Below are 114,234 nucleotides of genomic sequence, written 5' to 3'. Positions count from 1 at the left end.
GGGGCACGGAGCGACGCGACGGAGCGATCGGAGCGACCCATGACCGGAGTCGATCCGGGTCGGCTGGACGACCAGCAGCTCATCAAGGAGCTGGAGACGATCCACCGCACCCGCCACGGCACGCTGCTGCACGGCTCGAACGACGCCCTGCGCGCCCACAACGACCGCATGGCGCAACTGGAGGGCGAGTACCTGCGGCGCCATCCGCGCAGGGCGGTGTCGGGCGGCCGGACCCGCGCCGGTGCGCGCGAGAGGGAGAAGGGGACCACGGGTTCATGAGCGACGAGCAGGACACCACAGGCGGCTCGGACACCACAGGCGGCTCGGACACCACAGGCGGATCGGACACAGCAGGCGGGTCGGACAAGGCGGGTGGGTCGGGCAATGCGGGCGGCGGGGCGCGGTCCCCGGTCCTCGACCGGCACGGCGAGGCGCTCGACCTCTTCGGCGACCGGGTGCACGCCGTCCGCGCCGACCAGTGGGACGCCCCCACGCCCTGTGCCGACTGGACCGTGCGCGACCTGGTCAACCACCTCACGGCCGAACAGCTGTGGGTGCCGGCGCTGGTCCGCGACGGCGCCACCGTCGAGTCGGTCGGCGACGCCTTCGACGGCGACGTGCTCGGCCCCGACCCGGTGACGTCCTGGGACACGGCGGCCGCCCCTGCCCGCGCCGCCTTCCAGGAGCCGGGCGCCCTGGACCGCACCGTCAACCTCTCCTTCGGCGCCACCGCCGCCACCTTCTACTGCGGCCAGATGACCACGGACCTCGTGGTGCACGCCTGGGACCTGTCCCGCGCGATCGGCGCCGACGAGACGCTGCCCGAACCCCTCGTCGCCTTCGCCCTGCGCGAAGTCTCCCCGTACGCGGCCGAGTTGGAGAAGAGCGGACTCTTCGCCCCCGCGGTGGAGCCGCCCGCCGACGCCGACGAGCAGACGAAACTGCTGAACCTCCTGGGGCGCAGGGTGTGACCCCCGTCGCTTGCTCCCGCGCACACGGGGAAACTGATGTGCATGAGAGTTGGCGTGGTGGATGTGGGATCGAACACGGTACGGCTCGTCGTGGCGGACGCCGACGGCCAGGTACCGCTGCCGGTCCATACGGCAAAACGGCGATTGCGGCTGGCCGAGCACGTCGACGGTGCGGGCCGGCTCGCCGAGGAGCCGGTCCGGGCGCTGGTCGACGCGGTGCGCGACGTACAGGAAGAGGCCCGACGGTGGGGCGTGGTGGAACCATTCGCCTTCGCGACGTCGATCGTGCGCGACGCCCCGAACCGGGCCGAGGTCCTGGAGGCGGTGGAGTCGGGCGCGGGGATACGGCTGCGCACTCTGTCCGGTGAGGCCGAGGCGGAGCTGACGTTCCTCGCCGCCCGGCGGTGGATGGGCTGGCGCGCGGGGCCGCTGGTGCTCTTCGACATCGGCGGCGGCTCCCTGGAGGTGGCCTTCGGCCGCAGCCGCCTGCCGGACTACGCGGCGTCGCTGCCGCTGGGGGCGCGGCGGCTGACGCGGGACCTCTTCGACGGCCAGGACCCGCCCCGCGAGGAGCACCTGAAGGCCGTACGCCGCCAAGTGCGCCACCAGCTGCGGGACGTGGCCGCACGGATCCGCTGGGAGATGCCGCACACGGCCGTCGCCACGTCACGCACGTTCCAGCAGCTCGCCCGGTTGTGCGGCGCGGCGCCAGGGCGCTACGGCCCGTTCGTCGAGCGGCAGTTGGACCGCCGCGCGCTGAGCGAGGCACTCAAGGAACTGGCCCGGCTGCCCGCCGACCGGCGGGCGCAGCTGCCGGGCATCTCCGCGGCGCGCGCCGAGCAGTGCGTGGCCGGCGCGGTCGTCGCCCACACGGCCATGAAGCTGACCGGGACCGAGACGGTGACCGTCTGCCCCTGGGCGCTGCGCGAGGGGATCCTGCTGCGCTACATCGAGGACGGCGACGCCGACTGGTGGGCCCGGGAACACGTGGAGACCGGCGACGGCTCGCGCGGCGGTGCGGCGTCCCTGCGGCTGGCCGCGGCGACCTGCCCGACCTGAGCGGAAGGCCGGGCTTCACCGCTCGGCAGCCCTGCACGGGATGTCACCCGAAGGCACCCTCGATCCGGTCGTTCCGGCCCGCTCCGCGGCCGTCCCGCCTTTGTACGGGTCTTTCGCGCGGCCCCGGGGCAACGACTCGGCGCACCCGCACTCCTAGGCCGGACCCGGCTGCCCGCCCGGCGCGGCGCGGCTGATGTCCGCCAGTGCCGACGACGGGTCCTGCGCAAGGGCGAGGTCGCCGAGGCTCACCATCCCGACGGGGTGGCCGTCCTCGACGACGGGCAGGCGGCGCACCGCGTGGTCGCGCATCAGCCCGACCGCGTCCGAGACCGGATCGTCGGGGGCCACCACCACGGGGTTGGGCGTGCAGACGGCCTGCGCGCTGACCGTCAGCGGGTCGGCGCCGTCGGCCACCGCGCGCAGCGCGATGTCCCGGTCGGTGAGCACGCCGAGGACATGGCCGTCCGTCGCGACGAGCACGTCGCCGATGTCCTGCGCGCGCATCAGCTGCGCCGCTTCGACGAGAGAGGCGTCGGGGCGTACCGCCACGACGCCCGGCGTCATGACGTCCCTTACGAAGTCAGCCATGGCTGGGCCCCTTCCTGCATACGTTCGTCGTGCGTTCGTCGTGGAGACTCCCCGCAGTACCCCTGGGGCATCGCGCTATGCCTCGCCGGGCCGTGGAGGTTTGCCCGTCCGCGCCGGGGAGACCCGCCCCTGACACCCCCCACGGAATGGGGAGGGCAGGGGTCATGGCGCTACTCGCTGTATTCATCCCGCTGGTGATGCTGGGCGTGGTCCTGGCACTCGGCCGGTACGAGGAGTTGCTGCTGCCGCCCGCACAGAACCCGGACGAGGCGGACGTCGTCGCACGACGCCGCGCCGCGTGACGCGGCAGCACGACGGTGCCGCCCGGGACGGCCGAACGGCCGGGCGGCACCGCCGCGTCCGGGGCGCGGGAGCGAACCGACGGAAAGCCCTGGGTGTTTGCTGCCGGAAGCCCGGGGCAGGCGGAAGAAAGTGCTTCGGACCGGAGGCACGTCCGTGGGAGTGACCTCGTCGCTCTGCCCGGGTGTGCCCCGTCGTGGTCCGACGCGCATGCGCTCCCACGGTGACCGTCCACCCAAGGCACCCATATAGGGAGTTGCGACGCACCATGCGATCCCACACCAGCACCGCCGTAGTACCCGCGAGGACGAACGACACCGCGGCACCCGCGCCGCCGGCCGACACCGCGGTACCCGCGCGGACCATCGGCACCGCGGCACCCACCCGGACCAAGCGTCACCCGCACGACGACGCCCCGGACACCACCGAAGCCTTCGAGCGCCTCGTCGAGATGCCTCCCGGCGCCGAACGCGACGCCTTGCGCAAGGAGATCGTCCAGGCCTGGCTGCCGATGGCGGAACGCCTCGCCGGCCGCTTCCGCAACCGCGGCGAGGCCCTCGACGACCTGTGCCAGGTCGCGGCCCTCGGTCTCGTCAAGGCCGTCGACCGCTACGACCCGCGGCGCGGCACCGCCTTCGAGAGCTACGCGGTGCCGACCGTCACCGGCGAGATCAAGCGGCACTTCCGCGACCACATGTGGACCCTCCACGTGCCGCGCCGCGTCCAGGACCTGCGCAACCGCGTGCGGTTCGCCCGTCAGGACCTCGCCCAGTCGGTCTCGGGCCGCGCCCCCACCCTCACCGAGATCGCCGTGCATGCGCAGATGAGCGAGGAGGACGCGAAGGCCGGCCTGGAGGCGCTCGACAGCTTCACGGCGCTCTCCCTCGACGCCGAACTGCCGGGCAGCGAGGACGGCTACTCGCTGAGCGACGCCCTGGGCGGCCCCGACCCCGCGCTCGACATCGTCGTCGACCGCGAGGCCGTCAAGCCGCGCATCGCCCAGCTGCCCGAGCGTGAACGCACCATCCTCTACATGCGGTTCTTCGGCGACATGACGCAGAGCCGCATCGCGGACGAGATGGGCATTTCCCAGATGCACGTCTCCCGGCTCATCAGCCGCTGCTGCGACCGGCTGCGCGACCAGGTCATGCGGGACGCCGCCTGACGACCCGGCACCCCGCGCCGCCGCCGGCCCGGATCCTCACCGGGCGGCGGCGCCGCGCCACATGGCGAGCGCCATGTGCCGGGACATCACGTCGACCAGCCGCGCCTCGGCCATCGAGAAGGCGAGCCGCGGGCCGCTGCGGAACAGCGTGAGGACGCCGTCCACCGGGCCGTGCGTACGAGCCGTCAGCGGTACGCACAACAGGGAGGTGACCTCGGCGCGGACCAGCACGTGCGCGCCGGACGCGTCCCTGCCGAAGGCGTCCGGGTCCTCCGGGCGCACCTGCAGCGAAGTCGCCCCGCCGCGCGCCGCCTCCACGACGAGGGGGCACGCGGCGGGGTCCTGGCCGAGGACGTCGGCGACCGGCGCGCCCGGCGGCCCGAGGACCGTCGTGCGCCGCAGCCGCGCCGCCCCCTCGTCGGCGATCACCCAGTCGGCGAACCGCTCGTGCAGGACGGCCGCCGCCTGCTGGAGGACGGCCGTACGGTCACCGGCGGCCACGCCGAGCAGCGCCGTCGTCATGGCGTCCGCCAGGTCGAGCTGGGCGGCGTGCCGGGTCGCCTCGCCGAGGTCGGGGGCGGGGCCCGGGGCGCTCGGCTGCTCCTGCGCGCGCCCGGCGGGCTGCAGTACGACGAGGACGGCCATGCGGGGCTCGGTGCCGGGGCGCAGCGCCGTGAGCGTCGCGCGGACCGGCGTGCCGGGGCTCCGCTGGAGGTGGATGTTCAGGCTCCGGTCGCCCTCGCCACGGGCGACCGCCGCGGTCTGCGAGCGGAACGCGACCCGGTCGGCGTGCATCAGGAAGCCGGTCAGCGGCCGGCCCGTCGCGTACCCCGCGCGCACCCCGGTGAGGTTCGTCGCGGCGAAGTTCATGCGACGGACCACGGTCTCCCTGTCCGTCAGCGCGACCGGCAGCGGCATCCGCTGGAACAGCGCCCGCAGCAGCCGCTGCTCGTCCCGGTCCGAGGTGGCGCTGTCCCACTGTCCGTTGTGGGCGAGGCGTTCGTACGTGGGCCACAACTGGTCTGCCACATGGTCGAGTTCGAAGATCGCCGCGTCGAGCACGGTGCTGAGGTCGCTCGCGGGCACGGAACGAGCCGCCTTCAACTCGGCGATACGCCGCACAAAATCCGCGAGCTCTTCACCGAACTCTTCCAATTGAGACATGTGCCGAACCTATCCGCTGGGACAGTTTTCCGAAGGCCTTGCCGGGAAGCCGTAGAAGAGAGGAGGAACTCCCCATGGCCCCCTTGCCGGATCCGGACCTGCTGCGACCGGAATCATCCTTGCCCGGCCGTCGGCTGTCCGAACTCGCGGAACAAGCTGTACGGTGCACGCCCGCCTGCTGCGGCGCGAGCACGACGGTCTCCGACGGCGGCGACGAACACCCCGCCGCGGTCACCCATCCCGACCTCGCCGGGCTCGTCTCGGTGCAACTGCGCTCGGGCGAAGGGCCCATCCCCACCGCGGAGGAGAGGGGCGCGCCCGTCGACTCCGAAGACCTGCTGCGGGACGAGCGGTGGCCCGAGTACCGCGCGATGGCCCTCGACGCCGGCGTGCGCTCCTGCGTCACGCTGCCGTTCCTGCGCGGCGGACTCACCGTCACCCTGACCCTGTTCAGCTTCCGGCCCGGCGCGTTCGACGACCCCGGGCACGGACCCGTGCAGGCACTCGGCGACCTCGCCACGACGAGCTTCGTGCGCGACCGGCAGTACCGCGCCGCGCTGACCGAGCTCGACCAGCTGGGCGCGGCCATGCGGACCCGGCCGGTCGTGGACCAGGCATCCGGGATCGTCATGCACGTCCTGGGGTGCGACGCCGAGGTCGCGTTCGGGGTGCTGCGGCGGATCTCCCAGGCGACCAACCGGAAGCTCGCGGACGTCGCGGCCGCCCTGGTCGAGACGAAGGGCCGCGGCCTGGAGCGCGAACTGGTCTCGCTGGCTCGCTGAGGGCGGCGGCGCATAAGGCCCGGACCGGCCAAGAGCGCCCGGTCCGGGCCCTTCGTGCGCCCCGATTCCCGGCCGGACGCACGTGCGGAACGCTCAAAGACAGGCTCTCACCCGGGCGGAGGCCAGAGCGGGCGGAACGGGTGGGGTTCGCGTTGTGATGGGGGCGTACGGCGATGTCCTGGTCTGCCCCGGGTACGCACCGGCGCGACGGGGCATGACCAGGACAGCGTCACGCGAGTGCACGGAGGTACGGATGAGGCGGACGGACACGGAGGGCCACGGCCCCGTCCGGTACGGGCCGCCCCCGCCGGAGCCGGGCCTCCCGGTCCTGCCCGAGGTGGCGGCGGCCGCCGCCGCTGCCGCGGGCCGCTCCGCGGCCGAGCCCCCGGGCGGCGGACCGGCCCTCCTCGACGCCGCGAGCGGCTACTGGGCCCGGCGAGGCCTGCCCGTGGAGCGCGACCGGATCGCCGCCGCCCCCGGCGCGCCGCCCCTGCTCCTCGCCCTCGCCGCGGCCGTCGGCGGCGACGTCCTGCTGCCCCGCCCCTGCCCCGCCTGGTGGGCGCCCCAGGCGCGGCTGCTCGGCAGCGGTGTCTACCACGTGCCGACACCCGCCGAGTGCGGCGGCGTCCCCGACCCGTACGCCCTCCTGGAGACCGTCCGCCGGGTCCGCGCCGAGGGCGGCCGACCCCGGCTCCTCGTGCTCTCCGTGGCCGACGACCCCACCGCCACCGTGCCGCCCCCGGAGGTGCTGCACGAGGCCGTGGAGGCGGCCGCAGACGAGGGTCTCCACATCGTCAGCGACGAGACCTGGCGCGACACCCTGCACCACCCCCACGACACCGTCATGGTCGGCCCCGCCGAGATGGACCACGAGCGGGTGACCGTCCTGGGCGACCTGGCAGGCTCGCTCCTCCCGCCGGCGCTGCCCGCCGCCGTCGCCCGCTTCCCCGCGACCGACGCGGGCGCCGCCCTGCGCGCCCGCACCCTGGACGTCCTGACCGCCCTCGGCGCGCACCTCGCAGCCCCGGCCGCCGCCGCTGCTCGCTACGCACTCGGCGAACCGGACGAGATCACCGAGCGGCTCACGGCCGCCGTCCGCCTGCACGCGCGGGTGGCCGCTGCCGCGCACCGCGCGGTCCTCGCCGCGGGCGCCCTCGCCCGGCCCCCGCAGGCGGGCCGTCACCTCTACGCGGACCTGGGCCCCCTGCGGTCCGCGCTCGCCGCCCGGGGCGTCGGGGACGCACAGGACCTGGAGGACTTCCTCACCGAACGGCTCGGCATGCCCGCGCCGGGTGGCCACCGCTTCGGCGACGACATCGACGCCCTGCGCGTACGGCTGTCCACCGGGCCGCTGCTCGGCTCGACCGGGGCGGAACGCCTGGCGTCGCTCACCGCGCCGGACCCGCTGGAACTGCCGCACGTGGAGCGGGCGTTGCGGGCGTTCGGGGCGGCCTTCGACGATCTCCGCGCAGCAGACCGGCGAATGGAGCCTCCTCGATGACCCAGCAGGCACAGCCGCAGGAGTACGGCGGACCCCGGCGGCAGGCGGCACCGCGGACGGCGCCGGACCGGTGGCCCGACCCCCTCGCGCCGCCGCGGCCGCCGGGCATCAGACGGTGGCCGAAATCGTTCGCCGACCGGCTGACCGCGCCGCTGCCCGGCCTGCGCGGCCTCGCCAGGTTCGCGCGCGAGGCCGCGCTGCGCCCGCGCGCCGAAGGACTCGCGGACATCCAGCGGCTGCCGTTCGAGCCCGGCCCGCTGCCCCGGGTCGACGCCAGGACCGTCGCCGTCACCTGGGCGGGACACGCCAGCTGGGTCGTCCGCATCGGCGGCCTCACCGTGCTCACGGACCCCGTCTGGTCCCGCAAGATCCTCGGCACCCCGGCCCGCGTCACCCCCGTCGGCGTCGCCTGGAGCGCCCTGCCGCGCGTCGACGCCGTCGTCATCAGCCACAACCACTACGACCACCTGGACGCACCGACCCTGAGCAGGCTGCCCAGGAACACCCCCGTCTTCGTGCCGGCCGGTCTCGGCCGCTGGTTCACCCGCCGCCACTTCACCCACGTCACCGAGCTCGACTGGTGGGAGGGGGCCGAACTGCGCGGAGTACGGCTCGACTTCGTGCCCGCCCACCACTGGTCCAAGCGGAGCCTCGCCGACACCTGCCGGACGCTGTGGGGCGGCTGGGTGCTCACGGACGCCCAGGGGCAGCGGGTCTACTTCGCGGGCGACACCGGGTACGGCCACTGGTTCGAGCGGATCGGCGCCCGCTACCCCGGCATCGACCTCGCGCTCCTGCCGATCGGCGCGTACGCACCCCGGTGGTGGCTCAGGGACGTCCACTGCGACCCGGAGGAGGCGGTCCGGGCGGCGACCGACCTCGGCGCGCGCCGGATGGCCCCCATGCACTGGGGCACCTTCCTGCTCTCCGCCGAACCCGTCCTCGAACCGCTCACCCGGGTGCGTGCGGCCTGGGCCGGGACGGGGCGGCCCCGCGAGGACCTGTGGGACCTCCCGGTGGGGGCGTCGCGGGTCCTCGCCTGACGTGGCCTCAAAGACAGGCCCTCAGGCCGCCGTGTGCCGGACCCGGCGCCACACCGCGGGCGCCACGCTGATCACGACCGTCAGCGCGACCGCCACCGCGACACCCTCCCACGGCTCCCTGAAGAGGGACCCGCCGAGGATGCCGATCAGCTGATACGTGACCGCCCACGCGAGGCACGCCGGAACGTCGCCGCGGGCGAACCGGCGCAGCGGCATCTGCGCCATCAGACACGCCAGCATCACCGGGATCCGTCCCGCGGGCACGAGCCGCGACAGCACGAGGACCATCACACCGTGGTCCTTGAGCTTCTCCTGCGCCTGGGCGAGGCGCTCCTCGGGCGCCCGGTCGCGGATCGCCGCCAGCCAGCGCGAACCGTTCTTCGACCGCATGCCGCGCTGCCCGAGCCAGTACAGGGCGACATCCCCGAGGAACGCCGCGAACGCCGCGACGCCGAAGACGACGAGCAGCGAGAACGGCGACGTCTGATGGACGGCCACCACCGCCGCCGAGCTGACCAGCGCACCCGTCGGCACCACCGGCACCAGCGCGCCGATCACCACGAGGAGGAACAGCGACGGATAGGTGACCGCCTGTTGGGTGCTCTCCGGCGGCACCTGCGTGGCCGCGGCGAGTATCACCGGGACACCTCCGGCAGCACGCTCTCCCCGTGCCCGAGCCGGTGCACCGTCACCCCGGGGGCGAGCCGGGCCGCGTGCCGGACGAACTCCTGGCCGGGCGCGTGGAACTCGTGGGGGCGCACGGCGTCCATGCCGATCGGCCAGTACGTGCCGTAGTGCACGGGGACCGCGCTGCGCGGCGCGATCAGGGCGAGCGCCTCGGCGGCGCGGCCCGCGTCCAGATGCCCCTGGCCCAGGTAGGGACCCCAGCCGCCGACCGGCAGCAGCGCCACATCGACGTCGCCGACCTCGTCGGCCATCTCGTCGAACAGCCCGGTGTCCCCCGCGAAGTACGTACGTGCCTCGCCGTCCACGACGTACCCCAGAGCGGGCGAGCGGTGCGGGCCGACGGGCAGCCGCCGCCCGTCGTGCAGCGCGGGCACCACACGCACGACGACCTCGCCGACCTCGACCTCGTCACCCGGCGCGACCTCGGTGAAGCGCAGGCCGGGCAGCCGCCGGGCCAGGCCGGGCAGCGCGCGGGCCGTCCCGCGCGGGACCAGCGCGCGGGTGCCCGGCGCGAGGCGGGCGAGCGAGGGTACGTGCAGATGGTCGGCGTGCAGGTGGGAGAGGAGCACGACATCGGCGACCGTCGCTTCGGGCGGTGGCAGCGCGCCCCTGCGGCGCCGCAGATGCGCCAGGCGGCGGGCGAACAGGGGGTCGGTCAGTACGCGGACGCCCGAGTCCTCGACCGTGCAAGTGGCGTGACCCCACCATGTGACCTCGACGGGCACCCGGTTCCTCCTTCGTGCGACTGTCTCCGAGCCTACGGCCAGGAGTAGGGTCGGCGGCCTACGGCGAGGGTGAGGGGAGACTCCATGGGAGAGGTCGTGGGCGCCGGGGCCGGCACCGCTGTCGTGCGCGCCGCGGCGATCGCCAGCCTGACGCCCCTGGAGGAGCTCGACGCCGACCCCTTCCTGGTCGACTCGCGCAGCCAGCACGCGATGTGCGCGCGGTGGGCGGCCGCGCAGGGATACGTGATCACCCGGGAGTTCGTCGTACGAGGGCTGCGCGCCGACCACGCGATGCTGTGGGGCGACGTCGAGGCGGGCCTCGTGGACCTCTTCGTGGTGCCCAGCCGCAGGGTCCTGGAGCGGGCGCTGCGGTCCGCCGACGAGTTCACCGCCGAGTGCGTGCGGCGCGGGGTGCGGGTCGAGACGGCGGGGCTCGCCGAGCCGGCGTACGACTCGCAGATGAAGGCGCGGGTGCACCGGCGGCTGTCCATGCCGACCGCGGGCTACGACGGGCGCTGACGTCTTTTTGCCGCTCCGCCGCGGCTCCTCCCCGCCCACCCGCTCGAACTCCGCACCTCAGCCCCCCAAAAGTGCCTCGCTGGTCCGCCGGGACGCGGGGCATGATCAGGGAAGTGGGGGCGCGTCGCGGGTTGTGACACGCTGGTGTCCGGTTCGGGGGGAAAAGTGAAAGGGCGAGGCGTGGGGCAAGGGCGATGGCGGAGAGTGGGCAGCGCGCTGGGGCGCGTGGTCGCCGTGTGGGCCGTCAGCACGCTGACGATGCTCGTGCTCGCCGGCATCCTGCCGGACTTCAAGCTCCAGTCGGACAACGGCGACAGCGCCACCCGGATCGCGATCACCGCCGCCCTCGGCGCCGGCGCCTTCGGCCTGCTCTCCGTGCTGGTGTGGCCGCTGCTCGTGCGGGCGCTGCTGCTCGTGCCCGCACTCGTGCTCGGCCTGCTCGCCTTCTTCCTCAACGGGTCGCTGCTCCTGCTCGCCCTGAGCCTCATCCCCGAGGGGCGCGGTGAGGCGGGGGCCGAGACCGCCGTCGTCGTCGCCGCCGTGATGTCCGCCGTCGCGTCGGCCACCGGCGGCGCCCTCGCCGTACGGGACGACGACGCCTACCGCCGACGGCTGTACCGGCTCGCCGACCGCCGCCGTCGCCGGGGGCCCGACGGCACCCCGGGGCCCATGACCCCCGGCACCGTGTTCATCCAGCTCGACGGCGTCGGGCACGACGTGCTCACCTGCGCCGTCGGCAAGGGACTCATGCCCACCGTCGCCCGCTGGCTGGGGGAGGGGGAAGGGGCGGGGCCTCCCACGCACCGGCTCACCCCCTGGCGCACCGACTGGTCCAGTCAGACCGGCGCCAGCCAGCTCGGCATCCTGCACGGCTCCAACCACGACGTGCCCGCGTTCCGCTGGTACGAGAAGGACACCGGCGAGGTCATGGTCAGCAACCGGCCCGCCTCCGCCGCGGAGCTGCAGCGGCGGGCCGTCCGGCGCACCGGCGACGGCGGCCTCCTCGCCGTCGACGGCGCCAGCCGCGGCAACCTCTTCAGCGGCGGCGCCGAGCAGCTCGCCCTCGTCCTGTCGATGGCGGCCCGCCGGGGCAGGGAGAACCGGTCGCGCGCCGGGTACTTCGCGTACTTCTCCGACCCCGCCAACGCCGTCCGTACCGCCCTCTCCTTCGTCGCCGAGGTCTTCCGGGAGATCGGCGAGTCCACCCGCGCCCGGTTCCAGCGGCGCCGCCCGCGGATAGGCCGCGGCGGCCTGTACCCGTTCATCCGCGCCTTCGCGACCGTCGTCGAGCGCGACGTCGTGGTCGCCGCCGTCATCGGCGACATGCTCGCCGGTCGCAGCGCGGTCTACGCCGACCTCGTCGCGTACGACGAGGTGGCACACCATTCCGGGCCGACCGGCAAGGACGTCGAGAAGGTGCTGCGGCGCCTGGACCGCTCGCTCGCGCTGCTCGACCAGGTGGCCGAGCACGCGCCGCGCGCCTACCGGATCGTGGTGCTCTCGGACCACGGGCAGAGCCCGGGCGAGACGTTCCGGGGCCGTTACGGCCTCACCCTCGGCGACCTGGTCCGGGCCGGCTGCGGGCTGCCCGTGCCGCGCAAGGCGCAGCGCACCCACAGCGGCGCGGAGGCCCGGTCCGCGGTGCGGGCCGCGCTGCGCAGGCCCGTGGAGGAGGGGGCCGACGAGCACCGTCCGGCCCGCCGCGCCGAGCCGATCGTGCTCGCCTCGGGCAACCTCGGGCTCGTCTCGTTCCCCGACGTGCCGCACCGCATGACGCGCGAGGAGATCGACCGCCGCCATCCGGCGCTGCTCGCCACCCTCGCCAACCATCCGGGGGTCGGCTTCCTCCTCGTACGCAGCGCGGAGCGGGGCCCGCTGGTGCTGGGGGCGCGGGGCGCCGAGGTGTATCTGGACGAGGACCCGGGCCCGGCCGGCCTCGGGCCGCTCACCGACTTCGGACCCGGCGCCGCGGACGCCGTGCGGCGCACCGACGGCTTCCCGCACGTCGCCGACATCATGGTCAACTCCTGGTACGACCCGGACGAGGGCGAGGTGCTCGCCTTCGAGGAGCAGATCGGCTCGCACGGCGGGCTCGGCGGGGCGCAGGGCCTGCCCTTCCTGCTCTCGCCGCTCGTGCTGGGCGACCCGGTGGCGGACGGGACGGAGTTGGTGGGCGCCGAGCAGCTGCACGGCGTCCTGCGCCGCTGGCTGGGGGAGGACCGGGTGCCGGAGACCCCCCTGACCGTCCCCGTGAACGATTCCTTGTTCGATGCCCCGGACAGCACAGCTTTTGCGGCCCCCGGCCGCGCCGCGCAGGACAAAACACACTGATTTGGAGCGGCGCCCGCCGTGCCCGACCATGGCTTCCGCCCGGCGATCCCGGGCGCCAGGGCACGACGAGAGGCGCACCACCCCATGCACGACACCGGAACCGTGGCACCGTCGGCTCCGGCCCCCGGCCAGGGAGGATCGGCGCAGTCCTGCGACCCCGAAACGCAGAGCAGGCACGCCCGGCGCTTCGGGCTCCCGATCGCCATGTGCCTCGTCACGGGGAACATCATCGGCGGCGGCATCTTCCTGCTGCCCGCCTCGGTCGCCCCGTTCGGCACCATCAGCCTCGTCGCGTTCGCCGTCCTGACCGCCGGCGCCATCGCCCTCGCGCTCGTCTTCGGACGGCTCGCGGAGCGTGATCCGCGCACCGGCGGCCCGTACGTCTACGCCCGCGCCGCCTTCGGCGACTTCGCGGGGTTCCTTGCCGCCTGGTCGTACTGGATCACCACCTGGGTCTCCAACGCGGCCCTGGCCGTCGCCGCCGTCGGCTATCTCGACGTCCTCATGCCGGTCGGCGACCACAAGTGGACCGCCTGCCTGGCCGCCCTGGTCCTGCAACTCCTGCCCGCGCTCGCGAACTTCGCCGGCACGCGGTACGTCGGCGCCGTCCAACTGGTCGCCACCGTACTGAAGTTCCTGCCGCTGCTGCTCGTCGCGGTCGGCGGACTGTTCTTCTTCGACAGCGCCAACCTCGGGCCGTTCCGGGCGAGCGACGACAGCCCGACGGGGGCCGTCTCGGCGGCCGCCGCGATCCTGCTCTTCTCGTACCTGGGCGTCGAGTCCGCCGCCGTCAGCGCGGGCGAGGTGCGCGACCCGCGGCGCAACGTCGGGCGCGCCACCATCTTCGGCACCCTCGGCGCCGCCCTCGTCTACCTGCTCGGCACGCTCGCCGTCTTCGGGACCGTCGCGCACGACAAGCTGGTGACCTCCACCGCGCCCTTCTCGGACGCCGTCGACGTGATGTTCGGCGGCTCCTGGGGCGGCACCGCCGTCGCCGTCGCCGCGCTGATCTCGATGGTCGGCGCGCTCAACGGCTGGACGCTGCTCAGCGCCCAGACGCCGTACGCGGCCGCCCAGGACGGGCTCTTCCCGAGCGCGTTCGGCAAGAAGAAGCGCGGCGTGCCGACCGTCGGCGTCCTCGTCACCGTCGTCCTCGCCTCACTGCTGACTGTCTACAACTACACGGCGGGCTCCAGCGGGGTTTTCGAGTCGCTGGTCCTGATCACCACGTTCACCGCCACCGTGCCGTACCTCCTGGCCACCGCCGCGCAGATCTACTTCCTCGTCTCCGGGCAGCGCGAGCGCGTCGCCCGCGGGCGCCTGGTGCGGGACGCGGTCCTCGCGGGCGTCGCGTTCGCGTTCTCGATGTGGCTGGTCGCGGGTTCCGGGTACGCGGCCGTCTACCAGGGCGTGCTCTTCCTCTTCGTGGGCGTGCTCGTCTACGCGTGGATGGCGGCCCGCAAGCAGCGGGCCGCCACCGTCAACGGCCGATCCGGTTCCTGACGTTCTGACTACCGGGCGAGCGGTGCGACGACCCAGCGACGGGTCTTGAACATGCTGCCCTGCGTGCCGATCTCGATCAGCTTGCGGGCCGCCGGGTAGGCCTCGTTGTCCTCCATCTCGTAGCCGACCTCGAACGTGCCGGGGACGTCCGAGACCTGGGGCGGACGCTGTGCCGCCGCGCCCGGCGCCGCCGCGTCGGCGGTCTCCGCGGCGAGGTGGGCGAGCAGCTTGCGCTGTGCCCCGTCGAGAGCCTTGCGCGGGTCGCGCTCCAGCGGCGCCGCCGTGGCCTTGCCGCCCTTGGACGGCGGCGGCGAGACCTCGGTGCTCGGCTCGCGGGTGACGCCGGTGGCCTGGCGGGTGGCGATCTGCGCCTGGACGGGGGTGCCGTCGTTGTCGAGGCCGATGCGGATGAGGCCGCGGCCCGGCGTGATGACGGGGATGCCGTCGAAGACCTGCCGGAACGTCACGTGGGTCTGCAGCGAGACCGGGCGCCCGATCTCCGAGCCGTCCTTCGTGCCGGAGTTCTGCATCAGGTCGTGCACGCTGTCGACGACCAGCTCGGCGCCCTCGGCGTAGCGCTCGGCGACGCCGCGCGCCGTCTCGATCGCGCGGTCGGTGGACAGCTGCTGGGTGTTGCGGTGGTTGGGCTCGGCGAGCCTGATCCAGCGGTTGCCCTGCGGCCCGGTGGAGATGACGCGGTCGCCGGAGGTCGCGCTGAGCACGCCGAGCCGCTCGACCTGGACCTCCTGCAGCGCCGCCGACGGGATGTCGGCCAGCTGCCCGAGCCTGCTGAGCTCGTCGCCCGGGTCACGGGGCGCCAGCTGGACGATCTGCTGCCGGCCGGGCAGCCGGGTGAGCAGCTCCCGCACGCCCTGGCGTGCGTAGTACCAGCGCCACGCGTACCAGTTGTCCGGCACGTGGTCGCGGTAGAAGTTGCGTTCGGTGTTGAGGCGGTTGGTGGCCTCCGCCTGAGTCGAGCCGACGGCGCACACCGAGGGTGCCTGGCCGTGGTAGATGTCCCAGCTGGCGTTGAGCCACGCGTCGCAGTACGTCTGCCCGGCCCGCCACTTCTCCCAGAACTTCCTTCCGTAGTCGCCGCTGTCGATGGAGGTGGTCTCGAACCCGAAGATCATCCGGAAGCCGATGTTGGGTCCGGCCCAGGTGCGGATCGGGGAGTGGCCGCCGGTGACCTTCAGTGAGTCGCAGGTCGACCAGAAGACGTAGTTCGCCTTCTCGTTGCCGAGCGCCATCCGGTTGGAGACGGCGTCGCTGCGGCCGTCCCAGGCGGCGCCGAGCGGCGCGAAGAAGACACCGTTGCCGTCCATGCCGCCGTGGCCCGAGTGGTAGACGGCACAGACGGCGTCCATGCCGTAGCGGTCCTGCCAGTTGTCGTACGTCTCCTCGTACGCCCACACCTGCGCGCCGCCGTCGGCGAACCAGAAGTTGCGGTCGTAGAACTGCTGGAGGTACGCCAGCCAGCCGGTGGCGTCCTCGTGCGTGTGGGAGAGCGTCGCCTGGTTGACGAACTTCTGGATGCTGAAGGCACCCCACCAGCCGAAGGTCGAGTCCCGGTCACCGGCGGCTCCGGGCTTCTCCGGTTCGAGTGGAGAGGGGCCGCGGTCCGAGTAGTTGATGCGCATGGCCATACCCCCTGAGAGGATCTCCTCGTTCCGTGCGCGAGGGGGCCTCAAAGTGTCACCGTGGACGGTCCTTGCACAGTTGTCATTCCGGCCATAGGCCCCCTGCAACGGGGCCGTTCCCGCACCTCAACGGCCCCTGTGGCGCGGCGGCGCACACAACGTGTTCGTATCGCCCGACGCGCACCTGCGCACCCCGCTCGAACACCACCCGGACCACGCTCCGCCCCGCGCGGCCCGTTTTCACCCGGCGACCCCGAACCCGGCGCTCAGGCGGGATCAGGTTCCGTGGCGGGCCCGTTCGAGGCCGTCGAGGATCAGATCGAGCCCGAACAGGAATTCGCTGTCGCGGTCGTAGTGCGGCTGCAGGAGGTGTTCCGAGGTCGTTTCCTGAAGCGAGAACCCGTAGATGTAGCTGTCCAGGACGGACACCACGTGGGCGGTCGACTCGGTCGAGAAGCCTGCCTGCCGGAGCGTTCCGATCACGCCTTCGTGGTGGCGCGAGGTCGCGGGGCCGGGGGTGGCCCGCGACTCCATGAGGCCCGTCGCCCAGGGGTGGCGCGACATGACCGTGCGGGCCGAGATGGCCCGGCGGCGCATGGCCGTCCGCCAGTCCGCCTCGTCGACCGGCAGGTCGATCTCAGCGAAAACGCTGTCGATCATGCCGTCGAGCAGGTCCACCTTGTTCGCCACGTGGCGGTACAACGACATGGCCTCGACTCCGAGTTCCACACCGAGCTTGCGCATGGTGAGCGAACCGATCCCGCTCGCGTCGGCGAGGGCGACGGCTGTCCGCAGCACCCGGTCCCTGGTCAGCGGTGGCCGGGCGGCAGGCTCCGGGCGGCTCATCGGCGTCCTCCGGCCCTATGCCTTGACATGCTTACGGTGTAAGCGTACGACTTGCAGAGCAAGCTTACGTTGTAAGGGTTCGATCATGGTGTCCGAGCAGCGCAGAGCGAAGGGCCCGTTCCGGGTGGCAGGTCGCCTGCGGGTCACGCATGCGGCGGTACGCAGCCGCCGCGCTCATCCGTGCAGTGCCGTCCAAGGAGGGCACCATGACGCTGGCCACTCTCTACCCCGCCCAACTCGACCTCAAGGGCACACGTCGCATCGCCCGCTGGCGGCCGCTCGTGCAGTGGCTCCTCGCCGTCCCGCAACTGCTGATCGCCTACGTGCTCAGCCTGTTGCGCGGGGTGCTGACCTTCATCGCCTTCTTCACCGTGCTGTTCACCCGCCGCATCCCGCGTCCACTCTTCGACGCGATCGCCATGACCTTCCGCTACGAATGGCGGGCCGCGAGTTACGCGCTGTTCCTGCGCGCGGACTACCCGCCCTTCGACTTCCGGTCCAGCTCAGGCGATGACGGTCTTGACCCGCACACCCTCGTCACGTTCGCCTACCCCGAGCGGATGTCACGGTGGCAGCCCCTGGTCAAATGGCTGCTCGCCGTCCCGCACTACCTGGTGCTGTTCCTGCTGAGCGTGGCAGCGATGGCCGCTGTGACCGTGGGCTTCTTCGCCGTGCTCATCACCGGCGAATACCCCCTGGGCATCCGCGACTTCGTCGTGGGCGTCTACCGCTACAACCTCCGTGTACAGGCCTACGTCGGTCTGCTCACCGACAGCTACCCGCCCTTCAGCCTGCAGGCCGGCTGACCCAGCGGCCCGCCGGGCTCCGGCAGGAGCTTCTCCACCCCGCCGTTTCGGCGGGGTGACGGCCGCAGTTGCGGCACAGACGAGAGGGGAATCTGATGGGCCTGTTCGGCGGACCACCGAGAGACATCAAGGCACTCCGCAGGGAAATAGAATATTGCCTGATTTTGTGGGGCACTATGCCCAACACGCCCGCGCAGATGCGGCAGCATGCGTTGGAGAACGTTCCCGTCAACTTGCGCGCGAAAGTGGTATCCGCGCAACAGGCGGGTCACCTTGCTGAGGCCATGGAAGTCATCAGAACGGCACGAGAGGCAACGCCGAAGGCCTCGCCCGCTGAAATGTCGTGGGCGCAGCTCTTGAATTACGCGGAGACAGGCCAGCGGCCACCTCCAGGCGTGGTGACGTGATCCGATTACTCACCTCGGCGGGGACCACGCTCCGCCCCGCGCGGCCCGCTTTCACCCCGGGGGGCTCACCGCGTCGGGGAAGTCGGCTCCGTCGCGGGAGCGTGAGGCTTGTCCAGCATGGTGCAGACGGCGGCATCGACCAGCTTGTCGTTGGCGGCCGCGGCCTTCGGTTCCTTGATGCCGAAGTTGGTGCTCGTCAGGACCGCGACGCTGCGACGGCCCCGAGCGTCCGTGTAGAACTCGCTGGAGTAGCCGGGCAGGCCGCCGGTGTGGCCCCAGACGGTGCCGCAGGACGTCGTCACCTTCATCAGTCCCAGGCCGTAGCCGCCGCCCTCCTCGGGGTCGGGAACCGTCGTCCGCATCTGCTTCAACTGCGCCTTCGGCAGGAGCTTGCCGGACATCAGCGCCTTCTGGAAACGCTGCCAGTCCCGCGCGGTGGAGACCATGCCGCCCGCCGCCCAGGACCAGCTCGGGTCGATTCGGGCGGTGTTGATGTTCTCCTGCGGACGCTCGGGGCCCGCGAACCCGACGCCGTCGGGCAGTTCGACGGCCGGGGCGAGGATGCGCTTGAGGCGTGCGGCGTCGGGTTCGTAGCCGGTCACGTGCCTGCCGCGGCCCCAGTCGGCGTCCTTGGACAGGAAGGTGTCCCGCATTCTCAACGGGCCGGTGATCCGCTGCTCGATCAGGTCGTCAAGGCTGCTCCCGGTGGCCTTCTCAAGGATCATTCCGAGAGCCGTGTAGTTGGCGTTGCTGTAGAAGTGCTTCTTGCCGGGGGCCGACGGCGGGCTCTGCGGGGGAGTGATCGCCAGCAGCTCGCCGGGCCGCCACGCGCGCTGCTCCTGCCCGGTCAGGGACGGCAGGAACGCGGGTGTCAGCAGGTAATCGTCCAGGCCGCTGGTGTGGTTGAGGAGCATCTTCACGGTGATGTCCTCGCCTCCCCTGACCACGCCCGGGAGCCACTTCTCCACCGGGTCGGCGAGGTCGATCCTGTGCTGGGCGACCAGTTGCAGGACGAGGGTGGCGGTGACCGTCTTGGTGTTGGACCCCACCCGGAACTTGTCGTCCACCCCTAGGCGGTGGTCCGCCTTGGTCCAGGACGCCTGCCGGGCCGTCGTGACCGGCTTTCCCCTGCCCCGGTCGACCCGGACGATCACGCCCAGGGAGCCCTGGTCGGCCGCCGTCTGCGCGAGTCCGGCCAACTGCTTGCCGGCCCGCGCCGTTGACGCATCCCGCGCGGAGGCGGTCGTCGCCGCCGAGGACGTCCCGGAACAGGCGAGGAGTGTTCCGCCCAGACCTGTCGCCAATGCCAGTGTCAGCGCGCCGCGCAGAAACCGGCGGCGTGCCGATGCGGGTACGGACGTAGACGCGGATACGGGCTCGGATATGGACTCGGATATGGATGCGGACATGATCGCTCTCCCTCGAAGTGCACAGGTCACGTAAGGCCGGAGCCGGTCGCGTGCCGGTGGTCGGCGGCCGTTGACGACATCTCCCATCCTTGTCCGCACGGGAGCGCGCGGGGATCGTGCCAGGACCCGGACCACCGGGAACCTTTCCCCCGGTCCGGGGGTGGTGCCAAGCCCCCTCCCGGCTGCCGGCACCCGGCCCGTACGGCGTAGCGTCTGCAGTTCAATGTCGGTGGCGAGGAGCGGAGTTGCCCATGCACAGCGCGGAGAGCCGGATCGATACGTCGACTGCGCATTCGGCCCGGGTGTACGACTACATCCTGGGAGGCAAGGACCACTACCTCGTCGACATCGAGGCGGGCGACGCCATGTGCAGCCACTGGCCCGCGCTGCCCGTGCACATGCTGGAGAACAGGCGGTTCATGCACCGCGCCGGGCGATACCTCGCCCAGGAGCAGGGCGTCCGGCAGTTCCTCGACATCGGCACCGGGCTGCCCACCGCCCCCAACCTGCACGAGGTGGTGCAGGGCGTGGCTCCGGAGTCCCGCGTGGTCTACGTCGACAACGACCCCATCGTGCTGGCCCACGCCCGCGCCCTTCTGCAGAGCTCCCCCGAGGGGGCGACCGCCTATGTCGACGCCGACATGCACGATCCTGACGCCATCCTGGACAGCCCCGAGTTCCGCGCGCTGATCGATCTGGACGAGCCGGTCGGTCTGATGGTCATCGGGATTCTGCACTTCATCCTGCCGCCGGACGACCAGAGCCTGGTCCAGCGGCTGCTCGAACCGCTCCCACCGGGCAGCTTCCTCGCGCTGACGATCGGCACCGCCGACTTCGCGCCCGAGGAGGTCGGCCGGGTGGCCGAGGAGTACGCGCAGCAGGGCATGCCCATGGTGCTGCGTGACCTGCCGACCGCCACGTCCTTCTTCGACGGGATGGATCTGGTCGACCCGGGCGTCACCCAGGTCCACACGTGGCGGCCCGGCCCCTTGCAGGACGGTGTCGACGACCGGGCGATCGCCATGTACGGGGCGGTGGCCCGCAAGCGCTGACGACGGGCAGGTGCCGGGCGGTGGGCGGGAGGAGAGCAACTGTGGCCTTCCCGCCCGATGCCCCTTCGCCCGATGCCCTGCCCGCCCTACGGCGTCCCCGGGGCGCCGGGCAGCACGCCGGTGAGACGCAGCAGTTTCCCCTGCCGGTTGCTGACGTACAGACAGCCGTCGCCGGGGGCCGGCGCGATGCCGCAGACCGTGCCGAGCGATTCGGCCACCACACGGTGACGGCCCTTGGTCTCGCCGTCGGCCACGACGACTTCGTGCACCCTGCCGCCGCCCGAGTCGCACACGTACGCGTGGTCCGCGCCGTCCAGCGCCACGCGGACGCTGTTGCCGAGGCCGGTGGCCACCTGTCGCGGAGCGGTGCCGGCGTCGGCCGTCAGGTCGACCTCGTAGAGCGCGCCGCGGTCGTACTCGCCGATGTACGCCATGCCTGCGGCCAGCGCCACACCCGCGGCCCTCGGCACGCCCCAGGTGCGTTGCCGCCGCGCCGGCGTGCTGGTCAGGTCGAGCTCGATCAGCTTTCCGTTCTCGACGTCGCTGACGTAGGCCTTGTGGCCCGCCGGGTCCAGTGCGAGGCCGTACGCGTACATGCCATGGGCGACCTCGACCGGCGGGGCGGAACGGTCGGACAGGTCCACCGTGAACAGGCGCCTTCCGCTGTAGTCGGTGACGTAGGCCTTGTTTCCCGGCAGGTCCAGGGCCACGTCGTTGACTTCGCCCAGATTCTCCAGGACCCATTCCTCGGCGCCGTCGGCGGCGAGATCCAGCTTGTACAGCCTGCCGCCGTTGTACCGGTCGGTGACGTACGCCCTCTGCCCTGCCGGGTCCAGTGCGAGGCCGTCGGCCGTGCCCAGCCCGGTGGCGAGCACGTCGGGCTCCCTCTTCGTGCTCTGCTGCCCCTCGCTCCCGCCCTTGTGGAGAGGGTGATTCTTGAACTCGTGGTGCAATCCTTCGAGTTCGAAGACCTCGTGCACCCCGGCGAGGGTGGAGACGACCTCGGCCTCACCTCTCTGCTGGAAGGGCTTGCCCTCGCCGGTCAGGTCGAAGGCCTCCGCGGCCGTACCGGTCTCGCCGAGCTTCCACGCGAGCACCTCGGAGTACGTGGGCTCCTGGGCCTGTGGCCCGTTCGGACGGGTCTCCTTGACCTCCACCGGCTCGGGGTAGGAGAGCGCGACCCATCCGCCGAAGGAGACGGGGAATTCGTAGTCGAACCTGCGCACTTGGCGTCGCTGCGTCGCCAGGACGTCCACCCGGCTGCCGACTTCCCCGCTCAGCGTGGACGACGTCTTGAAGGCGGTGGTCAACGAGCCGCTCACCGAGGCGGTGATGCCCAGCATCAGCTGCGTCAGCCTCCTCGCAGGGCGGAACCGGACGAAATGACGGTGGCTACTTCTCTTCTTTTTGTGTGGTCCCGTCGTCCGTCCTTTTGATGTTGGCGGCCGATTTGCTGTTCTCTTCCCGCAGTGCTTCCCGCTCTTCTTCGCTGATTCTGGGACCGCTCTCCTTGCTGATCTTCGGCCGGTCCTCTTCCCTGATCTCCGCTTTCACCTTCTTGAACGCCTCGTCCCTGGTCGCCGACGCCATGCCGGACGTCGAGGCGGGATCTTCGCTGGCCTCCTGCTGCTTGGCAGCCGCCGTCCGCGTGTTCTGGAACAGGGGCGTGAGGAAGGTGCTCATGATGCCGAGCGCCTCGGGTGACGTCTCGCGCACGATCTTCGGATCGCGCGTGGTCCCGGGAATTCCGTCGTAGAGTTCCGGATCGACGCCGTCCTCTTCGGGGTGAACTCCCGGAATGTTTTCATGGACCTTCTGGGCGGACTCTTCGGCGGACTTGGCACCGCTTTCGCCGCCGCCGAAGATGTTCTTGAAAGACATGAGCTCCCTTTCGCATCCTGCACCGGGATGCCGGGGCCCCCGATTCCCCGTGGAATTCCCCGTGGACCCCTCCGAGTTCTTCCGGGCCTCTGCCTGCATACCCCTCTCGCGATCGATCCATCCGGAAAATCCGTTTCGGTGCCAGCTGTAACGTTTGTGCAGATCGCCGTGCGCCGCGCGGTACCGGCGACGCCGTGGCCGGTCGACGATCCACTGGTGCCCCGATTCCGCCCGGAGTGTGATCGGATGGCGGAGACGGGACCTCCGATCACACAACCGCACTGAAGGGAACTGCATCGTGGCAACCACGCGCTCCGCGCACACGGTCTGGGAAGGCTCTCTGGCAGAGGGCTCGGGCAACGTCACCTTCGACTCCTCCGGCATCGGGGAGCAGGCGGTGTCCTGGCCGTCGCGCGCCGAGGAGGCGAACGGCAAGACCAGCCCGGAGGAGCTCATCGCCGCCGCGCACTCCAGCTGCTTCGCCATGGCGCTGTCGCACACGCTGACCGGCGCGGGCAACCCGCCCACCCGCCTGGTCACCAACGCCGACGTGACCCTGCAGCCGGGTACCGGCATCACCGGCATCCACCTCACCGTCGAGGGCACCGTGCCCGGTATCGACGAGGCCGCCTTCGTCGAGGCGGCCGAGAAGGCGAAGGGCGGCTGCCCGGTGAGCCAGGCCCTGGCGGGCACGACCATCACGCTTTCGGCCAAGCTGGCCTGAGCGCACGCAGGTTGACGACGCCGTCACCCCCGCCGGGGTGGCGGCTTTGTCATACGCGGCATTGACAAGAACCCGCTCAAGTTTTGTGATGGAGAACGGAGTAGACCTGGAGACGGGGGACGTGAGCTCGCGGCGGAAGGGACTGAACCATGGCACGTGCGGTCGGGATCGATCTCGGCACGACGAACTCAGTGGTGGCCGTACTGGAGGGCGGTGAGCCCACCGTCGTCGCCAACGCGGAGGGCGCGCGCACCACGCCCTCGGTCGTCGCCTTCGCGAAGAACGGCGACGTCCTGGTGGGCGAGGTCGCCAAGCGACAGGCGGTCACCAACGTGGAGCGCACCGCTCGCTCCGTCAAACGCCATATGGGCGACGGCGTCTGGCGCTTCCCGGAGAGCGGCTCCGTGGACGGCACCCGCTACACCGCGCAGGAGCTGTCCGCGCGCGTCCTGCAGAAACTCAAGCGCGACGCCGAGTCCTACCTCGGCGAGGACGTCACCGACGCGGTGGTCACCGTCCCCGCGTACTTCGACGACACCCAGCGCCAGGCCACCAAGGAGGCCGGTGAGATCGCCGGCCTGAACGTCCTGCGCATCATCAACGAGCCGACGGCGGCGGCCCTCGCGTACGGCCTCGACAGGGGCGCCGACGAGACCGTCCTCGTCTTCGACCTCGGCGGCGGCACCTTCGACGTCTCGCTCCTGGAGATGGGCGAGGGCGTCATCGAGGTGAAGGCCACCAACGGCGACACGCAGCTCGGCGGCGACGACTGGGACCAGCGGATCGTCGAATACCTGGTGCGCCAGTTCAAGAACGGGCACGGCGTGGACCTCGGCAAGGACAAGATGGCGCTCCAGCGCCTGCGCGAAGCGGCCGAGAAGGCGAAGATCGAGCTCTCCTCGTCGAGCGAGACCGACATCAACCTGCCCTACATCACCGCCTCGGCGGAGGGCCCCCTGCACCTGGCCGAGAAACTGACCCGCGCTCAGTTCCAGGAGCTCACCTCCGACCTGCTGGACCGCTGCAAGGAGCCCTTCCACCAGGCGGTCAAGGACGCGGGCGTCAAACTGTCCGCGGTGGACCACGTGATCCTGGTGGGCGGCTCCACGCGGATGCCCGCGGTGACGGATCTGGTCAGGGAGCTCACCGGCAAGGACCCGCACAAGGGGGTCAACCCCGACGAGGTGGTGGCGCTCGGCGCCGCCCTGCAGGCCGGGGTGATCCGCGGTGACGTCAAGGACGTCCTCCTGCTCGACGTGACCCCGCTGTCCCTGGGCATCGAGACCAAGGGCGGCATCATGACCAAGCTCATCGAACGCAACACCACGATCCCCACCCGCCGTTCGGAGACCTTTTCCACCGCCGAGGACAACCAGCCCTCCGTCGGCATCCAGGTCTTCCAGGGCGAGCGGGAGATCGCCGCGTACAACAAGAAGCTCGGCGTCTTCGACCTGACGGGCCTGCCGCCCGCCCCGCGCGGCGTCCCCAAGATCGAGGTCACCTTCGACATCGACGCCAACGGGATCATGCACGTCTCGGCCAAGGACGAGGCCACCGGACGTGAGCAGCGCATGACCGTGACCGGCGGCTCCGCGCTGCCCAAGGACGACATCAACCGCATGGTGCGGGAGGCCGAGGAGCACGCGGAGGAGGACCGCAGGCGCCGCGAGGCGGCGGAGACCAGGAACCAGGCGGAGCAGCTCGTCTACCAGACGGAACGGTTCCTGCGGGACAACGGCGACAAGGTTCCCGCCGACACCAAGGCCGAAGTGGAGGCCGCGGCCGACGAGTTGAAGGGGCTGCTCAAGGACCGGGCCGACGACACGGCGGCCCTGCGCACCGGCGCGGAGAAGCTCGCCGCGGTGAGCCAGAAGATGGGTCAGGCGATGTACGCGGCCTCCGACGGGGGCGCCCAGGAGCAGACACCCACCGAGGCCGCCCCCGAGGACGGTGTGGTGGACGCCGAGATCGTGGACGAGGAGGACCGGAACAAGGGCGGTAATACGTAGGTGGCACGGGGGCGGGCGGGTTCAGGAACCCGTCCGCTCCCAGCCCCGCCGGTCGGGCCGCGCCCCTACCCGCTTGGGGTCCCGGGTGCGGTAGACCACGTACGGCCGGAAGAGGTACTGCACCGGCGCGCTGAACATGTGGATGAGCCGGGTGAAGGGCAGCAGCGCGAAGAGCAGCATGCCGATGACCGCGTGGATCTGGAAGGTGAGCGGGACGCCCACCATGCGGTCCACGTCCGGCTGGAGGGTGAACAGGCTGCGGGACCAGGGGGCGATGGACTCGCGGTAGTTGTACCCCTCCGCCAGGCCGGAGTTGGTGAGCTTGGCCCACATGCCCATCACGATCGCCGCGAGCAGCACGACGTACATCACCTTGTCGTTGGCGGTGGTCGCGCGGAACACCGGCGCGTTCGTGCGCCGGCGGTAGAGCAGCATCAGGATGCCGAGGACGGCGAGCGCGCCCGCCGCGGTGCCGCCCCACAGCGACAGCTTGTGGTACGCGCTCTCGGTGAGGCCGACCTTGTCCGTCCACGACTCCGGCACGAACAGGCCCATCAGGTGGCCGACGAGCACGAAGAGGATGCCGTAGTGGAACATCGGCGACGCGATGTTCAGGACCTTGGACTCGTAGACCTGGGAGGAACGGGTGGTCCAGCCGAACTTGTCGTAGCGGTAGCGCCAGATGATGCCCGCGACGAGCAGGACGAAGGCGACGTAGGGGAGCACGCCCCACAGCAGCGTTTTCATGAGGGTCGCTCCCCGATGAGTGCGAAGGGCTGCAGTCCGACGTCCTCGCGCGGCGGACCGGAGCGGGCTAGGGCCAGCGCCTCGGCGCGGTCCTTGGGCGAGGGGCCGGGCAGTGTCGCGCAGACCGCCTCGACGACCGCCGCGTACGGCGTGCCGCAGTCGGCGAGCGCGATCCGCAGCAGTTCCAGGCCGCTGCGGTGCTCGGTGAGGAGCACCGGGCGCGCCTGTGCGGAGAACTCCAGGACGGCGGGCAGGAAGTCCGGCAGCTCTTCGCCGGTGAACTCCATGCCGTGCTCGCGGTAGACCTCCTTGAAGCGCACCAGGGCCATGCCGCGCCGCCGGGTGTCGCCGTCCCGCCACCAGCTCAGGTACAGGCTGTGCCGGTTCTTGAAGTCGAAGACCCGCACGTAGTGCGCGGCGAGTTCGCGGGGCCCGGCCGTCGTGGCGTACTCCAGGAAGCCGCCGAGCTCCGGGGGCGCGGCCGCCGTGAGCAGGGGGAGCCGCTCGTGGAACTCGTCGTCGGGGTAGGCCAGGCAGAGCGCGGCGGCCTGGTAGAGCAGGGCGTGCCGGGTCACGTCTCGTCCTCCTTGGGCGCGTGGGCCTTCTCGACCGCGCTGGGCTCCTCGTCGGCGGTCTGCCGGGCCCGCAGCGTGTGGAAGTTCTCGATGGTGACCAGCGGCAGCTGCCTGCGGCCGGAGTCCTGCCCGAACGGCCCGTCGTCGCCCATGCCGGGCCCGCCCTCGTAGTCGAGGCTGCAGGAGTCCGGGAGCGCCGACTCCTCCAGGCGCTGCGCGTCCGCGACGGCCGCGGTCGGGATGACGTACCGGTCCTCGTACTTCGCGATGGCGAGCAGCCGGTACATCTCCTCGATCTCGGGCCCCGACATCCCCACCGCCTGAGCCGTCGAACTGTCCGGCCGGTCACCGAGGTTGATGGCCCGCATGTGCGCGCGCATCGCCGCCAGCTTCTCCAGGGAGGAGCGCACGGGCCCGACGTCACCGGCCGTGAAGATCTCCGCGAGGTATTCGAGGGGGATGCGCAGCGTGTCGATCGCGCCGAACAGATTGCCCAGGTCCTCGCCGTCGTGGCCGGTCTCGGTCAGAGCGTCCACCACCGGGGAGAGCGGCGGGATGTACCAGACCATCGGCATGGTGCGGTACTCCGGGTGCAGCGGGAGCGCCACCTTGTACGTGCTGATCAGTGCGTGCACGGGGGAGCGGCGGGCCGCCTCGATCCAGTCGTGGGAGATCCCTGACCGCTCCGCGTCGCGGCGCACCTCGGGGTCGTCCGGGTCGAGGAAGACGCCCAACTGTGCCTGGTACAGCTTGTGTTCGTCGGGCTCGGAGGCGGCCTCCGTCACCTTGTCGGGGTCGTAGAGGATCACCCCGAGGTAGCGCAGGCGCCCCACGCAGGTCTCCGAGCAGACGGTGGGCAGGCCCACCTCGACGCGCGGGTAACACATCGTGCACTTCTCGGCCTTGCCGGTGCGGTGGTTGAAGTAGACCTTCTTGTACGGGCAGCCGGTCACGCACTTGCGCCAGCCGCGGCAGTGGTCCTGGTCGACGAGGACGATGCCGTCCTCGGAGCGCTTGTACATCGCGCCGGACGGGCAGGACGCCACGCACGCCGGGTTGAGGCAGTGCTCGCAGATGCGCGGCAGATAGAACATGAAGGTCTGCTCGAAGGCGAACTTGACTTTGTCGGCGGCCTGTTGGCGGGTCTTGGCGACCATCGGGTCCAGGTCGCCGTGTTCGGTGGCGCCGCCGAGGTTGTCGTCCCAGTTCGACGACCACTCGATCTTCATGGGCTTGCCGGAGATCAGGGAGCGGGGTTCGGCCACCGGGTAGTCGTCGCCGAGCGGGGCGTCGGTGAGGTTCCTGTACTCGTACGTCCAGGGCTCGTAGTAGTCCTTGATCTCCGGGAGCTTGGGGTTGGAGAAGATCTCAAGGAGCGACTTGATGCGGCCGCCGTTCTTCAGCTTCAGGGCGCCGCGCTTGTTCAGCTCCCAGCCGCCGCGCCACTTCTCCTGGTCCTCGTAGCGGCGCGGGTAACCCTGCCCGGGGCGGGTCTCGACGTTGTTGAACCAGACGTACTCCATGCCGTCGCGGTTGGTCCACGCCTGCTTGCAGGTGACCGAGCACGTGTGGCACCCGATGCACTTGTCGAGGTTCATGACCATCGCGATCTGGGCCATGACGCGTCGGCCGGTGGCTTCGCCTCGGGGCATCAGTACTGCACCTCCTGGCTGCGGCGGCGGATGACCGTCACCTCGTCGCGCTGGTTGCCCGTCGGTCCGAGATAGTTGAACGCCCACGACAACTGCGCGTATCCGCCGATGAGATGGGACGGCTTGAGGATCAGGCGGGTCAGCGAGTTGTGGATGCCGCCGCGCCTGCCGGTGCTCTCCGCCTTGGGGACGTTCACCGTGCGCTCCTGCGCGTGGTGCATGTAGACCGTCCCCGCGGGCATCCGGTGCGAGACGATCGCGCGGGCCACCACCACGCCGTTCCTGTTGACCGCCTCGATCCAGTCGTTGTCCTTCACGCCGATCGCGTCCGCGTCCTGCGGCGCCATCCAGATGCACTGGCCGCCGCGCGAGAGGGACAGCATGAAGAGGTTGTCCTGGTACTCGGAGTGGATCGACCACTTGTTGTGCGGCGTGAGATAGCGGACCGTCACCTCCTTCTCGCCGTCCGGGCCGAGCCGCGGCTCTCCGAAGAGCCGGTTCATGTCCAGCGGCGGCCGGTAGACGGGCATCGCCTCGCCCAGTTCGTGCATCCAGTCGTGGTCGATGAAGAAGTGCTGGCGGCCGGTGAGGGTGTGCCAGGGCTTGAGATGCTCGGTGTTGAGCGTGAACGCCGTGTACCGGCGGCCGCCGGACTCGCTGCCGCTCCACTCCGGCGAGGTGATCACCGGGACGGGCGCGGCCTGCGTGTCGGCGTACGTGATGCGCTTGCCCTCGTGCTCGGCGGCCAGGTGCGCCATCTCCTGGCCGGTGCGCGCCTCCAGGGTGTGGAAGCCCTGGGTGGCGAGGCGGCCGTTCGTCGTGCCGGACAGGGCGAGGATGGTGTTGGCGGCCTTCACCGCGGTGTCCAGGGCGGGGCGGCCGTCCGCGGGGCCGCCGCGCACGACGCCGTTGCGCTCGCGCAGCTCCTCGACCTCCTGGTCCGGGTTGACCGTGATGCCCTTCACCGGCAGCCCGAGCTGCTCCACGAGCGGTCCGAGCGCGGTGAACTTGGCGCCGATCGCGGTGTAGTCGCGCTCCACGACCGTCAGGTTCGGCATCGTCTTCCCCGGCACCGGCTCGCACTCGCCCTTGCGCCAGTCCAGGACCACCCCGCCGGGCTGCGCGGTCTCGCCGGGGGTGTCGTGCTGCAGCGCGGTGGCGACGACGTCCTTGCGCACGCCCAGGTGGTCCACGGCCAGCTCGCTGAGCCGGTCGGCGATGGCGCGGAACGTGTCGAAGTCGGTGCGGGCCTGCCAGGGCGGGTCGACGGCCGGGGTGAAGGAGTGCACGTAGGGGTGCATGTCGGTGGTCGACAGGTCGTGCTTCTCGTACCACGTGGCCGCGGGGAGTACGACGTCCGAGAGCAGCGTCGACGACGTCTGGCGGAAGTCGAGGGAGACGAGCAGGTCGAGCTTGCCCTGCGGCGCCTCGTCGCGCCAGGTCACCGTCGAGGGGCGCTCGCCTCGCGACGCTTCCTCGGCGCGCAGCGAGGAGTGCGTGCCGAGCAGGTGCTTGGTGAAGTACTCGGCGCCCTTCGCGGACGAGCCGAGGAGGTTGGCGCGCCACAGGGTCAGCACACGCGGCCAGTTCTCGGGGGCGTCCGGGTCCTCGCACGCGAAGCCCAGGGTGCCCGCCTTGAGCTCGTCGAGGACGCCCGCCACCGGGTCGTCCGCCTCGCCCAGGTCGAGGGGGTTGCGGTCGAAGGTCGGGTACGACGGCATCCAGCCGGTGCGCGCGGACAGCGCGAGACAGTCGGCGCCCGTCATCCCGGCGAAGCGGCCCTCACCCAGCGGCGAGGAGAGCACGTCCGCGGCGAACCTGTCGTAGCGCCACTGGTCGGTGTTGAGGAACCAGTACGCCGCGCCGATCATCTGCCGCGGCGGCCTGCTCCAGTCGTTGGCACTCGCGAGCGTCGCCCAGCCGGTCGCCGGGCGGCACTTCTCCTGGCCCACGTAGTGCGCCCAGCCGCCGCCGTTGCGGCCCTGACAGCCGGTGAGCTGCAGCAGCGCGAGGAAGGCCCGGTAGATCGTCTCGGAGTGGAACCAGTGGTTCGTCCCGGCCCCCATGAGGATCATGCAGCGCCCGCGCGACTTCTCGGCGGTCCGCGCGAACTCCCGCGCGATCTTCACCGCCTTCGCGGCCGGGACCGAGGTGTGCGCCTCCTGCCAGGCCGGGGTGCCGGGCGCGTCGGCGTCCTCGTACGAAGCGGGCCACTCGCCCGGAAGCCCCTCGCGCCCCACACCGTACTGCGCGAGCAGCAGGTCGAAGACCGTGGTGACCAGCGGCCCGTCCTGGCCGCCGAGCCGGGTGGCCGGCACCCCGCGGCGGACGATCTCACCGCGGCCCTGGCCGTGCGTGCCGCCCTCGGTGTCGAAGCGCGGGAGCAGTACCTCGACGCCCGTCGCGACATCGGAGCCGTGCAGGGTGAGCTGCGGCTCGATGTCGCCGAGCTCCAGATTCCACTTGCCCTTGCCGGAGTCGGTCCAGCGAAAGCCCAGCGAGCCGTTCGGCACGGCGGGCCGCCCGGTCTTCTGGTCGAGGACCGCCGTCTTCCAGTCGCCGCCCTCACCGTCCTGACCGAGGTCCGTGGCGCGCAGGAACTTCGAGGGCACGTACGCGCCGTCCCGCTCGGTCAGCGTCACCAGGAAGGGCAGATCGGTGAACTTCCGCACGTAGTCGGTGAAGAACTCCGTCTGCCGGTCGACGAAGAACTCCTTCAGGATCACGTGGCCCATCGCGATGGCCAGCGCCCCGTCCGTGCCGGGGTGCGGATGCAGCCACTCGTCGGCGAACTTGGCGTTGTCGGCGTAGTCGGGCGCGACGACCACGACCTTCTGGCCGCGGTAGCGGGCCTCGGCCATCCAGTGCGCGTCCGGCGTCCGCGTCACCGGGACGTTCGAGCCCCACATCATCAGATACGCCGCGTCCCACCAGTCACCCGACTCCGGCACGTCGGTCTGGTCGCCGAACACCTGCGGCGAGGCGACCGGCAGGTCCGCGTACCAGTCGTAGAAGGAGAGCATGGGCGCGCCGATCAGTGACATGAACCGGGCGCCCGCCGCGTGCGACACCATCGACATCGCGGGAATGGGGGAGAAGCCCGCGACCCGGTCGGGGCCGTGCGTCCTGATCGTGTGGACGTGCGCGGCCGCGATGATCTCGACGGCCTCGTCCCAGGTCGCCCGCACCAACCCGCCCTTGCCGCGCGCCTGTTGGTACCGGCGGCGGCGCTCCGGATCAGCCTGGATGTCCGCCCAGGCGAGCACCGGGTCCTTCAGGCGCGCCTTCGCCTCCCGGTACATGTCCACCAGGACGCCGCGCAGATACGGGTAGCGGACGCGCGTGGGGGAGTACGTGTACCAGGAGAAGGCGGCGCCCCGCGGGCAGCCGCGCGGCTCGTACTCGGGGCGGTCGGGGCCGACGCTCGGGTAGTCCGTCGCCTGCGTCTCCCACGTGATGATGCCGTCCTTGACGTACACCTTCCAGCGGCAGGAGCCGGTGCAGTTCACGCCGTGCGTGGAGTGCACGACCTTGTCGTGGCTCCAGCGGTCCCGGTAGAAAGCGTCCGCGTCCCGGCCGCCGGTCAGCCGGACGCTGTGCAGGTCGGGGGCGGCCGTGCCGCGCCGGAAGAACTTCCCCGCCCGCAGCAGGGCGGCGGCGGGCTCGGTCGTCTCTGTCACCGTGCAGCTCCCTAGGTGTGCCTCCCACCGAACCTAGGCGCGCGGGCCACGGGGCACCTGTCTGCCGCCGCCGTACGGGTTGCCGAGGGGCGTGCGGCATTACCCGTGACGTAATCGACCAGGTCACGGGCGCCCGGCAGAGTGAAGTCAACGGATCCGGTCCGGCGCACTCCGGACCGGATCCGTCGACCCGAAGCCGCTCCCTCATACGGAGGTATCCCGCCATGGCCACGTCCACGTACCCGCTCACCGCTCTGGCCCGCACCACCGACCCGATGACGATGCTGCGCCGCTTCCTCGGTCTGGACGCGGTCGTGACCGCCGGCAACGGCATCGCGTACGCCGCCGCGTCGGGGCCCCTCGGCGATTTCCTCGGCGTCGACTCCACGCTGCTGCTCGGCATCGGCGTCTTCCTCACCCTGTACGGGGTGGGCGTCGGCCTCCTCGCCGCCCGTGGCAGGCCGTCGCCGCTCGCCGTGCGGGCGGTCGTCGAGGCGAACGCCGCCTGGGCGGTGCTCAGCATGGTCGCGCTCGCCGTCTGGCTCTCGCCCGGCACGGCAGGAACGGTGTGGATCCCGCTCCAGGCCGCGGTCGTGGGCGGCTTCGCCGCGCTGCAGTACGGGGCGCTGCGGGCGCTCAGGGGCTGACTGCGCGGATACGGCCCAGGAGCGGATACGGCCTAGGACATCTGCGTCTGCAGGTACTTGACCGTCGCCGGGTCGGCCGGGAGCAGCGTCTCGATGGCCAGCTCGGCGACCGTCACGTCCATCGGCGTATTGAACGTCGAGATCGACGAGATGAAGGACAGCACGTGCCCGTCGTGATCGATCCGCAGGGGCAGCGCGAAATAGGGCACGTCCGCCCCCGCCTCGAAGGCGTCCACGCCGGGATCCGCCACCGGATACGCGGCCACCTCCTCGTACACCGCCCGCAGCGCGTCCGAGCGCTGCAGGGCGATCTGCCGTTCCATCTGGTGCAGCAGGTGCCCCCGCCACTCCCGCAGATTGCGGATCCTGGGCGCGAGGCCCTCCGGATGGAGGGTCAGCCGCATCGCGTTCGGGGACGCCAGGAGGTGCCCGGGGACGCCGTCGAGCATCATCGCGATGCCGCGGTTCGCCGCGACCACGCCGTACGTCGCGTCGACGACCAGGGCCGGATACGGCTCGTAGCCCGCCAGGAGCTGTTCAAGGCCCTCGCGCAGGGTGCCCATGGAAGGGTCGTCCAGCGGGGTCTCCCGGAACCGCGGCGCGTAACCGGCGGCGAGGAGAAGCGAGTTGCGGTCCCGCACCGGCACATCCAGGTGGTCGGCGAGACGCAGCAGGAACTCCTCGCTCGGCCGCGACCGGCCCGTCTCGACGAAGCTGATGTGCCGGGCGGAGGAATCCGCGCGCAGGGCCAGCTCCAGCTGGCTCACCCGGCGCCGCTCGCGCCAGTCCCGCAGCAGCGGCCCCGCTCCGGAGGCGTGCTCGTAAGTGGTCCCCTTGGCCTTGCCTCTGGCGTTCCCCTTGGCGGGCGCGGCGGTTGTCATACGTAGACGGTAATCGAAACGGTTTGTGGCAAGGTGAGCCGCAGACCGCCTGCCTCCGGCGCGCAGGCGGCCCTCCCGGAAGGAGCGTTGCCCATGAGCCCCGAACCGCTCTCGCAGAAGGAGATCGAGGACCGCCTCGCCGAGCTGCCCGGCTGGTCCCTGGAGGGCGACAGGATCACCCGCTCCTACCGGCTCGGTTCGCACTTCGCCGCGACCGGCCTGGTCGTCCACATCGCGCAGACGCAGGAAGAGCTCAACCACCACTCCGACCTGACGCTCGGCTACAACACCGTCGCGCTCGCCGTGCACACGCACAGCGCGGGCGGCGCGCTCACCGACCTCGACCTCGAACTGGCGCGCAGGGTGGAGAAGTTGGCCGCCGCCCACGGGGCGGAATGACGGCCGATGCTGGACTACAGCAAGGAAGCCGACCGGTACGACGCCTCGCGCGGCGGTGAGCCCCGCGCTGCTGCCGCCGCTGCCGCGGTCCTCGGCCTGATACCCCCCGACGCCGGCACGCTCCTCGACGTCGCCTGCGGAACCGGCCTGGTCACCCGGTGCCTCGCCGCGCGGCCGGGCCTGCGGGTGACCGGCGTCGACGCCGCCTACCGCATGGCCCGGATGGCGGGGGGCCGGGTACCGGGCGCCGTCGTCCTCGGCGACAGCCGTCAACTCCCCTTTCCCGACGGGTCCTTCGACGCGGTGAGCACCGTGTGGCTGCTGCATCTGCTGTCCGGGCCCGAGGAGACCTCTTCGGTCGTCGCCGAGTGCGCGCGGGTGCTGCGGCCCGGCGGGGTCTACGTCACCACCGTGGACAAGGCCGTCTCACACGACGTGCGCAGCGACATCGACGCCGTCCTCGCGCCGCGCCCGGTGCCGCCCGCCGTCGACCGGGCCGATGCGGTCGACGCGTACGCCGCCGAGCACGCCCTCGCGCCGGCCGGCCGGGCCCGCTTCCGCGGCCACGGTCAGGGCCGGTCGCCGCGCTCCACGATCGAGGACCTGCGGCGCGGCTGGTTCACCCAGATCCCGCCCGACGGGCCGCTGGCCGCACGGTTCGCGGCCGGGCTCGCGGGCCTGCCCGACCAGGACCTGCCGCGCCCCGACCCGCAGTTCAGCCTGCGCGCCTACCGGAAGCGCCGCTGAACGAATTTTTTGCGGTACCGGCAATACCGTTGGTCGGAAACCGGGAACGGGGAGCAGTCTGGATCCGACGACGGACCAGGACGGCTCGACCGGAAGGCGGCACAGGACGATGGGACATCACCACGGGCACGGACAGGGGCACGGACAGAGCCACGGCCACGGGCACGGGCACGGGCACGACGGGGACATGGACTGGGCCACCATGGGCGCCATGCTGGAGCGCTACGCACGGATCGCCGCGCCCCTGTACGGCGAGACGACCGACTGGCTGAAGCGCTGGGCCCCCGCTCCGGATGTCGTCGTCGACGTCGGCTCCGGCCCCGGCGCCCTCTCCTTCCTGCTTGCCGACGCCTTCCCCGAGGCGCGGATCGTCGCGGCGGACCCCGAGGAGCCCCTCCTGGAGCGGGCCCGCGAGCGAGCGGAGCGGGAGGGTCTTGCGGACCGCTTCGACACGGTCCGTGCGGCGCTCCCCGACGACATCGACGGCGTGCCGGCGGCCGACCTGTTCTGGCTGTGCAAGTCCCTGCACCACGTGGGCGACCAGGGAGCCGCGCTGTCGGCCCTCGCCGACCGCCTCGCGCCGGGCGGCGCCATCGCCCTCCTGGAGGGCGGACTCGGCGCCCGCTACCTGCCCCGTGACATCGGCTTCGGCCGCCCGGGGCTCCTCGCCCGCCTGGAGGCGGCCGACGAGGAGTGGTTCGCCGGGATGCGGGCGGGCCTCGACGGCGCGAAGGACGCGACTGAGGACTGGCCCGTCCTCCTCGCCGACGCGGGCCTGCGGCACGAGGCCACCCGCACCTTCCTCCTCGACCTTCCGGCCCCGCTCTCCGACGACGCCCGGGCCCACGTGGTCACGGAGTTCACCCGCCGCCGCGAGATGCACGCCGACCGGTTCGCCCCCGACGACCTCACGGCCATCGACCGCCTCCTGGACGAAACGGACCCCCAGAGCCTGCACCACCGCCCCGACCTGTTCCTGCTGACGGCACAGACGGTGCATGTGGCGGTGAAGGGCGGGGGGCAGGGCTGAGGCCTGAGCGCGCGCATCAGCAGCCACCGGGGCGCGCGTACAAGGTGACGCGTGCCCCGCGCGCGTGCCACGACCGGCACCGTGTGAAGCGCCCCTCGATGACACGGCGCTTCACCGTCTCCTGGTCGATCGCGTCGGACGTCCTGCCGGACGGATCGGTGACGAGGACGATGCGCGCCTCCACGCTCATGCGGTCGCGGATGACGTCCGCCGGTACCTCCGTGCCGTACAGGGTGTGCGAGGCGACCGGACTGCGGTCCAGCGCGATGTCACGCAGTCCCTCGACGGCGTCGGGTGACGACAGGGCCCACACTCTCCGGCGCGACGGCATGTACACCACCGCATCCCCGGCCCGCCCGGCGGCCTGGACGGCGTGGGCGGCGCCGGTGGCGTCGTCGATGCGGCTCTCGGGCGTCCGCAGGTGTACGGAGAGGGGAGCCAGCGTGGCGAGGGCGGCAAGGACGGCCGCCGCAGTGAGGGCGGCGCGTCCGGGGCCACCGCGCAGTGACCAGTCCACCACGGCTCCGACGAGCAGGGCGAGACCGGCCCAGATGTACAGGACGTAGCGGTCCACGAAGAGTGGCTTGACCGGCGCGAGGGACATCAGCAGGCAGACGGGGACGATCAGCAGCGGTAACGCCACCCGGACGAGCCCGACCGGCCCCGTCCCCCGGGCCCCCCACCTCCTGAGGAGCACGGCACAACCCGCCCCGGCCAAGCACACACCGAGGGTCGCCGCGTACTGACGGGGGTCGAAAGAGAGCCAGTCCACCTGTGCTTGCTGGCGCCGGCTCAGTACGGCGAGCGGTACGAGCCCCACCACCGCCGCACCGGCGGCCGCGCCCCACTGCCGACGTGCTGCGCGGGGAACCGCGAGGGCATGCCCGGCGAGCGCGAACACCGCGAACTCGTGCAACAGGCCGGCGATGAGCATCAGCGCGGCGTACCGCCACCACAGGTGTCGCGCGCGGGACTCCTCGGCGGCGACGGCGTCCACCAGGGCGGACGTCGCCCATACGGTCAGCGCGCAGACCACGGCGTACGAACGGCCCTCCTGTGCGAAGCGCTGGATCAGCGGGAACATCGCGAACGCGACCCCGGCGAACAGCCCGGCACGCGGTCCCGCGAGCCGTCTGCCGAGCAGCGCCACACCGGCGGCGGCCGCGCTCATGGCGAGGACGGAGGGGATCCGCATGACGAGCAGCGGGTCGGCGTCGCCCGTGATCCGGAACAGGCCGTGCATCAGGAGGTAGTAGAGCCCGTGCACCGCGTCCGCGGTGCCCAGCGTGTGCCAGAGATCCGAGAACCCGCGCCGCGAGACGTCGTACGTCACCACTTCGTCCCGCCACATCGTGCCGCCGCGGCGAATGCCCCAGAGGCCGAGGCCGAGTGCCAGGAGCAGTCCCGGGAGAGCGGTGACGGCCCGCTGTGTGCGTCCGCCGGGCGCGGGCTCGCGGGGGCCGTCCCGGGTGGGGCCGAGGGGCGAGCGGGTGGGCAGGGTGGGGGTGATGACGTACTCCCGTGGGTGCGCTGCGAAGGGCAGGAAGGGCCCAGGAGCGGGCCCGGGAGGCCCAGTTCAGCGGCGCACGAATTGATGGGCAGCCCTGTTCCGCCGCGTCAATCAATTGCTAGCGTGACTCGGGATCTTGACCGGGGGCGTCGGGCGGGGGTGTCGGCCGGACGCCGGAGGGCGCGGGGGAGGGGCGGTCGGAGTGGGGCGTCGTGAGAAGCCGTTGGAGCCGGCCACGGGCCCCGTGCAGCGCCTCGCGCACCGGCTCCGCAAGCTCCGCGTCGAAGCGGGCAGTCCGACGTATCGGGTGATGGCGCAGCGCGTCCCGTACTCGGCTCCCACGCTCTCCGCGGCGGCCGCGGGAGAGCGGCTGCCGACGCTGCCCGTGCTGCTCGCCTACGTCGCCGCGTGCGAGGGGGACCCGGCCCAGTGGGAGCGGTACTGGTACGAGACGGTGGCCGAGGACGCCGGACGTGGCACGGACAAAGGGGAGTCGCCCTACCCCGGCCTTGCCCGGTTCGGCACCGACGACCAGGAGCGTTTCTTCGGCCGTGACGATCTCGTGGACGAGCTGGTGGGACTCACGGCCCGACGGCGCCTGGTGGCGGTGATCGGCGCGTCGGGCAGCGGCAAGTCGTCCCTGCTGCGGGCCGGACTTGTACCTGCGCTGCGGCAGTCGGCCGGACCCGCGCGTCCGGCGGCGATCCGCATCCTGACCCCCGGGGAACGGCCGGCCCGCACCCACCACCACCTCTTCACTCCGGCCGACGGCGACGGCGACACGCTGCTGGTGGTCGACCAGTTCGAGGAGGTCTTCTCGCTCTGTCACGACCCGGCCGAACGGGACGCGTTCCTGCACCGGCTGCTGACCGCGCGCGACGCCGCCACCCGGCTGCGTGTGATCCTCGCCGTGCGCGCGGACTTCTACGGCCTGTGCGCCGAACACGGGCCGCTCGCCGACGCGTTGGGCGACGCCAACTTACTGGTCGGCCCGATGTCGCCGAGCCGCTTGCGCGAGGCCATCGTCCGGCCCGCCTCGGCCGAACGGCTCGTCGTGGAACGCGCCTTGACCGCCCGGATCGTCGCCGACGTGGCGGACGAGCCGGGCGGCCTGCCGCTGATGGCCCACGCGCTGCGCGAAGTCTGGCGTCGGCGCAGCGGCAGGACGCTGACCGAGGCGGCGTACGAGGCGATCGGAGGGGTGCGTGGTGCCGTCGCGCACACCGCCGAGGACGTCTACGGGCGCTTGAGTGCGACAGAGGCATCGAAGGCGCGCACACTGCTGTTGCGGATGGTGGCGCCGGGCGACGGCACGCAGGACACCCGGTGCCCCGTCGACCGCGCCGAACTGCCGCCCGGCTGCGACGACGTCCTGGAACGGCTGGTCACGGCCCGCCTCCTGACCGTGGACGGCACGTCCGTCGACCTCGCGCACGAGGCGCTGATCGGCGCCTGGCCGCGGTTACGGGCCTGGATCGAGGAGGACAGGGAGCGGCTGCGCCTGCACCGGGCCCTGGCCGAAGCCGCCCGTGCCTGGGAGGAGTTGGACCGGGATTCCGGAGCCCTGTACCGAGGGGAGAGGCTCAGGGCGACGAGGGAGGCGTTCGAGGGCAGCAGGGGTGTGGATCAACTCACCGTACGTGAGGGTGAGTTCCTGCGTGCCGGGATCGCCGCACAGGAACAGGGCGTACGGGCACGCACGCGAGCCACCCGCCGCACCCGCGTACTCCTCGCCGCGCTCGCCGTGGTCCTCTGTCTCGCGACGGTCGCGGGCGCGGTCGCCTGGCAGCAGAACCGGAACGGACATCGGCAGAGCGCCGAGGCGCAGGCCCGCCGGATCGCCGGTGTCGCCACGACGCTGCGGACCTCCGACCCGGTCACCTCGATGCGGCTGAGCGTGGCCGCCTGGCGGCTCGCGGATCTCCCGGAGACCCGGGAGGCGGTGCGCAGCGCCGCCGCACAGCGGGAGCGGGACGCCTTCTTCGGGGACGGCGGGGCTGCCCCGCCCGCGACGACGCGGTTCCTGAGCGCGGACGGCCGCACGCTGACCAGTTCCACCGGGCGGCGGGTGACGCGCTGGGAGCTGGACGACCGACGGCGGATCAGTACGTACGACAGGCCGGGCTCCTTCGACGCCTCCGGTTACGACGCGGACGTCAGCGCGGACGGGCGGCTGATCGCACGGGCGACCCGGCGCGGGTTCCAGATCTGGGACCTGCGGAGCGCACGTGCGGTGGGGCGGCCGTTGGCAGGCGGCACAGACATGGGAACGGCCGGCAGGTTCGCGCCCAGCGGGCGGATGTTCATCGTCCAGCACGAGGCCCGGGGCGACGTCGAGGTGTGGGACGTGCGGCGGCACAAGGTCGTCACGAGAGTCCGTGGCGCGGACGCGAGCAGTGCGCCGTTCTCCGTCATGAGCCCCGACGACCGGCTCCTCGCTGTCTGTTCGGGGGACAAGGGGCCTCTGACCGTACGGGAGGTGGGTACGGGGCGCGATCTGCCCAGGACGTGGCCGCGCGCGCTCGACCGCGCGTTCTGCGAGGCCCAGGAGGCGGTCTTCGCACCGGACGGGCGCGCGCTGGTCGTCCCAGCGGAAGGGGCCGTGCGGACCTGGGACGTGCGGACCGGGGACGAGCGGCCGAGGCTCAAGCTGCCCGGCGCGTACGAACCGGGCGTGGACCTCAGCGCCGACGGCACCCTGGCGGTCGCTCTGGGGAGCCGCGAGGTGGTCCTGTGGCGCACCGCCGATCCGGGGGCTCCGCTGCTGCGGCACCCGGTGAGCGAGCTCACGGCGAACGGGGTCCGTCTTGACGAGGCGGCCGGAGTGGTCCGCGTGCAGGTGAGCACCAGGGTGGTCCGGACCCTCGACGTCCGTGACGCCCTGTCAGGGCCGCGCGGGACGCGGTCGCCCGACATCGAGAAGGCCCGCTTCAGTCCGGACGGCCGCACGCTGCTCACCGTGGAACGCCAGGGCGAGGAAGGGGTGTTCCGGCTGCGCGACGGCCGTGACGGCACGGTCCTGCGCACGCTGCCCGGCCGGAAGTGTGCGGACTGCGGCGACCCGGCCCTGGCGTTCTCCCCGGACAGCGGGGCTCTCGCGTACGGCGTCGACAGGCCGAAGGGCACGATGATCCGGCGCTGGGACCTGCGGCACGGCAAGGAGGAGGCGCCCCCGACGGATGTGGCGTCGAGGGTGGACGGTCTCGTGCTGCCCGGGGGTAGCGGCCCGCCCGTCACGGTGGGCTCGCCGCCGACCGATATGCAGGAGCTCGACGACTTGAAGGCCGACGTCTGGCGGCTCGGCGGGCAGAGCGATGGACAGGCCGACACACACCTGCTCCACAGCAAGCGTCCCAGCACCGGTGCCTTGGTCCTCGCACCCGACGGTCGTGAACTCCTCTCCCTGGACGGCCGGATGACCGATATCGGGACCGGGCGTACGAGGCCCGTCCTGCGCGGTGAGGACACGCTGTGGTCCGGCACGTTCAGTCCCGACGGCCGCTTCCTCGCCGTCGCCGACGACAACGGCAGGCTCACCCTGTGGGACGGCCGGGCCACTCGCGCCCTCGCCGTTCTGGCGGAGGACGGGCCGATGGAGGACGGGTCGACGGGGGGGCGGGCCCGCGGGGGTCCTCGCCTTCTCCAGCGACGGCAGCTACTTCGCCGCGAGCGATGCCGACGGCTCCGTGCGGGTGTGGGAGACGGACACTCCACGGCTCGGCGGCGCCCGGTACGCGGGGACGGGTGGTCCCGTTCTCGCCCTCGGCTTCACCGGCGACGCGTTGCGCGTCATGACCTCGCGCGGCGCGGTCCGCCGCATTTCCGTCGCAGCGGGGCGCGCGGCGGACAGCGTGTGTGAGCGGGCGCGCGGCGGACTGACCCGAAAGGAATGGCGGACGTACCTGCCGGACTCCCCCTACCGGCAGACCTGTTGACAATGCCCGAGGGCCCCGGCGCGGTCGGAGGAGACGAACTCCTGGCCGTCGCGCCGGGGCCCTCGGGGTGTGCGTGGGGCGGGTGGGGGCTCAGACCACGTCGAACGTCGCCGGGTCCGGGCCGATCCGGCGGTCCTCGTTCAGGGCCGAGATCGCCGCCATGTCCTCGGGGTCGAGCTCGAAGCCGAAGACGTCGATGTTCTCCTTGATCCGCGACGGGGTCACGGACTTGGGGATCACCACGTTGCCCAGCTGGATGTGCCAGCGCAGCACGACCTGCGCGGGCGAACGCCCGTGCTTCTGCGCGATGGCGATGATCGCCGGGACCTCGAGGAGGCCCTTGCCCGAGCCGAGCGGCGACCACGCCTCGGTGGCGATGCCCTGCTCGGCGTGGAGCTCGCGCGAGGCGCGCTGCTGCAGGTGCGGGTGGAGCTCGATCTGGTTGACGGCGGGGACGACCGACGTCTCGCCGAGCAGCCGCTCCAGGTGCTCGGGCAGGAAGTTCGAGACGCCGATGGACTTGGCGCGGCCGTCGGCGTGGATCTTCTCGAAGGCCTTGTACGAGTCGACGTAGCTGTCCTTGGACGGCAGCGGCCAGTGGATGAGGTACAGGTCCACGTAGTCGAGGCCGAGCTTGTCCAGGGAGGTGTCGAAGGCGCGCAGAGTCGCGTCGTAACCCTGGTCGCTGTTCCAGAGCTTCGTCGTGACGAACAGGTCCTCGCGGGCCACGCCGGAGGCCGCGATGGCCTTGCCCGTGCCTTCTTCGTTGCCGTAGATGGCCGCGGTGTCGATGCTGCGGTACCCGGCCTCCAGGGCCAGCGCGACGGCCTTCTCGGCCTCGTCGTCCGGAACCTGCCACACGCCGAAGCCGAGCTGGGGCATCTCGACGCCGTTGTTCAGGATGATCGGGGGAACCTTGCTCACGAGCTTTCGATCCTTAAGTCGGTCGGTTGGTGTTCCCATGGTCAACGATCAGCGGCCGTGCTGCATTCCTGACCGCCGATCGACCACCGAGCGGCCACGAATCAGCCGCGAATCAGCCGCGAAACCGCCCCGGGTCGGCCGCGAATCCGTGGGCGCGGGATCGATCCGGACCATTGACGGTGGTCCGTCATGCCGCGACTCTATTACACGTTACTGAACGCGGGACGCCTATGTGAACGCTACGGGCACACGGGCTTCCCCGCGCCCCAGTGATGGGTTCCTGAAACCCCACTTCTTCAGGAAGGCCGCGCCATGCACAGCAACGAGCAGGAGAAGCCCGCCCCCAAGCCGGCGCCCCGCGCCGACACCACCGGCTGGCAGACCCCCGAGTACGCGATCGTCGACACGGCCCTTGAGGTCACCGCCCACCTCCTCGCCGACCGGTAGACCCGCCGCCGTGCTGTTGCAGGTGCTCGGCGCCGCGGCGGGCGGTGGGCTGCCCCAGTGGAACTAGGTTGAGCCGCGGCAAGGGCTAACGCGTCCCGGCGGCCGCGCCCAGATAGGCGTCCCGCACCTTTGGATCCGCGCGCACCTCGGCCGCCGTGCCGTGCGCGAGGACCCGGCCCAGGTCGAGGACGACGACGCGGGCGCAGAGCTCCATCACGAAGGCGACGTTGTGCTCGACGAGCAGCACGGCGCAGCCCTCCTCGTCCGCGAGATGCCGGACGACGGCCGACAGCTGACGCCGCTCGTCGGCCGTCATCCCCGAAGCGGGCTCGTCCAGGAGCAGCACCCTGGGCGGGTCCGCGACCGCGCGCGCCAGCTCCACCATGCGGGCCTGTCCCACCGGCAGCGCGCCCGCGTACTGTCCGGCGAGCGCGTCGAGGCCGCACGCGCGCAGCACCTCCGCGGCCCGCTCGCGCCGGGCGGCCTCGCGCGTACGCCGGGTCGGCGCGGCCAGCAGATCCGCGGCGAACCCGCCGCCCCCGCCCCGCCACTCCTGCGCCACGAGGAGATTGTCGGCGACGGTGAGCTGCCCGAAGAGCTGCTGCCGCTGGAAGGTGCGGCGCATGCCGTGGCGGGCCCGCCACACGGGGGAGCGGCGTGTGACGTCGCGTCCGCCGACGAGGACCCGCCCGCGGTCGGGCCTACGGATGCCGGACACCACGTCGAACAGCGTCGTCTTCCCGGCGCCGTTGGGGCCGATGAGCCCGCAGACCTCGCCCGGACGGACGGCGAGGCCCACGCCGTCCAGGGCGCGGACGCCGCCGAAACGCACGCCGATGTCCTCGGTCCGCAGGGCATCCTCCCGCTCGCTCATGGCCGCGCCACACCCTTCGTCTCCCGTGGCCCGCCGGCCTGCCGCCCGTCGTCCGGTGCCATGCCCAGATACGCCTCGGTGAGACGGTCGGTCCGCACCTCGGAGCGCGGGCCGCACCAGGAGACGCGGCCCTGCGCCAGATACGCCACCGTGTCGGCGACCCCGAGGATCTCCGCGGCCTTCTCCTCGACGAGCAGCAACCCGGTGCCCGCGTCCCGGAGTTCGGTCAGGAGGCGGAACACGTCGTCGACCACGCGGGGCGCGAGGCCGAGGGACGGCTCGTCCGCGATCAGCACCTTCGGCGGGCGCTGCAGCAGCGGCGCGAGGGCGAGCAGCTGCTGCTCGCCGCCGGACAAGGACCCAGCGGGCACCCGGCGCCGGGCGGCAAGGCCCGGGAACCGCTCGTACACGGCGTCGCGCGCGTCCCGTTCCCTGAGGTACACGGCGAGGTTCTCCTCGATGGTGAGTGCGGGGAAGATGCCGCGGCCCTCGGGGGCGAGGACGACACCGGCGCGGGCGCGGTGGACGGCGCCCCGACGGGTGGCATCGTGCCCGTCGACGTAGACCTGGCCCGAGAGGGGGCGGACCAGTCCCGCCGCGGCGAGGCACGTGGTGGACTTGCCCGCGCCGTTGGGGCCGAGCAGGGCGACGATCTCGCCGGGTCGGACGGTGAGGTCCACGCCGTGCAGGACGGGGGTGCCGTCGTATCCGGCACGGAGGTCGTGGAGGGCGAGGGCGGGCGGCTCGTGCCCCGGTCCGGCACCTGCCGGCCAGGAGGCCCGTACGGGAGCTCGCTCCTCGTTCGCCAAAGGGGCCGAAGCCGCACCGGCCGTGAGTGCCGCCGCCCTCTGTCGCCTCCTGCGGTGCATCCGTACCGGTAGCGCCGCGCAGTACCCGTCCGGGTCGTTGGCGAGCGCGAGGCCCGCGAGGCCGAAGAGGATCACCGGGAGGTGCACGGACTCCGTGACGTAGTCCGCGACGAGGTGCGGCACGATCGCGAAGACCAGCCCCGCCACCACGGCGAACTGCGCCCTGCGCACCCCCGCCGCGACCGCCACCGCCAGCCAGACCAGTCCGGTCATCGCGGTGAAGTCGGTGGCGGTGATACGGGTGTTGAAGGACGCGTACATCACACCGCCGAACCCGGCGAGCCCCGCCGACAGGGTGAACAGGAGCAGCTTCGTGCGCACCACGGACACCCCCGAGGCCATCGCCGCAGCGGGCGCGGACCGTACCGCCAGCATCGCGCGCCCCGACGCGGAGTTCCGCAGCGCGCCGAGCGCCGCGACGGCCGCCGTGCCGAGGACGATCATCGCGACGCCCATGGCGCGGTCGTCGGAGAGGTCGACGGGGCCGAAGACCGGGCGGGGGATCTCCCAGCCGGTGTCGCCGTTGCGCAACCACCCCATCTGGAAGAGGACTTGATCGGCGAGGAAGGCGAGCGCCAGGGTCGCGAGGGCCAGCGAGCGGCCGCCGAGCCGCAGCGCGGGCAGCGCCACGAGCGCGCCGAGAGCCGCCGCCGCGCAGGTGCCGGCAAGCGCCGCGGCGAGGAACGGCCAGCCGTGGCTCATCAGCAGCCCGGCGACGAGCGCGGCGCCCGTGACGAACGTGGCCTGCGCGAGCGACACCATCGCGCCGAGCCCCGTCACCACGGTGAAGGAGACGAACACCAGGGAGATCGTGAGCCCTTGGGCGATGATGCCGCTCCAGAAGGGGGTCGTCACCGTGTAGAGGGCGAGGGCCATGAGTACCGCGGCCGCCGCCCACGGTCCCCATCTGCGCGCCCACGACCGCCCCGCGAGGTAGTCGACGGGTGGCGTGTCGGCCGCCGCGGTGCCCGCGGTCCGCTGCCGTCGCGTGAGCAGGAGCAGCCCGGCGAACAGGATCAGGAAGGGCACGGCGGTACGGAAGCCGGTGATCTTCTCGGCGAAGTCGGCGTACCCGGCGACGAGGTTCTGCAGCACCCCGAGCCCGAGACCCCCGGCGAACGCCAGCGGGATCGACAGGAAGCGTCCGAGCACGGCGGCCGTCGCGGAGACGAAGAGGAACAGGGTGAAGTCGTGCGAGGAGAGGCCCAACAGGGGCGTGGCGAGGACACCCGCCAGGCCCGCGAGGGCGGACGACAGCATCCACGCCACCGACGAGAGCAGGTCCGCGCTGATGCCGCGCAGCTCCACGAGCGAGCGGTTGTCGACGGCGGCGCGGAGCCGCAGGCCGAGCGGCGTGTGGCGCATGAGGATCCACAGGCCGACCGCGACCACCGCGGTGGCCACCCACGTGATCAGCTGGTCGGAGTCGATGCCGACGCCGTCCGTCAGCTGCCAGCTCCTGGCCGGGCTCGGCCCGACGCCCGGCAGCCCGAACTGGTTCTCCGCCGGTTCGACGGAGGCGCCCGCGTCCTGAAGGAGCTCCACCACCCACAGGCCGAGCGCGGGCAGTGCGACGAGCAGCCCGATCGTGGCGACGATCTGCGCGCTCTCGCCGACCCGTGCCAGCTTGCGGAACATCAGCCGGTCCAGGCCCCAGCCGAGCGCCGGGGCGACCACGGCGACCAGGAGCAGCGCCGTCGGCACGGCGGGCCAGCCGAAGCCGGAGTGCAGTTCGTAGAAGGCGAGGGCGCAGAGGTAGGCGGTCGCGCCGTGCGCGAAGTTGAAGAGGCCCGACGCCGAGTAGGACAGGACGAGGCCCGTGGCGAGGAGGGCGTAGAGGGCTCCGGAGACGAGACCGCTCAGCACGAATCCCAGCAGGTCCGACATGGCGGGCCGCCCCTACTTGAAGGGGATCGGTTCGTAGCACTTGAAGGGCGAGGACACCGCGTACTTCCCGTCCCGCAGCTGGACCAGCGCGCCGCAGCCGAATGACTCCTTACGCCCGTCGGGCAGCCTGCGGTCCCCGACCATGGTGCCGGTGTCGGAGTAACCCTCGGCCGCCTTCTGGAAGGAGCCGACGGTGAGGTTCTTGCCCGCCTTCTCGGCGATGGCGAGGAAGAGGTCGGCGGACATGTAGCCGGTCATCATGTGCATGTTGAGCGGCACATCCCTGCCCGCCGTCTTCCTGATGTCCGCCTTGAATTGCCGCATGTCCGCGGTGTTCTGCTCGAACGGCTGGAACGACAGCAGGATGTGCACGCCGTCCAGGGCCTTCCTCGTCGCGCTCTTGGCGAGCAGGCCGGGGTCGTAGTCGGTGGGGTCGGTGAGCACGCCCTTGAAGCCGGCGCGCTTGACGGCGGTGAACAGGCCGATGTTGTAGGGGGTCTGCATGACGGAGACGACGGCGTCCGGCGCCTTCCCGCCGTCGGAGCGCAGGATCTCCTTCGTGTACGCCGACCAGTCGCTCGGCACCGAGGTGGCGGGCACCGTCGACTTGGCGTACGTCACCTCGTACCCCGCCGCCGCGAAGCTCTGCTTGTAGGTGCGGATGGCGAAGGTGCCCGCGTCGTTGTCGTTGGCGAGGATGGCCACCGACTTGCCCCGCGCCCTGTCGGTGACCTTCTTCAGGCCTTCGGGCCAGCTCTGCGTGATCGTGCCGCCGGGCATCGGCACCATGCAGCCGCCGAAGCCGTACATGTACGTCGGTCCGCAGAAGGGCGGGATGGTGCCCCAGCCGAAGGTGGGGACTCGCTGATTCTGCAGGAAGTCGGCGCCGGAGAAGGTGACCGAGCTCATCGGGGCGATCGCGAAGACCTTCTCCTGCTGGACGAGCTTGCGGGCCGCCGCGAGGTTCTTGCCGGGGTCCTGCCCGTCGTCCTCCGCGCCCAGATAGTCGATCTTCCGCCCGTGCACGCCGCCCTCGGCGTCGGCGCGGTCGAACCGGGCCCTGGCGCCGAGGTCGGTGTCCTTCTTGCTGTAGCCGCTGGCCGTCGTCATGGAGACGATCCCGCCGACCTTGATGGAGTCGTCGGTCACCCCGCGCGCTGAATGGCCGCTCTTCTCTGCGTCACCGCCGTCCGAACTGCCGCTGTCGGAGGCTGAGTTGCAGGACGTGGCGAGCAGCAGGGCCGCGGTGGCGGCGGTGATGGTGCGGATCGATCGCGACACGGTCGAGCCCCCTGAAGTCGAAGTGGGGCCGATTCTGTGCGCGACCTGATGAACCGTCAATAAGGGGCGCAGGGGGAATTGATGGGCCGTCAGAAAGTCTCGCCGGGGCGGAACTAGCTGCGGTACAGCGCCTCGACCTCCGCCGAGTACACCGTCTCGATCGCCTTCCGCTTCAGCTTCAGCGACGGCGTGAGCAGGCCGTGCTCCTCGGTGAACTGATGCGCCAGTATGCGGAACGTACGGATCGATTCCGCCTGGGAGACCAGGGTGTTGGCGGCGACGACGGCCCGGCGCACCTCGGTCTCCAGATCAGGGTCGCGCACCAGGTCGCCCGGCGTCATCGTGGGCTTGCGGCGCATGGTCAGCCAGTGCTCCACGGCCTCCGCGTCCAGGGTCACGAGCGCCGCGATGTAGGGGCGGTCGTTGCCCACGACGATGCACTGCGCCACCAGCGGATGGTCGCGCACCCGCTCCTCCAGCTGCGCCGGCGAGACGCTCTTGCCGCCGGACGTCACCAGGATCTCCTTCTTGCGCCCGGTGATCGTCAGATAGCCGTCCTCGTCGAGCGCCCCCAGGTCACCGGTGGCCAGCCAGCCGTCGTGCAGCGTCGCGTCGGTGGCCTTGGGGTCGTTGAGATAGCCCTGGAAGACGTTGCCGCCGCGCAGCCAGACCTCGCCGTCCTCCGCGATGTGCACGGTCATGCCGGGGATGGCCTGGCCGACCGTGCCGTAACGGGTGCGCTCGGGCGGGTTGGCGGTCGCGGCGGCCGTCGACTCCGTCAGGCCGTACCCCTCGTAGATCGTCACGCCCGCGCCCGCGAAGAACAGGCCGAGGCGGCGGTCCATCCCGGAGCCGCCGGACATCGCGTGCCGCACCCGGCCGCCCATCGCCTCGCGCACCTTGGAGTAGACGAGCTTCTCGAAGAGCTGGTGCTGCATGCGAAGGCCCGCCGCGGGTCCCGGGCCCGTCCCGAACGCCTTGGCCTCCAGCGCGTCGGCGTACCGCACCGCGCACTCGACGGCCTTGTCGAACGGGCCGCTCCTGCCGTCCTTCTCCGCCTTGCGCCGCGCCGCGTTGAAGACCTTCTCGAAGATGTACGGCACGGCGAGGATGAACGTGGGCCGGAAGGCGGCGAGGTCGGGCAGCAGCGCCGCCGCGTTGAGGTTCGGCTGGTGCCCCATCTTGACCCGGCCGCGCACCGCCGCGACCTGCACCATGCGGCCGAAGACGTGCGCCAGCGGCAGGAAGAGCAGCGTGGTGGCCTCGCTGTCCCGCTTGGAGTGGAAGACCGGTTCCCAGCGCGCGACCATCACGTCCGCCTCGAACATGAAGTTGGCGTGGGAGATCAGGCAGCCCTTGGGGCGGCCCGTGGTGCCGGACGTGTAGATGATCGTGGCGATCGAGTCGGGCGTGACCGCGCGGCGGTGGCGGTGCACCACCTCGTCGTCGATGTCCCGCCCCGCGGCGCCCAGTTCACCCACCGCGTCGGCGTCCAGCTGCCAGAGCTTGCGCAGCTGCGGCAGGCGGTCGATGACCGAGCCGATCGTCATGGCGTGGTCCTCGTGCTCGACCATCGCGGCCGACACCTGCGCGTCGTGGAGCATCCAGAAGACCTGATCGGCCGAGGACGTCGGGTAGACCGGCACGACCTGGGCGCCGATGCTCCAGAGCGCGAAGTCGAAGAGTGTCCACTCGTACCGGGTGCGGGACATGATGGCCACGCGGTCCCCGAACCGCACGCCCTGCGCGATCAAGCCCTTGGCCAGCGCGAGCACCTGGTCGCGGAACTCGGCGGAGGTGACGTCGCTCCAGTGCCCTTCGGTCTTGCGGCCGAACGCGATGCGCAGCGGGTCCTCGATGGCATGGTCGAACACGGCGTCGGCAAGGCCGCCCACCAGTGGCGCCGACGCCATCGGAGGATTCGTGAACTCGCGCAATGATGCTCCTTGTGGCACTCCGCACAGCGCCGTGACCGTACCCCACCCCGCGCGCCTTCGGGAGGGGGTCCAGGCGCGCTCGGTACGGACCATCGGCACAGGTCAGCCGGGGTAAATGCGGCCACAAGGGTAAGGGCGGGACAACTTACTTACGCTGGAGTAAGTTTCGGTGCCGTAATCTCCACCGAATCTGTACGCGGCGCACAGATGTCTCCCTGCCGGGCCGTGCCCCACGATGCCCACGCGTACCAAGATCATGCACGTACGTGCCCCGCCGGGCCACCCCCTCCCGCCTGGGAGTTCCCGGAACCCGGCGGGCGAGTGGGCGCGGCGTGCGTGCGGGCCCCGGCGCCGGGTGCGGACGGCGCCGGGGCGGGACAGGTGGGGAACTTGTACAGATTTCCTCCCCGGGCCGTCCGCGAGGCCTCACTGACCCTGGACCTACTGCCTCGGCGCCTTACCTCCTCACCGCCGCACAGGCACCGCGGCCGACCGGTCGGCACCGGCACCGGCGTCGGGATGACCGCCCGCGACCACCGCCCCCGCCTGCCGCCGAGGCCCCCGCACCATCACGAGCACCAGGACACCGGCGACCAGCCCCGCCACACCCGCCGCCAGCGACGCCCCGTTCAGGCCCGAGGCGAAGGCCGCGCGCACCGCGTGCTCGGACACCGTGCCGTGCAGGGCCGATCCGCCGCCGCCTGCGACGGTGTGCGCCGCGTCGTGGCCGAGCGAGTCCGTCATACGGGAGGTGAGCACCGTCCCGAACAGGGCGACCCCGACCGCGTACCCGAGCTGGCGGAACGTGTTGACCGCCCCGCCCGCCATCCCGGCGTTCTCGGCCGGCACCGCGGCGAGCGCGGCCCCCGCGAGCCCCGGCGAGACCAGCCCGGTACCGACGCCCGTGAGGGTGAGCCCCGGCGCGAGCGCAACCCACGACGATCCGGCGTCGAGCACCGCCAGGCACAGCCCGCCCGCGCCGATCAGCAGCAGCCCGCCGCCGATGACGACGCGCGGCGCCACCCCGTGAAGCAGCCGTCCGGCGGCCAGTGCCACCACGAACGCCGTCCCGGCGAGCGGCAGCAGCACCAGGCTGCCGCGCACCGGGCTCATGCCGAGCACGGTCTGCAGCCAGATGGAGAGGTAGGGGACGACGCCGAAGGCGGCACCGTTGTACCCGATCGCACCGATCAGCACTCCCGTGAAGGCGGGCTTGCGCAGCAGCCGCAGGTCGAGGAGCGGCTGCGCGACGCGCCGTTCGACCAGGACGAAGCAGAGCAGCGCCAGCGCCGAGACCGCGAAGGACGTCCCGGCGCCCGCCGAGGTCCAGCCGTCCGCCCCGCCGCGCAGCACCCCGTATGTCCCCGCGCCCGCGAAGCACGCGAACGCCGCCGTACCTGCCCAGTCGACCCGGCGCCCGGCGGGGCCCTTCGACTCCGGCACGACGCGCAGCGTCAGCCAGATCGACGCCACACTCACCGGCAGGTTCACGAAGAAGATCCAGCGCCAGCCCGGCCCCTCCGTGAGCAGCCCGCCCACGATCGGGCCGAGCGCGGCCGACGCGCCGCTCACCGCGCCCCACACGCCGAGCGCGGCCGACCGGTCGCGCCCCTGATAGGCGGCGCCGAGCAGCGGCAACGTCGTCGCGAGCATCGCGGCGGCGCCCAGGCCCTGCACGGCGCGCGCCGCCACCAGCAGCTCCGCGTCCGAGGCGAGCCCGCAGGCCAGCGAGGCCACCGCGAAGAGCGCGGTGCCGATGACATTGAGCCGCCGCCTGCCGAGCACGTCGGCGGCGGCGCCCACGCCGAGCAGCAGCGCGGCCAGCGCGAGCGCGTAGCCGTCGATGACCCACTGCAGATCACTCAGCGAGGCGTCCAGCGCCCGCGCCATGTCGGGCAGCGCCACGATCACGATCGTCACGTCCAGCAGCAGCATGAACGTTCCCAGAGACACCGCCGTGAGCGGCCCCCATGTACGCATCTCTCTGTTCCTCCGACTCGTCGTCCCACGGATCTCCGTGTCCTCGTACGATGGGGCGGCGGCGGACGATACCGGTGCCGTGGGCCGTCGCGGCGCCGTAATCCGACATGAGAGCAGGTCGCAGTGGTGGAATCCGATGTCTTCGACGAGCTGGACCTCAAGCTGCTGCACGCGCTGGAGGTCGACGGCAGGGCCCCCTTCAGCCGCATCGCGGGTGTCCTCGGCGTCTCCGACCAGACCGTCGCCCGCCGCTTCCGTCGCCTGCGGGCCGAGGCGGGGCTGCGCGTCGTCGGTGTCCGTGACACCCGGCGGCTCGGCCACGACGAGTGGATGCTGCGCCTGCGCTGCACGCCCGACGGCGCCGAGGCCATCGCGGCCGCACTGGCCCGCCGCCCCGACACGGCATGGGTCCACCTCACCTCGGCCGGTACCGAAGTGGTCTGCCTGTCGCTGCCGCGCACCCCGGCCGACTACGACGACCTGCTCTTCGGCAAGCTCCTGCGCACCCGCAAGCTCATCGAGATCACCGCACACCAGCTGATGCACCGCTTCTACGGCGGCCGGACCGGCTGGATCGGCAAGCACCGCCCGCTCTCCGACGAGCAGGTCGCCGCGCTCGGACCCGACGGGCCGCCCACCGTGCCGGGCCCCGCCCGGATCACTCCCGACGACGAGCCGCTGGTCGCCGCCCTGAAGGCCGACGGCCGCGTCACCTACCCCGAACTGCAGCGGCTCACCGGCCGCTCCGAGTCTGCCGTCAAGCGCCGCGTCGCCGCGCTGCTCGGCTCGGGCGCGCTCTACATCGACACCGAGTACGACACCGCGCGTTTTGGCTTCACCACCGCCGCGATGCTCTGGATAACCGTCGCCCCGGGCGCGCTCGACCGGGTGGGCCGGGCGATGGCCGGGCACCCCGAGATCGCCCACGTCTCCGCCACCACCGGGTCGGCCAACCTGATGGCGAGCGTCCTGACCCGCGACACCGAAGAGCTCTACACCTATCTCAGCGGCAGCCTGGGCTCGCTCGACGGCGTGCGGCACGTCGAATCGGCACCCCATCTGCGCCGCTTCAAGGAGCTCACGTATCCACGACCGCTGCGTTGACGCAGGCCGCGGACGGCGTCAGCGCCCGCCCCGGTGCAGCCGGTCGCCGCCTGCCAGGATCGACGCCGCCAGCGCGTCCGCGGCCTCCTGTGCCGGGGCGCGCCGCTCGCCGTGCAGCAGCACGAAGTCGACCGGGCCCAGTTCGGGCAGGCCCGCGCGGTCCGGGACGCGGACGAGGCCGGGCGGGATCAGGCCCCGCGAGTGCGCCATCACGCCGAGGCCCGCGCGGGCCGCCGCCACCAGGCCGTTGAGGCTGCCGCTCGTGCAGGCCACGCGCCAGGCGCGGCCCCGTCGTTCCAGGGCCTCGAAGGCGAGGGCGCGGGTGATGCCCGGCGGGGGATAGACGATCAGCGGCACCGGGCGCTCGGGGTCGAGGCGCAGCCGCTCGGCGCCGATCCAGACCAGGTCGTCCTGCCAGACCAGCTCGCCGCGCGGGTCCTCGGGGCGCCGCTTGGCGAGCACCAGGTCGAGCTTGCCCGCGTCCAGCTGCTTGTGCAGCGTGCCGGACAGCTCGACCGTCAACTCCAGGTCGACGTCGGGGTGGTCGTGCCGGAAGGACTCCAGGATGTCGGTGAGCCGCGTCAGGACGAAGTCCTCCGAGGCCCCGAACCGCAGCCGCCCGCCGAGACGCGTGCCGGTGAAGAACGCCGCCGCCTGCTCGTGCGCCGCCAGGATCCTGCGGGCGAAGCCGAGCATGGCCTCGCCGTCCTCGGTCAGCTCCACGCTGTGGGTGTCGCGCGTGAACAGCTGCCGTCCGGTGGCGTCCTCCAGGCGCCGCACGTGCTGGCTGACGGTCGACTGGCGCAGGTTCAGTCGGCGGGCGGCCCGCGTGAAGCTGAGCGTCTGGGCGACCGCGAGGAACGTACGGAGCTGCGAGGGGTCGTACACGCGGACCAGCCTAGCGCCGCTCATCATGGAACGTGATGGCAGTGAGAGCGGTGTGAGGGATTCCCGATCACCCTGTTCGGGAGGATCATGGAGAGGGCACGCCCCGCCGAGAGGCCGAGAACCGGGCGCGCCCCCGCACCGAGAGCATGGAGCACCGTGAAACGCCTGAAGTGGCCGTCCTGGATGCCGGTCGACCCGTACATCGTGGCGTTGCTCGCAACCGTGGGGCTCGCGGCCCTGCTGCCCGCCCGCGGCACCGCCGCCGATGCCGCCTCCGGCGCCTCCACCGCGGCCGTCTCCCTGCTCTTCTTCCTCTACGGGGCCCGGCTCTCCACCCGCGAGGCGCTCGACGGGCTCAAGCACTGGCGGCTCCACGTCACGGTCCTCGCCTGCACGTTCGTCGTCTTTCCGCTGCTCGGCCTCGCGGCGAAGGGGCTCGTTCCGTACGTCCTGACGCCCGCGCTGTTCAGCGGTTTCCTCTTCCTCACCCTGGTGCCCTCGACGATCCAGTCGTCCATCGCCTTCACGTCGATGGCCCGCGGCAACGTCCCGGCGGCGATCTGCGCCGGTTCCTTCTCCTCGCTGGCCGGGATCGTGCTCACACCGCTGCTCGCGGCCGCGCTGCTCGGCGACAGCGGGGGCGGTTTCTCGGCCGACGCGCTCCTCAAGATCGTGCTGCAGCTGCTCGTGCCGTTCCTCGCCGGGCAGTTCCTGCGCCGCTGGGTGGGCGGCTTCATCACGCGCCACAAGAAGATCCTCGGCTACGTGGACCGCGGGTCGATCCTGCTCGTCGTCTACACCGCGTTCAGCGAGGGCATGGTGCAGGGCATCTGGGGCCAGGTGCACCCCCTGCGCCTGCTCGCGCTGCTCGGCGTCGAGGCGGTGCTGCTCGCGGTCATGCTGGCGCTCACCTGGTACGGCGCGAAGCGGCTCGGTTTCGGCCGGGCCGACCGCGTCGCGATCCAGTTCGCGGGCTCGAAGAAGTCCCTGGCCGCCGGACTGCCCATGGCGAGCGTGCTGTTCGGGGCGGACGCCTCGCTCGCCGTGCTGCCGCTGATGCTCTTCCACCAGATGCAGCTGATGGTCTGCGCGGTCATCGCCAAGCGCCGCTCGCGGGACCCGGAGCAGTTCGTCAGCGAGCCGCCGCGAGCCGCAGGGACACGAACCGCGGTCGGTACAGCGACACGTTCCGGCTGATGTTGGCCTGCGCGTTCGCGGGCGTCGCGTTCAGCCAGTTGACGTCGTAGCTGAGCACGAGGCGGCCGTCGCCGCCGAGCGCCGGGTGCGCCTGCGGGTTGTAGGCGGCGGTCTCCTGCTGAGGCGCGCCGTCCTTGGGCAGGGGCGCCTCGAATGCCTTGGCGGGGCCGTGCCAGGGGCCGGTGGGGGAGCAGGACCAGTACGACGTGACGGTGGTCAGGCCCTCGGTGCCCGCGGCCATGGTGAACAGCACGTACGTCCCGTCGTCCCGCACCACCGTGAACGCGCTCCCCACCCCCTTGCGCTTGCCGTCCCCAAGGACGGGCCGGGGGGTGACGTCGGCGCCCCACTCCTCGCCGTCCCAGTACTCCCACGCATCCGCCTCGGCGAGCCCACCGTGCGGGACGCGGGCGACGTACGCGTGGGAGGAGGGGCGCGAGGCCGCCTGGGCGTCCGTGCCGCCGAAGACGTACGTCCAGTCCTCGTCGTCGACCGTGGTCGTGCCGTACAGGACCCGTTTCCCGGGATCGCCGACCGACTGCTGGTCGGAGACCTTCACGATGGACTCGACGCGCAGGTCGGGCAGCGCGAGCGTGGCGACCTCCGTGGCCACGGGGACGCCGTAGATCCAGGGGCCCTGACTGGCCATGCGGTTCCACAGCAGGACCCGCACGACCTGCTCGTCCGCGCCGGGCGAGCGGGGCTCCACACGGGCCGCCACCGGCCAGCGCCACTGCTGGGGCGCCGGGTCGGGGAAGAGCGGCGCGGCGAGGGTGCGCCGCAGTTCGCCCGAACGGGACATCACCACGGCCGAGTTGCGGATCATCGGCGTGTTCGTGTCGCGCCAGGTGTGCGGCTGCCCCGCCGGGTTCGGGGGCGCGTGGACCTGGCCGAGGAAGGTGTCGGAGAAGAGCCACAGCAGGCGTCCGTCCGGCAGGCGCACCGAGTGGGTGCCGTCGCCGCCGGTCCAGTCGTCGGTGCGCGTCGCGTCGTCGCCGTAGCGCGCGAACTCCCCGGTGGCCCGGTCGTCGGCGGCCCAGGAGGCGACGGTGCGGGGCCGGCATGCCGCATCGCCCTCCCGGTCGTCTTCCGGGAGGGCGATGAGCAGCACGGCCGCGCAGGCCAGGACCAGCAGCAGGACCGGCCAGATCCTGCGCGGCCCCGTCGCGGGACGTTCGCGGGCGGACACGCCCGGGACGTTAGTTGCTGCCGCGTACGTGGTCCATGGGGAGTCGCACGACGGTGTCCCGTGTCACAGGAGCATCACCCGTGCGCAGATCCTCCATCTCCGCATCGTCCAACGCCCTGCTGTAGACCCGTACTTCGTCGATATCCCCGGCGAAGTGGGCCCGGCTGTCCATCCGTTGCCCCACGTGCACGCCGAAGGGCGAGTTGCGGCTGACCGAGCCCGGCACGTCGGCGGCGTCGATCCGGGCGTCGTCGAGGAAGAGCGTCAGACGTCCGGCGCCGCGGCGCAGTGCGATGTGGTGCCACTGGCCGTCGTTGTACGCGCTCGTCGTGCGCACGGAGGCGGACCTCGGGGGCGCCGCGCCATCGCGCGTGGTGATCAGGCCCGTGACGCGGTTGCTCGCGGGCTCGCCGCGCAGCCACACCTGCGGCTGGTTGGTGCCGATGCCGCCCATCCACAGCAGGGGCTGCTCGCCGGTCGTGGCGGAGTGGCGGAACCACAGCGAGGCGGTGAAGTCCCGGGTGCCGAGCGGCAGTCGGCCGCGGAAGGGCAGCCGCACGGCGTCGTCGGTGCCGTCGAAGGCGAGCGCCCCGCCGAAGCGCCCCTCTGTCTCACTCGCGCCGCCGAGCACGGCCGCGGGGCGGGCGCCCGGTGCGCGGTCGCGGGTCGTCGGGTCCGGGCCGCGGCGCGGCCGCAGCCAGTCCTCGGTGAAGCGGGCGAAGCGGATCTCGTCGCGCGCGTCGACGGCGCCGCCCTCGTACAGCAGCCCGATGTGCGCCCCGTCGGCCCGCACCAGATCGGAGTAGCCCGACCAGTCGGTGGTCACCGTCGTGCCGCGGTCGACGCTGTCCCAGGTGCGGCCGCCGTCGTAGGAGGAGCGGATCTGCATCGTGCGGCGGCGGTCCGGGTCGGCGGGGCAGGCGAGCAGCATCCGGCGGCCGAACTGCAGGGTGGAGCCCTGGACTTGGGGCGTGTAGAGGTCGGGGATCGCGCGGAAGGGGGCGACGAAGGAGTCGCCGCCGTCGCGGCTGACCGTGTGGGTGCGGTGGCCCAGGTCCGTGCCGTCCTGCTCGCGGCCGCTGACGTAGAGGGCCCCGTCGGGCCGCTCGGTGATCGTCATCTCGGACGGTTTCTGCCGGAACGTGCCGTCAGGCGGTATCGGGTACGAGTCCGTGGCCCCGATCTTCCAGTGGTCGCCGCCGTCGTCGCTGACGATCAGCGCGGCGTGGTTCGCGGTGACCCGACTGCCGTCCCACGTCTCGGTGTTGGCGGTGAAGACGAGGCGCCCCTCGTGGCGGCCGCGGGTCAGCTGGACGCCGTGCACGGGACCGGTCGCGTACCAGGAGTTCCAGTGCGGCGGCAGGATCTCCTTGCTCAGGTCGCGCGGCGCGGACCAGGTGCGGCCGTCGTCGTCGCTGTACTGCAGGTGCGGGGTGCGGTCGCACGGCACGTCGCAGTTCCTGCCGTCCGTGCGGCCGGTGTTGAACGTCTCCGCGAGGAGGATGCGGCCGCTCTCGCGGTCCACGACCGGCGCGGGGTTGCCGTGGGTGTCGCCCGCGCCCTCGTCGATGACCTGGAGCGGTCCCCAGGTCCGGCCGCCGTCCTGCGACCGCTTCAGCACCAGATCTATGTCGCCCGCGTCGCTGCAGTCGTTGACCCGGCCCTCGGCGAAGGCGAGCAGGGTGCCCTTCACCGTCCGCACCACGGCCGGGATGCGGAAGCAGGCGTATCCGGGGTCCTGCGATGCCTTGAACAGCACCTGCTGCTCGAACGGCGGTGTCGGGGCGGGCGCGGCCCGCTCGGCCTGCACCGGGGGCGCGGGCAGCAGGGCGCCGACGGCGACGGCGGTGACGACGGTGACGGCGGTACGGATCGATCTGAGGCGTGTTCGGAGGCTCGATGGCATGGTGCGGTCCGCCTTTCGTGGCGACGGCGACTCATGGTGATGACGGCTCAGGTGACGGCGGCTCAGGTGACGAAGGATCAGGTGCAGACGGGTCAGGTGCCGACGGTTCATGACGGCACCGGGCCCAGGCGCGGGAACGGGACCGGGAACAGGAAGGACAACGAGAACGTGGGACGCCCGGACGAATATACGACCGGACATCCTGACATCCCACGTCCGACATACGTCTCACAGACGCTACGTCGGGCCTCGAAGCCCCACAAGAAGCGCGCGTCAAGGGATCAGGACGACCTTGCCCCGGTTGCTCCGCGCCTCGATCACCCGGTGCGCCCGCGCCGCCTCCTCCAACGGAAACCGGGCGTGCACGGTGGGCCGCAGATCTCCCGACGCGTGCCACCGCCACAGCTCCCGCCGCCACGCCTCGTACAGCTCGGGCCGCCCGCGCGCGATCAGCGCCATCTGGAACCCGATGACGGACTTGGCGCCGACGAGCAGGTCGTACGCGGCCACGGTGCCGCCGCCCGAGCTGTAGGCCACCAGGCGGCCGTGCGGGGCGAGGGCCCGGACGGCGGGCGTGAGCAGGTCGCCGCCGACCGCGTCGAGCACGTAGTCCACGGGCTCGCCCCAGTCCGCACGGTCGTACGTGACGACGTCGTCGGCGCCGAGGCCGCGCGCGAAGTCCGCCTTGTTCGCCTTGTCCGCCTTGCCTGTGTCCGACACGGCGGCCACGACCCGCGCCGCGCCCTTGAGGCGGGCCAGTTGCAGGGCCAGGTGGCCCACACCGCTCGCGGCGGCGGTGACGAGTGCGGACTCGCCGGGCGCGGGGCGGGCGGCTTCGAGCGCGCCGTAGGCGACGAGCCCGGAGCGGACCAGGGCCACGGCGTCGACGGCGCTCGCCCCGTCGGGGACCGGCGAGGCCATGGTGGCCAGGAGCAGGGCGTGGTCGGCGTACCCGTGCCCGAAGACGAGGCCGGTGACGCGGTCACCCGGCGCATGCCCGGTGACGGCCTCACCGACCGCGACGACCTCACCGGCGATCTCGCCGCCGAGCGCGATCGGGTCGCGCTCCTCGCGGACCTTGCGGACGACGGGCAGGGTCACGCCGATCGCCTCGACGCGCACGAGGAGCTCACCGGGACCCGGTTCGGGTACGGGGACGTCCTCCAGGAACAGCACCTCGGGGCCACCGCTTCGCTCATACCGGACGCGACGCATCCGTACCACCTCCGGGCTCCAGGAATCGTTGGGAGGTCCAACGATAAAGCTCAATCATTGGGAAGTCCAACGATTACTCGATACGCTTTCCCCATGGCCTCGACACCGCCCGCCCCCAGCACGATCCGCACCCTCCCCAGCTGGCTCCTCGGCCGCGCCGCGGCCCGTGGCCGCGCCCTGGTCGCCGACGCGCTGGGCCGCGAGGGCCTGAAGATGTGGCACCACGTGGTCCTTTCCGCCGTCGCCGACCTCGGTCCCGTCGCCCAGGCGGAGCTCGGCCGCAGCGTCTCGCTCGACCCGAAGGACATGGTCGGCGTCCTGAACGACCTGCAGGCCGACGGACTCGTCGAGCGCGCGCCCGATCCGCGGGACCGCCGCAAGAACGCGATCACGATCACGGAGCGCGGCAGGCGCACCGTCGAGCGGTGCACGGAAGCGGCCGCCCGCGCCAACGCCGAACTCCTCGCGCCCCTGTCCGCCGCCGAGCGGGAGCGGTTCATGGAGATGCTCACCCGGATCTCCGGGGTGGAGGCGCCGGAGGAATGAGACGCCGGGGCTGCGGTACCGGCGGGGGCAGCGGGGGGCAGGCGCGGGCTGCGGCAGCGGGCCCGGCCGGCGCAGAGGGCGGTCCCCGTCGGCCGGGGCGCCGCCGCCGTGCGGCGGGCGGCGGGCGGCCCCGGGTCAGCCCTGGGCGGCCGCGGCCCGCAGGGCGACGCGGTGCTCGCCCGCGTACACGTTCATGGAGGAGCCGCGCAGGAAGCCGATCAGCGTGAGCCCGGTCTCGGCGGCCAGGTCGACGGCGAGCGAGGACGGCGCGGAGACCGCGGCAAGGACCGGGATACCCGCCATCACGGCCTTCTGGGCGAGCTCGAAGGACGCGCGGCCCGAGACGAGCAGGACCGCGCGCGAGAGCGGCAGCCGCCCGTCCTGCAGGGCCCGCCCGACGAGCTTGTCGACCGCGTTGTGCCGCCCCACGTCCTCCCGTATGTCGAGCAGCTCGCCCTCCTCGGAGAAGAGCGCGGCGCCGTGCAGGCCCCCCGTCCGCTCGAAGACCCGCTGGGACGCGCGCAGCCGGTCGGGGAGGCTCGCGAGCAGCTCGGTCCCGAGCCGGACCGGGGGAGCGTCGGCGATCGGAAAGCGCGCCGTGGTCCGGACGGCGTCCAGGCTCGCCTTGCCGCACAGGCCGCAGGAAGAGGTGGTGTACACGTTGCGTTCGAGGGTGATGTCGGGGATCACGACGCCCGGGGCGGTCTTCACGTCGACGACGTTGTACGTGTTCGAGCCCTCCGCCGTCGCCCCCGCGCAGTAGACGATGGACTGCAGCTCGTCGGCCGAGCCGAGCACGCCCTCGCTCACCAGGAACCCGGCCGCGAGTGCGAAGTCGTCACCGGGGGTGCGCATCGTGATGGCGAGCGGTCTGCCGTTGAGGCGGATCTCCAGAGGCTCCTCGGCGACCAGGGTGTCGGGCCGCTCCGAGACGTGCCCGTCCCGGATCCGGATCACCTTGCGTCGCTCAGTGACTCGTCCCATGTCGTGATCAGTCCCGGTTCTGTACGTGCTGGTAGCCGAAACGGCCCTTGATGCAGAGGTTGCCGTGGGTCACCGGGTTGTCGTGCGGCGAGGTGACCTTGACGATGTCATTGTCCTGCACGTGCAGGGTCAGGTTGCAGCCGACTCCGCAGTACGCGCACACCGTCGTCATCGCGGTCTGCGCGGACTCGTCCCAGGTGCCCGCCGCCCGCATGTCGAACTCCGACTTGAAGCTGAGGGCGCCCGTCGGACAGGGCCCTTCGAGCTCCGTGGCCGCGTAGACGACGCAGCCGACGGCGCGTTCGGGCGCGAGCACCGCGCTCACCGCGCCGCCCGGATCCACGCTCTCGACGCGGTGGCTGTCGTGCGGGCCGCCGTGCCGGTGGAAGTACCACTTTCACGGTGGGGCGCTCCATTCGGTTGAGGGTCCGAGGAACTAGGGCGCGGGTCGCCCGCCGTGCAGCATATGGAGAGGTTGTCGACGAAATATTGTCTACAGTATGGGAGTTGGGGCGGCACTGGCAGAAGAACCTGCGGCTGCGGCTGGACGGTCTCGCCGATGAGGGGTTCTGGGAGCCGGTGCGTGGCTGCTGGAGCATCCGCCCACGTGGCACGTCGGCCGCACCGATGTCGGAAGGCTCGGGGGAATGGACGATGGACTTCGCGTCCCCCGGCCCGGTGCCGGCGCCGGTGACCACGATTGCCTGGCGGCTGGCGCACGTCACCGTCTCGTGGAACTGATCCATCACGGCGCCGAGATTTCCCTGCTGCGCGATCTCTACCGCTGGCAGGGCGCAGGCGCACCGCGCCGAATATGACTCTTCGCTCCGGGCGCCTTGGCGGCCCGGGCCGGTCGGTCTCCGCCGCGGCTGGTCCCGAGGACTGATCCTGCTCGCCCGGCTCTAATTGGGGCTACCACTCGGCTACGGAGCGTACGAACTCGTACACAAGGTCACGCAACTCTTCAGAGGGTGACCAGATCATGAGAAGCATCCAAACACTGCGCTCCTTTCCTGTCGCATTACGCGCATCGTTACTCATCAGTCGCTGACCAGACTGGAAGGTCCCGCATCTTCGGCGACAAGCGCCTTCGGCAACAAGAATTCTCGGCAACGAGGGGGACCCGTACATGCACGGCTCGCGCATCGCCGCTGTCGGCCACTATCAGCCCGCCAAGATCCTCACCAACGAGGACCTGGCAGGCCTCGTCGACACCAGCGACGAGTGGATCCGGTCCCGAGTGGGCATCCGCACACGCCACGTCGCGGGCCCGGAGGAGCCGGTCGACGAGCTGGCCGCGCACGCGGGCGGCAAGGCTCTCGCGGCCGCGGGCCTGACCCCCGACGCGATCGACCTGGTCCTGGTCGCCACCTCCACGGCCATCGACCGCTCGCCGAACATGGCCGCCCGGGTGGCCGCCCGGCTGGGCATCCCCGGGCCCTGCGTGATGGACGTCAATGTCGTGTGCGCGGGCTTCACGCACGCCCTCGCCACCGCCGACCACACCGTACGGGCCGGGGCCGCCACCCGCGCCCTGGTCATCGGCGCGGACAAGATGACCGAGGTCACGGACTGGACGGACCGCACCACCTGTGTGCTGACCGGCGACGGTGCGGGCGCGGCCGTCGTGGAGGCGTGCGGGCCCGGCGAGGAGCCCGGCATCGGCCCGGTGCTGTGGGGCTCGGTGCCCGAAATGGGCAACGCGGTCCGTATCGAGGGCACGCCGCCGCGCTTCTCCCAGGAGGGCCAGAGCGTCTACCGGTGGGCGACGACCCAGCTGCCCCCGCTCGCCCGCGCGGCCTGCGAGCGCGCCGGGCTCACCCCGGCCGACCTCGCCGGAGTCGTCCTGCACCAGGCCAACCTGCGGATCATCGAGCCGCTCGCCGAGCGCATCGGCGCCGTGAACGCCGTCGTCGCGCGTGATGTCGTCGACTCCGGGAACACCTCGGCGGGCAGCATCCCCATGGCGCTGTCCAAGCTGGTGGAGCGCGGGGAGGTCGGCTCCGGCGATCCGGTCCTGCTGTTCGGCTTCGGTGGCAACCTCTCGTACGCGGGACTGGTCGTGCGGTGCCCCTGAGCGGTTCCGCCGCCACTCAAGCGTCACTCACGTTCGGGCGCCGCTCACATCCGCGTCGCCCCTTCCCAAGTTCTGGTCATGCGATACCCATGAATGAGTCACGCCGGGCAGTGTGATCGGCTCAACTCTCCCTGGTGCTGGCCCCCGTAGCTCGTAGACTGTAGACAAAAGGCAATCTTCGAGGAGGGGGCCGCGATGTTGTCCACTGGACTGCCGCAGGGGGCGGTGCCCAAACTCGAGCGCCCGGGACCGCTCAGGGAGCGGGTCTACGAGGCGCTGCTCGAACTGATCACGAACCGCTCGCTGCAGCCGGGCCAGCACCTCGTCGAGAGTGAACTGGCCGGACATCTGGGTGTCTCGCGACAGCCGGTGCGCGAGGCGCTGCAGCGGCTCAACACCGAGGGCTGGGTCGACCTGCGGCCCGCCCAAGGCGCGTTCGTGCACGAGCCCACCGAGGCGGAGGCGGATCAACTCCTCACGGTGCGCACCCTGTTGGAGGCCGAGGCCGCCCGGCTCGCTGCCGCGAACACCGGCTCCGCGGGCATCACCGCGCTCGACGAGCTCTGCACCCAGGGCGAACAGGCCGTCGCCGACGGCGACGTGGACCAGGTGGTCACGCTCAACGCCGCCTTCCACGCCAAGGTGATGGAGCTCGCCGGCAACGTGGTCCTCGCCGAGCTCGCCGGACAGGTGGACCGCCGGGTCCGCTGGTACTACACGCCGGTGGCCCGCCAGCGCGGCAGCCAGTCCTGGCTGGAGCACCGCGAACTGATCGCAGCGATCGCCGAGCGCGACGAACAGCGCGCCACGGAGATCATGCGGGCCCACACCGAGCACACCCGGCGGACGTACCACCAGCGCGAACAGGGCTGAGCCCGGCGGCAGGAGTACCGGCCGGCCCCGCCCCGGGCCGGGTGCTCCTGCCGCCACCCTGTTGCCTGCTGCCACCCTTTGTCCTGTGACTGGAGAAAGTCATGGGTAATTCGTGCGCAACTTCTTCCCAGTCCCGGCAGGCACTGCTACGTTCCCCTCGAAAGCTTGAAGGAAGCCCGAAGGCGACGGTGGCCCGGTCGACGGCTCACCGACCCGAGGGCAACGGCATGGGAAGCCCGATGAGGCGGGGAGGGGCGCGTGAGACGTATGACGGCTCGACCCGCCAACGCGCACCAGGCGCGGCTGCTGCGGCTGTTGCGTGACGGAGGGCCCAACTCCCGCGCCCAGCTGGGCGATCAGGTCGACCTCTCGCGGTCCAAGCTGGCCGTCGAGGTCGACCGGCTCCTGGAGACCGGACTCGTGGTCGCCGACGGACTCGCCGCCTCGCGCGGCGGCCGGCGGTCCCACAACATCCGCCTGGCGCCTGCCCTCCGTTTCCTCGGCGTGGACATCGGCGCGACCTCGGTCGACGTCGCGGTGACCAACGCCGAGCTGGAGGTGCTCGGCCACATCAATCAGCCCATGGACGTGCGCGAGGGCCCGGTCGCGGTCTTCGAGCAGGTCCTCGCCATGGCGGCCAAGCTGAAGGCCTCCGGTCTCGCGGAAGGGTTCGACGGCGCAGGCATCGGCGTGCCGGGGCCCGTCCGCTTCCCGGAGGGCGTGCCGGTCGCCCCGCCAATCATGCCGGGGTGGGACGGCTTCCCCGTCCGGGAGGCCCTCAGCCAGGATCTGGGCTGCCCCGTCATGGTCGACAACGACGTGAACCTCATGGCGATGGGGGAGCAGCACGCGGGCGTCGCACGCTCCGTGGGCGACTTCCTCTGCGTCAAGATCGGTACGGGCATCGGCTGCGGCATCGTGGTCGGCGGTGAGGTCCACCGCGGTACGACGGGCAGCGCCGGCGACATCGGCCACATCCAGTCCGAACCGGACGGACGCCCCTGCGCCTGCGGCAACAAGGGCTGCCTGGAGGCCTACTTCAGCGGCGCGGCGCTCGCCCGCGACGCCGAGGAGGCGGCCAGGGAGGGGCGTTCGGCGGAGCTCGCCACGCGGCTCGACGAGGCGGGGCGGCTCAGCGCCGTCGACGTCGCGGCGGCCGCCGCCGCGGGCGACGCCACCGCGCTCGACCTCATCCGCGACGGCGGCAACCGCACCGGCCAGGTCATCGCGGGCCTCGTCAGCTTCTTCAACCCCGGCCTCGTGGTGATCGGCGGCGGCGTGACCGGCCTCGGCCACACACTGCTCGCCGCGATCCGCACCCAGGTCTACCGCCAGTCGCTGCCCCTGGCGACCGGCAATCTCCCGATCGTCCTCGGTGAGCTGGGCCCCACCGCCGGAGTCATCGGCGGCGCCCGGCTCATCAGCGACCACCTGTTCTCACCGGCCTGACGGGTCGGCCCGCACGCTCCAGTACAGCGCACGCCTTGCCTTGCTCTGCCTTGCCTTGCCTTGCCTTGCTCTGCCCTGGCCTGTCATGCCCTGATCACCTCAGCCTCTTCTGCTCCTTCCGTCTCTTCTGCTTCTTCTGCTTCTTCGGTCCTGTTCAGCTCAGCCCTGCCCGGAATCCGTCCAGCCCTGCTGCGGCCGCCGCCGAGGGGAACCGTCATGGCATCCGAACCACCGCTGCTCACCATGTCCGGCATCACCAAGTCGTTCCCCGGGGTCCGCGCCCTCGACGGCGTCGACCTCCGGGTCCAGGCCGGGGAGGTGCACTGCCTTCTCGGCCAGAACGGCGCCGGGAAGTCCACCCTCATCAAGGTCCTCGCGGGCGCCCACCAGCCCGACGACGGCGAGATCACCTGGCGCGGCGAGCGCATCACGCTGCGCTCGCCGATCGCGGCCATGCGGCTCGGCATCGCCACCATCTACCAGGAACTCGACCTCGTGGAAGGGCTGTCCGTCGCCGAGAACGTCCACCTCGGGCACGAGCCGACCGCCGCCGGATTCGTGGTCCGCGGCCGGGCGGCGAAGGCGTCGACGGCCGCCCTGCTCAAGCGGCTCGGACATACGGAGATCGACCCCGGGCGGCTGGTCGGCGAACTCTCCGCCGCCCAGCAGCAGATCGTCTCGATGGCCCGGGCGCTCTCCCACGAGGTCCGTCTCATCGTCATGGACGAGCCGTCCGCCGCCCTCGACCCCGACGAGGTCGACAACCTCTTCCGCATCGTCGGTGACCTCACCGCCACCGGCGTCGCCGTCGTCTACATCTCCCACCGCCTGGAGGAGATCCGCCGCATCGGCGACCGGGTCACTGTCCTCAAGGACGGGCGCGCCGTCGCGGGCGGCCTGCCCGCGAAGTCCACGCCGACCAAGGATGTGGTGGCGCTGATGACGGGCCGCAACGTGGAGTACGTCTTCCCCGAGAGGCCGGTGGCGGACGCCGTCCAACAGGCGTCGTCAGAACCGGTGTTGAGCGTGCGCGACCTGTCGCGGCGCGGCGAGTTCGAACCCCTCGACCTCGACCTGCACCCCGGCGAGATCGTCGGCATCGCCGGACTCGTCGGGTCGGGACGCTCCGAGATCCTGGAGACGATCTACGGCGCCCGAAAGCCCAGCTCCGGACAAGTGGCCGTCGGCGGAAAGGTGTTGCGACCCGGCAGTGTCCGGGCCGCCGTCCGTGCCGGGCTCGGCCTCGCCCCCGAGGAGCGCAAGGCGCAGGCCCTCCTCATGCTGGAGTCCGTCACCCGCAACGTGTCTGTCTCCTCCATGTCCCGCTTCTCGTACGGTGGTTGGCTCGACCGGCGTGCCGAACGCGAGGCCGCGCACACCGCGACGCGCGAACTGTCGCTGCGCCCCGACGAGCCGAACGCCCCCGTGCGGACCCTGTCGGGCGGCAACCAGCAGAAGGCCGTCCTGGCCCGCTGGCTGCTGCGCGGCTGCCGCGTCCTGCTGCTCGACGAGCCGACCCGCGGCGTCGACGTCGGCGCCCGCGCCGAGCTGTACGCGGTGATCCGGCGCCTCGCAGACGAAGGCCTCGCCGTGCTGCTCGTCTCCAGCGAGGTACCCGAGGTGCTCGGCCTCGCCGACCGCGTCCTCGTACTCCGCGAGGGGCGCGTCGTCCACACCGCACCCGCCCGTGACCTCGATGAACACCGCGTACTCGACCTCGTCCTCGAAGGGAGCCCGGCGGCATGACCCAGCCTGCCCCGGCGGCCGAGGCCGCCACCCGCAAGACCACCCCCGCCGACGGCGGCCGCCCGTGGCGCGCCACAGTGGCCCGCGCCGACGTGCGGACGCTCTCACTGCTCGGCGTGCTCGCCGTGCTCGTCCTGATCGGCGGCATCACCCAGCCCGACTCCTTCCTCGACACCGACAACGTCCAGCTGATCCTCACGCAGGGATCCGTCATCGGCGTGGTCACGGTGGGCATGACGTTCGTGATCATCTCCGGGGGCATCGACCTGTCGGTCGGGGCGATCGTCGCGCTCGCCTCGGTGTGGTCGACGACGGTCGCCACCCAGGAGTACGGCTTCGCGGGCATCCTCTTCACGGCCGTCGTCGTCGGCATGGGATGCGGCCTGGTGAACGGCGTGCTCATCGCGTACGGCGGGATGGTGCCGTTCATCGCCACCCTCGCCATGCTCGCCGCGGGCCGCGGCCTCGCCCTGCAGATCACCGACGGCAAGACCCAGATGGTCACCGTGGACGGCGTGCTCAAGCTCGGCGAGCGCGACTCGTACATCCTCGGCATCCCGCCGCTGGTCATGGTCTTCGCCGCCGTCACCGTGGTCGGCTGGTTGCTGCTGAACCGCACCACCTTCGGGCGCCGCTCGGTCGCGGTCGGCGGCAACGCGGAGGCGGCGCGCCTGGCCGGCATCGACGTCCGCAGGCAGCGGCTCTACCTGTATCTGCTCTCCGGCCTGTGCTGCGGCATCGCGGCCTTCCTGCTGATCGTCCTGTCCGGCTCGGGACAGAACACCAACGGCAACCTGTACGAGCTCGACGCCATCGCGGCGGCGATCATCGGCGGGACCCTGCTCAGCGGCGGCCGCGGCACCATCACGGGCTCCGTGCTCGGCGTGCTGATCTTCACCACGATCCAGAACATCTTCGCGCTCAACAACCTGGAGACCGCGACCCAGCAGATCGCCAAGGGCGCGATCATCGTCGCCGCGGTGCTCGTCCAACGACGTACGGCCCACACGCCCTGAGCTGAGGAGTTCACTCATGCCGACGAACACCAGCCGCAGAGGGCTGCTCTTCGGAGCCGCCGCCCTGTCCACCGGCGCCCTCATCACGGGGTGCACCAGCAACGAGTCCAAGGACGACGAGGGCTCCTCCGACAGGTCGCAGCAGGTCGCCGACGACAAGCCGGGCAAGAAGGTCACCATCGGCTTCGCCGGTCCCCAGGCCGACCACGGCTGGCTCAACGCCATCAACGACCAGGCCAAGAAGCGGGCGGAGAAGTACGAGGACGTCACGCTTGAGGCCACCGAGGGGTCCAACGACACCGCGGCGCAGATCGGCCAGGTCGAGACGCTGATCAACAAGAAGGTCGACGTCCTGGTGATCCTGCCGGCCGACGGCAAGGCCCTCACCCAGGTCGGCCTGAAGGCCATGAGGGCGGGCATCCCCGTCGTCAACCTCGACCGTGTCTTCGCGACCCCGCAGGCCTACCGCTGCTGGATCGGCGGCGACAACTACGGCATGGGCCTGAGCGCCGGGCACTACATCGGCGAGAAGCTCAAGGACAAGAAGAGTGCCCGCGTCGTGGAGCTGGCGGGCCTGGACAACCTGGAGCTCACGAAGCAGCGCTCGAAGGGCTTCGACGACGCCCTCAAGAACTACTCGAACATCAAGAAGGTCGCCCGCCAGGCCGCCGACTTCACCGTCGAGTCGGGGCAGTCGAAGATGTCCCAACTCCTGCAGGCGCAGAAGAACTTCGACGCCCTGTGGAACCACGACGACGACCAGGGAGTGGGCGCCCTGCGCGCCATCAAGCAGGCGGGCCGCGACGACTTCCTGATGGTGGGCGGCGCGGGTGCGCTCTCCGCCATGCAGGCCATCGAGGCGGACAACAGCGTCCTGAAGGCCACCGTCCTCTACCCGCCCACCATGGCCGCCTCCGCCATCGACCTGGCGCGCGCCCTCGGCCAGGGCAAGGGGGTCGGCGGCATGGCGGAGTTCGAGATCCCGTCCTTCGTCACTTGCTACTCCGCCGTGGTCGACAAGGAGAACGTCGGCCGGTACATGTCCACCGGCTTCAAGTGATGCGCACGCCCGCACCCCCCACCGAGCGATTACGAGGAGGAGTACCGCATGCGTGAGACGGGAACCGAGACCGGGGCCGACGCCGAGCCGGAAGGCAAGCGGCCCCTGGGAGTGGGCATGATCGGCTACGCCTTCATGGGTGCCGCCCACTCCCAGGGCTGGCGCACCGTGGGGCGTGTCTTCGAGCTGCCGGTGCGTCCGGTGCTCTCGGCCGTCTGCGGGCGTGACGGCGGCGCCGTGCGCGCCGCCGCCGACCGGCTCGGCTGGGCCGCCGCCGAGACCGACTGGCGCGCCCTGATCGCCCGGGACGACGTCGACCTCGTCGACATCTGCACACCGGGCGACAGTCACGCGGAGATCGCCCTCGCCGCCCTGGAGGCGGGCAAGCACGTGCTGTGCGAGAAGCCCCTGGCGAACTCCGTCGAGGAGGCCGAGGCGATGGCCGAGGCCGCCGAACGGGCGCGTGCCCGGGGGCAGGTCGCCATGGTCGGCTTCAACTACCGCCGCGTACCCGCTCTCGCGCTCGCCCGGCGCATGGTCGCCGAAGGCAGGCTCGGTGCGCTGCGGCACGTGCGCCTGACGTACCTTCAGGACTGGCTGGTGGACGCGGAGTTCCCGCTCACCTGGCGACTGCGGAAGGACCGGGCGGGCTCGGGGGCGCTCGGTGACCTGGGGGCCCACATTGTGGATCTGGCGCAGTTCCTGGTGGGGGAGCCGGTGGCGGGGGTGTCGGCGCTCACCGAGACCTTCGTGCGCGAACGGCCGCTCCTCGAGGGCGCGTCCAGCGGGCTCACCGCGGCGGGCGGCAGCCGGCTCGGCACGGTCACCGTCGACGACGCGGCGCTCTTCACGGGCCGCTTCCCGTCCGGCGCTCTCGCCTCCTTCGAGGCCACCCGCTTCGCCGCGGGCCGCAAGAACGCGCTGCGGGTCGAACTGAACGGATCCGCTGGCTCGTTGGCCTTCGATCTGGAGCGGATGAACGAGCTCTTCTTCCACGACCACACCGAGCCCGCCGCCTCGTCCGGCTTCCGCCGCATCCTCGTGACCGAGCCCGACCACCCGTATCTGGAGGGCTGGTGGCCGCCGGGCCACGGGCTCGGCTACGAGCACACCTTCGTCCACCAGGCCCGCGACCTGCTGCACGCCATCGCCACCGGGGGACGGCCCGAACCCTCCTTCGCCGACGGTCTCTGCGTGCAGCGGGTGCTCGCCGCCGTGGAGGAGAGCGCCGCGAAGAACTCCGTCTACACGTCGATCCCTGCCTGAGGAGGCTCCGCCATGCCGCGCCAGTTCACGCTCTTCACCGGCCAGTGGGCCGACCTGCCGCTCGAAGAGGTCTGCCGCCTCGCCCGCGACTTCGGCTACGACGGCCTCGAACTCGCCTGCTGGGGCGATCACTTCGAGGTCGACAAGGCGCTCGCCGACCCGGCCTACCTGGACGGTCGGCACGCGCTGCTCGACAAGTACGGGCTCACGTGCTGGGCCATCTCCAACCACCTCGTCGGCCAGGCCGTCTGCGACGCGATCATCGACGAGCGGCACCAGGCGATCCTGCCCGCCCGGATCTGGGGCGACGGCGAGGCGGAAGGCGTGCGGCAGCGTGCCGCCGCGGAGATCAGGGACACCGCGCGGGCGGCCGCGGCCTTCGGTGTCGAGACGGTCGTCGGCTTCACGGGCTCGTCGATCTGGCATCTGGTCGCGATGTTCCCGCCCGCTCCGGAGTCGATGATCGAGCGCGGCTACGAGGATTTCGCCGAGCGCTGGAACCCGATCCTGGACGTCTTCGACGCGGAAGGCGTGCGGTTCGCCCACGAAGTGCACCCGTCCGAGATCGCGTACGACTACTGGACCACGCACAAGGCTCTGGAGGCCGTCGGCCACCGCGCCGCCTTCGGACTGAACTTCGACCCGTCCCATTTCGTCTGGCAGGACCTGGACCCGGTCACCTTCCTCTACGACTTCCGCGACCGCATCTACCACGTCGACTGCAAGGAGGCCCGGCGCCGTCTCGACGGCCGCAACGGCCGCCTCGGCTCGCACCTGCCGTGGGGCGACCCGCGCCGCGGCTGGGACTTCGTGTCGGCGGGCCACGGCGACGTCCCCTGGGAGGACGTCTTCCGGATGCTGCGCTCCATCGCGTACGAAGGTCCCGTCTCGGTGGAGTGGGAGGACGCGGGCATGGACCGGCTGCAGGGCGCACCGGAGGCTCTGGCGCATCTGAAGGCGTTCGACTTCGAGGCGCCGACGGCGTCGTTCGACGCGGCGTTCGGCGGCTCCGACCGGTCCGACTGAACCTGATGTTTGTCCATTGACAGGAAAAAGTTCAACTTACGTGCTGCGTAAGGGCTTTTCGCCCGGGACAAACGTGGCTACCGTCCATGAGGTGTACAGGACATGAACGTTCCGGGGTGACGGCGCACCCCGGCGCACGGCGCACCCACCCCGTACGACCGTCCCCCCTTCCGGAGGAACCCGTGCACAGGAAACGCCCCAGACTCCGCACGACGCTCGCCCTGCTGACCGGCACCGTGCTCACCGGCGCCAGCCTCACCCTCGCCGTACCGCAGGCCGGCGCCGTCCCCGCGGACCCGCCCTCGGCGGCCGCCCCCGCCGCCGAGGACTTCCAGCAGGTCACACTCGCCAAGGGCGAGCCGGAGATGGGCGAGCCCATGACGCTCGCCGTGCTCCCGGACCGCTCGGTCCTGCACACCTCCCGCGACGGCACGCTGCGCCTGACGAACGCGGCGGGCGACACCAAGGTCGCGGGCAAGATACCCGTCTACTCCCACGACGAAGAGGGTCTCCAGGGCGTCGGCATCGACCCGAAGTTCAGCGAGAACCACGCGATCTACCTCTATTACGCGCCCCCGCTGGACACCCCGGCCGGCGACGCCCCGGAGAACGGCACGGCCGAGGACTTCAAGAAGTTCGACGGCGTGAACCGCCTCTCCCGCTTCGTCCTGAAGGACGACGGCACCCTCGACGCCGCCAGCGAGAAGAAGGTCCTCGACGTCCCCGCGAACCGCGGCATCTGCTGCCACGTCGGCGGCGACATCGATTTCGACAAGGACGGCAACCTCTACCTCTCGACGGGCGACGACTCCAACCCGTTCGCGTCGGACGGCTACACGCCCATCGACGAGCGGGCCAACCGCAACCCCGCCTTCGACGCCCGGCGCAGCGCGGGCAACACCAACGACCTGCGCGGCAAGATCCTGCGCATCAAGGTCGCCGACGACGGTTCCTACTCGGTCCCGGACGGCAACCTCTTCGCCAAGGGCACCGAGAAGACCCGTCCCGAGATCTACGCGATGGGCTTCCGCAACCCCTTCCGGATGAGCGTCGACAAGCCCACCGGCACGGTGTACGTGGGGGACTACGGCCCCGACGCCGGCGCCGCCGACCCCAAGCGCGGCCCCGGGGGCCAGGTCGAGTTCGCCCGCGTCACCAAGCCCGGCAACTTCGGCTGGCCGTACTGCACCGGCAAGAACGACGCCTACATCGACTACGACTTCGCGACCGGCGCCTCCGGCTCGGCCTTCGACTGCGCGGCCCCGAAGAACGACTCGCCGCACAACACCGGCCTGACCGACCTGCCGCCCGCGCAGGAGGCCTGGATCCCCTACGACGGAGGCTCGGTCCCCGAGTTCGGCACCGGCTCCGAGTCCCCGATGGGCGGCCCCGTCTACCGCTACGACGCCGCCAACGACTCCCCGGTGAAGTTCCCCGAGGCGTACGACGGCGACTTCTTCGCCGGTGAGTTCGGCCGGCGCTGGATCAAGCGCATCGAGCAGGGCACCGACGGGACCGTTTCAAAGATCAACGCGTTCCCGTGGACCGGGACCCAGGTCATGGACATGGCCTTCGGCCCCGACGGCGCGCTGTACGTCCTGGACTACGGCACCGGCTACTTCAACGGCGACGAGAACTCCGCCCTCTTCCGCATCGAGAACGCCACCGACGGCCACTCGCCGGTCGTCGAGGCGAGCGCGTCGGTGACCAGCGGCCAGGCGCCGCTCAGGACGAAGTTCACCGCCAAGGCCACCGACGCCGACGGCGGGACGCTCACCTACGCCTGGGACTTCGGCGACGGCGGCAAGTCGACCCAGCAGAACCCCACGCACACGTACAAGAAGAACGGCGTCTACGCCGCCACCGTCACCGTCAAGGACTCCACCGGACGCACCGGCTCGGCCAGCGCGCACGTCACCGTCGGCAACACCGCGCCCAAGGTGACCCTCGAACTCCCCGGGGACGGCCAGCTGTTCACCTTCGGCGACAAGGTGCCCTTCAAGGTGAAGGTGACCGACAAGGAGGACGGCCCGATCGACTGCACCAAGGTCAAGGTCACCCACATCCTCGGCCACGACAGCCACGGCCACCCGGTCACCTCGGCCAACGGCTGTGAGGGCACCCTGCAGACCTCGGCCGACGGCGAGCACGACCCCAACGCCAACATCTTCGGGGTCTTCGACGCCGAATACACGGACAAGGGCGCCAACGGACAGCCCGCGCTGACCACCCACGACCAGAGCATCGTCCAGCCCAAGCACCGCCAGGGCGAGCACTACGGCGACTCCAAGGGCGTCTCCGTGATCAACCACACCCCCGCGCACGGCGGCAAGACCGTCGGCGACATCCACAACGGCGACTGGGTCTCCTTCAAGCCGTACATCCTCGGCAACGTCACCAAGATGACCGCACGCGTAGCCTCCGCCGGTTCCGGTGGCACCCTGGAAGTACGCAGCGGATCGGCGACGGGCAGGCTCCTCGGCTCCGCGAAGGTCGCGCCGACCGGCTCGTGGGAGACGTACACCGACGTCAGCACCGCGATCACGAAGCCGCCGACGGGAACCACGACCCTGTACCTGGTCTTCAAGGGCCCGGGCACCGGAGCGCTGTACGACGTGGACGACTTCACCCTCACCACCAAGGCCGTCACCGGCCGGAAGGGGTGACCGCGATGCGCGCACGTGCCCGCATCATCACCGCGACGGCAGTGGCCGCCCTGCTCATCGGATGCGCGTCGGGACCGGCGTCCTCCGAACCGGGGCAGGACCGGGACGGCGAGCGCGTGCTCGTCTTCTCCAAGACCGCCGGGTTCCGGCACGACTCGATCCCCGCGGGCGTCGCGGCCGTCAAGGAACTGGGCGCGGAGAACGGCTTCGCCGTCGACGCGACCGAGGACGCAAAGGCCTTCACGGCCAAGAACCTCGCCCGGTACGACGCCGTGGTCTGGCTCTCCACCACCGGCGACGTCCTGGACGCCCGCCAGCAGGCGGCGTTCGAACAGTACATCCGCGGCGGCGGCGCCTACGTGGGCGTGCACGCCGCCGCCGACACCGAGTACGACTGGCCCTTCTACGGTGGGCTCGCGGGCGCGTACTTCCAGTCGCACCCCGCGATCCAGCCCGCGAAGGTGCACGTGGATGACCACGCGCACCCGGCCACCGCCCACCTGGGCGCCGGCACCTGGGACCGCACCGACGAGTGGTACAACTACCGCTCCAATCCCCGCGAGCGGGCCCGCGTGCTCGCCACGCTCGACGAGTCGTCGTACACCGGCGGCACCATGTCGGGGGACCACCCCATCGCCTGGTGCCAGAGCTACGAGGGCGGCCGCTCCTTCTACACGGGCGGCGGCCACACCAAGGAGTCGTTCGCCGAACCGGCCTTCCGCAAGCACCTGTTGGGCGGCATACGGTGGGCGGTCGGCGCGGCCCAGGCCGACTGCCGGCCCGAGAAGGGCTACACGACGCTCTTCGACGGCACGGCGGCCTCCCTGGAGGGCTGGAAACAGGCGGGGCCCGGCTCCTTCGCACTCAATCAGGACGACGGAACGCTCACGACCACGGGCGGCATGGGCATGCTCTGGTACGACCGGCGCGAACTCGGCTCGTACTCGCTCAAGCTCGACTGGCGGGCGGCCGGGGACGACAACTCCGGGATCTTCGTCGGCTTCCCGCCCTCCGACGACCCCTGGTCGGCCGTGAACAACGGCTACGAGATCCAGATCGACGCCACCGACGTCCCCGAGAAGACCACGGGCTCCGTCTACGGCTTCCGGTCCGCCGACCTGAAGAAGCGCGACAAGGCACTCAACCCGCCGGGGGAGTGGAACACCTACGAGATCCGCGTCGAGGGCGAACGCCTTTGCATCTACCTCAACGGCGTGCAGATCAACGACTACACCAACACCGATCCGGCACGAAGCCTGCTCCAGGGCCACATCGGCCTCCAGAACCACGGCGACGGCGACGAGGTCTCCTTCCGGAACATCCGGCTGAAGGACCTGCCGTCGCGCCACTTCGCCCCACCCGCACCGACCGGTCCGGGCGTGGGTCGCTAGACGGCGGCGGGCGGAGGACGCCGGACCTCCGCCCGCCGTCTTGCACCGCACTCACGTTCCGCGAGCTCCCGAGTCGTGTCCTTCCGAGCTCCTGAGCCATGGCAGGAGGCAGCCGTGTCCACATCCGCGACCTCTACATCCGCGACCCCTACATCCGCGCTCTCCCCTTCCCCCGCAGGGGCCTCTCCCGTCGGGGTCTGGCTGATCGGGGCGCGCGGCTCTGTCGCGACCACGGCCGTCGCGGGCTGCGCGGCGCTGACAGCCGGACTCCACGCGCCCACCGGCATGGTCACCGAGACGCGGCCCTTCCTGGACCGCGGCCTGCCCACCTTGCCCTCCCTCGTCTTCGGCGGCCACGACACCATCAGCTGCCCGCTGCCCAAACGCGCCGAGGAACTCGCCGCGGGCGGCGTCCTGCCGCACGGCCTCCCCTCGGCCGTACGCGCCGAACTCGCCGCCGCGGACGCCGAGATACGCCCCGGCGGCCCGCAGCCGGGTGACACCCGCAGCGACGACGAGCTCATCGACGCCTTCGCCGCGGACCTGCGCGACTTCGTACGCCGCCGGGGGCTGGCCCGCGCGGTGGTGGTGAACGTCGCCTCGACCGAACCGCGCCCCTCCGACAGCGACGAGCGCCTCCCCGCCAGCTCCCTCTACGCGGCGGCAGCGCTGCGCGCCGGCTGCCCCTACGTGAACTTCACCCCCTCCACGGGCCTGCACCACCCCCGCCTCACCGAGGCGGTACGCACCTGCGGCCTCCCCCACGCGGGCCGGGACGGCAAGACCGGCCAGACCTTGCTGCGCTCGGTGCTCGGCCCGATGTTCGCGCAACGGGCACTCGCTGTCCGGGCCTGGTCCGGCACGAACCTGCTGGGCGGCGGGGACGGCGCCGCCCTCGCCGATCCGGCGGCCGCGGCCGCGAAGAACGCGGGCAAGGAACGCGTCCTCGCCGACACGCTGGGCGCCGCCCCCGAGGGCGAGGTCCACATCGACGACGTGCCCTCCCTCGGCGACTGGAAGACGGCCTGGGACCACATCGCCTTCGACGGTTTCCTCGGCACCCGCATGGTCCTGCAGACCACCTGGCAGGGCTGCGACTCGGCCCTCGCGGCCCCCCTGGTCCTGGACCTGGCTCGCCTGATCTCCCGCGCCCACGAACGCGGCCTCTCCGGCGCACTCCCCGCCCTGGCCTTCTACTTCAAGGACCCGGACCCCGGCGCACCATCAGCACTGGGCGAGCAGTACGTGGCACTGGTCGAGTTCGCGGCGCTGTTGGGCGATGAGCGATGAGCGGGGGGAGTGGGATGAGTTGGTTGAGTGGGTTGAGTGGGATAGCAGGGGTAGGCGGGCCATGCAGGATTTATGGAGTAGGCGGGATAAGCGGGGCAGTGGCGCTCTGGGGCGCCGTACCGGCGGGTGACGCGTCGTGAACGCCACCGCGCGTGCCTGGGCCGAACTCCTCCGCGTCCCCGCCCTGTTCACCGTCCCCGGCGACGCCCTCGCGGGAGCGGCGGTGACCAGCCTGCGCCCTAACCGCCGCACTCTCCTTGCCATCGGCTCCTCCCTCTGCCTGTACGAGGCCGGCATGGCCCTCAACGACTGGGCGGACCGCGCCGAGGACGCCGTCGAACGCCCCGAACGCCCCCTCCCTTCCGGCCGCATCGCACCCCCCGCCGCCCTCGCCGCGGCAACCGCCCTCACGGCCGCGGGCCTGACCCTCGCCTCCCGCGCGGGGCGGTCGTCCCTGGCGACGGCGGGCGCCCTGGCCGCGGCGGTGTGGGCCTACGACCTCGGCCTGAAGCACACGCCCGCAGGGCCGGGAGCCATGGCCGCCGCACGCGGCCTCGACCTGCTCCTCGGCGCGACCGCCACGGCGGGCCCGGGCCCGGACGGTGGCCGGAGCAGCAAGGCAGCGGCAGCCTCCGCGGGCGCCCTCGCCGCCCACACCCTCGCCGTCACCGCGGTCTCCCGCCGCGAGGCCCAGGGCGGCTCCTCGGCCGCGCCGCTTGCCGCGCTGACGGTGACGACGGCACTGGCATGGCTGGTGGGAGGCGGCTGGCCTTCCCTCCACGGTGAGGCTAACGGCTGGGGTGGGCGGGGCGGTGTCCGGCGGGGGCGAGGCGGGGTCCTGGACAGGCAGGGCGGAGTCCTGGGTGGGTGGGGCAGCCTTTCGGACCGGAAGGCCCGCTCCCTGGGACGCCAGGTCGCCCACAGGCCGGTCGCCAGCACGACCATCGGCACCGCCTTCCGCGCCGCCCGGCACTCCCTCCCCGCCGCGCTGGCCCTCGCCTACGTCGGCACCGCCGCGAAGCCCCTCTTCCACGCCGTCCTCAACCCGTCACCTCCCCTCACCCAGCGCGCCGTCGGCGGTGGGATCCGCGCCATGATTCCGTTGCAGGCCGCGCTCGCCGCCCGCGCCGGCGCCCCGGGCACCGCTCTGCTGACCGCCGCCCTCGCCCCCGCCGCCCGGAAGTTCGCACGGAAGGTGAGCGTCACATGAGCGGAACCAGTGGAATCAGCGGGACTAACGGAGCCAGCGGGACCAACGAGGCCAGCGGGACCAACGAGGCCAGCGGGACCAACGAGGCCAGCGGGGCCAGCAGGACCAGCAGGACCAGCAGGACCAGCAGAACCAGGGAAATCACCGGAACCACTCCACGGCACCCCAGCCCGCCCCCCGGTGGCCTCCGGTTCGGCTACGGCACCAACGGCCTCACCGACCTGCGCCTCGACGACGCCCTCGGTCTCCTCGCCGACCTCGGCTATGCCGGCGTCGGTCTGACCCTCGACCACATGCACCTCGACCCCCTCGCCCCCGATCTCGCCGCCCGTACCCGCAAGGTGGCCCGCAGACTCGACAGCCTCGGTCTGACCGCCACCGTCGAAACAGGCGCCCGCTACGTCCTGGACCCGCGCCGCAAACACGGCCCCTCCCTCCTCGACCCCGATCCGGAACTGCGCTCCGACCGTGTCAGCCTGCTGATCCGCGCCGTCCAAGTTGCCGCGGACCTGGGAGCCCATGCCGTGCACTGCTTCAGCGGCACGATCCCGGCGGACACCTCGGAGGACACCGCCTGGCGACGCCTCGCCGACGCTCTCGGCCCCGTGCTGGACGCCGCGTCGGGCGCCGGTGTCCCGCTGGCGGTCGAGCCGGAACCCGGCCACTTCCTCTCCTCACTCGCCGACTTCCACCGTCTGCGGCACGAGCTCGACGACCCTGATCCCCACCTCCTCGGCCTCACCCTCGACATCGGTCACTGCCAGTGCCTCGAACCGCTCCCTCCCGCGGACTGCGTACGAGCCGCCGCGCCCTGGCTGCGGCACGTCCAGATCGAGGACATGCGCCGCGGCGTCCACGAACACCTTCCCTTCGGGGACGGAGAGATCGACTTCCCGCCCGTCCTCGAGGCCCTGGCCGCCAGTGGCTACCAGGGACTGACCGTCGTCGAGCTGCCTCGCCACTCCCACGCGGGCCCCGAACTCGCCACCCGGTCCATCGACTTCCTCCACCGCGCGGCCGCGACCGCCACCGCCGGGGGTGGCGGGCGAACCCAGCGGCATCGCGGCGCACACCCCGTGGCCGCTGCCGTCGCATCCGCCGAAGGAGGCGCCTCGTGACCGGCACTCCCGAGCACGACACCCCCGCGCACGACACCCCCGGGATCGTCGCCCTCCGCGCTCGCCTCGAAGCCGACCTCGGCGGAGCCGCCCGGGCGTGGCTCGACCAGGCCGTCGCCGAGGCGGCGGCGCACAGTGGGCGACCGGAGAGGGAGAGGCAGGGGCCCGTCCCCACATGGGAGTTGAGGTTCGCCGAGGCCGGGCGCCGGTGTGGCCCCGACCACGCGGACGCCGCCCGCATCCTGCTCCTGCACGCGGCGAACGCGACCACCGCCACTCTCACTCGCGTCTACGCACAAGGCACCGCCGCCGAGCGCCGCGCCGTCCTGCACGCCCTGCCCCACCTGGTACCCGGCCCCGAGACGCTCCCGTTGGTCGAGGACGCCCTGCGCACCAACGACACCCGGCTGGTCGCCGCCGCCGTCGGCCCGTATGCCGCCGCGCACCTCGCCCCGCACGACTGGCGTCACGCCGTCCTCAAGTGCCTGTTCACCGGCGTCCCCGTGGACGCCGTCGCCGACCTGCCGAGACGCGCCCGCGGTGACGCCGAACTCGCCCGGATGCTCGGCGACTACGCGAGTGAGCGGACCGCGGCCGGCCGCCCCGTCCCCGGCGACCTGCAACGCGTCCTGTCTCTGGCCGCCCCCGGGCCCACCGCGGCCCCGGCGGCTCCCTCGGCCCCCGCGGGCCCTGTGACCGGCGAGGAGTAGGAGCCCTGATGCGCATCTTCGATCCCCACATCCACATGACCTCCCGCACCACCGACGACTATCAGGCGATGTACGCCGCCGGTGTCCGTGCGGTCGTGGAACCCGCCTTCTGGCTCGGCCAGCCCCGTACGGCGCCCGCCTCCTTCTTCGACTACTTCGACTCCCTCCTCGGCTGGGAACCCTTCCGTGCCGCCCAGTACGGCATCGCCCACCACTGCACGATCGCCCTCAACCCCAAGGAGGCGAACGACCCCCGCTGCACGCCCGTCCTCGCAGAGCTGCCCCGCTATCTCGTCAAGGACAACGTCGTCGCCGTCGGGGAGATCGGCTACGACTCCATGACCGCGGCCGAGGACTCCGCACTCGCCACCCAGCTGCAGCTCGCCGCCGATTACGAGCTGCCCGCTCTCGTGCACACCCCGCATCGCGACAAACTCGCGGGCCTGCGCCGCACCATCGACGCCATCCGCGCGTCCGCCCTCCCGATCGACCGTGTCCTGATCGACCACCTCAACGAGACAACCGTCAAGGAGGCCAAGGACAGCGGCTGCTGGCTGGGCTTCTCCGTCTATCCCGACACCAAGATGGACGAGGAGCGCATGATCGAGATCCTGCGTGACGTCGGGCCCGACCGGGTGCTCATCAACTCCGCCGCCGACTGGGGAAAGAGCGATCCCCTCAAGACCCGCAAGGTCGCCGACGCCATGCTGTCGGCCGGGTACGACGAGGACGACGTCGACCTCGTGCTGTGGCGCAACCCCGTGGCCTTCTACGGCCTCAGCGGCCGCCTCCAGCTCGACGTGCGGGAACCGGACGCCACCACCCACGAGGGAAACTCCATTCTGCGCGGAGGGTCGTGAACCATGCGCTTCCGGCACCCCGACGGTTCCACCGTCCACCTCGCCTACTGCACGAACGTCCACCCGGCCGAGACCCTCGACGGCGTCCTCGCCCAGCTCCGCGACCACTGCGAGCCCGTGCGCAAACGGCTCGGCAGGGACCGCATCGGCATCGGGCTGTGGCTCGCCAGGGACGCAGCCCATGCCCTGGTCACTGACCCGGCCGCGCTGCGCGGCCTGCGCGCCGAACTCGACAGGCGCGGCCTCGAAGTCGTCACTCTCAACGGCTTCCCCTATGAGGGGTTCGGCGCCGAACAGGTCAAGTACCGCGTGTACAAGCCGGACTGGACCGACCCGGAACGTCTGAGCCACACCACCGATCTGGCCCGGCTGCTCGCCGCCCTGCTCCCCGACGATGTCACCGAAGGCACCATCTCCACCCTTCCGCTCGCCTGGCGCGCCCCGTTCGACGCCACCCACGCCGAGACCGCCCGCACGGCCCTGACCACGCTCGCCCAGCGCCTCGACGCCCTCACCGAGCTCACCGGACGGTCGATCCGCATCGGCCTCGAACCCGAACCCGGCTGCACCGTCGAGACGACCGCCGACGCCATCTCCCCTCTCACCGCGGTCGGCCACGACCGCATCGGCGTCTGTGTCGACACCTGCCATCTCGCCACCTCCTTCGAGGACCCGACGACCGCACTCGACGCCCTCGCCGTCGCGGGCGTCCCCGTCGTCAAGTCGCAGCTGTCCGCCGCGCTCCATGCCGAACACCCCCATCTCCCCGAGGTACGCGAAGCACTGGCGGCCTTCGACGAACCCCGCTTCCTCCACCAGACCCGCACCCTGACCACCGCGGGCCTGCGCGGCACCGACGACCTCGGCGACGCCCTCACCGCCGGCACGCTGCCCGACACGGCACCCTGGCGCGCCCACTTCCACGTCCCCCTGCACGCGGCCCCCGCCGCGCCCCTCACCTCCACGCTTCCCGTGCTCCAGGACGTCCTGGCCCGGCTCGTCGGCGGACCCACCCCGCTGACCCGTCATCTAGAGGTCGAGACCTACACCTGGCAGGCCCTCCCGCCCGCACTGCGCCCGCGCGGCCGCTCCCAGCTCGCCGAGGGCATCGCCGCCGAACTCGCCCTCGCCCGCGACCTCCTGACCGACCTCGGCCTCAAGGAACTGCCATGACCCCGACCCCCCTGTTGGTCCTGGACGTCGTCGGCCTCACCCCGCGCCTCCTCGACCACATGCCGCACCTCAAAGCGCTCGGCCAGTCCGGGTCCCGAGCACCGCTCGGCACTGTCCTGCCCGCCGTCACCTGCGTCGCCCAGTCCACCTTCCTCACGGGCACCACCCCCGCCGAACACGGCATCGTCGGCAATGGCTGGTACTTCCGCGAGCTCGGCGACGTACTTCTGTGGCGGCAGCACAACGGCCTCGTCTCCGGCGACAAGCTGTGGGACGCCGCCCGCCGTGCCCACCCCGGCTACACCGTCGCCAACATCTGCTGGTGGTACGCCATGGGCGCCGACACCGACTTCACCATCACCCCCCGCCCCGTGTACTACGCCGACGGCCGCAAAGAACCCGACTGCTACACCCGGCCACCGGCCCTCCACGACGAACTCACCGAGAAGCTCGGCACCTTCCCCCTCTTCCACTTCTGGGGACCCGGCGCCGACATCGTGTCCAGCCGCTGGATCGTGGACGCCACCCGGCACGTCATCGATACCCGCCACCCCGACCTGGCCCTGTGCTACCTCCCTCATCTCGACTACGACCTGCAGCGCTTCGGCCCCGACGACCCGCGCTCCTTCCGGGCGGCCGCCGACCTGGACGCGACCATCGCCCCGCTCCTCGACGACGTGAAGGCCGAGGGACGGACCGTCGTCGCCCTCTCCGAGTACGGCATCACCCGGGTGAGCCGGTCCGTCGACATCAACCGGGTCCTGCGCCGCGCCGGCCTCCTTGAGGTGCACACCCAGGACGGCATGGAGTACCTCGACCCGATGGCGTCCCGCGCCTTCGCCGTCGCCGACCACCAGATCGCCCACGTCTACGTCCGCCGCCCGGAAGACCTCGAGGCAACCCGCGCCGCCCTTGAGGACGTTCCCGGCATCGAGCAACTCCTCGACGACGAAGGCAAGAAGGCACACCACCTGGACCACCCGCGCTCCGGCGAACTCGTCGCCCTCGCGGAGCCGGACGCCTGGTTCACGTACTACTACTGGCTCGACGACGCCCGCACGCCCGACTTCGCGCAGCTCGTCGAGATCCACCGCAAACCCGGCTACGACCCCGTCGAGCTCTTCATGGACCCCGAGGACCCCTACGTCCGCGTCAAGGCCGCGGGCGCGTTGGCCCGCAAGAAGCTCGGCATGCGCTACCGCATGGCGGTCGTGCCGCTGGACCCGTCACCTATTCGCGGCAGCCATGGCCGCCTCCCCACGAGCGAGGACGAAAGTCCGCTCATTCTGTGCTCCACCCCCCGCGCCGTCAGCGGCCGCGTCGCGGCCACCGATGTGAAATCACTCCTGCTCGACCTTGCGGGCCTGCGCTGATGTCTGCCTGCCCGCGTCGCTGAATCTGCTTGATCTCCACTGAACCAGACAGCTCGGGCCCTGCCATCAGGGTCCGACCCCCAGCGATCCCTGATCCGTTCTTCGAACCCATCCCTGACGCGCCCCTGACCCTGCCGAGGAGAACCACATGAGCCACCAGGCATCCGCCACCGATCCCGAACTCGCCCGCAGACTCAGCCGACGCGGCATGCTCGGCGTGGCAGCCGGGGCCACCGCCGCGGCGCTCGTGGGCGCCGTCGCCCCGACGGCCGCCGCCGCACCCGCCACGGGACGCGGCCACGGCAAGGGGCATCCGGTCCTGCCGCCGGGCCGGCTCGGCATCCAGCTCTACAGCCTGCGCGACGGAATCTCGACGGTCGGATTCGCGCCGGTCTTCGCCGAGTTGGAGAAGTACGGGTACGACGAGGTCGAGTTCGCCGGGTACACCCAGGGCTCGGCAGGCGCCATCACCCTCGCGCAGCTCAAGGCGCTGGCCCGGGACCACGGACTGCACCCCATCGGCTCGCACGTCGGCTATTACGACGACAACAATCCCAACGCCTACACGTTCGCGCAGAACCTCACCAAGGTTCTCGACGACGCCGAGGCCCTCGGGCTGAAGCACATCGGCACCGCGTCTGGCCCCTTCCGTTACGGCGCCACCGTCGACGCCTGGAAGCGTGCGGCGGAGGACTTCAACACGTACGGCGAAGCGGCCCGCAAGCGCGGCATGAAGTTCTACCAGCACAACCATGCCGAGGAGTTCTCCTTCGCCACCGACAAGCCGGAAGTGCGGCTCTACGACGTACTGCTCGCCGAGACAGACCCCGACTTCGTGTACCTGGAGATGGACATCTACTGGGCGTTCAGCGCCCAGTTCCGGTTCGGCAAACGCCCCGACGGCACCCCCGCGCCCTTCGAACCGCTCGACTACGTGCTCAAGCAGCCGAACCGCTACCCGCTGTTCCACGTCAAGGACGGCATCCGCGACGAGAACGCCCACGACGGCTACCGCATGACGGACGTCGGTGACGGCGACATCGACTACAAGAAGTTCCTGTCGAAGGTGACCTCCCGCACCCACCACGGCCGCCGCTACCACCACTGGCAGACCGAGCACGACAACCCGGCCGAGTCCTACGCCTTCGCCCGCAAGTCCAGCGAGCACCTGCACTCGCTGCGCTCCGGGCGCTGCGGCGACTGACCGTACGGCAGCACGGACGGGGCCCCTCCGCCCGACGGCGGAAGGGCCCCATCCGGAGGTGACCGAAGCGGACGCTAGACCAGGGCTTCACGCGCGCGTGGCGCCCCCGGTTGGCGCAGCAGCAAGGAGAGGCCTGCCGCGACCAACGAGACCACCCCTGCGGTCGTATAGGCGCCGACGTAACCCCAGGAGTCCACGACCATCGCCCCCACGCCGCCCCCGAACAGCCCGGACACCAGCTTCGCGCTGTACACCATGCCGTAGTTGGAGGCGTTGTTGTTCTCTCCGAAGTAGTCCGGCACCAGCGCCGCGAACAGGGGATAGAACGCGCCGCCGGCGAAGCCGGACAGGAACGCGAAGACGAGGAACAGCGGCTGATTGCGGATCTCGCCCGCCCACAGCACCCCGAACTGCGCCACCGCGAGCGCCAGACAGACGTACGTCAGGGTTTGCTGCCTGCCCATGCGGTCCGAGAGCCAGCCCACCACGCCGCGTCCCGTGCCGTTGATCACCGACATCACGCCCATCGACGAAGCCGCGATGAGCGGGCCGAAGCCCATCTCCTTCGCGAACGGCACCTGGAACGAGATTCCGAAGATCGACACTCCCGCGCAGCACAGCATGCCCACCCACATCAGGGGGATCACTCCGGTGCGCAGTGCCTCTCCAGGAGTGAACTGACGGGCCGCCGGAGGGTTCTTGGCCAGCGCTACCGCCGTACGGGGATCCCCGTCGAGGCGCAGCGGATCCACCGAGGCCGGCCACCAGTTCTTCGGGGGGTCCTTGAAGAACAGGCCCGCCACCAGGGTCACGGCCAGCACGTAGAAGCCGACGAGATCCAGCACCGTCCGGTAGTTGGATGTGTCGAAGCCGTACGAGAACAGGAAGATGAACGGCACCGCTCCGTAGGCGAATCCGCCGTTGACGAAGCCCGTCTTGCCGCCGCGCCGCTCCGGATACCACTTGCCGACCATGTTCACGCAGGTCGAGTAGATCAGTCCCGACCCGACGCCGCCGAGCAGACCGAAGCCGGCCATCGCCACCGCCACGTTCGGCGCGTGACTGAGGCTGACGAAGCCGAGCAGCGACAGGACCGATCCCGTGAGCATCGCCGCCCTGCTGGTCAGAATGCCCTTCTCGCGCAGCTTGCCCGCGGGGAAGGAGACCCCGGCCTGGAAGAAGATCCAGACGCTGAGTACCCAGAACGTGTTCGACGACGTCCAGTGGTGCGCGGCGGACAGGGTGTCCTCGGCCGCTCCGAAGGCGTACTCGAAGACGCTGATGGCGAGCATGGCCGCCCACGGCAGCGCCACCATCGTCCAGCGGGGACGGCCGAGGATCTCCCGGTCGCTCTCGCCGATGCGGTAGACGCGACCGCGCGCGTCCGTGAGCTCTCTGTACGGTGCGTCGCGATCGGCCGACGCGTGGGGACCGGCGATGGATTCCGCCGTCATATCAAGCCATCTCCTCACCGAGGGGCTGTGGATTGGGGTTGATGTCCTTGGGTTTCGGCCTGCCGGGTTGCGACAGGAACAGTGCGATGAATCCTGCGAACAGGGAGATCGAACCGGCCAGGGCGAATGCCCCGGTGTGGCCCCAGTTCTTCGGCGGATCCTGGAAGAAATGGCCGGCCGTGGCGACCATCGTCGCGAGGAGAAGGCCGACGGACACCAGGACCCAGCGGAAATTCGTGAGGTCCATATAGTCGGTGAAGAGAAAGATGAACGGCACCGAGCCGTAGGCGAATCCGCCGTTGACGAACCCGGTCTTGCCGCCCTTCCTCTCCGGATACCACTTGCCGACCATGTTCACGCAGGTCGCGTAGACCATGCCGGCACCGATACCGCTGAACATGCCGAAACCGATATAGGCGACGACCACGTACGGCGCGAAAGCCAGTGACAGATAGCCCAGAAGCGTGCCGAGTGCACCGAGCCTCATCGCCCAGCGTGCGGGGAGCTTTCCGCTCTCGCGGAGCTTGCCGGCCGGGAAGGCCACCGCGGCCTGGAAGAACACCCAGACGCCCAGCATCCAGAAGATGTGCCGGCCGCTCCACTGGTGAGCGGTGTGCAAAGTGTCCTCGGCGGAGGCGAAAGCGTACTCGGCCGAGCTGATGCCCATCATGCCCACCCACGGCAGGATGACCATCCACTTGCGCTTGCGCCCCATGATGTCGATGTCGGTCTCGCCGACCCGGTACATCCGGCCGTTGGCGTCCCTCACCTCCCTGTACGGGACGGTCGTTGGTATGTCAGTCGTCGTCATCTCGCTCAGCACCCCTTGCGTCGGAAAGATCCTGGCCAGCGCCCCCTGTCCCATCCCTTCCGTGTGCGCACGGGATCCGGGGCCGGCCGGCGCGCCCTGCGGGCCGGCCCCGAACCGGTCACCTCATCGACCGCCCCCCAGCAGCCCGGCCGCCCGCGCCCAGCGGTACTTCGCGCCGAGCGCGGCGACCGGCTTCTCGGTCGTGTAGGGGTATGCCACGACCCCGCGCTCGAAGAGGTACTGACAGGCCTCCTCCACCTCGACATCGCCCGCCAGTGACGCCACCACGGGCTTCTCGACGCCGCGGGCACGGAGCTCCGCGACCACGCGCGCCGTCAGTTCGGCGAAGACCATGGGAGGGGTGACGATCGTGTGCCAGTAGCCGAGCACGAGGGCGTGGATGCGCGGGTCCTCCAGGCCGAGCCTGATGGTCGCCTCGTACGTCGAGGGAGGCTCGCCACCGGTGATGTCCACGGGGTTGCCCGCGGCCCCGAAGGGCGGGATGAACGCCTTGAAGGCCGCGTCCAGGTCATCGGGGATGTCCATCAGCTTCAGACCGTTGTCGGTGACGGCGTCCGAGAGCAGCACGCCCGAGCCGCCGGCGCCCGTGATGATGACGATGTCGTCGCCCTTGGGAGTGGGCAGGACCGGCAACGCGCGCGCGTACTCGAGCATTTCGTTGAGCCCGGGCGCACGGATCACCCCTGCCTGCCGGAGGATGTCGTCGTACACGGCGTCGTTGCCCGCGAGCGCGCCTGTGTGGGACCCGGCGGCCTTGGCGCCCGCCGCGGTGCGCCCGGCCTTCAGGACCACGACGGGCTTCTTGGGCACGGTCGCCCGTGCGGCTTCCACGAAGGCCCGGCCGTCCTTGAGGTCCTCCAGGTGCATGGCGATGCACTGGGTGTTGGGGTCCTCGCCGAACCAGGTCAGAAGGTCGTCCTCGTCCAGGTCCGACTTGTTGCCGAGGCCGACGATCGCGGAAACACCCGTCTTCGTAGTGCGTGCGAAGCCGAGGATGGCCATCCCGATGCCGCCCGACTGGCTCGTCAGGGCGACGGGGCCCTTCACGTCGTACGGGGTGCAGAACGTGGCGCAGAGGTCCTGCCACGTCGAGTAGTAGCCGTAGATGTTGGGACCGAGGAGGCGCACGCCGTGCCGTTCGCCGATGGCCACGATCTCGTCCTGGAGGGCGTGTTCGCCGGTCTCCGCGAACCCGGAGGGGATGAGGACCGCGTTGGGTATGCCCTTGCGGCCCACCTCCTTCAGGGCCGACGCGACGAACCTGGCGGGGACCGCGAAGACCGCCACATCCACCTCGCCGGGAACGTCCGTGACACTCTTGTACGCCTTGCGGCCCAGGATGTCATCGGCCTTGGGGTTCACCGGATGGATCTCTCCGGAGAAGCCGCCGTCGATGAGGTTGCGCATCACCGAATTGCCGATCTTTCCCGGCTCGTTGGAGGCGCCTATGACGGCGACCGAGCGCGGCTGCATGAGCCGGCGCATGGAGGCGAGTATCTGCACGCGTGTGTAGGTGCGCCGTGGCTTGGGGGCGTCTTCGGAGAGGATGATCCGGATGTCCGCCGCGAGCGCGCTCCGGGGTGTGGCGATGACCGGGTTGAGGTCGACCTCGGCGATCTCCGGAAAGTCGGTGACCAGCTCGGAGACCCGGCGGATCTGCTCCGCGAGGGCTCGTCTGTCCACCGGCTCCGCACCGCGCACCCCACGCAGGATTTCCGCGGCCCTGATCGAGTCGAGCATCGAAGCGGCCTCGTCGGCGTCCACGGGCGCCAGGCGGAACGTGACGTCCCCCAGGACCTCCACGAGCACACCGCCGAGCCCGAACGCGACGATCTTGCCGAATGTCGGGTCGGTCACCGCTCCGACGATGACTTCCTGGGCCGAGGGGCCGCCCGGAAGCAGCTCCTGGATCTGGACGCCCGCGATGCGGGCCCGGGGGGCGTACGCGCGGGCGTTCGCCACGATCCGGTGGAAGGCCGTCCGTACGTCGGCGGAGCCCTCCACGCCGACCACCACGCCCCCCGCGTCGGTCTTGTGCAGGATGTCCGGAGAGACGATTTTCATGACGACCGGTCCGTCGAACCGGGCCGCGTGGGACACGGCCTCGTCGACGTCGGTGGCGAGTTCCTCGCCCGGTACGGCGATTCCGTAGGCGTCCGCGAGTACCTTGCCCTCGGGGGCGGTGAGCGCCGTACGGCCCTCGGCGCGCACCGCGTCCAGGAGGGCGCGCACCGTCCGCAGTCGGTCTTCGGCCCTCACTCAGATCACCCCGTCCGACTTGAGCAGGCGCAATTCCTCGTCGCCGAGGCCGAGCTCGCCGAACACCTCTTCGTTGTGCTCTCCGAGCAGCGGCGAACTGACCATGTCCACGGGGGAGTCGGAGAGTTTGAGCGGGGAGCCGACGGTGGTGAAGCTCCCGCGCTCGGGGTGCGGGACCTCGACCACCATCTCGTTGGCCACGAGGGAGGCGTCCTCGATGATCTCCTTGGTGGAGAGGATCGGGCCGCAGGGGATGTTGTGGGCGTTGAGCTGTTCCAGGACGTCCCACTTCGGCAGCGTCGAGGACCACTCCTCGATGAGCTGGAACATCTTGCCGAGCTTGGGGAGCCGCGCCTCCGGAGTCGCCCAGTCGGGGTCGTCGGCAAGCTCCGGGCGTCCGATGAGCTCCGTGATCGGCTGCCAGCCCACGGGCTGCACGACGACGTACACATAGTCGTTCGGGCCGCCGGGCGCGCACCTGACGGCCCACCCGGGCTGGCCCCCGCCGGACGCGTTGCCGGAGCGCGGGACGTCGTCCCCGAAGTCCTCGTTGGGGTACTCCGCGAGCGGCCCGTGCGCCAGCCGCTGCTGGTCGCGGAGCTTGACGCGGCACAGGTTCAGCACGGCGTGCTGCATCGCCACGTTCACGCGCTGGCCCCGACCGGTGTTCTCCCGTTGGAAGAGAGCGGCGAGGATGCCCGCGACGGCGTGGATGCCGGTTCCGGAGTCCCCGATCTGGGCGCCCGTGGCGAGGGGCGGGCCTTCCTCGAAGCCGGTGGTCGACATGGCGCCGCCCATGGCCTGGGCGACCACTTCGTAGGCCTTGAAGTTGGTGTAGGGGCCGTCTCCGAAGCCCTTGATCGAGGCGTAGACGATGCGCGGATTGATCTCCCGGATGCGGTCCCAGGTGAAGCCCATGCGGTCCACGGCGCCGGGCCCGAAGTTCTCCACCATCACATCGGATCGCCGGATCAGTTCCGTCAGGAGCTCCTTGCCGCGCTCGGTCTTGGTGTTGAGGGTGATGCTCCGCTTGTTGCAGTTGAGCATCGTGAAGTACAGCGAGTCGACGTCGGGCAGGTCGCGCAGCTGTTTGCGCGTGATGTCCCCGGAGGGTGCTTCCACCTTCACCACGTCCGCGCCGAGCCAGGCGAGCAGCTGGGTGGCCGAGGGGCCGGACTGGACGTGCGTCATGTCGAGGACGCGAATGCCTTCAAGAGCCTTGCTCATGGCCGTCGGGGCTCCTCACTTGTACATGGTCTGGTTCATGGTTCCGGGGGCGTACGCGTCGGGGTCGACCCACACGTTGATCAGCGAGGGCTTGCCGGACTCGCGGGCGCGGCGCAGCGCGGGGGCGATGTCGGCGGGGTCGCGGACCTCTTCGCCGTGCCCGCCGAGCATCCGGGCGAACTGGTCGTAGGGGACATCGCCCAGGGTGTTGCCGACGCGCTCGCGCTCCTGCCCGTACTTGGCCTTCTGGCCGTAACGGATCTGGTTCATCGAGGAGTTGTTGCCGACGATCCCGACGAAGGGAAGGTCGTAGCGCACCAGCGTTTCGAAGTCCCAACCGGTGAGACTGAAGGCGCCGTCTCCGAAGAGGGCCACCACTTCCTTGTCGGGCCGGGCCTGCTTGGCAGCGAGCACGAAGGGGATGCCCACGCCGAGTGTGCCGAGGGGGCCCGGGTCCATCCAGTGGCCCGGAGACCTGGGCTGAACGACCTGGCCCGAGAAGGTGACGATGTCGCCGCCGTCGCCGATGTAGACGGAGTCTTCGGTAAGGAAGTCGTTGATTTCGCTCACGAGTCGGTATGGGTGGATGGGGGAGGCGTCGGACTTCAGGCTCGGCAGGCGCTTCTCGATCGCGCTCTGCTCGGCGGCGCGCAGCTCGTCGATCCACTCCTTGCGTCGGGCGGCGCCGCCGTTGCCGTATCCAGGGAATGCGTGTCCGGAGGCGGCCTCGGTGACCGACTTGAGGATGAGTCCGGCGTCTCCGACGATGCCGAGGTCGATGTCGCGGTTCTTGCCGACGGTGCGGTAGTCGAGGTCGATCTGGACGACGGTGGCGTTCGGTGAGAGCCGCTTTCCGTATCCCATGCGGAAGTCGAAGGGCGTGCCCACGATGACGATGAGGTCGGCGTTGGAGAAGGCGTAGCGCCGCGAGAGCTGGAAGTGGTGCGGGTCTCCGGGCGGGAGCGTGCCGCGGCCCGCGCCGTTCATGTAGGCGGGCACGTTGAGGGCGCGCACGAGCTCGACGGCAGCCTCGGTGCCTCGGGTCGTCCAGACCTGGCTGCCGAGCAGGATCGCGGGCTTCTCCGCGTGGACGAGGAGGTCGGCGAGTTTCTCGACGGCTTCGGGGTCGCCGGCCGAGCGGGTCGAGGCGCGGTATCGGCCGGCCTCGGGGACCCGTGCCCTGTCGGCCGGCACCTTGGCGTCGAGCACATCGCGGGGGATCTCCAGGAAGGAGGGGCCCGGTGCGCCGTGGTAGCACTCGCGGAACGCCATGGACACCATGTCGGCCGCACGCGCCGTGTCGGGCACCGTCGCGGCGAACTTGGTGATCGGCGTCATCATGTCGACGTGCGGCAGGTCCTGGAGCGAGCCCATCTTGTGCTGTGTGTGGGCCCCTTGGCCGCCGATCAGGAGCATGGGGGACTCCGCACGGAAGGCGTTCGCGACGCCGGTGACGGCATCGGTCGTGCCGGGGCCCGCGGTCACCACCGCACAGCCCGGCTTGCCCGTGATGCGGGCGTAGCCGTCGGCCGCGTGGGCGGCGACCTGCTCGTGGCGCACGTCGACGACATCGATGCCCTCGTCGACGCAGCCGTCATAGATGTCGATGATGTGGCCGCCGCAGAGGGTGTAGATGACCTCCACGCCCTCCGCTTTGAGTGCCTTGGCGACCAGATGTCCACCGGAGATGTCGTTCTGGCTGTTGTCGTCGGGCATGGCGAAGTCCTGTCCCTTCGTAGGGGAGTTGGAGTGCGCTCGCAGCTCTCGGGGCGCCCTCCCAGTAGATTGCATACAGTCGACGAATACTGTATGAAGCTTGTTATCCCGCATTTGGCGGGTGGTGTCCAGGGGGCGTGCGGCAGTTTTCGGGGGTCTGGGGGCCGCATCCGGACAGACACAGTGGTCAGGAGCCGAAATGGATCTTTTCGAGCACCTGGCAAGGCAACTCTTCGAAGAGCACGGCATCTTGGTGCCGCGTGCCGAGGTAGCGGCACGTCAGATCCTCGGCGTGGACATCAAGGGCCACACCGTGCGCGCGGTGATGAAGGCCCAACCCGTCGAGATCGCAGTCGAGTTCTACGTCTCCTATGTGCTGGACCGCACGGCCGGATGCTTCCTCGCGATCGCCTCCGCCGAGGGCGGCATGGACATCGAGGACGTCGCGGCGAGCCGCCCCGAAGCGGTGGCACGTCTCCCGATCGCCCCGGCGGAAGGGGCCACACGGGCGAAGGCCGCCGATATCGCCGCCGCCGCGGGCCTCCCGCCCGAAACGGCCGACACGCTGGTCAGACTCTGGAGCGTGCTGGTCCGCGAGGATGCCCTCCTCGTCGAGGTCAACCCGCTCGTCCGCACCGCCCAGGGGTAGATCGTCGCCTTGGACGGAAAGGTCACACTCGACGACAACGCCCGGTTCCGTCAGGGACGGTGGGGCGCCGATCAGGAGACGCACGACGAGGAACTGGAAGCGGCAGCCGCCGCCAAGGGCCTCAACTACGTGAAGCTCGACGGTGAGGTCGGCGTCATCGGCAACGGTGCCGGACTCGTCATGTCGACGCTCGACGTGGTCGCGGGCTGCGGCGCCCGGCCCGCCAACTTCCTCGACATCGGAGGCGGCGCCTCCGCCGACGTCATGGCGGACGGGCTGACCGTCATCCTCATCACCGAAGGCGTCCCCGTCCACGACTCCGTCGGCTTCCTCTCCTACGCGAAGGAGCGCGGCACCCGCGTCATCGGCCCCAACTGCCCCGGCCTGGTCACCCCCGGACAGTCCAACGCGGGCATCATCCCCGCCGACATCACCAAGCCGGGCCGCGTCGGCCTGGTCTCGAAGTCCGGCACGCTCACCTACCAGCTCATGTACGAGCTGCGCGACATCGGCTTCTCCACCTGTGTGGGCATCGGGGGCGACCCCGTCGTCGGCACCACCCACATCGATTGTCTGGGCGCCTTCGAGGACGACTCCGGCACCGAATTCATCGTTCTCATCGGCGAGATCGGCGGCGACGCCGAGGAACGTGCCGCCGCGTACATCAAGACGTCCGTCACCAAGCCCGTCGTGGCCTACATCGCCGGATTCACCGCCCCCGAAGGCAAGACGATGGGCCACGCCGGCGCGATCGTCTCCGGTTCCTCGGGCACCGCGCACGCCAAGAAGGCGGCCCTGGAGGCCGTCGGCGTACGCGTGGGCGACACCTCCACCGAGACGGCACGGCTCGTGCTCGACCTCCTCTGATGCCCCTCCCCGCCCCGACCGTGCACCGTGAGCGGAGACAACCGGATGACACCCCTGAGCACCGTCCCCGACCTGCGCGCCACCCCTGACGCGATCGTCCCCAAGGCAGGAACCGCCTGGGCCGACGCCTGGCACCGCTGCCTCGCCGTCGCCCCCCAGGCCTTCCGCGACGACCGTGTCCTGAACCTGTGGAACGGCACGTGGCAGGCCGACGGACGGACCCTGCCGGCCACCAGCCCCGTTGACGGCACCCCTGTCGCGGGCCCACCCCGGCTCGACGCCACCACCGCCCGCCGGGCCGTGCGTGCCGCGCTCGACCAGCACCGCGCCTGGCGCCATATCCCCCTGACCGGGAGGCGCGCCCGCGTCGCCGCGACACTCGATTCCCTCACTCGGCACCGGGAGTTGCTCGCGCTGCTGCTCGTCTGGGAGATCGGCAAGCCCTGGCGCGTGGCCACGGCAGATGTCGACCGGGCCATCGACGGCGTGCGCTGGTACGTCGACGGCATCGAGCCGATGGTCGACGGCAGGGCCCCGCTGGACGGCCCGATATCCAACATCGCGAGCTGGAACTACCCGATGAGCGTGCTCGTTCACACCATGCTGGTACAGGCACTGGCAGGGAACGCGGTCATCGCCAAGACCCCGACCGACGGCGGCGTCGCCTGCCTCACCATGGCCTGCGCACTCGCCGCCCGCGAGGGGCTTCCCGTCACCCTCGTCAGCGGCAGCGGCGGGGAGCTGTCCGAAGCTCTCGTGCGCGCCCGAGATCGGCTGCGTCTCCTTCGTCGGCGGCTGTGGCACGGGCGCAGCGGTGGCCACGGCAGTAGCCGACCTCGGCAAGCGGCACATCCTCGAACAGGAAGGACTGAACACCTGGGGCATCTGGAACCACAGCGACTGGGACGCGCTCGCCGCGCTCGTCCCAAAGCTCTTCGACTACGGTAAGCAGCGCTGCACCGCGTACCCGCGCTTCGTCGTCCAGCGCTCTCTCTTCGACGAGTTCCTCGCCGCCTACCTCCCGGCGGTCCGTACCGTACGCGTCGGGCATCCGCTCGCCGTCGCGCACCCCGAAGACCCGTTCCCCGAGCTCGACTTCGGACCGCTGATCAACGCGGCCAAGGCCAAGGAGCTCGCGGACCAGGTCGCCGAGGCCGTCGACCGGGGCGCCGTCCCGCTGTACCGCGGCGCGCCTGCCGCGGGACGCTTCCTGCCGGGCCAGGACACGGACGCGTACCTCCACCCCGTCACCCTCCTCAACCCGCCGCCGTCCTCACCGCTGCACCACGCGGAGCCGTTCGGCCCCGTCGACACGGTCGTCCTGGTCGACACCGAGGCGGAGCTGCTCGCCGCCATGAACGCGTCGAACGGCGCGCTCGTCGCCACGCTCTCCACCGACGACCCCGACACGTACGAACGCCTCGCACCCCAGATCCGCGCCTTCAAGACCGGCCGTGGCAAGCCGCGCTCGCGCGGTGACCGGGAGGAGCTGTTCGGTGGGTTCGGCGGGTCCTGGCGCGATGCGTTCGTGGGCGGCGAGCTGCTGGTGCGTGCCGTCACCCGCGGTTCGGCGGAAGAGGAGCCGCAACCGGGAAATTTCCCGAGCCGCCACCGCATGGTGTGACGGCCGACTGACGCGACTGCCTACACGCGGTGCGGAACCCGCGGGCGTCAGCCGATTCCCTGTCGGTCCGGTGTCAGCGCGAACGCGCGGTCCGCCGCTTCCGGCACCGAGCGCTCCACCGCCTGCGCGAGGAGCTCCCGGTGCCGCAGCAGCGGTTCGCGCCGTTCCGCGGGAGCGAGCAGCAGCAGATCGTCGAGACCGGCCAGCATGCGCCTGGTCACCTGAGGACTACCGAGCGCACACCCTCTGATCTCGGCGAACCCCAGATCGACCAGAGCGGTCCAGTCCGGCACCGACTGGACGAGCCGCAGCGCCCCGCGCCCGTCACGGTGGCCGAGCGCGCCCAGCGGATAGGGGGCGATCGAGGCCAGGAACTGCACGATGCGGTCCAGCGCCTGCACGGCGGTCGTCGGGTCGTTCACCGCGGGGGACAGGGCCCGCAGCGCGATGTCGGACAACTGCCGCAGGCCGAAGCCGAGGTCCTGGTGGAAGGTCCGCTCCACGCCCACGTACACGGTGTAGCCGAGCGCCCGGCGCGAGGGCGCGGCGCCGCCGTGAACCGTGAAGACGGGTGTCCCCGGCACCACGAAGTCGCCGATCCGCGGGATCAGCCGCAGGACGACTCCCTGGCGCCGGGCCGCCCGCACGGCCCGTGCGATGTTCACGTCCCGCAGCACCCCGGCCCTGCCCTGATGCGTGACCCGGGCGGTCTCCGGCCCGAGCTGCCCGGTGTCGACCGGCAGCTCTGTGGGCTGTTTCACAGCGACCCGGAACGATTCGTGCGCGATCCTGTCGATCACGAAGCCGATCCGCATCATCCGGACCGTTCCGTTCACGTACGCCACGAACAACAGCAGACTCAGCAGCACCATCGCCATCGCAAGTACCGCCTCGATCAGCGGGACGCTCGTCAGGAGCCGGGCGTCGTGCTCGCTGTCGAACGATGTGAGGGTCAGCAGGGAGAAGAGGAACGTCGCCATGAACACGGTGAGCGTGATCTTGGTGATGCGGGACCGGACATACAGCCGCACTACGCGTGGGCTGAACTGGCCGCTGGCCATCTGCACGGCGACCAGCGAAATGCTGAAGACGACACCGATGAAGGTCATCATGGCGCTGCCGATGGTGCTGATCACCGCCTTGGCGTCGTCGGCGATGCCCATCAGGTCCTTGATCGCGTCGTAGTCGCCGTCGTCCCGCAGCGTCGCGACGATCTCCGCGTCCAGCTCCGACGCGGCCCACCACAGGAGCATGGCTCCCAGCAGCCCCGCGGTCGGCGCGAACCACATGGTGTCCCGCAGGTGCTCGCGCAGCGGGGACAACATCCGGGGGCGGCGCCGCTTCATGTCGCCGAGCGCCCCGGTGGCACCGGTAATCAACCCGTCACTCATGGTGAGACTCTAGGCGCGCTCGCGCTGGCCACCGTGCATCTCGCGGTCTGCGGGCGGATACGCAGGTGAAAGGCACTCCGAAACCTTGGTATTGTTGTCCATGTCGCCGCGGGGAACACCCCGAGCGGCAGACACCTTGTCCGGGTGGCGGAATGGCAGACGCGCTAGCTTGAGGTGCTAGTGCCCTTTATCGGGCGTGGGGGTTCAAGTCCCCCCTCGGACACCAGCAGGAACCCCAGTTCATCTGGGGTTCTTTTGCGTTGTGGCACGGGTGCGCGGGGCGGCGGGGACCCGTGCGTCGCGTGGGGGCGGGGTCCGGCCCTCGGCCCACAGGGAGCGCACGTGTCCCAGGTGTCGCGCCATGCATCGCTCCGCGGCCTTCGCGTCGCCGGACAGCATCAGGTCGAGGAGTTCGATGTGCTCCTCGGCCGACGGGGTCAGCTGATCACGTTCGTCCAGGGTCGTCAGGCCGTAGAGGCGGGAGCGCTTGCGGAGATCGCCGACCGTCTCGACCAGCCGGTCGTTGCCCGACAGGGCGAGGAGCGAGAGGTGGAAGCGGCGGTCGGCCTCCAGGTAGCCGATGAGGTCGTGGTCGCGGGCGGCGCGGACGATCTCCTCGGCGACCGGACGCAGCACCTCCAGATCCTCCCGGGCCGCGGTGCGGGTGATCCGGCCGATCATGGGGACCTCGATCAGGCTGCGGATCTCCGTGTACTGATCGAGGTCGCGCTCATTCACCTCGGTGACCCGGAAGCCCTTGTTGCGGACGGGCTCGACCAAGCCTTCCCGGGCCAGGTCGAGCATCGCCTCGCGGACCGGCGTCGCCGAGATGCCGAAGTCCTCGGCGAGGCCGGGCGCGGAGTAGATCTCGCCGGGGCGCAGTTCGCCGGAGATCAGGGCGGCTCGCAGGGCGTGGCCGACCTGGTCGCGCAGTCGCTCCCTGGTGGTGATGAGGTTCTTCTGCTTCAGGTGCCCCATGGTGTCCCCTCCGGTGGTTCCCGCGCCCGTGGTACCCGTGCCCGTGGTACCCGTGCCCGCGCGGATCACCAAAGTACAATGTCACGTTGCCAGTTGGGGACGGAGCGAGGACCTTGCGGCGGCGTCGGGGCGATGGCGCGGGGCTCAGAGGAGGAAGCCCGCGGGGAAGGGATCGTCTGGGTCCAGGAAGTACTGGGCCGTGCCCGTGATCCAGGCACGGCCGGTGATCAGGGGGACGACCGCGGGCAGACCCGCCACCTCCGTCTCCGCGATCAGCCGCCCGGTGAACTCCGTGCCGATGAACGACTCGTTCACGAAGTCACGGTCCAGCGGGAGTTCGCCGCGGGCGTGCAGCTGTGCCATCCGCGCCGACGTGCCCGTCCCGCACGGCGAGCGGTCGAACCAGCCCGGGTGGATCGCCATCGCGTGCCGCGAACGGCGGGCGTCCGACCCCGGGGCGGCCAGATAGACGTGCTTGACCCCGGTGATCTCCGGCTGCTCGGGGTGCGTCGGACGGTCCGGCGACGCGTTGATCGCGTCCATGACGGCGAGGCCCGCCGCGAGCAGGTCGTCCTTGCGCGCCCGGTCGAACGGGAGCCCCAGGGCGTCGAGCGGGACGAACGCGTAGAAGTTCCCGCCGTACGCCATGTCGTACGTGACCGTGCCGTGCCCGGGCACCTCCACCTTGCGGTCCAGCGCGACGCAGAACGCGGGGACGTTGGTGAGAGTGGCCGAGGTGGCCGCGCCGTCGGACACGCGCACGTCGACGGAGACCAGACCCGCCGGAGTGTCCAGGCGGACCGTCGTGACCGGCTCGGCGACCTGGACCATGCCGGTCTCGACCAGAACGGTGGCCACGCCGATGGTGCCGTGGCCGCACATGGGAAGCAGCCCGGAGACCTCGATGTAGAGGACCCCGTAGTCGGCGTCGGGGCGGGTCGGGGGCTGGAGGATCGCGCCGCTCATCGCCGAGTGGCCGCGCGGCTCGTACATCAGCAGGGTGCGCAGGTGGTCCAGGTGCTCGATGAAGTGGAGCCTGCGGTCGGCCATGGTGGCGCCGGGGAGCACCCCGACGCCCCCGGTGATCACACGCGTGGGCATGCCCTCGGTGTGCGAGTCGACGGCGTGGAAGACGTGACGGGTGCGCATGGATCCCTTCCGGTTGTCGGTCTCGGTGCGGCGGCGGTGAGTCTCGGCGGCGGTGGACGCGGCGGCGGTGGGCCTCAGGGGTGATGGGCCTCAGGGGTGATGGGCTCAGCGGTCGTGGGCTCAGCGGTGGCCGGCCGCCATCGCCTTCTCGGTGGCCGACCGCACGAACGCCTCCGTGGGGCCGGACAGCGGTGCGCGCGGCGGGCGGGTCGGACCCCCGCGTCGGCCCACGATGTCCATCGAGACCTTGATGGCCTGCACGAACTCCGTCCTGGAGTCCTGGCGCAGCAGCGGGTGCAGCGAGCGGTAGAGGGGCAGCGCCGTGGCGAGGTCCTGGGCGCGGGCGGCGGCGTAGAGCTCCGCGCAGGCGGCGGGGAAGGCGTTCGGGTAGCCCGCGACCCAGCCGACCGCGCCCGCGAGGACGAGTTCGAGCAGGACGTCGTCCGCTCCGGCCAACAGGTCGAGGTCCGGAACGAGTTCGGCGATCTCGTACGCCCTGCGGACGTCCCCGGAGAACTCCTTCACGGCCACGACGCTGCCGTCGCCGTGCAGTCGGGCCAGCACGTCCGGTGTCAGGTCGATCCTGGTGTCGAGGGGGTTGTTGTAGGCGACCACGGGCAGGCCGGCCTCGGCGGCCTCGGCGTAGTGGTCGCGTACGGAACGCTCGTCGGCGCGGTAGGCGTTCGGCGGCAGCAGAAGCACCGAGCCGCAGCCCTCCGCCGCGGCCTGCTCGGCCCAGCGGCGCGACTCGGCGCTGCCGTACGCGGACACGCCGGGCATCACGCGGGCCCCGTCGCCCGCGGCCTCGACGGCGGTACGGACGACGCGGGCGCGCTCGTCGTCGGTGAGGGTCTGGTACTCGCCGAGGGAGCCGTTGGGGACGACGCCGTCGCAGCCGTTGCCGATGAGGTGGCGGACGTGCTCGGCGTAGGCGTCGTAGTCGACGGACAGGTCCTCGTGCAGGGGGAGCGCGGTGGCGACCATGATGCCGCGCCAGGGGCGTTCGGCGGTCCAGGCGGCAGAGGTCGTGGCGGCGGTCATGAGGGCTGCCCTTCTGTTGGGTGGGGCGGGGTGGTGGGATTGCTGGAGGGGCGGGAGGGGCTGGGTGCGTCGGCGGCGTCAGGGTGGGGGGACTCTGGTGATTCCGGGAGTGCGGCGAGGGCGGCGAGCGGTACGGGGGCGGCCAGGGGGCGGCGATCCGGGGGCTCGATGGTCTGTGGGGGGCAGGGACGGGAGGCGTCGTCGGAGGAAGAGGAGGAAGAGAGGGAGGGCGAGGGAGGAGGTGGCGTCGAGGACGCGGCGAGGCAGGCCACAGCCGACCCGCACATCCGGCCCTGGCACCAGCCCATGCCCGCCCGGGTGAGCAGCTTCACGGTGCGTGCGTCACGGGCCCCGTATTCCGTGACGGCCTCGCGGACGCGGCCCGCGGGGACTTCCTCGCAGCGGCACACATCCGTGTCGTCGGAGAGCCACCGCGTCCACCCGGGGCCCGGCGCGTGCGTGGCGGCCATGACGTCCGCGAAGGCGCGCATCCGGTCGCGGCCACGCCGCAGAGTGCGCAGGTGCGCGACCGGGGCGGGGCGTCGCCCGGTCAGCCGAGCGGCGATGGCCAGTGCTGCCAACTCGCCCTCGGCGATGGCGAGTCGCGCGCCGCCGACGCCGGAGGTCTCGCCTGCTGCCCACATCCCGCGCAGGGATGTCTCCTGCAGCGGCCCCAGGGTCAGCGCGTGCGTACCGTCGGCCGTGCGGCGGGTGGTGCAGCCCAGGCCGGTCGCCAGGTCGATCTGCGGGATCAGGCCGTGGCCGACGGCCAGCGCGTCGCAGGCGATGCGGCGGCCCGAGCCCGGCACCGGCCGCCAGTCGCGGTCGAGGCGGGACACGGTCACCGCCGTCACCCGATCCATACCGTGCGCCTCGGTCACCGCGTGCCGGGTGCGCAGGCGCACCTTGTGGCGCAGTAATGCCGTGCCGTGGAGCGCGGCCTCAGCCAACTTCCTTGGCTGGGCGGCCAGTACGCCCGGGTGGCGGGCGTAGCCGAGATAGCCGGTGGCCTCGATCAGTTCGGGCACCTCCGCCCCGGCCGCGGTGAGCGACGTGGCCACGGCGAGCAGGAGGGGGCCGCTGCCCGCGACGACTACGCGCCTGCCGGGCAGGGCGAGACCGGACTTGAGCATGGCCTGGGCGCCGCCCGCACCCACCACCCCTGGCAACGTCCAGCCGGGGAACGGGAGATGGCGTTCGTACGAGCCGGTGGCGAGGAGGACGGTACGGGCGCGCACGACCACGGGGTTCTGGCCCTGTCCGTCCTCGCCGGTGAGCGCGTGGACGGACCAGTGGTCCTCGGCCTCGCGCGTGACCGTCCACACGTGGTGGCCGAAGAGCAGGGTGGCGTCGCTCGCCGCCAAGCGGTCGCGCAGGCCGGCGAAGAGCGGCCAGTCGTGGTGAAGAGCCTCGGGGCGGGTGGCGCGAGCGGCCGGGGCCGGGTGCCGGTAGAACTGTCCGCCCGGCTGCGCGGCCGAGTCCAACAGGGCTACGGACAGACCGAGTTCCGCCGCTCGTACGGCCCCGGCGAGACCCGCCGGTCCGGCACCGAGCACCACGACGTCGTACCGCTCGTCGTGGCCGGTGCGCGCCCCGGGCCTCTGTGGTGACCTGGGCCTCTGTGGTGACCTGGGCGAGGACCCGTGTGGGTCCTCAGATGCCGAGCCCGGCATGACCGTCTCCTTCCTGGGTGGTGACCTTGTCGCCGGGGCGGGCGGTGACCAGGCAGGCGCGCCGGTTGGGCTGCCCGTTGACGGTCGCGAGGCAGTCGTGGCACTGGCCGATCCCGCAGAACGCCCCTCGTGGCCGCCCGCCGCTCCGGGTGGTCCGCCAGGCGAGGATTCCGGCGGACCAGAGCACGGCGGCGATGGACTGGCCCGGCAGCGCGTCGATTCGGCGCCCGTCGAAGGTGATCGGGAAGGTGGCGTCGGTGGCGGCCCCCACGAGATCGGCGGGGGTCCGGTCGTCACGTGCCATGAGGCCGGCTCCTCTCGAAGGAGGTCGTGGGCGTGGACGCGCGCATGACGTCGGACTCGGACATGGCTGGTGCGCGCGTGGCGGCGCAGACGGTAGGGGAGACGACAGGGCTGTGGACGGCGGAGGTTCGGCGGCATCTCATCGTGCGGCGCCCTCCCGTGTGAAGCGGTCAGGGGCGAACGGCCGTACGGGCAACGGTGGTTCGCGGCCGGTCAGCATCGCGGCGACGAGCGCCCCCGTCGCCGGGGCGAGGCCGATGCCCGCGCCCTCGTGGCCGCAGGCGTGCAGCAGGCCGGGGACGCGCGGGTCGGGGCCGATCGCCGGGAGGTGGTCCGGGAGGTAGGGGCGGAACCCCGCGTACGTGCGGATCGCCCGCACCTCGGCGAGTACGGGGAACAGCCGCAGGGCCTGGGCCCCGAGCCGCCGCAGGACCTCGACCGACAGCGTGCGGTCGAAGCCCACCCGTTCCCGGCTCGCCCCGATCAGTACCGGGCCCGCCGGGGTGCCCTCCACCACGGCGGAGGTCTGCAGCGCCGCGGAGCCGCTCGCGACGTCGGCGACGTACTCCGCGGAGTACACCTTGTGGCGCACCACGCGCGGCAGCGGTTCGGTGACGAGGACGAAGCCGCGCCGGGGGAGTACGGGCAGGTCCACGCCTGCCACACGGGCGAGTTGACCGCCCCAGGTGCCCGCCGCGTTGAGCACGTGCGGGGCCCGCGCCTCGCCCCGGTGTGTCCGCACGCCCCGCACCTCGCCTCTCGTGCCGGTGAGGAACCCGGTCACTTCCTCGCCGAGCCGCAGCGTGAGGCGTCCGGCGTCGGCGGCCGCCCGCAGCAGATGGGCGGCGGCGAGGGCGGGCTGCACCTGCGCGTCCTGCGGGTAGTGGAAGCCGCCCGCGAGGCCGGGTGCCAGGTGCGGTTCGAGGTCGGTGAGGCGGTCGGCCGGGACTTCGACGGCCTCGACGCCCGCGCCCGTCTGTCGTGCGGCGAAGTCGCGCAGAGCGGCGAGGCCCGGCTCGGTGGACGCGACGACCAGGCCGCCCTTCGTCTCGTACTCGATGCGCGCGGGGAGTTCGGCGGCGAGCTCCCGCCACAACCGGGCCGAAAGCAGGGCGAGTTCGAGCTCCGGTCCGGGCTCCTTGTCGGAGACGAGGAGGTTGCCCTCGCCCGCTCCGGTGGTGCCGCCGGCGACAGGGCCGCGGTCGATGACGGTGACGTGGAGTCCGGCGCGGGCGGCGTAGTAGGCGCAGGCCGCGCCGACCACGCCCGCCCCGACGATGACGAGGTCGGAACGGTCCGTGCGGTACGAGGGGTCTGAAGGGGCCGAGAGGTCCGAGAGGTCCGGCGGTCCGGACGGGTGTCCCGTGAGCACGGCAGTAATATTTCACATGGCACTGGTGCTGCCAAGGGTCCGTGCGCGCACGGGAGTTGAGAGCCCGGGTGTCGAGGATCAGTCGCGGCGGTGGTGGGTGCCGGGGGTGTATCCGTAGGCCCGGCGGAACACGTCGATGAACGCGCTGGTGGAGGACCATCCGCAGCGGTGCGCGACCGTGGTGACCGGTGCGCCGTCGGCCAGCATGCGCAGCGCGTGGTAGAGGCGAAGTTGGGTGCGCCACTGGGGGAACGTCATGCCGAGTTCGCGCCGGAAGAGCCGGCTGAGGGTGCGTTCGCCCGCCCCCGCCGCGGTGGCCAGCTCGGCCAGTCCGCGCGGGTCGGCGGGGTCGCGGCGCAGCAGATCGCAGACGGCGGCCAGGCGGGGGTCCGAAGGCGCGGGCAACTGCACGGGCTCCTGCGGCGAAGCGCGCAGCTGGTCGAGGAGTACGGCGCGCAGGCGGCGGCGCTCCGGTGACTCGTCGTGCGGGGTCCGGGTGCAGGTCAGGATCAGTTCGCGCAGCAGGGGGCCGACGGCGAGGACGGTCGGGGCGGACAGTCCGAGCGGGTTCGTGGTGGCGGGCAGTCCGACCAGATGCAGGGCGAGGTGGCCGTAAGCGCGGTGTGCGTGCGTGCATCCGGCGGGGACCCAGATGGCACGGGTGCCCGGCGCGAACCAGGTGCCCGCGTCGGTAGTGACGGCTACGACGCCGGAGCCCGCGTAGACGATCTGGTGGTCGTCGTGGCGGTGCGCGTCGATGTGCTCGCCAGGGGCCAGCGTGCGGGTGGCGGTGGGTGCCGCGGGGGTGTGGCGGATGTTCGGCACAGGTTGGCACTTTATCGGAAGCGGGCCAGGGCGGGCGGTGGCGACGATGAGTCGATGTCGATGAACCGGACGCCGGATGCGGCGAAGAACGCGACGAAGAGTGCGGCTAGCAGCGCGGCGAAGAACGCGGCGATGAGCAGGCCGATGAGCGCGACCAAGAGTGCGCCGACGAGCGCGACCAAGAGCGCGCCGACGAGCGCGGCGCGACAGGCCGGGGACGCGAGCCGCACCCGACGCGGCCGCGCGCCCTCCCGCCCCCGCCCCATCGCCCTGCTCTCGCTCGGCCATGCCTGCGTGGACGTCTATCAGGGGGCCGTCGCCGCCCTGGTGCCGTTCTTCGTCTCGGAGCGTTCCTACACCTATGCCGCCGCCTCCGGCATCGTGCTGGCCGCCTCGTTGCTCTCCTCCGTGGTGCAGCCGCTGTTCGGCGCGCTCACCGACAAGTGGGCGATGCCGTGGCTGCTTCCGGTGAGCACGCTGGTGGGCGGGGCCGGGGTCGCCCTCGCCGGGGTGGGCGGGAGCTATGTGCTGACCCTGCTGTTCGTCGCCGTGTCCGGCATCGGCGTCGCCGCGTACCACCCGGAGGCCGCGCGGCTGGCCCGGCAGGCGGGCCGAGGCAGCCACACCGCCATGAGCTGGTTCTCGCTGGGCGGCAACGTCGGCTTCGCGGCCGCGCCCCTGCTGGTCTCCGTCGTCGTCGCCACGGGCGGCCTGCGGGCGTCGCCGCTCCTCGTCGTGCCTGCCCTCGCGGGTGCGGTGCTGTGCGTGGCCGCGCTGCGGAGCGTCAGGGCGCGGGAGGCGGCGGCTCCCCGAGAGGCGAGTCCCGTGGCGGTCGCCGAGGACGACTGGCCGTCCTTCGTCAGGCTGTCCGGTGCCATCGTCTGCCGTTCGATCGTCTTCACCGGACTGAGCACGTTCATCGCGCTGTACGGGCGCGAGCGCACCGGCGGAGGTGAAGTCTCCGGCACGGTCGCGTTGTTCGTGCTCTACCTCGGCGCCGCGGTCGGCACCGTCGTGGGCGGACGGCTCGCCACCCGGCACGGCCGCCTCCCGGTCGTCCGGTGGTCGTACGCCCTTACGGTCCTCGCGGTGGCAGGGGTGGTGCTCGTGCCGGGGCCGCTCCTGTACGCCTTCGTCGCGCTCGCCTCGGCCGGTCTGTACGTGCCGTTCTCTCTGCACATCACCCTCGGCCAGGACTACCTGCCCCGGCGGATGGGGACCGCGAGCGGCGTCACTCTGGGGCTGGCCGTGAGCATCGGTGGCCTCGCGAGCCCGTTGATCGGCGCCGTCGCCGACGCCGCTTCCCTGCGGGTCGCTCTCGCGCCACTCATTGCGCTGCCCGCGCTCGGCTGGCTCCTCCTGCGCACGCTGCGCGAGCCGGGGGCGGGTTCCGCATCGTCCTCCTGAGTTCTGAAGTCCAGGGCGGTTAGCGGTGTCTGAGGGGTTGTCAGTGCAATATCACATTACTACGTTACGCATCACATGACGCAGCGGTGGCCATGAGGCAGCCGCTCAAACCCCGCTGCGTGAACGTCAGTTGATGCTGACCGCACCGCATGGACAGCACCACACGCCCCCACCTCCCACACAGGAGTACTCGGTGTCCCAGATACGTCTACGAACCCTGCGCAGATCCGTGCTCGCCGGCGCGGCAGCGGCGGCCCTCTGCGTCCCGGCCGCCCAGTTCGCCTACGCGGCCGAGCCTTCCCCCGTGGCAGCGAAGCCCCACGCCGCCGCGACACCGCCCGGGCCCGCCGCGCCGAACCCCTTGGACGTCGTCGACCGCAGGGCGAAGGCGCCCGAGCCGAGCGCCTACGAGGTCCCGGCGCCCGGCGGGCTCAAGGACGGCCGCATCCCGGGCGCGCGTACGCCGAAACCGAAGGAGCGGCACACGGCGAAGGCCGATGCCGCGCCGTGCACCCTCGACGGGGTCACCGGCCTGTCGCCCGAGCGGTTCGCCGACTTCCTCGCCGACCCGGCCGTCACCGCCGACGGCTGTCTGCGCACCCTTGTCTGGAGCTGGGACCGGCGGCTCGCCCCCGTCATGTCGGACGCACACGTCCAGGCCGTCTCCGGCCGCATCGCCCGGCTGGCCCCCGCCCACGACGGCAAGAACGGCAGCAATCTCCTGGAGATGCTCACCTATCTGCACGCCGTCGCCTACCAGGACTTCTCGCACGACGAGATCGACGTCACCGACGCTCCGACCGTGGACGCCATGCGTCGCGCCGTCGCCGCGTTCGGCTCCGCGGGCCGCACCTTCGACGTGACCCGGACCAATGCCGACTCGCTGCGCGAGGCGCTCTACGCAGCGAGCGCCCCGGGGCTTCGGCAACACCAACTACCTCTGATCAAGCGTGTGTTGGTAACCATGGACGCCGCTCATCCGGAGACGGCGAAGGACGCGGCCTGGGCCGGTTCCGCGCTGGCCGCGCTCTCCCTGAACTACCTCGGTGTCTATCCCGGCAACCAGGACGCGGCCTTCCACGCGGCGGTCAAGGCCGACCCCTCGTACCGGGCCGCCTTCAAAGCCTTCGGCACCTACACCCACCTCAAGGGCACCGGCAACGCCTGGGTGGTGCGGGACGCGCTGAGCGAATACGGGCGCTTCGGCCAGATCGAGGGGCTCACGAGCGAGATCGTCTCCGGGCTCGGCGGCCTCGTGGCCGTCACCGCCCGCAACTTCGGTGAGGGCAGCGCTCCTTGGGCGAAGGTCGCCACCTGGCTGAACGAGTTCGGTGCCTGTGCGCCCTACAAGGTGTGCAAGGCCGACATCGAGCGCCGCCTCTTCCCGCAGACCTACACGTACGACAAGGGCGGCATGAAGGTGCGCACGGCGCTCGACCGGGGCACCGTCGACCAGCTCTACTACGCGAGCAAGCAGGTCAAGGCGCACTTCCACCGTGTCGTCGGCACCGAGGAGCCCCTCACCGACGACCCCAACACCGGCCTGACGACGGTCCTTTACGCCTCGCGCGCCGACTACGAGAACTACCACCCGCTCCTGACCGGGATGGACACCAACAACGGCGGCGTCTACATCGAGCGCGGCGCGACCTTCTACACCTACCAGCGGCGCGTCCCGCAGGACTCCTCGCTGACGCTGGAGGAACTCTTCCGCCACGAGTACACGCACTACCTCAACGGCCGCTGGGCGGTGCCCGGTTTCTTCGGTGAGGGCCCCTGGTACCAGGGCGACCGGACGACCGCGATGGACGAGGGGACGGCCGAGTTCTTCGACGGCGCCACCCGCGACGACGGGATCAAGGTCCGCAAGTCGCTGGTGCAGGGCATCATCGACGACACGGCGAAGGGCGGCCCCCGGATGACCGTGGATCAGCTGCTGCACGCCACGTACGACGGTGACGGCTTCCGCTTCTACGACTACGCGGGCACGTTCTTCGAGTTCCTGTGGACCGAACGCCCCGCGCTGCTCCAGGAGATGTACCGCCTGCTGCGGGCCGACGACCCGGCGGGCTTCGACGCCTGGCGCACCCGGCTCGGCAGGGACGGCGCTCTGCAGAGCCAGTACGACGCCTTCCTCGACAAGCAGATCGCGCACGTCGACGACCTCTTCGTGCCGGACACGACGTACGTGCCGGTCGGCGAGTTGCGCGACACCGCCGCCGAGCAGGTGCGCGCCTCCTTCGCGGCCACCACGGGCATCACGCCCGCCTGCCGCTCCAACGGGGCGCCGGAGCGGCCGCGGTACACCTGTACGGGGCGGATCACCGCGAACCTCCGCGCGTCCGGCGACCCGGACGCCGTCTTCGAGGACATGTCGGAGACGGTCGACTACTTCGTTCTCGACCGGTCCGCGGCGGGTGACAACAACCTGGCCGACATGAACTGCTCGTTCGGCACGGTGGACATCTGGTCCGACGGCCGCGCGGGCAGCGCCAACTTCAGCTGCGACGGCCCGCTGAAGGGGTGAGAGTGCGGGCCTCCGGACCGCCGTCGGGCAGACGGGGCTCCGGAGGCCTCCCGGAAGGGGCGGGCGTGGTCAGCCCGTGGCGCCGGCGAGCAGCTCCGCCGCCGCGATGCCCGACACCCGGGTGGCGCCGTGCGTGACCAGGTGGGTGGCGCCGAACGCGTTGCCCACCGGGACGCCCATCTCCACGACCAGGGCGTCGGGGCGGCAGCGCAGGATGCGGCTGAGGGTGTCGGTCATCCAGCGGTGGCGGGCCGCGTCGCGGACCACGACGACCAGGGCCCGGCCCGTCGCCGGGGTCAGGACCTCGCGGTCCAGGAGGTCTTCCGCGCGGTCGAGTTCGGGCTCCGTCAGGCGGACGGACGTCGTGCCCGGGCGCAGGTCGCGCAGCGGGACGGCGACGCCCCAGGGGGTGTTGCCGTCGATGGCGAGGTTCATCGTGGGGGAGAGCTCCACGACGTGCGGTGTCCCGGCGAGCGGGAGCGCGGCGTTCGCGGTGCCGGGGCGATGGCGCACCCGTACGGCCCGGCGCGCCGCGACCAGGCCGATGTCGGAGGGCCCGGCGTCCCGGGCCACGGCCCGGGACCGCTCGCCGGACCAGGCGGCGAACTCCCGTACGCGTCCGCTGGCCTCGACGAGCCTGCCCTCGGGGAGCGAGCCGTCGAGCACCGCCTTCACCAGGGCCGTGGAGAGCAGGTCGAATGTGGCCTCGTCGGCGCTCTCGCCGCCCACACAGACCGCGTCCACGCCCCCGGCGACCGCCTTCACCGTCGCCCCGTCGATGCCGTAGCGGTCGGTGACCGCGCCCATCTCGATGCCGTCGGTGACCAGCAGACCGTCGAAGTCGAGCTCCCCGCGCAGGAGTTCCACCAGGATGTGGTGGCTGAGGGTCGCGGGCAGGTCCGGGTCGTAGGCCGGGGCGAGCAGGTGCGCGGTCATGACCGCCCGGACACCCGCCTCCATCGCCGCGATGAACGGCGGCAGCGCGGTGAGCGCGATCTCCTCGGCGGAGCCCTTCACCTGCGGCAGGCCGTAGTGCGAGTCGACGACCGTGTCGCCGTGGCCGGGGAAGTGCTTGGCGCAGGCGGCGACGCCGGCCTGCTGCAAGCCGCGGATCCAGGCGGCGGTGTGCCGGGAGACGACGTCGGTGCGGGACCCGAAGGAGCGCACGCCGATCACCGGGTTGAGCGGGTTGGAGTTGACGTCGGCGCTGGGCGCGAAGTTGAGGGAGACGCCGGCGGCGTGCAGGTCGCGGCCGATGTCGTGGGCGACGCGCTCGGTCAGGTCGATGTCGTCGACGGCGCCGAGGGCGAGGTTGCCGGGCCGGGACGAGCCGGTCCAGGCCTCCAGGCGGGTCACGTCGCCCGCCTCCTCGTCGATGGCGACGATCAGGTCGGGGTTCTCCGCGCGCAGGGTCGAGGTGAGCCGCGCGACCTGCTCGGGCGTCTCGATGTTCCGCGCGAACAATACGACGGAGCCCAGGCCCTCGGCGATCCTGCGGCGCAGCCAGTCGGGGGCCGTGGTGCCCTCGAAGCCGGGCTGCAGCACGGAGTTGGCGAGGTGCTCCAGAGTCGGGTCACTGCTCGATGCCATGGCGCGACCTCCGAAGTTGCGGGTACGGCTGATGCGGGTGCGTGGCTCGGGGTGGAGCGGCAGGCGGTGCCTGAGGCGTACGGTGCACGGGATGTGCGGTGGGGCTCCTGCCCATTGGTCCAGGCCAATCGGATAGTGGATATTGGCTCGTACCGAACAGGGCTGTCAAGGCGTCCGAACCGGTCGAGCCGGGCGATTGCGCCATGGCGGGGCGCGAGTTGGGGAATCCTTGGGACTTCCGCTGGTCGCATCCGGTGAAGGGGAGAGGCTCATGCGCAGGTACGAGCTCGTCGGCAGGCGCGACATCAGGCTGGTGACCGACGTCGCGGTGCCGGAACCAGGACCGCTCGAGGTACTCGTCAAGGTGCGGGCCTGTACGGTCTGCAACCGCAGCGACCTCGCCTACTTCCACTACCACGGGCTGCGGGAGCACTGCTCGCAGGGCTGTTTCGGCCATGAGGTCGCCGGGGTCGTCGAGGCGGCCGGGGCCGGTGTGCGCCGGGTCGTGCCCGGCCAACGGGTCTTCGTACGGACGCCGCTCACCACCGGGTACGCCGACTTCGCGCTTGCCCGTGAGGTGGCCGTCGGCGCGCTGCCCGACTCCGTGCCCTTCGAGCAAGGCGCGATCCTGCAGCTCCTGCCGCTCGCCGTGCACGCCACCCGGGGCGTCCGGCTCGGCGACCGGGTCGCGATCGTCGGACAGGGGCCGGTGGGGCAGCTGGCGCTGCGGGTCGCCGTGGCGCGCGGCGCCGCCGAGGCCGTCGCCGTCGACCTCGACGACTGGCGACTGGAGCGGTCCGCCGCGGCGGGCGCCGACGCGGTCCGCCGCGTGGACGGCAGCGCGACACAACTCGCCGCCGTCGGCGCGGACTTCGACGTGGCCGTCGACGCCGTCGGCACCCCCACGACCCTCAACGCCTGCGTCGGACTCGTACGGCAGAACGGCCTCGTCGTCCTCCTCGGCACCCACCACGTGGACACGCACGTCACTCTCGACCTGGTCACCTGGGAGCGCAAAGGCCTGCGCGTGCACAGCTCCGCCGAACCCCTGGACACCGCCCGCGCCGAGGCGCTCGCCGTCGCCGAACGCCTCGCCCACCGCCGCACCGACGCCCTGCGCCTGCCCGACCTGCACACGCACACCTACCCCCTCGACGAACTCCCCAAGGCCATGGAACAGCTCTCCGCCAGCCGCTCCCTCTACCCGGACGCCGAACAGGCCCCCTACGACGGCCCTCCGGCCGAGACGCTGAAGGTGGCGATCGTCCCCTGAAGTGGAGCATCGCCGGATACGGCGACATCGTCACCCGCCGCGTGCTGCCCGCCCTGCACGCGCTCGGCGAGGAGCCGGTGGCCCTCTGGGGCCGTGACCCGCGCCGCGCCGCGCGCACCGCCGAGCGGTTCTCCGTCGCGCGCTCGGGCGGCGACCCCGACGTGCTCCTCGCCGACGTCGACGCCGTGTACGTCGCGACGCCCGTCGTCGGCCATGTGCCGCTCGCCCGGGCCGTGTTGGCGGCCGGACTGCCCGTACTGATCGAGAAACCGCTCGCCGGCGGCCTCGGCACCGGCGGGGCGCTCGGCACGGCGGGGCCCCGCGCGGGCGTCGCCTACTACCGCAGGCTCGCCCCCGCCGTGCGACGGCTGCGCCAGGAACTCGGCGGGTGGACGCCCGACCGGGTGGAGGTGCGCTTCCGGTGTGCCTTCGCGCCGGGGCCCGACGACCCGATGCGCTGGCGCACCGACCCCGCCGTGTCGGGCGGCGGTGTCCTCGCGGACGCCGGAAGCCACCGGATCGACCTGCTGCTCCATCTGTTCGGACGGCCGTACGAGATCACGGCGCGGCTCGGCGGACGCTTCCCGCGCGGAGCCGAGCGGCAGGCCGAAGTCGCTCTGCGCTGGCGGTCGGGGCTGCGGGCGCACTGCCTCGTGGAGTGGGGGGACGGGCCGCCCGTGGACCGGATGCGGCTCACCGGCGGCGGCCGCACCGTGACCCTGGATCCGCTCGACTCGGGGCGCGTGGAAGGCGCCGCGGGGCCACGGACAAAAGGCGCCGCCGGGGCACCGGCACCGCTCTTCCTGCCGCCCGCGGCCAACCCGCACCAGCCGCTGCTCGCCGACTTCGCGACCGCCGTCGCGACCGGCGCCGACCCGGTCTGCCCGGTGGCCGAGGCCCTGCTGGTCGACGACGTGATCATCGCGGCGGAGCGCTCGGACGCGGCGGGCGGACGGGCGGTGCGGCCCTGGGGCTGAGAGCCTGAGCCCTCAGGCCCCGTCGTCCGCCGACCAGGGCCGCAGCCAGCGAGGGTCCGGGGTGTCGTCCGAGCGTACGAAGCGGGCGTCGACGGACAGCCGCATGGCGTCCGTCGTCGTGTCCAGGGACGCGTGGATGACGCGCGGCACATGCACCATCACGTCTCCCGCGCGGAAGTCGGCGTACAGCCAGCGGCGGCCGAGCGTGCGGGCGGTCAGCTCCAGATCGTGGCAGATCTGCCGACGGTCGCCGGGCCGGTCGGTGACGTCGCGCAGCGGCGCGTATTCCTCGGGCGGCAGCCGGTGGGAGCCCTCCAGATAGACCAGGGAGCCGGTCTGCGGCGGGCAGTCGCCGACGGGGATCCAGAAGGTGACGACGCGCGGTGAGCCCTCGTCCATGTAGTCGTGGTCGACATGGGCGCGGGAGGCGCGCCGGGTGCCCCGGTGGAAGTGGCGCAGGATGCGGCGTGGCAGCATCTCCGCCTTTCCGTCGAGGAGTTGGCAGGCAAGGTCGGATAGTACGGGGTTGCTGACGAAGTGGGCGAAGGGGGCCGAGCGCACGAACGCGTAGGCCGGGTGCCCCGCCACGCCGTACTCGGGAACCCCTGCGGGCACCCGGCCGGAGAAGACGCCGTCCACCGGGCCGGTGCTGGAGGCCAGCAGGTCCGGCGGGAAGAGCGAGAAGTACTGCCCGCGCAGCCGCAGCACCTCGGCGCGGTCGAGCAGCCCCGGCAGATACAGATAGCCGTCCGCGTGCAGCCGCTCCCGCAGCGCGCCGGGATTCCCCCGTGACAGCAGCCGCGCACTGGGGCGCAGCGGGCCGAAGAGCTCCGGCGTGAAGGGTATGGGTAAGCCGTTCGATGACAGATTCACGATGGGTGTCCCTCGATCCTTCGGTCAGTAGACGCCTTCCACCGCCTCCTCGGCGTCCGCGGACTCCTGGAAGGGCCGCACCGCGGCGACCCCGTCCCAGGGGAACCACGGGTGCGGCCCGGTCCTCACCGCGCTGTCCCGCTCCAGGAGATTGGGCAGGAAGAGGTCTTCGAGGAGAGTCGTGGCCCGGATACGGCCCCGCTGTCCGACTTCCACCTCGCGCCACGGGTCCGCCGGGTCGACGACCTTCAACACCGCGAAGGGCGGCGGCAGATGATAGGAGTGGCCGGTTCCGCCGGGCACGACGGGCGCGCCCGGCACGGCGTCGGCCTGCAGGGCGTGGCCGACCAGGGTGTTGCCGTAGGTGTCGATCCACTGCACGCCCGGCAGGTGCTCCTCGTGCAGGAACTCCGCCTCGGCGGCGGTGCACGAGGTGCCTCCGGTGCAGACCGCCCGGATGCCGTAGGTGTGCAGGGGGCGCGGCAGCCGCATCGCGAGTTCCACGAGCAGCCGCGAGGTGGTGAAGAGCAGTGTGGGCCGCTCGGCCGCGAGCAGCGCGAGCGTCTGGTCGATCAGGTGCCCGGTGTACGCGTCGGCCGCGCCGCCCGAGCGCAGCGCGGCCTTCACCCAGCGCGGATCGAAGTCGATGGCGTGCACGGCACCGCGCCAGCTGTCCGCGAGCCCCTCCACGAAGTGCCCGTACGCGTGCGGGCCGCCCGGCGTCATCGCGAGCACGTCGCCGCCCGCCACGCCGCGCGCCTCGAGCACCGTGCGGTAGATCTCCACGTCGTACGCGAGGCGCGTGACGTTCACGATCCGGCACGGCGCGCCCGTGGTGCCGCCGGTCTCGAAGACCCGGAAGGGCCGGTCGCGGTAGCCGCGCGGGTACAGGTCGCGGGCCTTCGCGGCGCGCAGCTCGGCCTTGTCGAAGAGCCCGAAGCGGTCGAGGGAGGCGAAGGTGTCGATGTCCCGGATCGGGTCGAAGCCGAGCTTGTCCCGGCGCGTCAGCCAGAAGCGGCTGCCGGTCTTCGGGTCGAAGTGCCAGCGCATCATGCGGCGCGTCCAGGCGTCGAGGCCGACGGCCAGCTCCGGGACGCGGGCGCGCAGCGTGTCGGACAGCGCGCCGAGGACGGTGGTCATGCGGGCCTCACTTCGCTGGGCGGTACACGAACAGGGACTCGGCGGTGATGGCCCGTACGGCCTCGGGGGAAGCGCTCAGGACGGTGGCGAAGGGGAAGGGGACCTCGTGCCCGATGAGGGGGTGGGAGGCGTCCGCGGCGGAGAAGTGCCCTTCCAACAGGGCTAGTTGTGGCCTGGCGTACATGTCGTCCGTGGTGCTGCGGGTGACGGGCGGCAGGCGGGTGAGGACGCGGTCGCCGGGGCGCAGGCGGTCACTGACGGTGCGCGCCGCGCTCTCGGCCGCGCCCGGCTCGCGGAAGGCGGACAGCGGCAACTCCCCGTCGGGCGGGAGGGCGTCGAGGGCGGCGGCCAGGGCCAGTGCCAGGGGTCTTGCCGCGCCGGGTGCCTCGCAGACGACGGTGCGTACGTTGCTGCAGAACCGTCCGGAGTCCGCCGCGACCAGCGGCAGCAGCCAGGGCACGGCCTCGTCGGCCGGCATGCCCGGGGGCACCAGGGCGCAGCCCCGGCCGGGACCGTGCAGCGTGAGCCCGGGGGAGTCGCGGACCGACGCGGCGAGCCCGGCGCCGCCGTACACGACCTGCCGGTCCGTGAGGCGCAGCAGCCCCTTCAGGGTCCCCTGGGCGGCGGGGTACAGGCCGACGCGGGCCGGGGGCCAGCCCGCCGCGAGGAGGGCGGCGACGAGCCGGGCGGCGGAGAGCGGTTCGCGGCGGCTCGGGCGCACCCACACGCCGGCCGAGCGCTCCGCCTGGTCGCAGACCGACTCCAGGCAGGTGAAGGTGTTGCCCGGCAGCGCGACCAAGGCGAGCAGGCCGTCGGGCTCGGGGGCGTCGCCCCGTGCGAGCAGGCCGTCACGGAGCATCGCGCACCACCGGTCGACCAGCGGTCGCGGCAGCCCCGCGCTCTCCCACAGGGCCGCGCGGAAGTCCTCGGCGCTCTGCTCGCCGACACCGCCCACGGCGAGGGTCGCGTGATCGAACAACTCCACGGCAGAGAGCAGGTGTTCACGTCTTCGGGTGAGCGGGGGCAGGTCGGGGAGCGTGCCGTCCCACCATCGGCGGTCCGCGTCGGCGACGATCTCCGGCACCAGCGAGAGCTCCCGGCCGGCTGGTCCGGGCAGGGGCTCCCGGTCCAGCGACGGCCGCCACTCACCCCTGCGGAACGCACGGAGCACCGCTGTCACGGCAGCTCGCTGCGGAGCGCGTGGGCCACCCGTATCTGCTCGGCCTCGGTGAGGGACGGGTACAGCGGCAGGGCGACGTGGTGCCGTGCGAACCAGCGGGCCCGCTCGAACGGACCGTCCCCGGCGTCCTGCCGCCGTTGTGGCGCGAAGTAGGGGTGGTCGCACAGCAGATGGTCGTAGACCTCGCCGGCCAGGGACACACCGTGCCGTTCCCGCAGCCGCTTCTTCAGGAGCGGGCGGTCGAGGGGCCCGTCCG

94 protein-coding genes, 1 tRNA gene and 4 pseudogenes (1 of these 99 cut by a window edge) are annotated in these 114,234 nt (G+C 71.7%); 52 read left to right on the top strand and 47 right to left on the bottom strand.

Annotation, left to right across the window (positions count from 1 at the left end; translation table 11 throughout):
- Positions 1-39 precede the first annotated feature (39 nt).
- From ACFVYL_RS01710 to ACFVYL_RS01700, 3 genes are read left to right on the top strand one after another with little or no spacing between them, the layout of a single operon-like run.
- Complete coding sequence (locus tag ACFVYL_RS01710) at positions 40-279, top strand: DUF6158 family protein (protein WP_361733819.1); 240 nt, start codon at positions 40-42, stop codon at positions 277-279.
- A complete protein-coding gene (locus ACFVYL_RS01705; protein ID WP_389712281.1) occupies positions 276-971 on the top strand; it encodes a TIGR03086 family metal-binding protein in 696 nt (231 codons plus the stop codon). Before ACFVYL_RS01710 ends, ACFVYL_RS01705 begins: the two co-directional genes overlap by 4 nt.
- Positions 972-1,013: 42 nt before the next feature.
- Entirely contained in the window at positions 1,014-2,030 is a 1,017-nt protein-coding gene (locus tag ACFVYL_RS01700) for a Ppx/GppA phosphatase family protein (protein WP_389712280.1), read from the top strand.
- A gap of 153 nt (positions 2,031-2,183) precedes the next feature.
- Here ACFVYL_RS01700 and ACFVYL_RS01695 read toward each other — a convergent pair whose 3' ends face one another.
- The gene (locus tag ACFVYL_RS01695; protein WP_389712279.1) at positions 2,184-2,618 is read right to left on the bottom strand and encodes a CBS domain-containing protein; all 435 of its coding nucleotides are present in this window, start codon (positions 2,616-2,618) and stop codon (positions 2,184-2,186) included.
- Between the two features lie 164 nt (positions 2,619-2,782).
- Between ACFVYL_RS01695 and ACFVYL_RS01690 the strand changes: the two genes are divergently transcribed.
- Together ACFVYL_RS01690 and ACFVYL_RS01685 are read left to right on the top strand one after the other, a co-directional pair.
- Positions 2,783-2,920, top strand: coding sequence for a hypothetical protein (locus ACFVYL_RS01690; RefSeq protein ID WP_389712278.1), 138 nt, complete (start codon positions 2,783-2,785; stop codon positions 2,918-2,920).
- A gap of 266 nt (positions 2,921-3,186) precedes the next feature.
- Positions 3,187-4,083 carry an RNA polymerase sigma factor SigF gene (locus ACFVYL_RS01685; RefSeq protein WP_389712277.1) on the top strand — a complete coding sequence of 299 codons (897 nt, stop codon included), beginning with the start codon at positions 3,187-3,189 and terminating at the stop codon, positions 4,081-4,083.
- Positions 4,084-4,119: 36 nt separating this feature from the next.
- Here the strand turns inward: ACFVYL_RS01685 and ACFVYL_RS01680 are convergent, their stop codons facing one another.
- On the bottom strand, positions 4,120-5,247 hold the full coding sequence (locus ACFVYL_RS01680; RefSeq protein WP_389712276.1) for a PAS domain-containing protein: 1,128 nt from the start codon (positions 5,245-5,247) through the stop codon (positions 4,120-4,122).
- Positions 5,248-5,321: 74 nt separating this feature from the next.
- On the opposite strand from ACFVYL_RS01680, the gene ACFVYL_RS01675 reads away from it, so the two are divergent.
- The 3 genes from ACFVYL_RS01675 (at position 5,322) to ACFVYL_RS01665 (ending at position 8,573) form a co-directional block, all read left to right on the top strand.
- Positions 5,322-6,029 carry an ANTAR domain-containing response regulator gene (locus ACFVYL_RS01675; protein WP_389712275.1) on the top strand — a complete coding sequence of 236 codons (708 nt, stop codon included), beginning with the start codon at positions 5,322-5,324 and terminating at the stop codon, positions 6,027-6,029.
- A gap of 253 nt (positions 6,030-6,282) precedes the next feature.
- A complete protein-coding gene (locus tag ACFVYL_RS01670; RefSeq protein WP_389712274.1) occupies positions 6,283-7,530 on the top strand; it encodes an aminotransferase class I/II-fold pyridoxal phosphate-dependent enzyme in 1,248 nt (415 codons plus the stop codon).
- Positions 7,527-8,573, top strand: a complete 1,047-nt coding sequence (locus ACFVYL_RS01665) for an MBL fold metallo-hydrolase (protein ID WP_389712273.1) — start codon at positions 7,527-7,529, stop codon at positions 8,571-8,573. Before ACFVYL_RS01670 ends, ACFVYL_RS01665 begins: the two co-directional genes overlap by 4 nt.
- 21 nt (positions 8,574-8,594) lie before the next feature.
- On the opposite strand, the gene ACFVYL_RS01660 is transcribed toward ACFVYL_RS01665, so the two are convergent.
- Positions 8,595-9,212 (bottom strand): DedA family protein, encoded by a 618-nt coding sequence (locus ACFVYL_RS01660; protein WP_389712272.1) that lies wholly within the window; start codon positions 9,210-9,212, stop codon positions 8,595-8,597.
- On the bottom strand, positions 9,209-9,985 hold the full coding sequence (locus ACFVYL_RS01655) for an MBL fold metallo-hydrolase (protein ID WP_389712271.1): 777 nt from the start codon (positions 9,983-9,985) through the stop codon (positions 9,209-9,211). Before ACFVYL_RS01655 ends, ACFVYL_RS01660 begins: the two co-directional genes overlap by 4 nt.
- Positions 9,986-10,069: 84 nt before the next feature.
- On the opposite strand from ACFVYL_RS01655, the gene ACFVYL_RS01650 reads away from it, so the two are divergent.
- The 3 genes from ACFVYL_RS01650 to ACFVYL_RS01640 all read left to right on the top strand — a co-directional run bounded on the left by ACFVYL_RS01650 (position 10,070) and on the right by ACFVYL_RS01640 (position 14,338).
- Entirely contained in the window at positions 10,070-10,504 is a 435-nt protein-coding gene (locus ACFVYL_RS01650) for a hypothetical protein (RefSeq protein WP_389712270.1), read from the top strand.
- Positions 10,505-10,684: 180 nt separating this feature from the next.
- Positions 10,685-12,835 (top strand): phage holin family protein, encoded by a 2,151-nt coding sequence (locus tag ACFVYL_RS01645; protein ID WP_389712269.1) that lies wholly within the window; start codon positions 10,685-10,687, stop codon positions 12,833-12,835.
- Positions 12,836-12,919: 84 nt separating this feature from the next.
- Entirely contained in the window at positions 12,920-14,338 is a 1,419-nt protein-coding gene (locus ACFVYL_RS01640) for an amino acid permease (RefSeq protein ID WP_389712268.1), read from the top strand.
- An 8-nt stretch (positions 14,339-14,346) separates the two neighbouring features.
- On the opposite strand, the gene ACFVYL_RS01635 is transcribed toward ACFVYL_RS01640, so the two are convergent.
- On the bottom strand, positions 14,347-15,978 hold the full coding sequence (locus ACFVYL_RS01635; protein ID WP_389712267.1) for a DUF6345 domain-containing protein: 1,632 nt from the start codon (positions 15,976-15,978) through the stop codon (positions 14,347-14,349).
- Between the two features lie 276 nt (positions 15,979-16,254).
- Positions 16,255-16,824 (bottom strand): TetR/AcrR family transcriptional regulator, encoded by a 570-nt coding sequence (locus ACFVYL_RS01630; protein WP_389712266.1) that lies wholly within the window; start codon positions 16,822-16,824, stop codon positions 16,255-16,257.
- Between the two features lie 206 nt (positions 16,825-17,030).
- Here ACFVYL_RS01630 and ACFVYL_RS01625 point away from each other — a divergent pair, with 206 nt between their 5' ends.
- Entirely contained in the window at positions 17,031-17,630 is a 600-nt protein-coding gene (locus ACFVYL_RS01625) for a DUF4389 domain-containing protein (RefSeq protein ID WP_389712265.1), read from the top strand.
- A gap of 95 nt (positions 17,631-17,725) precedes the next feature.
- Positions 17,726-18,037: a hypothetical protein gene (locus tag ACFVYL_RS01620; protein WP_389712264.1), complete on the top strand. Its 312-nt coding sequence runs from the start codon at positions 17,726-17,728 to the stop codon at positions 18,035-18,037.
- Positions 18,038-18,102: 65 nt separating this feature from the next.
- Here ACFVYL_RS01620 and ACFVYL_RS01615 read toward each other — a convergent pair whose 3' ends face one another.
- Positions 18,103-19,347: a serine hydrolase domain-containing protein gene (locus tag ACFVYL_RS01615; RefSeq protein ID WP_389712446.1), complete on the bottom strand. Its 1,245-nt coding sequence runs from the start codon at positions 19,345-19,347 to the stop codon at positions 18,103-18,105.
- Between the two features lie 350 nt (positions 19,348-19,697).
- Here ACFVYL_RS01615 and ACFVYL_RS01610 point away from each other — a divergent pair, with 350 nt between their 5' ends.
- Positions 19,698-20,498 (top strand): SAM-dependent methyltransferase, encoded by an 801-nt coding sequence (locus tag ACFVYL_RS01610; protein WP_389712263.1) that lies wholly within the window; start codon positions 19,698-19,700, stop codon positions 20,496-20,498.
- Between the two features lie 86 nt (positions 20,499-20,584).
- Here the strand turns inward: ACFVYL_RS01610 and ACFVYL_RS01605 are convergent, their stop codons facing one another.
- Positions 20,585-21,841, bottom strand: a complete 1,257-nt coding sequence (locus ACFVYL_RS01605) for a hypothetical protein (protein ID WP_389712262.1) — start codon at positions 21,839-21,841, stop codon at positions 20,585-20,587.
- Between the two features lie 49 nt (positions 21,842-21,890).
- A complete protein-coding gene (locus ACFVYL_RS01600) occupies positions 21,891-22,379 on the bottom strand; it encodes a hypothetical protein (RefSeq protein ID WP_389712261.1) in 489 nt (162 codons plus the stop codon).
- Between the two features lie 298 nt (positions 22,380-22,677).
- On the opposite strand from ACFVYL_RS01600, the gene ACFVYL_RS01595 reads away from it, so the two are divergent.
- Both ACFVYL_RS01595 and dnaK read left to right on the top strand, forming a co-directional pair.
- On the top strand, positions 22,678-23,103 hold the full coding sequence (locus ACFVYL_RS01595; RefSeq protein ID WP_389712260.1) for an OsmC family protein: 426 nt from the start codon (positions 22,678-22,680) through the stop codon (positions 23,101-23,103).
- A gap of 149 nt (positions 23,104-23,252) precedes the next feature.
- On the top strand, positions 23,253-25,112 hold the full coding sequence (gene dnaK, locus ACFVYL_RS01590) for a molecular chaperone DnaK (protein ID WP_389712259.1): 1,860 nt from the start codon (positions 23,253-23,255) through the stop codon (positions 25,110-25,112).
- Positions 25,113-25,133: 21 nt separating this feature from the next.
- On the opposite strand, the gene narI is transcribed toward dnaK, so the two are convergent.
- The 4 genes from narI to ACFVYL_RS01570 are packed head-to-tail and all read right to left on the bottom strand — an operon-like array spanning position 25,134 to position 31,766.
- A complete protein-coding gene (narI, locus tag ACFVYL_RS01585) occupies positions 25,134-25,859 on the bottom strand; it encodes a respiratory nitrate reductase subunit gamma (protein ID WP_389712258.1) in 726 nt (241 codons plus the stop codon).
- Positions 25,856-26,434: a nitrate reductase molybdenum cofactor assembly chaperone gene (gene narJ, locus ACFVYL_RS01580; protein WP_389712257.1), complete on the bottom strand. Its 579-nt coding sequence runs from the start codon at positions 26,432-26,434 to the stop codon at positions 25,856-25,858. Before narJ ends, narI begins: the two co-directional genes overlap by 4 nt.
- The gene (gene narH / locus ACFVYL_RS01575; protein ID WP_389712256.1) at positions 26,431-28,086 is read right to left on the bottom strand and encodes a nitrate reductase subunit beta; all 1,656 of its coding nucleotides are present in this window, start codon (positions 28,084-28,086) and stop codon (positions 26,431-26,433) included. The genes narJ and narH overlap by 4 nt, the downstream gene beginning before the upstream one ends.
- A complete protein-coding gene (locus ACFVYL_RS01570; RefSeq protein ID WP_389712255.1) occupies positions 28,086-31,766 on the bottom strand; it encodes a nitrate reductase subunit alpha in 3,681 nt (1,226 codons plus the stop codon). Before ACFVYL_RS01570 ends, narH begins: the two co-directional genes overlap by 1 nt.
- A gap of 224 nt (positions 31,767-31,990) precedes the next feature.
- On the opposite strand from ACFVYL_RS01570, the gene ACFVYL_RS01565 reads away from it, so the two are divergent.
- Positions 31,991-32,413, top strand: coding sequence for a hypothetical protein (locus ACFVYL_RS01565; protein WP_389712254.1), 423 nt, complete (start codon positions 31,991-31,993; stop codon positions 32,411-32,413).
- 32 nt (positions 32,414-32,445) lie between these two features.
- Here the strand turns inward: ACFVYL_RS01565 and ACFVYL_RS01560 are convergent, their stop codons facing one another.
- On the bottom strand, positions 32,446-33,294 hold the full coding sequence (locus ACFVYL_RS01560; protein WP_389712253.1) for a helix-turn-helix domain-containing protein: 849 nt from the start codon (positions 33,292-33,294) through the stop codon (positions 32,446-32,448).
- 93 nt (positions 33,295-33,387) lie between these two features.
- Between ACFVYL_RS01560 and ACFVYL_RS01555 the strand changes: the two genes are divergently transcribed.
- From ACFVYL_RS01555 to ACFVYL_RS01545, 3 genes are all read left to right on the top strand, one after another.
- Positions 33,388-33,693, top strand: coding sequence for a 4a-hydroxytetrahydrobiopterin dehydratase (locus ACFVYL_RS01555; RefSeq protein ID WP_389712252.1), 306 nt, complete (start codon positions 33,388-33,390; stop codon positions 33,691-33,693).
- Positions 33,694-33,699: 6 nt separating this feature from the next.
- The gene (locus ACFVYL_RS01550; protein WP_389712251.1) at positions 33,700-34,440 is read left to right on the top strand and encodes a class I SAM-dependent methyltransferase; all 741 of its coding nucleotides are present in this window, start codon (positions 33,700-33,702) and stop codon (positions 34,438-34,440) included.
- A gap of 109 nt (positions 34,441-34,549) precedes the next feature.
- Positions 34,550-35,470 carry a class I SAM-dependent methyltransferase gene (locus ACFVYL_RS01545; protein ID WP_389712250.1) on the top strand — a complete coding sequence of 307 codons (921 nt, stop codon included), beginning with the start codon at positions 34,550-34,552 and terminating at the stop codon, positions 35,468-35,470.
- A gap of 16 nt (positions 35,471-35,486) precedes the next feature.
- On the opposite strand, the gene ACFVYL_RS01540 is transcribed toward ACFVYL_RS01545, so the two are convergent.
- On the bottom strand, positions 35,487-36,821 hold the full coding sequence (locus tag ACFVYL_RS01540; protein WP_389712249.1) for a hypothetical protein: 1,335 nt from the start codon (positions 36,819-36,821) through the stop codon (positions 35,487-35,489).
- A gap of 361 nt (positions 36,822-37,182) precedes the next feature.
- On the opposite strand from ACFVYL_RS01540, the gene ACFVYL_RS01535 reads away from it, so the two are divergent.
- Positions 37,183-40,839: a hypothetical protein gene (locus ACFVYL_RS01535; protein ID WP_389712248.1), complete on the top strand. Its 3,657-nt coding sequence runs from the start codon at positions 37,183-37,185 to the stop codon at positions 40,837-40,839.
- Between the two features lie 166 nt (positions 40,840-41,005).
- Here ACFVYL_RS01535 and ACFVYL_RS01530 read toward each other — a convergent pair whose 3' ends face one another.
- Complete coding sequence (locus tag ACFVYL_RS01530; RefSeq protein ID WP_389712247.1) at positions 41,006-41,878, bottom strand: aldo/keto reductase; 873 nt, start codon at positions 41,876-41,878, stop codon at positions 41,006-41,008.
- Positions 41,879-42,151: 273 nt separating this feature from the next.
- Here ACFVYL_RS01530 and pqqA point away from each other — a divergent pair, with 273 nt between their 5' ends.
- Positions 42,152-42,286 carry a pyrroloquinoline quinone precursor peptide PqqA gene (pqqA, locus tag ACFVYL_RS01525; RefSeq protein ID WP_389712246.1) on the top strand — a complete coding sequence of 45 codons (135 nt, stop codon included), beginning with the start codon at positions 42,152-42,154 and terminating at the stop codon, positions 42,284-42,286.
- A gap of 85 nt (positions 42,287-42,371) precedes the next feature.
- Here pqqA and ACFVYL_RS01520 read toward each other — a convergent pair whose 3' ends face one another.
- The 5 genes from ACFVYL_RS01520 to ACFVYL_RS01500 form a co-directional block, all read right to left on the bottom strand.
- Positions 42,372-43,160 carry an ABC transporter ATP-binding protein gene (locus ACFVYL_RS01520; protein WP_389712245.1) on the bottom strand — a complete coding sequence of 263 codons (789 nt, stop codon included), beginning with the start codon at positions 43,158-43,160 and terminating at the stop codon, positions 42,372-42,374.
- Complete coding sequence (locus tag ACFVYL_RS01515) at positions 43,157-45,916, bottom strand: ATP-binding cassette domain-containing protein (protein ID WP_389712244.1); 2,760 nt, start codon at positions 45,914-45,916, stop codon at positions 43,157-43,159. The genes ACFVYL_RS01520 and ACFVYL_RS01515 overlap by 4 nt, the downstream gene beginning before the upstream one ends.
- 12 nt (positions 45,917-45,928) lie before the next feature.
- Positions 45,929-47,197, bottom strand: a complete 1,269-nt coding sequence (locus ACFVYL_RS01510) for an ABC transporter substrate-binding protein (protein WP_389712243.1) — start codon at positions 47,195-47,197, stop codon at positions 45,929-45,931.
- 113 nt (positions 47,198-47,310) lie between these two features.
- Entirely contained in the window at positions 47,311-49,134 is a 1,824-nt protein-coding gene (locus ACFVYL_RS01505) for an AMP-dependent synthetase/ligase (RefSeq protein WP_389712242.1), read from the bottom strand.
- A gap of 465 nt (positions 49,135-49,599) precedes the next feature.
- Positions 49,600-51,114 (bottom strand): MFS transporter, encoded by a 1,515-nt coding sequence (locus ACFVYL_RS01500; RefSeq protein WP_389712241.1) that lies wholly within the window; start codon positions 51,112-51,114, stop codon positions 49,600-49,602.
- 126 nt (positions 51,115-51,240) lie between these two features.
- On the opposite strand from ACFVYL_RS01500, the gene ACFVYL_RS01495 reads away from it, so the two are divergent.
- Positions 51,241-52,218 carry an Lrp/AsnC family transcriptional regulator gene (locus ACFVYL_RS01495; protein WP_389712240.1) on the top strand — a complete coding sequence of 326 codons (978 nt, stop codon included), beginning with the start codon at positions 51,241-51,243 and terminating at the stop codon, positions 52,216-52,218.
- An 18-nt stretch (positions 52,219-52,236) separates the two neighbouring features.
- Here ACFVYL_RS01495 and ACFVYL_RS01490 read toward each other — a convergent pair whose 3' ends face one another.
- Positions 52,237-53,106: a LysR substrate-binding domain-containing protein gene (locus ACFVYL_RS01490; protein ID WP_389712239.1), complete on the bottom strand. Its 870-nt coding sequence runs from the start codon at positions 53,104-53,106 to the stop codon at positions 52,237-52,239.
- 183 nt (positions 53,107-53,289) lie between these two features.
- On the opposite strand from ACFVYL_RS01490, the gene ACFVYL_RS01485 reads away from it, so the two are divergent.
- Positions 53,290-54,303, top strand: coding sequence for a bile acid:sodium symporter family protein (locus ACFVYL_RS01485; RefSeq protein WP_389712445.1), 1,014 nt, complete (start codon positions 53,290-53,292; stop codon positions 54,301-54,303).
- Here ACFVYL_RS01485 and ACFVYL_RS01480 read toward each other — a convergent pair.
- From ACFVYL_RS01480 to ACFVYL_RS01470, 3 genes are all read right to left on the bottom strand, one after another.
- The gene (locus ACFVYL_RS01480) at positions 54,239-55,492 is read right to left on the bottom strand and encodes a DUF4185 domain-containing protein (RefSeq protein WP_389712238.1); all 1,254 of its coding nucleotides are present in this window, start codon (positions 55,490-55,492) and stop codon (positions 54,239-54,241) included. The genes ACFVYL_RS01485 and ACFVYL_RS01480 overlap by 65 nt on opposite strands.
- Before the next feature lie 10 nt (positions 55,493-55,502).
- A complete protein-coding gene (locus ACFVYL_RS01475; protein WP_389712237.1) occupies positions 55,503-57,398 on the bottom strand; it encodes an exo-alpha-sialidase in 1,896 nt (631 codons plus the stop codon).
- 273 nt (positions 57,399-57,671) lie between these two features.
- The gene (locus ACFVYL_RS01470) at positions 57,672-58,613 is read right to left on the bottom strand and encodes a zinc-binding alcohol dehydrogenase family protein (protein ID WP_389712236.1); all 942 of its coding nucleotides are present in this window, start codon (positions 58,611-58,613) and stop codon (positions 57,672-57,674) included.
- Between the two features lie 93 nt (positions 58,614-58,706).
- Between ACFVYL_RS01470 and ACFVYL_RS01465 the strand changes: the two genes are divergently transcribed.
- The gene (locus tag ACFVYL_RS01465; RefSeq protein WP_389712235.1) at positions 58,707-59,159 is read left to right on the top strand and encodes a MarR family winged helix-turn-helix transcriptional regulator; all 453 of its coding nucleotides are present in this window, start codon (positions 58,707-58,709) and stop codon (positions 59,157-59,159) included.
- A 135-nt stretch (positions 59,160-59,294) separates the two neighbouring features.
- On the opposite strand, the gene fdhD is transcribed toward ACFVYL_RS01465, so the two are convergent.
- From fdhD to ACFVYL_RS01450, 3 genes and pseudogenes are all read right to left on the bottom strand, one after another.
- Complete coding sequence (fdhD, locus tag ACFVYL_RS01460; protein ID WP_389712234.1) at positions 59,295-60,143, bottom strand: formate dehydrogenase accessory sulfurtransferase FdhD; 849 nt, start codon at positions 60,141-60,143, stop codon at positions 59,295-59,297.
- A gap of 7 nt (positions 60,144-60,150) precedes the next feature.
- Positions 60,151-60,396, bottom strand: a pseudogene (locus ACFVYL_RS01455) (Fe-S-binding domain-containing protein); the annotation flags it as partial.
- A pseudogene (locus ACFVYL_RS01450) lies at positions 60,397-60,537 on the bottom strand (oxidoreductase); the annotation flags it as partial.
- Between the two features lie 95 nt (positions 60,538-60,632).
- Here ACFVYL_RS01450 and ACFVYL_RS01445 point away from each other — a divergent pair.
- The 19 genes from ACFVYL_RS01445 to ACFVYL_RS01355 all read left to right on the top strand — a co-directional run bounded on the left by ACFVYL_RS01445 (position 60,633) and on the right by ACFVYL_RS01355 (position 83,651).
- A complete protein-coding gene (locus tag ACFVYL_RS01445; protein WP_389712233.1) occupies positions 60,633-60,884 on the top strand; it encodes a hypothetical protein in 252 nt (83 codons plus the stop codon).
- Positions 60,885-61,272: 388 nt separating this feature from the next.
- Entirely contained in the window at positions 61,273-62,220 is a 948-nt protein-coding gene (locus ACFVYL_RS01440; protein ID WP_389712232.1) for a beta-ketoacyl-ACP synthase III, read from the top strand.
- 195 nt (positions 62,221-62,415) lie between these two features.
- Positions 62,416-63,093: a GntR family transcriptional regulator gene (locus tag ACFVYL_RS01435; protein WP_389712231.1), complete on the top strand. Its 678-nt coding sequence runs from the start codon at positions 62,416-62,418 to the stop codon at positions 63,091-63,093.
- 267 nt (positions 63,094-63,360) lie between these two features.
- Complete coding sequence (locus tag ACFVYL_RS01430) at positions 63,361-64,542, top strand: ROK family protein (protein WP_389712230.1); 1,182 nt, start codon at positions 63,361-63,363, stop codon at positions 64,540-64,542.
- Positions 64,543-64,758: 216 nt separating this feature from the next.
- Positions 64,759-66,288, top strand: a complete 1,530-nt coding sequence (locus ACFVYL_RS01425) for a sugar ABC transporter ATP-binding protein (protein ID WP_389712229.1) — start codon at positions 64,759-64,761, stop codon at positions 66,286-66,288.
- A complete protein-coding gene (locus ACFVYL_RS01420) occupies positions 66,285-67,304 on the top strand; it encodes an ABC transporter permease (RefSeq protein ID WP_389712228.1) in 1,020 nt (339 codons plus the stop codon). The genes ACFVYL_RS01425 and ACFVYL_RS01420 overlap by 4 nt, the downstream gene beginning before the upstream one ends.
- A gap of 16 nt (positions 67,305-67,320) precedes the next feature.
- Positions 67,321-68,364, top strand: a complete 1,044-nt coding sequence (locus tag ACFVYL_RS01415) for a substrate-binding domain-containing protein (protein WP_389712227.1) — start codon at positions 67,321-67,323, stop codon at positions 68,362-68,364.
- A 48-nt stretch (positions 68,365-68,412) separates the two neighbouring features.
- On the top strand, positions 68,413-69,630 hold the full coding sequence (locus ACFVYL_RS01410) for a Gfo/Idh/MocA family protein (protein ID WP_389712226.1): 1,218 nt from the start codon (positions 68,413-68,415) through the stop codon (positions 69,628-69,630).
- Positions 69,631-69,642: 12 nt separating this feature from the next.
- Positions 69,643-70,656 carry a sugar phosphate isomerase/epimerase family protein gene (locus ACFVYL_RS01405; protein ID WP_389712225.1) on the top strand — a complete coding sequence of 338 codons (1,014 nt, stop codon included), beginning with the start codon at positions 69,643-69,645 and terminating at the stop codon, positions 70,654-70,656.
- A 182-nt stretch (positions 70,657-70,838) separates the two neighbouring features.
- Positions 70,839-73,322: a PQQ-dependent sugar dehydrogenase gene (locus ACFVYL_RS01400; RefSeq protein WP_389712224.1), complete on the top strand. Its 2,484-nt coding sequence runs from the start codon at positions 70,839-70,841 to the stop codon at positions 73,320-73,322.
- Between the two features lie 5 nt (positions 73,323-73,327).
- Positions 73,328-74,713, top strand: a complete 1,386-nt coding sequence (locus tag ACFVYL_RS01395; protein WP_389712223.1) for a ThuA domain-containing protein — start codon at positions 73,328-73,330, stop codon at positions 74,711-74,713.
- Positions 74,714-74,914: 201 nt separating this feature from the next.
- Positions 74,915-76,003: an inositol-3-phosphate synthase gene (locus tag ACFVYL_RS01390; RefSeq protein WP_389712444.1), complete on the top strand. Its 1,089-nt coding sequence runs from the start codon at positions 74,915-74,917 to the stop codon at positions 76,001-76,003.
- A 136-nt stretch (positions 76,004-76,139) separates the two neighbouring features.
- On the top strand, positions 76,140-77,213 hold the full coding sequence (locus ACFVYL_RS01385; protein ID WP_389712222.1) for an SCO3242 family prenyltransferase: 1,074 nt from the start codon (positions 76,140-76,142) through the stop codon (positions 77,211-77,213).
- The gene (locus tag ACFVYL_RS01380) at positions 77,210-78,331 is read left to right on the top strand and encodes a sugar phosphate isomerase/epimerase family protein (protein WP_389712221.1); all 1,122 of its coding nucleotides are present in this window, start codon (positions 77,210-77,212) and stop codon (positions 78,329-78,331) included. The genes ACFVYL_RS01385 and ACFVYL_RS01380 overlap by 4 nt, the downstream gene beginning before the upstream one ends.
- A complete protein-coding gene (locus ACFVYL_RS01375) occupies positions 78,328-79,041 on the top strand; it encodes an EboA domain-containing protein (protein ID WP_389712220.1) in 714 nt (237 codons plus the stop codon). Before ACFVYL_RS01380 ends, ACFVYL_RS01375 begins: the two co-directional genes overlap by 4 nt.
- Before the next feature lie 8 nt (positions 79,042-79,049).
- On the top strand, positions 79,050-79,901 hold the full coding sequence (locus ACFVYL_RS01370) for a TatD family hydrolase (RefSeq protein ID WP_389712219.1): 852 nt from the start codon (positions 79,050-79,052) through the stop codon (positions 79,899-79,901).
- A 3-nt stretch (positions 79,902-79,904) separates the two neighbouring features.
- On the top strand, positions 79,905-81,074 hold the full coding sequence (gene eboE, locus ACFVYL_RS01365) for a metabolite traffic protein EboE (protein WP_389712218.1): 1,170 nt from the start codon (positions 79,905-79,907) through the stop codon (positions 81,072-81,074).
- Positions 81,071-82,447, top strand: coding sequence for an alkaline phosphatase family protein (locus ACFVYL_RS01360; RefSeq protein WP_389712217.1), 1,377 nt, complete (start codon positions 81,071-81,073; stop codon positions 82,445-82,447). The genes eboE and ACFVYL_RS01360 overlap by 4 nt, the downstream gene beginning before the upstream one ends.
- A 148-nt stretch (positions 82,448-82,595) precedes the next feature.
- Positions 82,596-83,651 carry a sugar phosphate isomerase/epimerase family protein gene (locus tag ACFVYL_RS01355; RefSeq protein ID WP_389712216.1) on the top strand — a complete coding sequence of 352 codons (1,056 nt, stop codon included), beginning with the start codon at positions 82,596-82,598 and terminating at the stop codon, positions 83,649-83,651.
- A 74-nt stretch (positions 83,652-83,725) separates the two neighbouring features.
- Here ACFVYL_RS01355 and ACFVYL_RS01350 read toward each other — a convergent pair whose 3' ends face one another.
- The 5 genes and pseudogenes from ACFVYL_RS01350 to ACFVYL_RS01330 all read right to left on the bottom strand — a co-directional run bounded on the left by ACFVYL_RS01350 (position 83,726) and on the right by ACFVYL_RS01330 (position 91,139).
- Positions 83,726-85,105, bottom strand: a complete 1,380-nt coding sequence (locus ACFVYL_RS01350; protein WP_389712215.1) for an OFA family MFS transporter — start codon at positions 85,103-85,105, stop codon at positions 83,726-83,728.
- Between the two features lie 142 nt (positions 85,106-85,247).
- Positions 85,248-85,916, bottom strand: a pseudogene (locus ACFVYL_RS01345) (MFS transporter); the annotation flags it as partial.
- A 123-nt stretch (positions 85,917-86,039) separates the two neighbouring features.
- Complete coding sequence (locus ACFVYL_RS01340; protein ID WP_389712214.1) at positions 86,040-88,196, bottom strand: acetate--CoA ligase family protein; 2,157 nt, start codon at positions 88,194-88,196, stop codon at positions 86,040-86,042.
- Positions 88,197-89,423, bottom strand: coding sequence for a formyl-CoA transferase (gene frc, locus ACFVYL_RS01335; RefSeq protein WP_389712213.1), 1,227 nt, complete (start codon positions 89,421-89,423; stop codon positions 88,197-88,199).
- A gap of 15 nt (positions 89,424-89,438) precedes the next feature.
- Positions 89,439-91,139: a thiamine pyrophosphate-binding protein gene (locus ACFVYL_RS01330; protein WP_389712212.1), complete on the bottom strand. Its 1,701-nt coding sequence runs from the start codon at positions 91,137-91,139 to the stop codon at positions 89,439-89,441.
- A gap of 199 nt (positions 91,140-91,338) precedes the next feature.
- Here ACFVYL_RS01330 and ACFVYL_RS01325 point away from each other — a divergent pair, with 199 nt between their 5' ends.
- The 3 genes and pseudogenes from ACFVYL_RS01325 to ACFVYL_RS01315 all read left to right on the top strand — a co-directional run bounded on the left by ACFVYL_RS01325 (position 91,339) and on the right by ACFVYL_RS01315 (position 94,279).
- Complete coding sequence (locus ACFVYL_RS01325; RefSeq protein ID WP_389712211.1) at positions 91,339-91,788, top strand: ATP-grasp domain-containing protein; 450 nt, start codon at positions 91,339-91,341, stop codon at positions 91,786-91,788.
- Between the two features lie 9 nt (positions 91,789-91,797).
- Positions 91,798-92,655, top strand: coding sequence for a succinate--CoA ligase subunit alpha (locus tag ACFVYL_RS01320; protein ID WP_389712210.1), 858 nt, complete (start codon positions 91,798-91,800; stop codon positions 92,653-92,655).
- A gap of 45 nt (positions 92,656-92,700) precedes the next feature.
- A pseudogene (locus ACFVYL_RS01315) lies at positions 92,701-94,279 on the top strand (aldehyde dehydrogenase family protein).
- Positions 94,280-94,326: 47 nt separating this feature from the next.
- On the opposite strand, the gene ACFVYL_RS01310 reads toward ACFVYL_RS01315, so the two are convergent.
- Positions 94,327-95,670, bottom strand: a complete 1,344-nt coding sequence (locus ACFVYL_RS01310) for a DUF2254 domain-containing protein (protein ID WP_389712209.1) — start codon at positions 95,668-95,670, stop codon at positions 94,327-94,329.
- Positions 95,671-95,808: 138 nt separating this feature from the next.
- Between ACFVYL_RS01310 and ACFVYL_RS01305 the strand changes: the two genes are divergently transcribed.
- Positions 95,809-95,896 (top strand) — tRNA-Leu (locus tag ACFVYL_RS01305).
- Positions 95,897-95,910: 14 nt separating this feature from the next.
- Here ACFVYL_RS01305 and ACFVYL_RS01300 read toward each other — a convergent pair.
- From ACFVYL_RS01300 to ACFVYL_RS01265, 8 genes are all read right to left on the bottom strand, one after another.
- Positions 95,911-96,648 (bottom strand): GntR family transcriptional regulator, encoded by a 738-nt coding sequence (locus ACFVYL_RS01300; protein WP_389712208.1) that lies wholly within the window; start codon positions 96,646-96,648, stop codon positions 95,911-95,913.
- 144 nt (positions 96,649-96,792) lie between these two features.
- Positions 96,793-97,797 carry a proline racemase family protein gene (locus ACFVYL_RS01295; RefSeq protein ID WP_389712207.1) on the bottom strand — a complete coding sequence of 335 codons (1,005 nt, stop codon included), beginning with the start codon at positions 97,795-97,797 and terminating at the stop codon, positions 96,793-96,795.
- A gap of 120 nt (positions 97,798-97,917) precedes the next feature.
- On the bottom strand, positions 97,918-98,838 hold the full coding sequence (locus tag ACFVYL_RS01290) for a dihydrodipicolinate synthase family protein (RefSeq protein WP_389712206.1): 921 nt from the start codon (positions 98,836-98,838) through the stop codon (positions 97,918-97,920).
- Positions 98,835-100,511 (bottom strand): FAD-dependent oxidoreductase, encoded by a 1,677-nt coding sequence (locus ACFVYL_RS01285; RefSeq protein WP_389712205.1) that lies wholly within the window; start codon positions 100,509-100,511, stop codon positions 98,835-98,837. The genes ACFVYL_RS01290 and ACFVYL_RS01285 overlap by 4 nt, the downstream gene beginning before the upstream one ends.
- The gene (locus ACFVYL_RS01280; protein ID WP_389712204.1) at positions 100,492-100,815 is read right to left on the bottom strand and encodes a (2Fe-2S)-binding protein; all 324 of its coding nucleotides are present in this window, start codon (positions 100,813-100,815) and stop codon (positions 100,492-100,494) included. The genes ACFVYL_RS01285 and ACFVYL_RS01280 overlap by 20 nt, the downstream gene beginning before the upstream one ends.
- A 138-nt stretch (positions 100,816-100,953) precedes the next feature.
- The gene (locus ACFVYL_RS01275) at positions 100,954-102,093 is read right to left on the bottom strand and encodes an NAD(P)/FAD-dependent oxidoreductase (RefSeq protein ID WP_389712443.1); all 1,140 of its coding nucleotides are present in this window, start codon (positions 102,091-102,093) and stop codon (positions 100,954-100,956) included.
- Between the two features lie 171 nt (positions 102,094-102,264).
- Positions 102,265-103,011, bottom strand: a complete 747-nt coding sequence (locus tag ACFVYL_RS01270; RefSeq protein ID WP_389712203.1) for a helix-turn-helix domain-containing protein — start codon at positions 103,009-103,011, stop codon at positions 102,265-102,267.
- 11 nt (positions 103,012-103,022) lie between these two features.
- Positions 103,023-103,169 (bottom strand): hypothetical protein, encoded by a 147-nt coding sequence (locus ACFVYL_RS01265; RefSeq protein ID WP_389712202.1) that lies wholly within the window; start codon positions 103,167-103,169, stop codon positions 103,023-103,025.
- A 106-nt stretch (positions 103,170-103,275) separates the two neighbouring features.
- Between ACFVYL_RS01265 and ACFVYL_RS01260 the strand changes: the two genes are divergently transcribed.
- Positions 103,276-104,418, top strand: a complete 1,143-nt coding sequence (locus ACFVYL_RS01260) for an MFS transporter (RefSeq protein ID WP_389712442.1) — start codon at positions 103,276-103,278, stop codon at positions 104,416-104,418.
- Between the two features lie 193 nt (positions 104,419-104,611).
- Complete coding sequence (locus tag ACFVYL_RS01255) at positions 104,612-106,945, top strand: collagenase (RefSeq protein ID WP_389712201.1); 2,334 nt, start codon at positions 104,612-104,614, stop codon at positions 106,943-106,945.
- Between the two features lie 69 nt (positions 106,946-107,014).
- Here the strand turns inward: ACFVYL_RS01255 and ACFVYL_RS01250 are convergent, their stop codons facing one another.
- Entirely contained in the window at positions 107,015-108,535 is a 1,521-nt protein-coding gene (locus tag ACFVYL_RS01250; RefSeq protein WP_389712200.1) for a glycoside hydrolase family 3 protein, read from the bottom strand.
- 271 nt (positions 108,536-108,806) lie between these two features.
- On the opposite strand from ACFVYL_RS01250, the gene ACFVYL_RS01245 reads away from it, so the two are divergent.
- Complete coding sequence (locus ACFVYL_RS01245) at positions 108,807-109,808, top strand: zinc-binding dehydrogenase (protein ID WP_389712199.1); 1,002 nt, start codon at positions 108,807-108,809, stop codon at positions 109,806-109,808.
- A complete protein-coding gene (locus tag ACFVYL_RS01240) occupies positions 109,805-110,785 on the top strand; it encodes a Gfo/Idh/MocA family protein (RefSeq protein ID WP_389712441.1) in 981 nt (326 codons plus the stop codon). Before ACFVYL_RS01245 ends, ACFVYL_RS01240 begins: the two co-directional genes overlap by 4 nt.
- 12 nt (positions 110,786-110,797) lie before the next feature.
- Here ACFVYL_RS01240 and ACFVYL_RS01235 read toward each other — a convergent pair whose 3' ends face one another.
- The 4 genes in view from ACFVYL_RS01235 to ACFVYL_RS01220 are tightly spaced (at most 24 nt apart) and all read right to left on the bottom strand, a layout consistent with a single transcriptional unit that may run on beyond the window.
- Positions 110,798-111,658: a phytanoyl-CoA dioxygenase family protein gene (locus ACFVYL_RS01235; protein WP_389712198.1), complete on the bottom strand. Its 861-nt coding sequence runs from the start codon at positions 111,656-111,658 to the stop codon at positions 110,798-110,800.
- 24 nt (positions 111,659-111,682) lie between these two features.
- Entirely contained in the window at positions 111,683-112,798 is a 1,116-nt protein-coding gene (locus ACFVYL_RS01230) for a hypothetical protein (RefSeq protein ID WP_389712197.1), read from the bottom strand.
- A 7-nt stretch (positions 112,799-112,805) separates the two neighbouring features.
- A complete protein-coding gene (locus tag ACFVYL_RS01225) occupies positions 112,806-113,978 on the bottom strand; it encodes a hypothetical protein (protein ID WP_389712196.1) in 1,173 nt (390 codons plus the stop codon).
- Positions 113,975-114,234, bottom strand: partial view of a DegT/DnrJ/EryC1/StrS family aminotransferase gene (locus tag ACFVYL_RS01220; RefSeq protein WP_389712195.1) — the final stretch only. 1,879 nt of this gene lie beyond the right edge of the window; the window shows 260 of its 2,139 coding nt (coding positions 1,880-2,139); its start codon lies off the right edge, out of view; its stop codon occupies positions 113,975-113,977. Before ACFVYL_RS01220 ends, ACFVYL_RS01225 begins: the two co-directional genes overlap by 4 nt.

It is taken from the genome of Streptomyces sp. NPDC058308, assembly GCF_042880275.1.
Classification (GTDB): domain Bacteria; phylum Actinomycetota; class Actinomycetes; order Streptomycetales; family Streptomycetaceae; genus Streptomyces.
The sequence above is the reverse complement of the archived record's forward strand: the minus strand, read 5'-3'. Positions and strand labels throughout refer to the sequence as shown.

Bases quoted from the DNA above. Each gene is read 5' to 3' on its own strand.
- ACFVYL_RS01550 (WP_389712251.1), top strand. From the start codon at position 33,700: ATGCTGGACTACAGCAAGGAAGCCGACCGGTACGACGCCTCGCGCGGC.
- ACFVYL_RS01665 (WP_389712273.1), top strand. From the start codon at position 7,527: ATGACCCAGCAGGCACAGCCGCAGGAGTACGGCGGACCCCGGCGGCAG.
- ACFVYL_RS01370 (WP_389712219.1), top strand. From the start codon at position 79,050: ATGCGCATCTTCGATCCCCACATCCACATGACCTCCCGCACCACCGAC.
- ACFVYL_RS01605 (WP_389712262.1), bottom strand. From the start codon at position 21,841: ATGCTGGGCATCACCGCCTCGGTGAGCGGCTCGTTGACCACCGCCTTC.
- ACFVYL_RS01515 (WP_389712244.1), bottom strand. From the start codon at position 45,916: ATGTCGGACCTGCTGGGATTCGTGCTGAGCGGTCTCGTCTCCGGAGCC.
- ACFVYL_RS01475 (WP_389712237.1), bottom strand. From the start codon at position 57,398: ATGCCATCGAGCCTCCGAACACGCCTCAGATCGATCCGTACCGCCGTC.
- narH (WP_389712256.1), bottom strand. From the start codon at position 28,086: ATGCCCCGAGGCGAAGCCACCGGCCGACGCGTCATGGCCCAGATCGCG.
- ACFVYL_RS01560 (WP_389712253.1), bottom strand. From the start codon at position 33,294: ATGACAACCGCCGCGCCCGCCAAGGGGAACGCCAGAGGCAAGGCCAAG.
- ACFVYL_RS01520 (WP_389712245.1), bottom strand. From the start codon at position 43,160: ATGAGCGAGCGGGAGGATGCCCTGCGGACCGAGGACATCGGCGTGCGT.
- ACFVYL_RS01440 (WP_389712232.1), top strand. From the start codon at position 61,273: ATGCACGGCTCGCGCATCGCCGCTGTCGGCCACTATCAGCCCGCCAAG.
- ACFVYL_RS01705 (WP_389712281.1), top strand. From the start codon at position 276: ATGAGCGACGAGCAGGACACCACAGGCGGCTCGGACACCACAGGCGGC.
- ACFVYL_RS01675 (WP_389712275.1), top strand. From the start codon at position 5,322: ATGGCCCCCTTGCCGGATCCGGACCTGCTGCGACCGGAATCATCCTTG.
- ACFVYL_RS01280 (WP_389712204.1), bottom strand. From the start codon at position 100,815: ATGGCACGTGACGACCGGACCCCCGCCGATCTCGTGGGGGCCGCCACC.
- ACFVYL_RS01470 (WP_389712236.1), bottom strand. From the start codon at position 58,613: ATGCGTCGCGTCCGGTATGAGCGAAGCGGTGGCCCCGAGGTGCTGTTC.
- ACFVYL_RS01355 (WP_389712216.1), top strand. From the start codon at position 82,596: ATGAGCCACCAGGCATCCGCCACCGATCCCGAACTCGCCCGCAGACTC.
- ACFVYL_RS01680 (WP_389712276.1), bottom strand. From the start codon at position 5,247: ATGTCTCAATTGGAAGAGTTCGGTGAAGAGCTCGCGGATTTTGTGCGG.
- ACFVYL_RS01700 (WP_389712280.1), top strand. From the start codon at position 1,014: ATGAGAGTTGGCGTGGTGGATGTGGGATCGAACACGGTACGGCTCGTC.
- ACFVYL_RS01620 (WP_389712264.1), top strand. From the start codon at position 17,726: ATGGGCCTGTTCGGCGGACCACCGAGAGACATCAAGGCACTCCGCAGG.
- ACFVYL_RS01685 (WP_389712277.1), top strand. From the start codon at position 3,187: ATGCGATCCCACACCAGCACCGCCGTAGTACCCGCGAGGACGAACGAC.
- ACFVYL_RS01325 (WP_389712211.1), top strand. From the start codon at position 91,339: ATGGATCTTTTCGAGCACCTGGCAAGGCAACTCTTCGAAGAGCACGGC.
- ACFVYL_RS01230 (WP_389712197.1), bottom strand. From the start codon at position 112,798: ATGACCACCGTCCTCGGCGCGCTGTCCGACACGCTGCGCGCCCGCGTC.
- ACFVYL_RS01250 (WP_389712200.1), bottom strand. From the start codon at position 108,535: ATGGCATCGAGCAGTGACCCGACTCTGGAGCACCTCGCCAACTCCGTG.
- ACFVYL_RS01695 (WP_389712279.1), bottom strand. From the start codon at position 2,618: ATGGCTGACTTCGTAAGGGACGTCATGACGCCGGGCGTCGTGGCGGTA.
- ACFVYL_RS01530 (WP_389712247.1), bottom strand. From the start codon at position 41,878: ATGGGAACACCAACCGACCGACTTAAGGATCGAAAGCTCGTGAGCAAG.
- ACFVYL_RS01410 (WP_389712226.1), top strand. From the start codon at position 68,413: ATGCGTGAGACGGGAACCGAGACCGGGGCCGACGCCGAGCCGGAAGGC.
- ACFVYL_RS01350 (WP_389712215.1), bottom strand. From the start codon at position 85,105: ATGACGGCGGAATCCATCGCCGGTCCCCACGCGTCGGCCGATCGCGAC.
- ACFVYL_RS01285 (WP_389712205.1), bottom strand. From the start codon at position 100,511: ATGCCGGGCTCGGCATCTGAGGACCCACACGGGTCCTCGCCCAGGTCA.
- ACFVYL_RS01290 (WP_389712206.1), bottom strand. From the start codon at position 98,838: ATGACCGCCGCCACGACCTCTGCCGCCTGGACCGCCGAACGCCCCTGG.
- ACFVYL_RS01395 (WP_389712223.1), top strand. From the start codon at position 73,328: ATGCGCGCACGTGCCCGCATCATCACCGCGACGGCAGTGGCCGCCCTG.
- ACFVYL_RS01420 (WP_389712228.1), top strand. From the start codon at position 66,285: ATGACCCAGCCTGCCCCGGCGGCCGAGGCCGCCACCCGCAAGACCACC.
- ACFVYL_RS01545 (WP_389712250.1), top strand. From the start codon at position 34,550: ATGGGACATCACCACGGGCACGGACAGGGGCACGGACAGAGCCACGGC.
- eboE (WP_389712218.1), top strand. From the start codon at position 79,905: ATGCGCTTCCGGCACCCCGACGGTTCCACCGTCCACCTCGCCTACTGC.
- ACFVYL_RS01600 (WP_389712261.1), bottom strand. From the start codon at position 22,379: ATGTCTTTCAAGAACATCTTCGGCGGCGGCGAAAGCGGTGCCAAGTCC.
- ACFVYL_RS01330 (WP_389712212.1), bottom strand. From the start codon at position 91,139: ATGCCCGACGACAACAGCCAGAACGACATCTCCGGTGGACATCTGGTC.
- ACFVYL_RS01610 (WP_389712263.1), top strand. From the start codon at position 19,698: ATGCACAGCGCGGAGAGCCGGATCGATACGTCGACTGCGCATTCGGCC.
- ACFVYL_RS01295 (WP_389712207.1), bottom strand. From the start codon at position 97,797: ATGCGCACCCGTCACGTCTTCCACGCCGTCGACTCGCACACCGAGGGC.
- ACFVYL_RS01405 (WP_389712225.1), top strand. From the start codon at position 69,643: ATGCCGCGCCAGTTCACGCTCTTCACCGGCCAGTGGGCCGACCTGCCG.
- ACFVYL_RS01670 (WP_389712274.1), top strand. From the start codon at position 6,283: ATGAGGCGGACGGACACGGAGGGCCACGGCCCCGTCCGGTACGGGCCG.
- ACFVYL_RS01415 (WP_389712227.1), top strand. From the start codon at position 67,321: ATGCCGACGAACACCAGCCGCAGAGGGCTGCTCTTCGGAGCCGCCGCC.
- ACFVYL_RS01245 (WP_389712199.1), top strand. From the start codon at position 108,807: ATGCGCAGGTACGAGCTCGTCGGCAGGCGCGACATCAGGCTGGTGACC.
- ACFVYL_RS01625 (WP_389712265.1), top strand. From the start codon at position 17,031: ATGACGCTGGCCACTCTCTACCCCGCCCAACTCGACCTCAAGGGCACA.
- pqqA (WP_389712246.1), top strand. From the start codon at position 42,152: ATGCACAGCAACGAGCAGGAGAAGCCCGCCCCCAAGCCGGCGCCCCGC.
- narI (WP_389712258.1), bottom strand. From the start codon at position 25,859: ATGAAAACGCTGCTGTGGGGCGTGCTCCCCTACGTCGCCTTCGTCCTG.
- ACFVYL_RS01690 (WP_389712278.1), top strand. From the start codon at position 2,783: ATGGCGCTACTCGCTGTATTCATCCCGCTGGTGATGCTGGGCGTGGTC.
- ACFVYL_RS01540 (WP_389712249.1), bottom strand. From the start codon at position 36,821: ATGTGGCGGGACGAAGTGGTGACGTACGACGTCTCGCGGCGCGGGTTC.
- frc (WP_389712213.1), bottom strand. From the start codon at position 89,423: ATGAGCAAGGCTCTTGAAGGCATTCGCGTCCTCGACATGACGCACGTC.
- ACFVYL_RS01380 (WP_389712221.1), top strand. From the start codon at position 77,210: ATGAGCGGAACCAGTGGAATCAGCGGGACTAACGGAGCCAGCGGGACC.
- ACFVYL_RS01300 (WP_389712208.1), bottom strand. From the start codon at position 96,648: ATGGGGCACCTGAAGCAGAAGAACCTCATCACCACCAGGGAGCGACTG.
- ACFVYL_RS01710 (WP_361733819.1), top strand. From the start codon at position 40: ATGACCGGAGTCGATCCGGGTCGGCTGGACGACCAGCAGCTCATCAAG.
- fdhD (WP_389712234.1), bottom strand. From the start codon at position 60,143: ATGGGACGAGTCACTGAGCGACGCAAGGTGATCCGGATCCGGGACGGG.
- ACFVYL_RS01310 (WP_389712209.1), bottom strand. From the start codon at position 95,670: ATGAGTGACGGGTTGATTACCGGTGCCACCGGGGCGCTCGGCGACATG.
- ACFVYL_RS01430 (WP_389712230.1), top strand. From the start codon at position 63,361: ATGACGGCTCGACCCGCCAACGCGCACCAGGCGCGGCTGCTGCGGCTG.
- ACFVYL_RS01435 (WP_389712231.1), top strand. From the start codon at position 62,416: ATGTTGTCCACTGGACTGCCGCAGGGGGCGGTGCCCAAACTCGAGCGC.
- ACFVYL_RS01640 (WP_389712268.1), top strand. From the start codon at position 12,920: ATGCACGACACCGGAACCGTGGCACCGTCGGCTCCGGCCCCCGGCCAG.
- ACFVYL_RS01360 (WP_389712217.1), top strand. From the start codon at position 81,071: ATGACCCCGACCCCCCTGTTGGTCCTGGACGTCGTCGGCCTCACCCCG.
- ACFVYL_RS01485 (WP_389712445.1), top strand. From the start codon at position 53,290: ATGCCGGTCGACCCGTACATCGTGGCGTTGCTCGCAACCGTGGGGCTC.
- ACFVYL_RS01635 (WP_389712267.1), bottom strand. From the start codon at position 15,978: ATGCGCATCAACTACTCGGACCGCGGCCCCTCTCCACTCGAACCGGAG.
- ACFVYL_RS01555 (WP_389712252.1), top strand. From the start codon at position 33,388: ATGAGCCCCGAACCGCTCTCGCAGAAGGAGATCGAGGACCGCCTCGCC.
- dnaK (WP_389712259.1), top strand. From the start codon at position 23,253: ATGGCACGTGCGGTCGGGATCGATCTCGGCACGACGAACTCAGTGGTG.
- ACFVYL_RS01650 (WP_389712270.1), top strand. From the start codon at position 10,070: ATGGGAGAGGTCGTGGGCGCCGGGGCCGGCACCGCTGTCGTGCGCGCC.
- ACFVYL_RS01630 (WP_389712266.1), bottom strand. From the start codon at position 16,824: ATGAGCCGCCCGGAGCCTGCCGCCCGGCCACCGCTGACCAGGGACCGG.
- ACFVYL_RS01500 (WP_389712241.1), bottom strand. From the start codon at position 51,114: ATGCGTACATGGGGGCCGCTCACGGCGGTGTCTCTGGGAACGTTCATG.
- ACFVYL_RS01425 (WP_389712229.1), top strand. From the start codon at position 64,759: ATGGCATCCGAACCACCGCTGCTCACCATGTCCGGCATCACCAAGTCG.
- ACFVYL_RS01465 (WP_389712235.1), top strand. From the start codon at position 58,707: ATGGCCTCGACACCGCCCGCCCCCAGCACGATCCGCACCCTCCCCAGC.
- ACFVYL_RS01565 (WP_389712254.1), top strand. From the start codon at position 31,991: ATGGCCACGTCCACGTACCCGCTCACCGCTCTGGCCCGCACCACCGAC.